Annotated in this window: 103 protein-coding genes (1 of these 103 running past the window's edge); 52 read left to right on the top strand and 51 right to left on the bottom strand. The window is 56.8% G+C overall.

What is annotated here, in order from left to right:
- Window positions 1-489, bottom strand: the 5' portion of a protein-coding gene (locus QMG93_RS00520; RefSeq protein ID WP_281932949.1) for a phosphotransferase enzyme family protein. The gene continues 498 nt to the left of window position 1, outside the view; the window shows 489 of its 987 coding nt (coding positions 1-489); it begins with the start codon at window positions 487-489; the stop codon falls past the left edge of the window.
- A gap of 185 nt (window positions 490-674) precedes the next feature.
- Here QMG93_RS00520 and QMG93_RS00515 point away from each other — a divergent pair, with 185 nt between their 5' ends.
- From QMG93_RS00515 to QMG93_RS00455, 12 genes are all read left to right on the top strand, one after another.
- On the top strand, window positions 675-1,946 hold the full coding sequence (locus tag QMG93_RS00515) for an MFS transporter (protein ID WP_281932948.1): 1,272 nt from the start codon (window positions 675-677) through the stop codon (window positions 1,944-1,946).
- Window positions 1,947-2,133: 187 nt separating this feature from the next.
- Window positions 2,134-2,721 carry a DUF1349 domain-containing protein gene (locus tag QMG93_RS00505; protein ID WP_281933265.1) on the top strand — a complete coding sequence of 196 codons (588 nt, stop codon included), beginning with the start codon at window positions 2,134-2,136 and terminating at the stop codon, window positions 2,719-2,721.
- A gap of 620 nt (window positions 2,722-3,341) precedes the next feature.
- The gene (locus QMG93_RS00500; RefSeq protein ID WP_281932947.1) at window positions 3,342-4,535 is read left to right on the top strand and encodes a helix-turn-helix domain-containing protein; all 1,194 of its coding nucleotides are present in this window, start codon (window positions 3,342-3,344) and stop codon (window positions 4,533-4,535) included.
- 107 nt (window positions 4,536-4,642) lie between these two features.
- Window positions 4,643-5,821 carry an ABC transporter substrate-binding protein gene (locus QMG93_RS00495; RefSeq protein ID WP_281932946.1) on the top strand — a complete coding sequence of 393 codons (1,179 nt, stop codon included), beginning with the start codon at window positions 4,643-4,645 and terminating at the stop codon, window positions 5,819-5,821.
- A gap of 93 nt (window positions 5,822-5,914) precedes the next feature.
- Entirely contained in the window at window positions 5,915-6,796 is an 882-nt protein-coding gene (locus QMG93_RS00490; RefSeq protein ID WP_216792064.1) for a branched-chain amino acid ABC transporter permease, read from the top strand.
- A gap of 8 nt (window positions 6,797-6,804) precedes the next feature.
- Window positions 6,805-7,728 (top strand): branched-chain amino acid ABC transporter permease, encoded by a 924-nt coding sequence (locus tag QMG93_RS00485; protein WP_281932945.1) that lies wholly within the window; start codon window positions 6,805-6,807, stop codon window positions 7,726-7,728.
- Window positions 7,721-8,500, top strand: a complete 780-nt coding sequence (locus tag QMG93_RS00480) for an ABC transporter ATP-binding protein (RefSeq protein ID WP_281932944.1) — start codon at window positions 7,721-7,723, stop codon at window positions 8,498-8,500. The genes QMG93_RS00485 and QMG93_RS00480 overlap by 8 nt, the downstream gene beginning before the upstream one ends.
- A complete protein-coding gene (locus QMG93_RS00475) occupies window positions 8,493-9,197 on the top strand; it encodes an ABC transporter ATP-binding protein (RefSeq protein ID WP_281932943.1) in 705 nt (234 codons plus the stop codon). Before QMG93_RS00480 ends, QMG93_RS00475 begins: the two co-directional genes overlap by 8 nt.
- Before the next feature lie 115 nt (window positions 9,198-9,312).
- Entirely contained in the window at window positions 9,313-10,281 is a 969-nt protein-coding gene (locus QMG93_RS00470) for an agmatinase family protein (protein WP_281932942.1), read from the top strand.
- A gap of 27 nt (window positions 10,282-10,308) precedes the next feature.
- A complete protein-coding gene (gene hutU, locus QMG93_RS00465; protein ID WP_281932941.1) occupies window positions 10,309-11,967 on the top strand; it encodes a urocanate hydratase in 1,659 nt (552 codons plus the stop codon).
- A 164-nt stretch (window positions 11,968-12,131) separates the two neighbouring features.
- A complete protein-coding gene (hutI, locus tag QMG93_RS00460) occupies window positions 12,132-13,415 on the top strand; it encodes an imidazolonepropionase (protein WP_281932940.1) in 1,284 nt (427 codons plus the stop codon).
- A gap of 277 nt (window positions 13,416-13,692) precedes the next feature.
- Complete coding sequence (locus QMG93_RS00455) at window positions 13,693-15,921, top strand: metallophosphoesterase (protein ID WP_281932939.1); 2,229 nt, start codon at window positions 13,693-13,695, stop codon at window positions 15,919-15,921.
- A gap of 88 nt (window positions 15,922-16,009) precedes the next feature.
- Here the strand turns inward: QMG93_RS00455 and QMG93_RS00450 are convergent, their stop codons facing one another.
- From QMG93_RS00450 to QMG93_RS00430, 5 genes are all read right to left on the bottom strand, one after another.
- Entirely contained in the window at window positions 16,010-16,372 is a 363-nt protein-coding gene (locus QMG93_RS00450) for a VOC family protein (protein ID WP_281932938.1), read from the bottom strand.
- A gap of 124 nt (window positions 16,373-16,496) precedes the next feature.
- Window positions 16,497-16,835: a hypothetical protein gene (locus QMG93_RS00445; RefSeq protein ID WP_281932937.1), complete on the bottom strand. Its 339-nt coding sequence runs from the start codon at window positions 16,833-16,835 to the stop codon at window positions 16,497-16,499.
- Between the two features lie 521 nt (window positions 16,836-17,356).
- Window positions 17,357-18,034, bottom strand: coding sequence for a DNA alkylation repair protein (locus QMG93_RS00440; protein WP_281932936.1), 678 nt, complete (start codon window positions 18,032-18,034; stop codon window positions 17,357-17,359).
- 25 nt (window positions 18,035-18,059) lie between these two features.
- Window positions 18,060-18,563: a YdeI/OmpD-associated family protein gene (locus tag QMG93_RS00435; RefSeq protein WP_281932935.1), complete on the bottom strand. Its 504-nt coding sequence runs from the start codon at window positions 18,561-18,563 to the stop codon at window positions 18,060-18,062.
- Window positions 18,563-19,762 (bottom strand): MFS transporter, encoded by a 1,200-nt coding sequence (locus QMG93_RS00430; protein ID WP_281932934.1) that lies wholly within the window; start codon window positions 19,760-19,762, stop codon window positions 18,563-18,565. The genes QMG93_RS00435 and QMG93_RS00430 overlap by 1 nt, the downstream gene beginning before the upstream one ends.
- 141 nt (window positions 19,763-19,903) lie before the next feature.
- On the opposite strand from QMG93_RS00430, the gene QMG93_RS00425 reads away from it, so the two are divergent.
- Complete coding sequence (locus QMG93_RS00425; protein WP_281932933.1) at window positions 19,904-21,796, top strand: ABC transporter substrate-binding protein; 1,893 nt, start codon at window positions 19,904-19,906, stop codon at window positions 21,794-21,796.
- 12 nt (window positions 21,797-21,808) lie between these two features.
- On the opposite strand, the gene QMG93_RS00420 is transcribed toward QMG93_RS00425, so the two are convergent.
- The gene (locus QMG93_RS00420; protein WP_281932932.1) at window positions 21,809-22,672 is read right to left on the bottom strand and encodes a polysaccharide deacetylase family protein; all 864 of its coding nucleotides are present in this window, start codon (window positions 22,670-22,672) and stop codon (window positions 21,809-21,811) included.
- A gap of 223 nt (window positions 22,673-22,895) precedes the next feature.
- Here QMG93_RS00420 and QMG93_RS00415 point away from each other — a divergent pair, with 223 nt between their 5' ends.
- On the top strand, window positions 22,896-24,791 hold the full coding sequence (locus QMG93_RS00415; RefSeq protein ID WP_281932931.1) for a 5'-nucleotidase C-terminal domain-containing protein: 1,896 nt from the start codon (window positions 22,896-22,898) through the stop codon (window positions 24,789-24,791).
- An 83-nt stretch (window positions 24,792-24,874) separates the two neighbouring features.
- Here QMG93_RS00415 and QMG93_RS00410 read toward each other — a convergent pair whose 3' ends face one another.
- Together QMG93_RS00410 and QMG93_RS00405 are read right to left on the bottom strand one after the other, a co-directional pair.
- Window positions 24,875-25,867, bottom strand: a complete 993-nt coding sequence (locus tag QMG93_RS00410; protein WP_281932930.1) for an acryloyl-CoA reductase — start codon at window positions 25,865-25,867, stop codon at window positions 24,875-24,877.
- Window positions 25,868-25,894: 27 nt separating this feature from the next.
- A complete protein-coding gene (locus tag QMG93_RS00405) occupies window positions 25,895-26,797 on the bottom strand; it encodes a LysR family transcriptional regulator (protein WP_281933264.1) in 903 nt (300 codons plus the stop codon).
- A 109-nt stretch (window positions 26,798-26,906) separates the two neighbouring features.
- Here QMG93_RS00405 and QMG93_RS00400 point away from each other — a divergent pair, with 109 nt between their 5' ends.
- The 9 genes from QMG93_RS00400 (at window position 26,907) to QMG93_RS00360 (ending at window position 37,743) form a co-directional block, all read left to right on the top strand.
- Window positions 26,907-27,278, top strand: coding sequence for a CidA/LrgA family holin-like protein (locus QMG93_RS00400; RefSeq protein WP_216792080.1), 372 nt, complete (start codon window positions 26,907-26,909; stop codon window positions 27,276-27,278).
- Window positions 27,275-27,955 carry an LrgB family protein gene (locus tag QMG93_RS00395; RefSeq protein ID WP_010495941.1) on the top strand — a complete coding sequence of 227 codons (681 nt, stop codon included), beginning with the start codon at window positions 27,275-27,277 and terminating at the stop codon, window positions 27,953-27,955. Before QMG93_RS00400 ends, QMG93_RS00395 begins: the two co-directional genes overlap by 4 nt.
- Before the next feature lie 335 nt (window positions 27,956-28,290).
- Window positions 28,291-29,286: a thiamine pyrophosphate-dependent dehydrogenase E1 component subunit alpha gene (locus QMG93_RS00390; protein WP_281932929.1), complete on the top strand. Its 996-nt coding sequence runs from the start codon at window positions 28,291-28,293 to the stop codon at window positions 29,284-29,286.
- Between the two features lie 22 nt (window positions 29,287-29,308).
- Complete coding sequence (locus QMG93_RS00385; protein WP_281932928.1) at window positions 29,309-30,343, top strand: alpha-ketoacid dehydrogenase subunit beta; 1,035 nt, start codon at window positions 29,309-29,311, stop codon at window positions 30,341-30,343.
- Between the two features lie 35 nt (window positions 30,344-30,378).
- Entirely contained in the window at window positions 30,379-31,662 is a 1,284-nt protein-coding gene (locus tag QMG93_RS00380) for a dihydrolipoamide acetyltransferase family protein (RefSeq protein ID WP_281932927.1), read from the top strand.
- An 18-nt stretch (window positions 31,663-31,680) separates the two neighbouring features.
- Window positions 31,681-33,060, top strand: coding sequence for a dihydrolipoyl dehydrogenase (lpdA, locus tag QMG93_RS00375; protein WP_281932926.1), 1,380 nt, complete (start codon window positions 31,681-31,683; stop codon window positions 33,058-33,060).
- 12 nt (window positions 33,061-33,072) lie between these two features.
- Window positions 33,073-34,125 (top strand): 2,3-butanediol dehydrogenase, encoded by a 1,053-nt coding sequence (locus tag QMG93_RS00370; RefSeq protein WP_281932925.1) that lies wholly within the window; start codon window positions 33,073-33,075, stop codon window positions 34,123-34,125.
- A gap of 150 nt (window positions 34,126-34,275) precedes the next feature.
- The gene (locus QMG93_RS00365; protein WP_281932924.1) at window positions 34,276-36,150 is read left to right on the top strand and encodes a sigma-54-dependent Fis family transcriptional regulator; all 1,875 of its coding nucleotides are present in this window, start codon (window positions 34,276-34,278) and stop codon (window positions 36,148-36,150) included.
- 156 nt (window positions 36,151-36,306) lie between these two features.
- Window positions 36,307-37,743: a DUF5050 domain-containing protein gene (locus tag QMG93_RS00360; protein ID WP_281932923.1), complete on the top strand. Its 1,437-nt coding sequence runs from the start codon at window positions 36,307-36,309 to the stop codon at window positions 37,741-37,743.
- Between the two features lie 82 nt (window positions 37,744-37,825).
- Here QMG93_RS00360 and QMG93_RS00355 read toward each other — a convergent pair whose 3' ends face one another.
- From QMG93_RS00355 to QMG93_RS00335, 5 genes are all read right to left on the bottom strand, one after another.
- Window positions 37,826-38,086 (bottom strand): YqkE family protein, encoded by a 261-nt coding sequence (locus QMG93_RS00355; RefSeq protein WP_216792089.1) that lies wholly within the window; start codon window positions 38,084-38,086, stop codon window positions 37,826-37,828.
- A 17-nt stretch (window positions 38,087-38,103) separates the two neighbouring features.
- On the bottom strand, window positions 38,104-38,640 hold the full coding sequence (locus QMG93_RS00350; RefSeq protein WP_281932922.1) for a histidine phosphatase family protein: 537 nt from the start codon (window positions 38,638-38,640) through the stop codon (window positions 38,104-38,106).
- Window positions 38,641-38,759: 119 nt separating this feature from the next.
- Window positions 38,760-39,188 carry a DUF1284 domain-containing protein gene (locus tag QMG93_RS00345; protein WP_281932921.1) on the bottom strand — a complete coding sequence of 143 codons (429 nt, stop codon included), beginning with the start codon at window positions 39,186-39,188 and terminating at the stop codon, window positions 38,760-38,762.
- A 141-nt stretch (window positions 39,189-39,329) separates the two neighbouring features.
- Window positions 39,330-40,250 carry an RNA polymerase sigma-70 factor gene (locus tag QMG93_RS00340; protein WP_281932920.1) on the bottom strand — a complete coding sequence of 307 codons (921 nt, stop codon included), beginning with the start codon at window positions 40,248-40,250 and terminating at the stop codon, window positions 39,330-39,332.
- Between the two features lie 15 nt (window positions 40,251-40,265).
- Complete coding sequence (locus QMG93_RS00335; protein ID WP_281932919.1) at window positions 40,266-41,579, bottom strand: phytoene desaturase family protein; 1,314 nt, start codon at window positions 41,577-41,579, stop codon at window positions 40,266-40,268.
- 196 nt (window positions 41,580-41,775) lie between these two features.
- On the opposite strand from QMG93_RS00335, the gene QMG93_RS00330 reads away from it, so the two are divergent.
- The 3 genes from QMG93_RS00330 (at window position 41,776) to QMG93_RS00320 (ending at window position 44,699) form a co-directional block, all read left to right on the top strand.
- Window positions 41,776-42,345, top strand: coding sequence for an RNA polymerase sigma factor (locus tag QMG93_RS00330; protein ID WP_010495960.1), 570 nt, complete (start codon window positions 41,776-41,778; stop codon window positions 42,343-42,345).
- Complete coding sequence (locus QMG93_RS00325; RefSeq protein ID WP_281932918.1) at window positions 42,326-44,059, top strand: DUF4179 domain-containing protein; 1,734 nt, start codon at window positions 42,326-42,328, stop codon at window positions 44,057-44,059. The genes QMG93_RS00330 and QMG93_RS00325 overlap by 20 nt, the downstream gene beginning before the upstream one ends.
- Window positions 44,060-44,546: 487 nt before the next feature.
- A complete protein-coding gene (locus QMG93_RS00320) occupies window positions 44,547-44,699 on the top strand; it encodes a hypothetical protein (protein ID WP_281932917.1) in 153 nt (50 codons plus the stop codon).
- 260 nt (window positions 44,700-44,959) lie between these two features.
- Here QMG93_RS00320 and QMG93_RS00315 read toward each other — a convergent pair whose 3' ends face one another.
- The gene (locus tag QMG93_RS00315) at window positions 44,960-45,745 is read right to left on the bottom strand and encodes a DUF4367 domain-containing protein (protein WP_281932916.1); all 786 of its coding nucleotides are present in this window, start codon (window positions 45,743-45,745) and stop codon (window positions 44,960-44,962) included.
- Window positions 45,732-46,310, bottom strand: a complete 579-nt coding sequence (locus tag QMG93_RS00310; RefSeq protein ID WP_281932915.1) for an RNA polymerase sigma factor — start codon at window positions 46,308-46,310, stop codon at window positions 45,732-45,734. The genes QMG93_RS00315 and QMG93_RS00310 overlap by 14 nt, the downstream gene beginning before the upstream one ends.
- Window positions 46,311-46,491: 181 nt before the next feature.
- Between QMG93_RS00310 and QMG93_RS00305 the strand changes: the two genes are divergently transcribed.
- Window positions 46,492-46,902 carry an AbrB/MazE/SpoVT family DNA-binding domain-containing protein gene (locus QMG93_RS00305; protein WP_281932914.1) on the top strand — a complete coding sequence of 137 codons (411 nt, stop codon included), beginning with the start codon at window positions 46,492-46,494 and terminating at the stop codon, window positions 46,900-46,902.
- Between the two features lie 38 nt (window positions 46,903-46,940).
- Here the strand turns inward: QMG93_RS00305 and QMG93_RS00300 are convergent, their stop codons facing one another.
- The 9 genes from QMG93_RS00300 to QMG93_RS00260 all read right to left on the bottom strand — a co-directional run bounded on the left by QMG93_RS00300 (window position 46,941) and on the right by QMG93_RS00260 (window position 58,756).
- On the bottom strand, window positions 46,941-48,794 hold the full coding sequence (locus QMG93_RS00300; protein ID WP_281932913.1) for a sensor histidine kinase: 1,854 nt from the start codon (window positions 48,792-48,794) through the stop codon (window positions 46,941-46,943).
- Complete coding sequence (locus QMG93_RS00295) at window positions 48,784-49,578, bottom strand: response regulator transcription factor (RefSeq protein ID WP_281932912.1); 795 nt, start codon at window positions 49,576-49,578, stop codon at window positions 48,784-48,786. Before QMG93_RS00295 ends, QMG93_RS00300 begins: the two co-directional genes overlap by 11 nt.
- An 82-nt stretch (window positions 49,579-49,660) precedes the next feature.
- A complete protein-coding gene (locus tag QMG93_RS00290) occupies window positions 49,661-51,328 on the bottom strand; it encodes an extracellular solute-binding protein (RefSeq protein ID WP_281932911.1) in 1,668 nt (555 codons plus the stop codon).
- Between the two features lie 68 nt (window positions 51,329-51,396).
- The gene (locus QMG93_RS00285; protein WP_413789246.1) at window positions 51,397-52,284 is read right to left on the bottom strand and encodes a carbohydrate ABC transporter permease; all 888 of its coding nucleotides are present in this window, start codon (window positions 52,282-52,284) and stop codon (window positions 51,397-51,399) included.
- 13 nt (window positions 52,285-52,297) lie between these two features.
- Entirely contained in the window at window positions 52,298-53,161 is an 864-nt protein-coding gene (locus QMG93_RS00280) for an ABC transporter permease (protein WP_253957039.1), read from the bottom strand.
- A 326-nt stretch (window positions 53,162-53,487) separates the two neighbouring features.
- A complete protein-coding gene (locus QMG93_RS00275) occupies window positions 53,488-54,318 on the bottom strand; it encodes a carbohydrate ABC transporter permease (protein WP_281932909.1) in 831 nt (276 codons plus the stop codon).
- A gap of 13 nt (window positions 54,319-54,331) precedes the next feature.
- The gene (locus QMG93_RS00270) at window positions 54,332-55,231 is read right to left on the bottom strand and encodes a carbohydrate ABC transporter permease (protein WP_010495977.1); all 900 of its coding nucleotides are present in this window, start codon (window positions 55,229-55,231) and stop codon (window positions 54,332-54,334) included.
- A 115-nt stretch (window positions 55,232-55,346) separates the two neighbouring features.
- Window positions 55,347-56,630 carry an ABC transporter substrate-binding protein gene (locus QMG93_RS00265; RefSeq protein ID WP_281932908.1) on the bottom strand — a complete coding sequence of 428 codons (1,284 nt, stop codon included), beginning with the start codon at window positions 56,628-56,630 and terminating at the stop codon, window positions 55,347-55,349.
- Complete coding sequence (locus QMG93_RS00260) at window positions 56,627-58,756, bottom strand: amylo-alpha-1,6-glucosidase (RefSeq protein ID WP_281932907.1); 2,130 nt, start codon at window positions 58,754-58,756, stop codon at window positions 56,627-56,629. The genes QMG93_RS00265 and QMG93_RS00260 overlap by 4 nt, the downstream gene beginning before the upstream one ends.
- Window positions 58,757-58,986: 230 nt before the next feature.
- Between QMG93_RS00260 and QMG93_RS00255 the strand changes: the two genes are divergently transcribed.
- Window positions 58,987-59,997, top strand: a complete 1,011-nt coding sequence (locus QMG93_RS00255) for a LacI family DNA-binding transcriptional regulator (RefSeq protein ID WP_281932906.1) — start codon at window positions 58,987-58,989, stop codon at window positions 59,995-59,997.
- A 560-nt stretch (window positions 59,998-60,557) separates the two neighbouring features.
- Here QMG93_RS00255 and QMG93_RS00250 read toward each other — a convergent pair.
- Window positions 60,558-62,213, bottom strand: coding sequence for a hypothetical protein (locus QMG93_RS00250; RefSeq protein WP_281932905.1), 1,656 nt, complete (start codon window positions 62,211-62,213; stop codon window positions 60,558-60,560).
- A 3-nt stretch (window positions 62,214-62,216) separates the two neighbouring features.
- The gene (locus tag QMG93_RS00245) at window positions 62,217-63,005 is read right to left on the bottom strand and encodes an ABC transporter ATP-binding protein (protein WP_281932904.1); all 789 of its coding nucleotides are present in this window, start codon (window positions 63,003-63,005) and stop codon (window positions 62,217-62,219) included.
- A gap of 247 nt (window positions 63,006-63,252) precedes the next feature.
- Here QMG93_RS00245 and QMG93_RS00240 point away from each other — a divergent pair, with 247 nt between their 5' ends.
- Both QMG93_RS00240 and QMG93_RS00235 read left to right on the top strand, forming a co-directional pair.
- The gene (locus QMG93_RS00240; RefSeq protein WP_413789245.1) at window positions 63,253-63,933 is read left to right on the top strand and encodes a class I SAM-dependent methyltransferase; all 681 of its coding nucleotides are present in this window, start codon (window positions 63,253-63,255) and stop codon (window positions 63,931-63,933) included.
- A 45-nt stretch (window positions 63,934-63,978) separates the two neighbouring features.
- Window positions 63,979-65,073 carry a glycosyltransferase family 61 protein gene (locus QMG93_RS00235; protein WP_281933262.1) on the top strand — a complete coding sequence of 365 codons (1,095 nt, stop codon included), beginning with the start codon at window positions 63,979-63,981 and terminating at the stop codon, window positions 65,071-65,073.
- Between the two features lie 11 nt (window positions 65,074-65,084).
- Here QMG93_RS00235 and QMG93_RS00230 read toward each other — a convergent pair whose 3' ends face one another.
- Together QMG93_RS00230 and QMG93_RS00225 are read right to left on the bottom strand one after the other, a co-directional pair.
- Complete coding sequence (locus QMG93_RS00230; RefSeq protein ID WP_281933261.1) at window positions 65,085-65,663, bottom strand: CatB-related O-acetyltransferase; 579 nt, start codon at window positions 65,661-65,663, stop codon at window positions 65,085-65,087.
- An 85-nt stretch (window positions 65,664-65,748) separates the two neighbouring features.
- Complete coding sequence (locus QMG93_RS00225) at window positions 65,749-66,228, bottom strand: hypothetical protein (RefSeq protein WP_281932903.1); 480 nt, start codon at window positions 66,226-66,228, stop codon at window positions 65,749-65,751.
- A gap of 177 nt (window positions 66,229-66,405) precedes the next feature.
- On the opposite strand from QMG93_RS00225, the gene QMG93_RS00220 reads away from it, so the two are divergent.
- Entirely contained in the window at window positions 66,406-68,844 is a 2,439-nt protein-coding gene (locus tag QMG93_RS00220) for an O-antigen ligase family protein (RefSeq protein ID WP_281932902.1), read from the top strand.
- Between the two features lie 570 nt (window positions 68,845-69,414).
- Window positions 69,415-70,653: an aminopeptidase gene (locus QMG93_RS00215; RefSeq protein ID WP_281932901.1), complete on the top strand. Its 1,239-nt coding sequence runs from the start codon at window positions 69,415-69,417 to the stop codon at window positions 70,651-70,653.
- A gap of 48 nt (window positions 70,654-70,701) precedes the next feature.
- Here QMG93_RS00215 and QMG93_RS00210 read toward each other — a convergent pair whose 3' ends face one another.
- Window positions 70,702-71,286, bottom strand: coding sequence for a thymidine kinase (locus tag QMG93_RS00210; protein ID WP_281932900.1), 585 nt, complete (start codon window positions 71,284-71,286; stop codon window positions 70,702-70,704).
- A gap of 133 nt (window positions 71,287-71,419) precedes the next feature.
- Between QMG93_RS00210 and QMG93_RS00205 the strand changes: the two genes are divergently transcribed.
- Together QMG93_RS00205 and QMG93_RS00200 are read left to right on the top strand one after the other, a co-directional pair.
- Entirely contained in the window at window positions 71,420-73,171 is a 1,752-nt protein-coding gene (locus QMG93_RS00205; RefSeq protein WP_281932899.1) for a hypothetical protein, read from the top strand.
- A gap of 135 nt (window positions 73,172-73,306) precedes the next feature.
- Entirely contained in the window at window positions 73,307-73,765 is a 459-nt protein-coding gene (locus QMG93_RS00200; protein ID WP_281932898.1) for a GNAT family N-acetyltransferase, read from the top strand.
- Window positions 73,766-73,851: 86 nt separating this feature from the next.
- Here the strand turns inward: QMG93_RS00200 and QMG93_RS00195 are convergent, their stop codons facing one another.
- Complete coding sequence (locus QMG93_RS00195) at window positions 73,852-75,684, bottom strand: PAS domain-containing sensor histidine kinase (RefSeq protein WP_281932897.1); 1,833 nt, start codon at window positions 75,682-75,684, stop codon at window positions 73,852-73,854.
- A 501-nt stretch (window positions 75,685-76,185) separates the two neighbouring features.
- Between QMG93_RS00195 and QMG93_RS00190 the strand changes: the two genes are divergently transcribed.
- Window positions 76,186-76,578, top strand: a complete 393-nt coding sequence (locus tag QMG93_RS00190; RefSeq protein ID WP_281932896.1) for a hypothetical protein — start codon at window positions 76,186-76,188, stop codon at window positions 76,576-76,578.
- Window positions 76,579-76,655: 77 nt separating this feature from the next.
- On the opposite strand, the gene QMG93_RS00185 is transcribed toward QMG93_RS00190, so the two are convergent.
- From QMG93_RS00185 to QMG93_RS00175, 3 genes are all read right to left on the bottom strand, one after another.
- Window positions 76,656-77,396 (bottom strand): hypothetical protein, encoded by a 741-nt coding sequence (locus QMG93_RS00185; RefSeq protein WP_281932895.1) that lies wholly within the window; start codon window positions 77,394-77,396, stop codon window positions 76,656-76,658.
- Window positions 77,397-77,579: 183 nt separating this feature from the next.
- A complete protein-coding gene (locus QMG93_RS00180; RefSeq protein ID WP_281932894.1) occupies window positions 77,580-78,128 on the bottom strand; it encodes a hypothetical protein in 549 nt (182 codons plus the stop codon).
- Between the two features lie 103 nt (window positions 78,129-78,231).
- On the bottom strand, window positions 78,232-80,028 hold the full coding sequence (locus QMG93_RS00175; protein ID WP_281932893.1) for an ABC transporter substrate-binding protein: 1,797 nt from the start codon (window positions 80,026-80,028) through the stop codon (window positions 78,232-78,234).
- A gap of 154 nt (window positions 80,029-80,182) precedes the next feature.
- Here QMG93_RS00175 and QMG93_RS00170 point away from each other — a divergent pair, with 154 nt between their 5' ends.
- The 5 genes from QMG93_RS00170 (at window position 80,183) to QMG93_RS00150 (ending at window position 87,492) form a co-directional block, all read left to right on the top strand.
- The gene (locus QMG93_RS00170; protein ID WP_281932891.1) at window positions 80,183-80,536 is read left to right on the top strand and encodes a hypothetical protein; all 354 of its coding nucleotides are present in this window, start codon (window positions 80,183-80,185) and stop codon (window positions 80,534-80,536) included.
- Window positions 80,537-80,560: 24 nt separating this feature from the next.
- Window positions 80,561-82,108, top strand: a complete 1,548-nt coding sequence (locus tag QMG93_RS00165) for a DUF4153 domain-containing protein (protein ID WP_281932890.1) — start codon at window positions 80,561-80,563, stop codon at window positions 82,106-82,108.
- Window positions 82,109-82,187: 79 nt separating this feature from the next.
- A complete protein-coding gene (locus QMG93_RS00160) occupies window positions 82,188-85,301 on the top strand; it encodes an ATP-binding protein (protein ID WP_281933260.1) in 3,114 nt (1,037 codons plus the stop codon).
- 156 nt (window positions 85,302-85,457) lie between these two features.
- A complete protein-coding gene (locus QMG93_RS00155; RefSeq protein WP_281932889.1) occupies window positions 85,458-86,135 on the top strand; it encodes a stalk domain-containing protein in 678 nt (225 codons plus the stop codon).
- Between the two features lie 157 nt (window positions 86,136-86,292).
- The gene (locus QMG93_RS00150) at window positions 86,293-87,492 is read left to right on the top strand and encodes a DUF418 domain-containing protein (RefSeq protein WP_281932888.1); all 1,200 of its coding nucleotides are present in this window, start codon (window positions 86,293-86,295) and stop codon (window positions 87,490-87,492) included.
- Window positions 87,493-87,511: 19 nt separating this feature from the next.
- Here QMG93_RS00150 and QMG93_RS00145 read toward each other — a convergent pair whose 3' ends face one another.
- From QMG93_RS00145 to QMG93_RS00115, 7 genes are all read right to left on the bottom strand, one after another.
- On the bottom strand, window positions 87,512-88,954 hold the full coding sequence (locus tag QMG93_RS00145; protein ID WP_281932887.1) for a sensor histidine kinase: 1,443 nt from the start codon (window positions 88,952-88,954) through the stop codon (window positions 87,512-87,514).
- Window positions 88,951-89,640 (bottom strand): response regulator transcription factor, encoded by a 690-nt coding sequence (locus QMG93_RS00140; RefSeq protein WP_281932886.1) that lies wholly within the window; start codon window positions 89,638-89,640, stop codon window positions 88,951-88,953. Before QMG93_RS00140 ends, QMG93_RS00145 begins: the two co-directional genes overlap by 4 nt.
- Window positions 89,641-89,674: 34 nt before the next feature.
- Window positions 89,675-91,585, bottom strand: coding sequence for a squalene--hopene cyclase (gene shc, locus QMG93_RS00135; protein WP_281932885.1), 1,911 nt, complete (start codon window positions 91,583-91,585; stop codon window positions 89,675-89,677).
- Window positions 91,586-91,692: 107 nt separating this feature from the next.
- Window positions 91,693-92,451: an HAD family hydrolase gene (locus QMG93_RS00130; RefSeq protein ID WP_281932884.1), complete on the bottom strand. Its 759-nt coding sequence runs from the start codon at window positions 92,449-92,451 to the stop codon at window positions 91,693-91,695.
- Window positions 92,420-92,680, bottom strand: a complete 261-nt coding sequence (locus QMG93_RS00125) for a hypothetical protein (protein WP_281932883.1) — start codon at window positions 92,678-92,680, stop codon at window positions 92,420-92,422. Before QMG93_RS00125 ends, QMG93_RS00130 begins: the two co-directional genes overlap by 32 nt.
- A 16-nt stretch (window positions 92,681-92,696) precedes the next feature.
- A complete protein-coding gene (locus QMG93_RS00120; protein WP_281933259.1) occupies window positions 92,697-93,098 on the bottom strand; it encodes a bactofilin family protein in 402 nt (133 codons plus the stop codon).
- A complete protein-coding gene (locus QMG93_RS00115) occupies window positions 93,098-94,108 on the bottom strand; it encodes a M23 family metallopeptidase (RefSeq protein ID WP_281932882.1) in 1,011 nt (336 codons plus the stop codon). The genes QMG93_RS00120 and QMG93_RS00115 overlap by 1 nt, the downstream gene beginning before the upstream one ends.
- Before the next feature lie 126 nt (window positions 94,109-94,234).
- Here QMG93_RS00115 and QMG93_RS00110 point away from each other — a divergent pair, with 126 nt between their 5' ends.
- Window positions 94,235-94,615, top strand: coding sequence for a hypothetical protein (locus QMG93_RS00110; RefSeq protein ID WP_281932881.1), 381 nt, complete (start codon window positions 94,235-94,237; stop codon window positions 94,613-94,615).
- On the opposite strand, the gene QMG93_RS00105 is transcribed toward QMG93_RS00110, so the two are convergent.
- From QMG93_RS00105 to QMG93_RS00090, 4 genes are read right to left on the bottom strand one after another with little or no spacing between them, the layout of a single operon-like run.
- Window positions 94,610-96,043: a GerAB/ArcD/ProY family transporter gene (locus QMG93_RS00105; RefSeq protein WP_281932880.1), complete on the bottom strand. Its 1,434-nt coding sequence runs from the start codon at window positions 96,041-96,043 to the stop codon at window positions 94,610-94,612. The two genes, QMG93_RS00110 and QMG93_RS00105, sit on opposite strands and share 6 nt — an antisense overlap.
- Window positions 96,044-96,073: 30 nt before the next feature.
- Window positions 96,074-96,307 (bottom strand): hypothetical protein, encoded by a 234-nt coding sequence (locus QMG93_RS00100; protein WP_036693716.1) that lies wholly within the window; start codon window positions 96,305-96,307, stop codon window positions 96,074-96,076.
- Window positions 96,304-97,485, bottom strand: a complete 1,182-nt coding sequence (locus QMG93_RS00095; RefSeq protein ID WP_281932879.1) for a Ger(x)C family spore germination protein — start codon at window positions 97,483-97,485, stop codon at window positions 96,304-96,306. The genes QMG93_RS00100 and QMG93_RS00095 overlap by 4 nt, the downstream gene beginning before the upstream one ends.
- Complete coding sequence (locus QMG93_RS00090; protein WP_413789244.1) at window positions 97,482-99,110, bottom strand: spore germination protein; 1,629 nt, start codon at window positions 99,108-99,110, stop codon at window positions 97,482-97,484. The genes QMG93_RS00095 and QMG93_RS00090 overlap by 4 nt, the downstream gene beginning before the upstream one ends.
- Window positions 99,111-99,301: 191 nt before the next feature.
- On the opposite strand from QMG93_RS00090, the gene cls reads away from it, so the two are divergent.
- Complete coding sequence (gene cls / locus QMG93_RS00085; RefSeq protein WP_281932878.1) at window positions 99,302-100,732, top strand: cardiolipin synthase; 1,431 nt, start codon at window positions 99,302-99,304, stop codon at window positions 100,730-100,732.
- 27 nt (window positions 100,733-100,759) lie between these two features.
- Here the strand turns inward: cls and ligD are convergent, their stop codons facing one another.
- The 4 genes from ligD to QMG93_RS00065 form a co-directional block, all read right to left on the bottom strand.
- Window positions 100,760-101,665 (bottom strand): non-homologous end-joining DNA ligase, encoded by a 906-nt coding sequence (gene ligD / locus QMG93_RS00080; RefSeq protein WP_281932877.1) that lies wholly within the window; start codon window positions 101,663-101,665, stop codon window positions 100,760-100,762.
- Between the two features lie 117 nt (window positions 101,666-101,782).
- Window positions 101,783-102,337, bottom strand: coding sequence for a ferric reductase (locus QMG93_RS00075; RefSeq protein WP_281932876.1), 555 nt, complete (start codon window positions 102,335-102,337; stop codon window positions 101,783-101,785).
- A gap of 25 nt (window positions 102,338-102,362) precedes the next feature.
- On the bottom strand, window positions 102,363-103,340 hold the full coding sequence (locus QMG93_RS00070; protein ID WP_281932875.1) for an FAD:protein FMN transferase: 978 nt from the start codon (window positions 103,338-103,340) through the stop codon (window positions 102,363-102,365).
- 18 nt (window positions 103,341-103,358) lie between these two features.
- Window positions 103,359-103,712, bottom strand: coding sequence for a hypothetical protein (locus QMG93_RS00065; RefSeq protein WP_281932874.1), 354 nt, complete (start codon window positions 103,710-103,712; stop codon window positions 103,359-103,361).
- A gap of 186 nt (window positions 103,713-103,898) precedes the next feature.
- Between QMG93_RS00065 and QMG93_RS00060 the strand changes: the two genes are divergently transcribed.
- Both QMG93_RS00060 and QMG93_RS00055 read left to right on the top strand, forming a co-directional pair.
- A complete protein-coding gene (locus QMG93_RS00060) occupies window positions 103,899-104,582 on the top strand; it encodes a response regulator transcription factor (RefSeq protein ID WP_010496046.1) in 684 nt (227 codons plus the stop codon).
- The gene (locus tag QMG93_RS00055) at window positions 104,579-106,033 is read left to right on the top strand and encodes a sensor histidine kinase (RefSeq protein ID WP_413789243.1); all 1,455 of its coding nucleotides are present in this window, start codon (window positions 104,579-104,581) and stop codon (window positions 106,031-106,033) included. The genes QMG93_RS00060 and QMG93_RS00055 overlap by 4 nt, the downstream gene beginning before the upstream one ends.
- 318 nt (window positions 106,034-106,351) lie before the next feature.
- Here the strand turns inward: QMG93_RS00055 and QMG93_RS00050 are convergent, their stop codons facing one another.
- Window positions 106,352-107,293 carry an RNA ligase family protein gene (locus QMG93_RS00050; protein ID WP_281932873.1) on the bottom strand — a complete coding sequence of 314 codons (942 nt, stop codon included), beginning with the start codon at window positions 107,291-107,293 and terminating at the stop codon, window positions 106,352-106,354.
- A gap of 386 nt (window positions 107,294-107,679) precedes the next feature.
- Between QMG93_RS00050 and QMG93_RS00045 the strand changes: the two genes are divergently transcribed.
- Window positions 107,680-109,215, top strand: a complete 1,536-nt coding sequence (locus QMG93_RS00045; RefSeq protein ID WP_281932871.1) for an ABC-F family ATP-binding cassette domain-containing protein — start codon at window positions 107,680-107,682, stop codon at window positions 109,213-109,215.
- A 32-nt stretch (window positions 109,216-109,247) separates the two neighbouring features.
- Here the strand turns inward: QMG93_RS00045 and QMG93_RS00040 are convergent, their stop codons facing one another.
- Entirely contained in the window at window positions 109,248-110,108 is an 861-nt protein-coding gene (locus QMG93_RS00040) for a Ku protein (protein WP_281932869.1), read from the bottom strand.
- A 193-nt stretch (window positions 110,109-110,301) separates the two neighbouring features.
- Between QMG93_RS00040 and QMG93_RS00035 the strand changes: the two genes are divergently transcribed.
- From QMG93_RS00035 to tsaD, 7 genes are all read left to right on the top strand, one after another.
- Window positions 110,302-110,511 carry a hypothetical protein gene (locus QMG93_RS00035; RefSeq protein WP_054977290.1) on the top strand — a complete coding sequence of 70 codons (210 nt, stop codon included), beginning with the start codon at window positions 110,302-110,304 and terminating at the stop codon, window positions 110,509-110,511.
- Window positions 110,508-110,690 (top strand): H-type small acid-soluble spore protein, encoded by a 183-nt coding sequence (locus QMG93_RS00030; protein WP_281932867.1) that lies wholly within the window; start codon window positions 110,508-110,510, stop codon window positions 110,688-110,690. Before QMG93_RS00035 ends, QMG93_RS00030 begins: the two co-directional genes overlap by 4 nt.
- A gap of 292 nt (window positions 110,691-110,982) precedes the next feature.
- Window positions 110,983-112,020, top strand: a complete 1,038-nt coding sequence (gene thiL, locus QMG93_RS00025) for a thiamine-phosphate kinase (RefSeq protein ID WP_309299640.1) — start codon at window positions 110,983-110,985, stop codon at window positions 112,018-112,020.
- Window positions 112,021-112,035: 15 nt separating this feature from the next.
- Complete coding sequence (tsaE, locus tag QMG93_RS00020) at window positions 112,036-112,512, top strand: tRNA (adenosine(37)-N6)-threonylcarbamoyltransferase complex ATPase subunit type 1 TsaE (RefSeq protein WP_281932865.1); 477 nt, start codon at window positions 112,036-112,038, stop codon at window positions 112,510-112,512.
- Window positions 112,509-113,372 (top strand): tRNA (adenosine(37)-N6)-threonylcarbamoyltransferase complex dimerization subunit type 1 TsaB, encoded by an 864-nt coding sequence (gene tsaB, locus QMG93_RS00015; protein WP_281932864.1) that lies wholly within the window; start codon window positions 112,509-112,511, stop codon window positions 113,370-113,372. Before tsaE ends, tsaB begins: the two co-directional genes overlap by 4 nt.
- A 16-nt stretch (window positions 113,373-113,388) precedes the next feature.
- Entirely contained in the window at window positions 113,389-113,892 is a 504-nt protein-coding gene (gene rimI / locus QMG93_RS00010) for a ribosomal protein S18-alanine N-acetyltransferase (RefSeq protein WP_281932863.1), read from the top strand.
- Between the two features lie 52 nt (window positions 113,893-113,944).
- Window positions 113,945-115,012 (top strand): tRNA (adenosine(37)-N6)-threonylcarbamoyltransferase complex transferase subunit TsaD, encoded by a 1,068-nt coding sequence (gene tsaD, locus QMG93_RS00005; RefSeq protein ID WP_281932862.1) that lies wholly within the window; start codon window positions 113,945-113,947, stop codon window positions 115,010-115,012.
- Window positions 115,013-115,343: the final 331 nt, after the last annotated feature.

Below are 115,343 nucleotides of genomic sequence, written 5' to 3'. Positions count from 1 at the left end.
AGCCGGGTCCAAGGTCAAAATATCTTTGTCCGGCCTGCGGGTCATGTCCGCAGGGACGGTGTATGACCGGGCGAGCTTGTGCATGCGCCCCGTAATTTCGCCCCAGCCTTCGAAGAGGCGGGGACCCCAAGCCGGATGCCCGGCCTGGACGAGACCGCCCGGCGCTTGCTCGAAACAGGCGAGTGTGAAGTAGCCGTCTTCCGCTTCCACCGTTTCCGTCCGTCCGCCGGAGTAAGACGGCACTGGCCTCGCTGCCCGTACGCCGCCCTCCGCGAGATAGCCCGCGAAGTGCAGCTCCGACTCGATCAGCTCCCGCGAGCGGTGCGAGCTGTGGGTCACGCGCAGAATCAGGTCCCGGCCATCGCGCCGGAAGCCGTATATGAGATTTTCAAAGCCTCCCACATGGCTCACCGTCTCCGGAGCCACCCCGTAGGCGCGGGCCGCTTGGTTTAACAAATCTTGAGTAAAGCGCTGATGCCAGCTTGTCAATCTAGTCTCTCCTTCCGAACCGGAGCTGTTGTATGGACTGTCCGCTCCGTATCTGTCAAGCATAACATCTTTATCCAAGCCTTGGAAAGGGAATCGTTGAAAAAAAGAGATTCAAATCATTGATAGAATCGGTTACTCTTAAAATATGGTATAAATGCTGCATGAATCCGGAGGACGGATGGCCGATGTCGGTTTTATTATATGAATGGAAGATGCAGTTTCTCGGGTACAGCCGGAATCTCCGGTTGTTTCTTTGCTTTAATTTCGTATGGAATTTGGGGCTGGGGATGTTCGGGCTCGTCTATAATCTATATGTTAAAGCACTCGGCTACGATCAGACGATGGTCGGGCACATTGTGGGAATGGCGGCTATGGCCGCAGCGATCGTGCTGGTGCCGGCCGGAATCATGAACGACAGGTTCGGTCCGAAGCGGCTTGTGACGACGGGAGGATTTTTGGTTGTAGCCGCTCTTACGGCCCGCTCGCTGATCGATGGCGAGCAGGGGCTGCTCGTCTCCGCATTTCTGGGCGGAATGACGCTGGCGGTCGTGTCCGCGACCGTCATTCCGTTCATGGCGAACCATTCCACCCCGTCGCAGCGGGTGCATCTGTTCAGTTTAAACTTGGCTCTCGTCATGTTTGCAAGCGTTATCGGCAACGTGTTCGGCGGGATTCTCACCGACACGCTTCAGTTCGCCTTCGGTCTGGACGGCGTCCTGAGCTTGCGTCTGACCTTGCTGACGGGCGTCGGCATAGCGGCGCTCGGGCTGATTCCCGTCCTGATGCTGAAGGGGGGCCGGGAGGAACCGCTGTCCGGCGGGAAGCTGTCGTGGCGGCATGCCGTGCAGCATCACAAAGCGTCGCTTCAAGTGATCGGCCTCTTCGTTATGCTCGGGCTGATGACCTCGACGGCCGGAGGCATGGTGGTGCCGTACTTGAACGTCTATTTCGAAGACCGCTTCGGCGCCTCGAAGTCGGTGATCGGCGTCATCGTCTCCTTGGGACAGGGCGCGACCGCGCTTGCGTACTTGATCGGTCCGGTCATCGCCCGGCGGCTCGGGGAAGCGAAGGCGGTTATCGTGCTTCAGCTGTGCTCGATCCCGTTTCTGCTGATTACGGCGTTTTCGACCAACCTGATGATTGCGAGCGGAGGGTATTTGTTCCGGCAGGCTCTGATGAATGCGGCCAATCCGTTCTACAACACGATCAAGATGAAATACGTCGACCGCTCGCTGCGCGGACTTGCCTCCAGCTCCGGAGAAGCGGTGTTCAATCTGGGCTGGTTTCTGGCCTCGCCGGTCAGCACCGGACTTGTCGCTCAATACGGCAGCTACTACGGATACGTTTACGCGTTCAGCATTACGGCGGTGGTGTATACGGTCGTTTCGGTGTTGTTCTACGTCTTTTTCGGCAAAAGCCGGTTCAAGCCCGTGGAAGCGGAAGAGACGGCTGCTTAAGCGTTAGAACTTTTCACTGTCCTAACTGCGGGTACTATACAGCGGCTCATCCACTGGATGTGGAACAGCGTAATATGGGGCTGGAATATGCCTATCTGATAAAAGTCGGAAACAATGTTGGATGGGGGGGAATGTTTCTGTTATGCTGGGGGAGCGTAAGCTGGGAAAAGTTCTGGAGGGACGTTTAATGAGATACGATGCGAACAAATTATTTTGGTTAAATGAACCCGTGAGTTATTCTATTCAGGAAAATGAGGTTGTAATTAAAACTGACCCTGGCACGGACTTCTGGCAGCGTACATACTACGGTTTTAGAAACGATAACGCTCCAGCTTTGTTATTCAAAATCAATGAACCATACTTTTCTTTCGTAGTCAGAACAGAGTTTGATAGCAAACATCGTTTTGATCAATGCGGTGTCATTATTTACCAGAACAGTGATAATTGGTTCAAGGCTTCAATTGAGTATGAAAATGAAGAGTATCAACGATTAGGAAGCGTTGTTACGAACCATGGATTTTCAGATTGGGCCACTACAGATATTGATTCTAATACTAAAAGTATGTTTTACAGAGTTAGCCGTCGTGAGAGTGATTTCTGCATCGAGAATTCATATGATGGCATTGAATATAAACAAATGCGCATTTTTCATTTGTTTGAAGGTAAAGGGGAAATCCAATTGGGGATTTATGCGTGTAGTCCTGAAAATGCTTCATTTAAATCTGTTTTTAGCGAGATGAAGATAACGGAATGCCAATGGAAAGCGCATGAATAATCCGCACATGTATTGGAAGCACATCAACTATCATTTTGTGTTTTGCCCGCGACAGGACAAGAAAGCTCATTTGATAAGATATGGTCTTAAACGAATGGTTTAGTCGATTTTTATGAAAAAGAACAACTTGACATAGCAGCGTGATCAAAGATATTGTAGACTCATAATATCTTTAATTCCTGAAAATGTTGTTACGCTCACATCTTACTTGCGCAACGTGTTATTTAAAAAATCACCGATCTACGCTAAGGATTCGGTGATTTTTTTTGTTTACGACCGGAGCGACCCCCTGAATGACTACTTTGCCGGACAGATATGCTTGCTCCAAATAATCAGCCACGAGTTTCCGATTCCGGTCAGAACTTTTCACTGTCCAAAAATTTGTAAAATATTTATTTTTTTCTCTAAAAGGATTAGTATCAATGAAAGATGAAGTATGTTGAAATTAGACCTTGAACGGCAAGGATTCGTTCGTCAACGAGCTGGCCGAAATCGTGAGACAAGTCGCGGTATGACATCAACAGTAAAAAATTGCTTTGCCGCCACCCCCTGTCCTGCTGTGGCAATCATGCTATATTGGATATGAGTTTTTTAACCTCATTAACCGTTAGGAGGCTCCCATGAGGCAACATCCGACTCAAGCGACGTTTACCCACTTGCTGATCTCCGGTACGCTGGTTCACGAAGCGACGTTTGCGGAGATGCAGGCGGAGTTCGATATGTATCTCCGGCCCAATCTGGCGATGGTCGTCTCGATGGACCGGTATCCCGATCTGGCGCTCGGCCAGCCCATCCAGTGGCGCATCGATATCGGCCACAAGCTGATCGACGCTCTGCATGCGGGCATCCAAGCGCCGTTCGTCTGGGTGTGGGTGGCCGAAGGCGTGCTGGCCTTGCTCGTCGAGCTGGGGACGAAGGACCGGCGCGATCCCGATCCCGCCAAGACCGCTTTCGCGATGGCAAAGCAGGTGCAGAAGCTGACCGACGCGAAGGGCTTTTCCGTCTCCGTCGGCATCGGCACCTTTTACGATAACCCGTACATGCTCCACTATTCGTATGAGGAAGCGAAGGAGTCGATGATCGACCGCTTTTTCCAGGGCAACCGGCTCATTTTCCAATACGAAAGGCAAAAGCAGGACGGCGAGCAGCCGCACAAACCGGTCTCGCAAGCGGAACGGACGGAGCTGATGGCCCGCGTCCGTCTGGGCGACGTACACGGAGCGGTTTCGTACTTGCATCTGCTGCTGGAGCGCATGGGGCAGACGTACCGCGGCAATGTCGATATGTTCAAATCCGAGGTCATCGACCTCGTCATGCAGCTGACGCGCCTGTCGCTCGATGTGGGCGGCCATGCGCAGAGCATTTTGTCGGAGAACGCCCGGTTTATTCAGGATCTGTACATGACGATCCGCTACGACAAGTTCGTGGCCAAAGTCAGCGAGCACTGGAGCAAGCTGACCGCACGGATCGGCGAGGCGCAGACAGCGGAGGTGTCGCCGGTAATCCGGACGGCCATCGCCTACATGAAACAGCATCATCAGCGCAAGATTTCCCTCGAAGAGATAGCACAATATTGTTACCTTAGCACCTACCATTTCAGTCACCTGTTCCGCAAGGAAACAGGAAGCACCTTCGTCGACTACTTAAACAAGCTCCGAATCGAAAAAGCGGTCTATTACCTCGAAAACACGGATAAACCGGTGCAGGAGATCGCTTCGCTCGCCGGTTTTCAGGATTCCAATTACTTCAGCCGGCTGTTCAAACGTTATCTTCGCTGCAGCCCGAACGAATATCGCGCAGCAAAATTGTGCTAAACTTTCGCAAAATTCACTAGTGCTTTCGTAAGCGTTTACAAGTACGATAGGAGTGCACCGGAACAGTTCACACTTCATTCACATACAGCAAAAGGGGGCACTTAAAGATGAAACGGTTTTCGATGTTTGCAGCGGGCGTCATGATGACTACATTCCTGCTCAGCGGCTGTGCAAGCGGCGGAGGGGCGACTTCTTCCCCGGCAAATGGAGGCGCTTCCAAAGAGGCGTCGGGCGACGCGATCAAGATCGGCTGGTTCGGTCCGCTGACCGGACCGACGGCGACGGACGGCACGCACAGCCGCGACGCGGCGCTATTGGCGGTCGAGCAGTACAATGCGGCGGGCGGCATCAACGGCAAGAAGGTCGAGCTTGTGGCGGAAGACGACCAGGGCAAGCCGGAGGAAGCGATCAAAGCGGTGCAGAAGCTCGTGAACAACGATAAAGTGACGGCGCTCGTCGGCGGCGCTTACAGCGGCCCGACCAAGACAGCTGCGGCGAAGGTGCAGGAGCTGAAGGTGCCGATGGTCGTCGCGTATGCGGTACATCCGGATGCGACCAAGGGCGGCGATTACGTGAACCGGGTCATCTATACGGGTCCGGTGCAGGGCCGGGCGATGGCCGAATATGCGGTGAACGATCTGAAAAAGAAAAACATCGCCGTTCTGTATGTCGACAACGACTACGGCAAATCGATCTACACGTCGTTTAAAGAAAATGCGGAGAAGCTTGGCGCCAAAATCGCCATCGACCGTCCGCACAAGATGGGCGACAAAGATTTCAGCTCCGTGCTGACGGCCGTTAAAGCCACGAATCCGGACGCCCTGTACGTCGTAGCCTATTACAACGAGGCGGCCGCGATCGTGAAGCAGGCGAAGGAAAGCGGCATTAACGCGCAGCTCCTTGGCGTGGACGGCTTCGATTCGCCGAAATATTTGGAGCTTGGAAAATCGAATACGGAAGGGTCCACCTTCACCACGTCGTTCTACACGACCGACAACCGCCCTGTAGTCCAGAAGTTCGTCAAAGCATGGCACGACAAGTACAAAGGCGAGCCGGACATGCTGTCTTCGCAAAGCTATGATGCCGCGATGGTAATCCTCGAAGCGATGAAGAAAGCGGGCACCGACAAGGAAAAGCTGAAGCAGGCCATCAACGAAACGAGCGAGCTGGAAGGCACCTCGGGCCAAATTCGCTTCCGCACCGACCATGAAGTCATGAAGCCGGTCATCTTTATGACCGTGAAGGACGGCAAATTCCAATTCGTGAAATCGCAAATGTACAACTAAGAACGATCAGTCGGTCAACGGCAAAGGGAGGAGGCCCTTGGGGTCTCCTTTCTTATCCCCGCGACCTCCACGGAAAGGAGTGAAGAACGGCTTATGCTGCTGCAACAGCTGCTTAACGGCATATCGCTCGGGTTCATCTACATCTTGATCGCCGTCGGACTAACGATGGTATACGGCGTCCTGAAGCTGCTGCACTTCGCGCACGGCGTCATCTACATGATCGGCGCGTTCGCGGCGATGATCGGCATCACGTACCTGCACCTGCCGTTCTTGGCGGCCATCGTGTTCGCCATGGTGATCTCGGCTATCGCCGGGATGGCGGTCGAACGGTTCGCCTACCGTCCGCTGCGCGGCGCTCACCCCATCACCACGCTGATCAGCGGGATCGGGGTCGGCATTTTTCTCGAAAATCTGTTCCAAATCGTCTTCACCTCGGATACGCAAGCGTTCCCCGAGACGGGCATCGAAGTATCGGTCGTGAACCTCACCCAATCGATTTCGCTTACGAATACGAAGCTGTACATCATCGCGGCCGGCATCGTCGGACTCGGCTTGCTGTACGCCTTCCTGAAGTTTACGAAGATGGGCCTCGCCATTCAGGCGACGGCACAGGATACGCGGGCCGCGTCGCTGATGGGCGTCAACGTAAACCGCGTCATCTCGGTCACGTTCGTTATCGGCTCGGCGCTGGCGGCCGCTGCGGGTGTACTGGTCGCATGGAACTTCAACTCGCTGTTCCCGGCGATGGGCGCGATTCCGGGGCTCAAGGCGTTCTGCGTCGTGGTGCTCGGCGGCCTCGGTTCGATTTCCGGCACGATTGTCGGCGGTCTGATTCTCGGCGTTGTCGAATCGCTGAGCGACGGCTTTATGACCGGCATGGTGATCGACAAGGACGCCATCGCGTTTATTATTCTGATCGTCATTCTTCTCTTCAAGCCTTCCGGGCTGTTCGGGAAGAACGTCGATAAAGTGTAGGTGATCGTATGGATGCGCTGTTTAACCCTTACTACGTCGATATCGTCGTCTTTCTGATCATCTATATTTTGCTCGGCCTTGGCTTGAACCTCATTACCGGTTACGCGGGTCAAGTGTCGCTGGGACATGGGGCGTTTTTCGGCATCGGGGCTTACGCCTCGGGGATTTTGTCGGTAAAAGCGGGCTTGAACCCGTGGCTGGCCATCCTGCTCGCCATTGTCATAACCTTCGTCATCAGCGCGGTGCTCGGGCTGCCGAGCTTGCGGGTACGGGAAGATTTTCTGGCCATTACGACGCTCGGGCTCGGGCTCATCATTCAATCGTACTTCAAAAACTCCGAGCTGACCGGCGGCGCCTACGGCCTCGATTCGATTCCCGGTCTGTCGTTCTTCGGCATCGAGATGAAAAATGTCGGCTACCTGCTGTTCGTTCTGATTATGCTGCTCGTCGGCATTTATGCGCTGCGCAAAATGACGCGGTCGCGGATCGGCCGCGCCTGGATGGTCATCCGGGAGGACGAGACAGTGGCCGCTTCGATGGGCATCAACACGACGTACTACAAGGTACTGGTGTTTGCGATCGGCGGTGCTTACGCTGGTGCGGCCGGCGCGCTGTTCGCCCATAAAGTATCGTTCCTCAGCGCCGATTCGTTCGGCTTTACCGTCTCGGCGACAGTGCTCAGCATGGTCGTAATCGGCGGCCTCGGCAGCATCCGCGGTACATTGTTCGGCGTCTCGCTGCTGTACCTGCTCCCGGAGTTGTTCCGGCTGTTCGACCTTCAAATGTTCGATATGAAATATCTCGATATGTACAAAATGATGTTTTACGGCTTGCTGATGGTTCTGGTCATGCGCTACCGTCCGAAGGGGATTTTCGGGCAGACGGGTATCAAGATGAAGTCGCGCGGCAAGGGAGGTGGCGGCCGTGCTTAAGGTGGAAGGCATCACGAAACGGTTCGGCGGCCTGACTGCCGTTAGCGGAGTCAGCCTGGAGGTGAAGCAGGGCGAGATTTTGGGCCTGATCGGCCCGAACGGCGCCGGGAAGACGACGTTCTTCAATATTTTAACCGGGCTGTACCAGCCGAACGAGGGAACCATCACGTTCGAAGGCAGGCCGATCCAGGGCCTGAAGCCGTTCCGCATCGCGCAGCAGGGGATGACGCGGACGTTCCAGAATATCCGGCTGCTGAAGGATGAGACGGTGCTGGAAAATGTCAAGGTCGGCATGTTCGGCCGCACGCGGTCCGGCCTCTGGTCGGCGATTCTCGGCCTGGGCTCTGCCAAGCGGGAGGAGCACGAGGTGACAGAAGCGAGCCTGCGGGTGCTGGAGCTTGTCGGGCTGCGGGGCTTCGAGCAGGAGCAGGCGGGTAGCCTGTCGTACGGCAACCAGCGGCGGGTGGAAATCGCCCGGGCGCTCGTCTCCGGCCCCAAGCTGCTGCTGCTCGACGAACCGACGGCCGGGATGAACGGGCAGGAGGTTCATGAGATGGAAGCGCTGATTCGCACGATTCGCGGCAGCGGAACGACGCTGATTCTGATCGAGCACAACGTCGGCATGGTGTGTAAGCTGTGCGACCGGGTGGCGGTGCTCGATCACGGCGAGAAGATCGCCGACGGCGACCCGCACGAGATCATGAACAGCCCGGCGGTGATCGAGGCGTACATCGGCAAGACGGAGAGCGAGGAGGGGATTCCCGTTGCTTGAGATCCGCAATTTAAACGTATCGTACGGCAGTATTCATGCCGTGAGGAACTTGTCTTTGGAGGTCAAGCAGGGCGAGGTGGTGACGCTGATCGGCTCGAACGGCGCGGGGAAAACGACGACCGTGAACGCCATATGCGGTGTCATCCCTTCGAAGGGCTCCATTCTGTATCAAGGCAAAGACATCATCGGCCAGCCGACGCATAAACTTGTGGAGGCAGGCATCGTGATGGTGGCCGAAGGCCGCCGCATTTTTCCAAAGCTGACCGTGGAGCAAAATCTCCACATGGGCACATATTCGCGCAAAGCGGGCAAGGGCGACCTGAAGCAGGAGATGGACGCCATTTATGCAATGTTTCCGCGGCTGGCGGAGCGCCGGACCCAGCTCGGCGGCACGATGAGCGGCGGCGAGCAGCAGATGCTCGCGATCGGGCGGGCGCTGATGGCGAAGCCGAAGCTGCTTATCCTCGACGAGCCGTCGATGGGACTGGCCCCGATCGTCGTCAAAGGAATCTTCGAGACGATCAAGACAATCAAGCGTCAGGGGCTGACGATTCTGCTGATCGAGCAGAACGCAGCGATGGCGCTGTCGGTGGCCGACCGCGGCTACGTACTGGAGCACGGGGAGATCAGCCATCACGACACCGCCGACAATCTGCGTTCGCAGGATGTCGTCAAGCAGGCTTATTTGGGCCATTAACCGTTAAGGCGGCTAATCCTACTATGCGGTTAATCATACAGGAGGTTAAGCGGCGGGTTCTTCGGCGGCAAGGACGCCGGCCGGAATCCGTGATAAGGCAAAAGGAGGCTTATGCGTGAAAACGATTGATCTGTTAAACCCGCCGGAGCTGGCGCGGCGGTCGAACTGGCGCGACCGGTTTGAGACGAAGGTGGCCCAGTGGCTCACGCCATGGGACGGGGAAGCGTCGGTCGATTTCGGCTTCATCGGGGTGCCGCTGTCCAAGACGTCGATCAGCGTGTCCGCCGCGTCGATGACGCCGAATGCGCTGCGCGAGCTGTTCGCGAACGTGACGACGTACAGCATCGACCACGACGTCGATCTGCAGGAGCTGAACGCCCGCGACCTCGGCGATATTCAAATGCACGTCACCGACCTGCTGCGCTGCCACGCGAACATCGAGCAGGGGCTGACGAACGTGTACGAGGCGCTGCCGGACTTGTTCCCGATTATCGCCGGGGGCGATCATTCGATCACGTGCCCGTCCGTCAAGGCGTTCCGGAACAACATCGGCGGGCCGGTCGGCATCGTCCAGATCGATTCGCATATGGACGTGCGCAACCTGCAGGACGGCGGACCGTCCAACGGTACGCCGATCCGCGGCCTGATCGAATCCGGCGCCGTGGAAGGCAAGCACATTGCGCAGATCGGCCTGCACAGCTTCGCGAACTCGAAGCCGTACCGCGACTATGCGCGGGAGCAGGGAATTACGCAGTTTACGGCGCGGCAGGTCGCGCTGGAGGGCGTGGAGAAGTTCGTCGCGCAGGCGCTTGAAGTGGCCGGCAGCGGCACCGACGCGATCTACGTCACGGTGGATATGGATGTGCTCGATCAGGCCTATGCGCCAGGCGTTCCGGCGATGGTGCCCGCGGGGATGACGAGCTGGCAGCTGCTGGAGGCGGTATTCATCCTCGGCCGCCATCCGAAGGTGAAGGGCTTCGATGTCGTCTGCGTCGATCCGATGCAGGACCCGCGCCGGGCGACCGTGCGCACGGCGTTGCACGTCATTCTTAACTTTATGGCCGGCACGATGAAGCGCGGCTAATCATGAAACCCAAGGGGAGAGATAACGATGGAAAATAAACGTACGATTCGCGCGCCGCGAGGCACGAAGCTGACGGCCAAAGGATGGCAGCAGGAAGCGGTGCTTCGCATGCTGATGAACAATCTGGACCCGGAGGTAGCCGAGCGGCCGGAAGACCTCGTCGTTTACGGCGGGATTGGCAAGGCGGCCCGCAACTGGGAAGCGTACGACAAAATCGTCGAGTGCCTGACGGAGCTCGAAACGGACGAAACGCTGCTCGTGCAGTCCGGCAAGCCAGTTGGCATTTTCAAAACCCACAGCCAAGCGCCGCGAGTACTCATCTCCAACTCCGTCATCGTGCCGGCGTTTGCGAACTGGGATACGTTCCATGAGCTGGATAAAAAAGGGCTGATGATGTACGGGCAAATGACGGCGGGCAGCTGGATCTACATCGGCACGCAGGGCATTCTGCAGGGCACGTACGAAACGTTCGCCGAAGCGGCTCGCCAGCATGCGAACGGCACGCTGCGCGGGACGCTGACGCTGACCGCGGGTCTCGGCGGCATGGGCGGGGCGCAGCCGCTGGCGGTCACGATGAACGAAGGCGTCGTCATCGGGGTTGACGTCGACGCGACGCGCATACAGCGCAGGATCGATACGCGCTACTGCGACGTGATGGTGCACGATCTGGACGAAGCGCTCAAGCTGGCGCGCGAGGCGCAGGAGCAGGGCCGTCCGCTCTCGATCGGTCTTGTCGGCAACGCGGCGGAAATTTTCCCGGAATTCGTGCGCCGCGGCATCGTGCCGGATTTCGTCACCGACCAGACGTCGGCACACGATCCGCTGAACGGTTACGTGCCTGCGGGCTACTCGCTGGAAGCGGCGGCGGCGCTTCGCACGAGCAACCCGGCGGAATATGTCCGCTTGTCGAAGCAATCGATGGCGACGCATGTGCAGGCGATGCTCGATCTGCAAAAGCTGGGCTCCGTCGTGTTCGACTACGGCAATAACATCCGTCAGGTCGCTCTCGACGAAGGCGTGAAGGACGCGTTCAACTTCCCGGGCTTCGTGCCGGCGTACATCCGCCCGCTGTTCTGCGAAGGCAAAGGGCCGTTCCGCTGGGCCGCGCTGTCCGGCGATCCGGAGGACATCTACAAGACCGACGAGCTTGTGCTCAAGCTGTTCCCGGAAAACGAGCACCTGCGCCGCTGGATCGAAATGGCGCGCGAGAAAGTGGCCTTCCAAGGCTTGCCGTCGCGGATCTGCTGGCTCGGCTATGGCGAGCGCGTGAAGATGGGGCTCGCGATCAACGAGATGGTGCGCAGCGGCGAGCTGTCCGCGCCGATCGTTATCGGCCGCGACCACCTCGACTGCGGCTCCGTCGCCTCGCCGAACCGCGAGACGGAAGCGATGAAGGACGGCAGCGACGTGGTCGGCGACTGGGCGATCCTGAACGCACTCGTGAATACGGCGTCCGGCGCAAGCTGGGTCTCGGTGCATCACGGCGGCGGCGTCGGAATGGGCTATTCGCTCCACGCCGGCATGGTCGTCGTCGCGGATGGCTCGCAAGAAGCGGAAGAACGGTTGTCCCGCGTGCTGAACACGGACCCGGGCATGGGGGTTATCCGTCATGCGGACGCAGGCTACGAGCTGGCGGTTCAGACGGCCAAGGAGCGCGGCGTTCGCGTACCGATGCTGGGGATTTAAGAAGGCGTGGCTGGCGATTCGAGCCAACCGGCTGAATAAAGCGTAGTAAAGCTGCGGTTCGCCGTATCCGCCGGGAAACCGGCGGACCGTGTGAACCGTATGCTGCTATATTCCGTCCGGCCCGAACGATATCGGGTCGGACGACTTTGTTGAGGTGATAGAAGATGGAACAGCAACGGATCGATTTGCTCGTGCACAATATCGGCGAGCTGATTACGATGGCGGGAGAAGCGGGGGCGCGCACAGGCAGCCGGATGGCGGACGTGCCCGTTGTAAAAGGAGGCGCCGTAGCCATACGCGACGGCGTTATTGTCGCTGCAGGCCCCGAAGCCGACGTACGCGCGCAGATTGCAGGCCTTCCTGTCGCGCAAGAGCTTGATGCCGGCGGCCGCTTGGTGACGCCGGGGCTAGTCGACCCGCATACGCATCTGGTGCACGGCGGCTCGCGCGAGCACGAGCTGTCGATGAAGCTGCAGGGTGCGACGTATCTGGAAATTTTGGCGCAGGGCGGCGGCATTCTGAGCACGGTCCGCGCCACGCGGGGGGCGTCGGAGGACGGGCTGTACGCCAAGGCGAAGCGCAGCCTCGATACGCTGCTGTTGCAGGGCGTGACGACGTGTGAGGCGAAAAGCGGCTACGGCCTTACGCTGGAGGATGAGCTGAAGCAGCTTCGGGTGACGAAGCGGCTGAACGAAGCGCACCCGGTCGAGCTTGTCTCGACGTTCATGGGCGCGCACATGGTGCCCGAGGAATACAAGGGCCGCTCGGCCGATTACGTGAAGCTCGTGATCCGCGAAATGTTGCCGGAGGTGAAGCGTCTCGGACTCGCCGAATTCTGCGACGTGTTCTGCGAGCACGGCGTGTTCTCGCCCGAAGAGTCCGAGGAGATTCTGGCGGCGGCCAAGGCGCTCGGCTTCGGCGTGAAAATCCACGCCGACGAGATCGAGCCGCTCGGCGGCGCGGAGCTTGCGGGCAAGCTCGGCTGCATCTCGGCCGAGCACTTGCTGGCCGCGACCGACGCCGGATTCGAGGCGATGCGCGATGCCGACGTGATCGCCGTCTGCCTGCCGGCGACCTCGTTCAACCTGCGGCTGAAGCAGCATGCCCGCGCGCGCCGCATGATCGAGCTCGGCCTTGCCGTCGCGCTGTCGACCGACTATAACCCCGGCAGCTCGCCGACGGAGTCGATCCAGCTCGTCATGACGCTCGGCTGCCTGAACCTCGGGCTGACGCCGGAAGAAGTTCTGACGGCTGTGACCGTCAACGCGGCGCACGCCATCGGGCGCGGCGACCGGGTCGGCAGCCTGGAGCCGGGCAAGCAGGGCGATCTGGTCATTTTCGATGCAGCCAATCTGGCCTATGTGCCGTATCACTTCGGCATCAACCACGTGGATACGGTCGTCAAAGGCGGGAAGGTCGTCGTCCGGGATGGACGGCTGGCGTACTAGCCGGGCCGGACGAAGACGTTTCACAAAAGCATATAGCATAACCAAATGAGGGACATTCCGCACGCATGGCTCTGGCGTAAGGAAATGTCCCTTTTTTCTGTGGGAGTGGCGGGTGGATTAATTTCATATGGGATTATTCCATGTTGAAATTTTTTACAATGAAAGCTACAATGGTTTTGTTTTCCATATAGTGGGATTTTATGGGGTAAGGAGGGAGCGCACGAATTAATTTGATCGACGGTTAAATACTTCATTTATGAAGATTGGAGTGAAGTTGATGAACAAAGGGTTGAAGCGAAAACGATGGCCGATGATATTGTCTCTGCTTCTTGTGCTGCAGCTACTGCTAACAGGGGGAGCAGCCCTTGCGGATGAATCCGAAGACTCCGCCGCGTCGTCTGCCGGTCCCGTCACACTGCTGGCCGGAAACGCCACATGGCGCTATTTTGACCGAGGGAAAGATTTGGGAGGCGATTGGAAGAACGTTGCCTATGACGACTCCGACTGGAGCTCCGGGCAAGCGCCTTTCGGTTATCCGGCGGATACCGGAACTTCGGAGTTCGGCTCCGTAAAGACCGCCGTCAGCTATGGTCCGGACTCCAAAAAGAAATACCCGACCACGTATTTTCGCACAACGGTTCACGCGGCTAAAGTAAGCGATGTTCAGCAGATCCAAAGCACCTTCGGGGTGGACGACGGCGTCGTGCTCTATGTCAACGGCGAAGAGGCGTACCGCTTCAATATGCCGGAAGGGGACATTCGCTACGCTACGCTGGCCTCCGAATCGAAAAGCGATCCCCGGACCGTCACGGCCGACCTGACCGCCGTTCTGAAAGGCAAGCTCCGCGACGGCGCAAACGTACTCGCGGCCGAGGTGCATCAGGGAAGCGCGGGCAGCTCCGACCTGTATTGGGATATGAAGCTCGTTGCGAATCCCGACGATTCGGGCAACGGCGGAAATCCACAGAGCGGCAAGCCGACGGCGATCGCGCTGACGTATTACGACGATCCGAAAACCAGCATGGCGTTCGCCTGGTACACGTCGGACAAGATCACCGGCACCCAGCTGCAGGTCGTGGAAGCCGCGAAGCTCAACGGAAATTCGTTTCCGTCTGAGGGAGTCCAGACGTATCAAGGCACTTCGCAAGCGATCAGCGTTTATTTGACGCTGGCGGATAAATCCAATCATAAAACCACGAAATATTCAAGCCATAAAGTCATCGCCGACGGCTTGAAGCCCGGCACTGCCTATGCTTACCGTTTGGGCGACGGGACGGCGGGCAACTGGAGCGAGATCGGCACGTTTACGACGGAGCCTGCAAGCGATAACGGCTTTACTTTCCTGTATATGACCGATTCCCAAGCTAAGACGCAAGCCGACTACACGATCTGGAAAAATACGGTTCAGCAAGGGGTTCAAAAATTCCCGGACGCCAAATTCATCGTCAATACGGGCGATCTGGTGGACAACGGTGATGTGGAGGAGCAGTGGATGTGGCTGTTGAACGAGCCGAAAGACATTTTATCCCGCCTTCCGCTGATGCCGATTCTGGGCAACCATGAAACCCAAAATTACAATAACTACGCCTACCACTTCCATCTGCCCAACAAGTCGCAAACGGATGCCACCCCGGAAGGCTCGGTGTACGCTTTTGACTATGGTCCGGCTCATTTCATGGTGTTCAACACGCAGTATTCGGGCGACTCCGACCCCGTCTTCAAGAAGCAAGTGGAATGGCTTCGAAACGAAGTCGCCAAAACGGATAAAAAGTGGAAAATCGTCTTGTTCCACAAGTCGATTTATTCGGTAGCCAGCCATTCCAGCAGCACGGACGTCAAGTTTTTCCGCAAACATCTGGCGCCCCTGTTCGATGAGCTGGGTATCGATGCCGTCCTGTCGGGACATGATCACACATACACCCGAAGCTATCCAATGTACGCCGGTCAGCCTCAAGAGGTGACGAAGGACGACGAAGGCCATGTCCTGAACCCGAAGGGGACGGTCTATTTCGTAGGCAACACGGCAGGCCCGAAATTTTATAAGCCCAAAAACGAGGACTTCCCGTACGCGGCCGTATCCGGTCAGCCCAAAAAGCAAATGTTCACCGGGGTCACCGTCCAGGACGATACGCTGTCTTTCCAAGCTTATACGACCACGAAGGGCGGAAGCACGGAACTGTACGACGCCTACAGCATTAAGAAGACCGCCGCGAAGCCGAACAAGGTGCAAAATGCCAAAGCGACGCTGACGGCGGACGGGCAAGTCAAGCTGACTTGGACCGCTCCGGGCACGGGACCGGCGGTAGAAGGCTATCGCATTTACGAGCAGAATGACGCAGTGGCGCCGAACTGGACGGCCACAGTCCGTCATGCCGACGGAACGACCACCTACAGCTATACCGTAGCGAAAAAGGACCCGTCTCAAACGTACCGGTTCGTGATCAAAGCGGTGAGCGGGAGGCTGAATTCAGACCCGGTCGTAGCCGAGTATACGGCGGGGAAATGAGAACGGCGGCGGTCCGAGTACGGCCCGCCGGACCGGCCATAAATATGAGACCGCTCAAACGTTTCGGCGTTTGGGCGGTCTCTTTTCTCTAGCCTTTGATCAAGAACGAATTGCCGTCCTCGTCGAGGAAGGTGGCGAAGGTGCCCCATTGCATTTTTTGCAGCTCGCCCTCGAAGGTGACGCCGTTCGCTTTCATCGTCTCGTACGTCTTCTCGACATCGTCGCAGACGAATACGATGGACGGCTTCAGCTCGGCCCAGTTTTTCATCATGCTTTTCGGATAGAGCACCAGCGCGGATTCCGCTCCCTTCGGCGCAACCTCCAGCCAGCTCGCTCCCGGCATCATTTGGTGTTCGGCTACGACCTCGAAGCCGACCTTCTCCGTCCAGAACGCTTTCGCTTTTTGCTGGTCCTCCACATAAACGGCAGCCGTTGCCATTTTCTTAATCATGATTATCCTCCTTCGTGTGGTTCAAGAGCTCCGACACTTCTTGAAGTATTTGGAAAAAATACATAGTTGTAGTATATGGAACGGGTCATACATTCATGCAAATCGACAGGCGGTATCTCCTCGTCTAGATCCAGTCGACGACCGGGTCCCATTGCAGCGGCGGCTTGCGGCGGCGCGCCTGCCCGATCCAGTCGGCGATGCGGCGCAGTAAGGCGGAGCGAGAGGACGATCCGATAGTGGTGGAGGAAAGCGGGAGCGGGGAGGACGATCCGACAGCGGCGGAGTAAGGCGGGAGCGGGGAGGACGATCCGACAGCGGCGGAGTAAGGCGGGAGCGGGGAGGCGTACGATCCGACAGGGCGGAGTAAGGCGGGAGCGGGGAGGACGATCCGACAGGGCGGAGTAAGGCGGGAGCGGGGAGGAGAGGGCAGTCTGAGGAGGGGAGCTTGAGGATTTTGGTGCACCTCCCTCAGCACGAGTTGCGGCGCTGCAAACGTCGGGGGGCAGCCCTCATGATGTTTACGAGACCGGCCTTCATGAAGCTGTTCCGCTTGCTAAGTGTAGCCAAAACGCGATGCGGATCATGATTTTTCCCATTTAGGCATCCCAGTTCCTTTATATGGCCAGAGTTGAAGGGGATGCGGCAAGTAGCGGAACACAGATGTGTTACTCTTGTCGAATTTTATTAGTTCCGCCCAAAAATGAACGGATAACGAACATGTGTTCCTCTATTTTGTCAAACTGCTTCACGATAGCGAAAATAAAGGAACAAGCGTTCCTCTATTTCCCAATAAGCTCCGCTCCTGCACTTCACACAGGCTCTTCGGCGGTTCGGGGGTTTTCTTCCCGGGGATACATCTCGTTGCCCACCCATAGGGGGATCACCCGCCGCGCAGTGACGCAACGTGTATCGGGAAAGGTGCGCGTTGAGATAAAAAGGAGCGCTTCCCGTACGCGGAAATGCGCTCCTTACTTCGTGCGGCGGTCAGCGCTTCCGGCTCTTCGCCTTGGCGATGTAAACCGCCGCGTCCGGCGTCTTGCAGCCCGTATCGCCATGGTCGACCTCGACCTTGCCGATGCGGGCTGCGGCTGCCAAGGCCACGGCTTCCAAAGCTTCGCTGCGCATCCCGATCGCGATCAGGGCGGCGTTCATCGCATCCCGGGCACGATTCGGGCTGGAATGGATGCGGGCTTCGATGCGCTCCAACTGCCGGAGAAAATAGTCCTCGTCGAGCTCGAGCGTTTTGCTCTTCATGGCGGCGTGCGCCATCAGCTGCCAGCCGGCCCGTCCGACCCATTCCCGGTCTGAAGCCGTCCAGCGTTCTAGCAGCTCGGGAAGCAAGGGGGATTTGCTTGCCAGATGGGTCACAAACACATCCGTCAAGCAGTAATAATCGATATCGTCCAGCCATTGCTCCAACTGCTCAAGCGTTCGGGTTTTCGGATCGGCGATCATGACGGCCAGTGTCCGGGCATCCGTATTTCCCGTGTTCCAGAGCTGTTCGGCCAAGGCGTCGTTCGTTTTAATCTCTTTTCTCAGCTTGTCCAGATTGCCGAAGCTGACTCCGAATAACGGCTCTTTGGCGCCGTGTTTTCCGTACACTTTACGGTTCTGCTCCGTGCCCAGCACTTCAAGCCGTGCCATCATTTCCGCCAGTTCCATGCCGCATCCTCCTCCAAAGCGCCCGCTATCCCTTCGGCCTTTTTCCTTCCAACACCATCGCTACGGCTTTCGCGATCCGGCTCGCCCGCGTTTCCGGCCGCTTGGCCGATTCGATCCAGTCCACGAATTCTTTCCGGTGCGAATAAGCCAGCTTGTCGAATCGGGCTGCGGCTTCTTCCGTTTGGCGCAGAGCGTCGGCCAGATCGCCGGGCACCTCGATGGTTCGCGCTTCCGTATCAAGTTCCATCGCGACCTGCACCGGATCGCCCGGCGCGACCCCGGCCTGATCGCGAATCGCTTTGCCTACGACCATGTAGTGGGTACCGTTTCCGTGCGGCATTACCGAGCTGCGGTACGGCACGCCGTTGACCGTTCCTTTCACTTTGACTTGTCCTTTGCTGCCGAAAATGGCCTCCACGGAAAAGGGCAGCGTGAAGTACGTCCACGTCCCTGTCCCTTCGGGCCGGTGAAGCACCGCTTCGAACTGCTGCATCTCGATTCGCTCCTTCGTACGTTCTTTGCCGCACATTATAGCATACGCCGTCGGCGATGAAAAATGAGCCAGGCTGCGGCGGTGAGCGCCATCAGCGCGGCGCAGGCGAAGCCGACGCCGGCGGGGCCGAACGCGCCCAGCAGGACGAAGGAGGCCAGCGGGCCGAGCGCGGCCCCGATATCGACGACGATCGTATACGTCGTCATGTACGCGACAGCGCGGCTGCCCGCGGCGGCGTCGGCGGCGAGCGTGTCCGAGAGCGTGGTGATGGCGGTATTCGCCAGCATCACCGCGAGCAGGACCGCAAGCCAGAGGCCGAAGGGCAGCGGTACCGCCAGCAGCGCGAAGGCGGCAGCCGCCAGACCGAGCGCGGCGAGGTACAGCGGCAGGCGGCCGCGAGGGCCGTCTGACTGTCTCCCGAACCAGGGAGACAGGAAGGGCGACCAGCCCCAGCGCAGCGCTTGCAGGACGCCGGCGACGGAGGCTGCGCCGAGCGTGAAGCCTGCAAGCGTGAGCGTGCCGCCGTCCGGCAGGCGGGCGGCGATCAGCGGGCTGAGGGTGGACATCAGCAGGCCGAAGAAGACGAGCGCGGCCGTGAAGCCCGACAGTAGCGGCAGCAGCACTGCGGTAGTCAGCCGCGGCACGGAAGGGTCGGGCTGCGGCGAGGCAGACGGCGTGACGGTGGGCGGCACGAAGCGCCAGGCGAACGGCAGGCCGGCCAGCGTGGCCGCGCCGAGCAGCAGCGCCACCGCGCGCACGCCGAGCAGGTCGGCGAGCAGGCCGCCTGCCAGCATCCCGACGAGGCTGCCGACGCCCATGATGCCGTTGTAGCGGCCGAGCAGCTGGCCGCGGTCCCCGCCGCCGCTGGCCTCCAGCACCGTCAGGTAGCCACCGATGCGCAGCATCGACCAGGCTGCTCCCCATAAGGCCCGCGCCGCGAGCAGCGGCACGAAGCCGCTGAAGAAGCCGAACGCCAGCGTCGTCGCGCAGGCCAGAGCGACCGCGGCAAGCACGCCGGTTCGTTTCGGCAACCGGCTGTACAGCCAGCCGATCAGCGGGCCGAGCGGCAGCCGGACGAAGCGGTTGACCGACAGCAGGACGCCAACCTGCCAGAGCGCATCCAAGCCGTAATGCTGCCAGTACACCGGAAGCACGATATAGAGCATCGAATCGCCAAGCAGACAGACCGCCGTTACCCAAGCGATTGCGCGGACGGATGGACCGTGTGCTTTCATTTCAAACAGCCCCTTTGTATGCGTTGACGTAGCTCTAATTGTAAATGGAAAAAGGGGAATAAAAAGTGTAAACTGGGTTCAGAAAATTTCCCCTTTTGGTTCAGGGTTATATGATCGAAAGGAAGAAGGAGTCAGAGTGCGATGCGGCTGGAAGAGCATTACCTGAAGCTGTACCGGGGGCTGCAGCCCCGGGGCCTGGATGGCGGAATAGAAGCGACACTGGCGGAGCTGGCCGGACTGCTTCACTGCACGGAGCGCAATGTGAAGCTGCTTCTGCGGGGAATGCGGGTGCGCGATTGGATCGGGTGGGAGCCGGGCCGCGGACGCGGCAACCGTTCGCGTCTGGAGCTGCGGGCGGAGCCCGACAGGCTGCTGCTGGAGCAGGTGAAGGAACGGCTCGCCCATGGGCGGCTCCGCGAGGCTGTGGCTTTGGCGGAGCAGGGCACGGATACGCCGGACGGCCGCAGACAGCTCGCGGAGCTGCTGCAGGAGGCGTTCGGCTACCGTAGAGAAGCGTCGCCGGACGAGAAACAGGGACACATGGAGGTGCTCCGCTTCCCGTCCTACCGGCAGCTTGGTTCGCTAGACCCGGTTTATGCGACACGGCGGACGGAGCTGCATATGATCAGGCAACTGTTCGATACGTTGGTGAGGTACGACCGGGAGACAGACCGTTTTTTGCCCGGGCTGGCCCATCACTGGGAGCGGGTGGCGGACAAGGAGGGCCGGGAGCGCTGGATATTCGCGCTGCAAAAGCATGTGCGCTTCCACAACGGCGTTCCGTTCACGGCCCGGGATGCCGCCTACACCTTGGAGCGGACGCGGGGCAGGGGGCAGCCCCATGCCATCTCACCCTATGCGCCGCTATACGAAGGACTCGAAGCCGTCGCGGCGTTAGACGATTTCCGTCTGGAAATCCGGCTGCGAGAGCCGCTCGGACCTTTGCTCGGGCTGCTGGCATCCCCGGCGGCCTCCATCGTTCCGGCGGGGCTGACGGCGGACTTTGCTTTCCGCCCGGTCGGCACCGGACCGTTCCGCTTGGCGGAGCGGGAAAGCCGGTTTCTTGCGCTTGAGGCGTTTGCGGATTACTACAAGCGGAGAGCACATTTGGACCGCGTGGAGATGTGGTGCTTGCCATCCACTTATGACGACAATGAAGCTGCGGGCGCCGAGGACGAAGCCGAGCTGGGCGGATTGAACTTCCGGCATTACCGCCCTTACCGCGAAAGCGAGGAGAGCCGGTTGCAGGAACACTGGCTGGAGGAAACGAACATCGACCGGGGCTGCAAGTTTATTGCGTTGAACTGGCGTAGCGGCAGCTCCTCGCCTTGGTCGGACGCCGGACTGCGGGAACTGCTGGCCTCCGTGCTCCGAAACGGCTCGGTCCAATTAGACCTGGACGGCAACCGGGGGCCGCTGGCGAATCGTTTTATCCGGGACATGGAGGGGGATGACAACGCCACACCTTCTGCACCGGACTGCAAGGCTGGCCATAGCCCTGCGATAGCCTGCCATGCTGGCGGGACTCCGGCGGACAGGCTCGAGGAGCGGACGCTGCGGCTCGTCACGTACGCGGGGGCAGGCCACGAGCGGGATGCGGCGTGGCTACAGCGGGCGCTCGCTCCGTACGGCGTTCGTCTGGAGCTTGCGTTTGTGCCGTACGAGGCTTTGTTCGAAGAGGAGACGCTCGCCGCGGCGGACTTGTACTTACTGGAGCAGCCGGTGCAAGAGGATGCGGAGTGGACGCTGCTCGCCCTGCTGGCTAACGCAAACAGCCCCGTGAGGCGGTGCTGGCCTCCGGAGCTGAATGAAATAGCGCGCCGTCTGTGCGCTGCACTTCCTGGGGAGCCTTCCCGCGCCCACCGGTTAGCGCTGCTCGGCCGACTGGAAGAAACGCTCCTGCGGGAGCGCGCCGTCATCCTGTGGTACCGCTGGCAGCAGTCGGCCTCGTACCCGCCGGGACTGCGGGACGTCTCGATCAGCTCGCTCGGCTGGGTCGACTACCGCAAGCTGTGGTTCGACGGCCGCCGCTAAACCAACCTGTCTTTAGCGGCTCAGCCAGGACAGGTGTGTCTTCACGGCGCGGCGCATGATCGTGCGGTGCAGCTTTTCCGGCGTAATGCTCGGATTCCCGGCATTGATGCGCGGAATTTGCATCACGTCGTTCTTTTGCGTCACCATGCCGCTTTTTACCGTAAACGCGTAGCGAATCCCGGCCTGCCGGACCAGCTCCGATGCCTGCTGATCGTACATGCCGTAAGGGTAGGCGTACATATCCACTTCCTGCAGATGAAGGGCGTGGAGCCGGCTGGCGCAAGCCCGGGTATCTTTCAGAATCCGGTCGCCATATTCGGCCACCGTTTCAATTCGGCCCTCCGTATGCAGCAAGCTGGTGAGCAGCGGATTGCCGTCCACTTTTTGGTGCAGGTCGTGCGAATGGCATTGAAAATCGATAAAGTCCGTTTCCGAGGCCATCTGCCGGATCTGCTCCTCGGATAAAGCCGTCAGGGCAGGCGCCTTCGGATCGGCCAAGTCCTTGGTCACGACGAAATTGACCGCCGGTATGCCAAGCTCCTTGAGCACGGGGTATCCGTACGTATAGAAGCTTTCGTAGCCGTCGTCGAACGTAACCAGCACCGATTGCCGGGGCACGTCCTTGCCGTTCATGAATTCGCGGAATTCCGAAAGCGTGAGAAAATGGTATCCTTTTTCCTTCAAAAAGCTGATTTGCTTGCGGAACAGCTCCGGCGTGATCGTGACGTTGCTTTGATCCGTATCGTCCAAATGATGATAGGCCAGCACCGCGACCTGATCCGCATACGGATAGCTGCCCCATTGATAGACCGAACCGGCGATTACCCCGACTGCGATGCAGCCTGCGAGCAAGCCTTTTGCCAACCATCCAAACATGTGCTGCAATCCCCTTTTTGCCAAAAATTAAGCATTTTCATTGTATGATACCAGTTGAAAAAACTCAATCTCTCGTTTTAAAGCTGGCGCAGGAATTGCCTTTCTGCCATCGAGCCGATTGAATTTACGAAAAATTTACACAGGGCAGAATTTCCATTTATATATCTGTGCTAAACTAAAAGGGACATGCCAAACTGGTTCAATTTGGGAGGAGAAGCTGCGAATGAAGGGTTGGAAAAAATGGATGTCCCCGGCGCTGGCTGCGCTTATGCTCGTATCGGCGGCAGCCCCGGCAGCGGCGGCGGAAACGTCGACGGGGAACACCGGCGGCAAGAAGGGCACGACGAAGATTACGCTGTTCCACACGAACGATACGCATTCCCGGGTCGACGAGAGCAAGGAAGGGATCGGCTTCGCCAAAATGGCCGCGATGATCAAGGAGTATGCGAAAACGAACCCGAACTCGCTCATACTGGATGCCGGCGATACGTTCCACGGGCAAACGGTTGCGAATCTGGTGCGCGGCGAAAGCATCGTCAACATCATGAATGCCGTGGGGTACAGTGCGATGGCCGCGGGCAACCACGATTTCAACTACGGGTACGAGCGGCTTAAGGAGCTGGCGGGCAAAGCCAAATTCCCCGTACTGAGCGCCAATACAAAAAAAGCGGACGGCACCCGCATTTTGGAGCCTTACGTGATCAAGGAAGTGGACGGCATCAAGCTGGGTATTTTCGGCCTGACTACGCCTGAAACCGCTTATAAAACGCATCCGAACAACGTCGCGGGCCTCACGTTCACGGACCCTGCCGTCGAGGCGAAGGCGATTGTGGGCGAGCTGAAAGGCAAAAAAGTCGACGCCATTATTGCGGTGACGCATCTCGGAGTCGACAAGTCCAGCATCGACACGAGCATCAAGGTGGCCGAGCAGGTGCCGGACATCGACGTCATCATCGACGGACATAGCCATACGAAGCTGGATACGGGCATGAAGGTCGGCAACGTGCTGATCGCCCAGACCGGCGAGTACCTTAAGCAATTCGGACGCGTCGACCTGACGTTCGAGAACGGGAAGCTGAAGGACAAGGTGTCCGGTCTGATCACGAAAAAAGCCGCCGACGACGACAAAACTCCGGGCGACGCGGCCGTTCTGGACATTATTAATTCTGTGAAAAAAGAGCAGGAGAAGGTGCTCGAGCAAAAAGTGGGCTCGACTTCCGTCAAGCTGGTCGGGGACCGCGAAGTCGTGCGCAAGGGCGAGTCGAACCTCGGCAACCTGATTGCCGACGCGATGATCGACGAGACAGGCGCCGACGTCGCCATCACGAACGGCGGCGGCATCCGCGATTCGATCGCCGCAGGCCCGATCACGAAAGGGCAGGTCATTACCGTACTGCCGTTCGGCAACTACATTCAAACGAAAAAAGTGAAGGGCTCCGACATCGTCGCCGCTCTTGAGCATGGCGTATCCGCTTATCCGGAACCGCTGGGCGGCTTCCCGCAGGTCGGCGGCGTTACCTTTGAGCTCGATCCTGCGCAGCCGAAAGGCAAACGGGTATCCGCGGTCAAGGTCAAAGGCCAGCCGATCGACCCGAACAAAACGTATCTGCTTGCGACGAACGACTTTATGGCCGCAGGCGGGGACGATTACAAGATGTTCAAGGATTACCCGCTCGCGGGCGACTATTCTTCGCTGGAGGAATCGCTGATCAAGTACTTCCAGAAAAAGGGCGAAGTGAACCCGCAGGTCGAAAGCCGCATCGCGGTCAAAAAGGCATCCGACACGGTAACGCCACCGGCACCACCGGCGCCAACCGTACCGGCTCCTCCGGCTCCTCCGGCTCCGCCGGCCGAGCAGACGTCCAAGCCAGTGCCAGCACCGGCTCCGGCCGTTCCTGCACCGACAACGCCTGCACCAGCACCGGAAGCTGCAAAGCCCGCCCCGGCGGCTCCAGCGGCGACAGACGGCGGAGTATATACCGTGAAGTCCGGCGATACGCTGTCGAAAATCGGCAGGAAGCATAACACTACGTGGCAGAAGCTGCAGGAGCTGAATCAGCTCAGCAATCCGGATCTCATTTTCCCGGGTCAGAAGATCAAGCTTCCTGCTGCCGGATAAGCGGCTTGCAGTTGACGCCGCAGCCGTACAAAGAGCCCGACCGGGTTGACCGGTCGGGCTTTTTCACGTCTCTTGCCGAGCGCTTACTTCAGCTTCACAACGACCTTCCCGCGGACGCCGCTTTGCAGAATGTGCTGCAGCGCGTCCGGCAGCTCGTCGAGCGACGTTTCCGCATGGACCATCGCTTCGAGCCGCGGCGGCTTCAGATCCGAGGCCATCCGTTCCCAGAGCCGCTGCCGGAGCGGAAGCGGGCAGTAGGCGGAATCGATGCCGAGCAGGTTCACGCCGCGGAGAATGAACGGGAACACGGCCGCCGTAAATTCGGCGCCGCCGGTCAATCCGCTAAGCGCCACGGAGCCGCCGCGGCGGATAGCGCTAAGAATATGCGGCAGCGCGGCTCCGCCCACCGGATCGACGGCACCCGCCCACCGTTCCTTGGTCAAGGGCTTGACCGCGTCCGGGTACAGCTCTTCCCGGTTGAGGATCGAACCGGCACCAAGCTCGCGCAGGTAGTCATGCTCCTGCGCTTTTCCCGTGCTAGCCGTGACCTCGTACCCCGATGCCGCAAGCATGGAGACGGCGTGGCTTCCGACGCCGCCGGTCGCTCCGGCAACGAGCACGGGGCCGTTCTCAGGGCGCAAGCCGTTCTCTTCCATGCGGTGGATGGACAGCGCCGCAGTCAGTCCCGACGTGCCGAGGATCATCGCCTCACGGTGGGTTAACCCTTTCGGCAGGGAGATCACCCAATCGGCAGGAACCCTCGCATATTCGCTGAATCCGCCGGAATGTCCGACGCCAAGCTCATAGCTCGTCGCCAGCACCTCGTCGCCTTCGCGAAACCGCGGGTCGGTTGAAGCGGCTACCGTCCCGGCGAGATCGATCCCTGGCACGGTGGGATAGCTGCGGACCACCCGGCCCTCCGGGCTTGCCGCCAAGCCGTCCTTATAATTGACGCCGGAGTAGGCGACCCGAATGAGCACCTCGCCTTCCGACAAATCGTCCAAGCTGAGCGATTGTACGCCTACCGAAAACTGATTCTCCGTTTTGTCCACGACGAGTGCACGAAATCGTTCCATATTTACGTACCCCTTTCGAAAATGGATTTAAAGAGACGGCCTGCCTTGGTTCGTCAAATGCGCCTTCGAGAAGCGGACCCACTCCCGCGCGGCAAACGACAGGTAGCGATCCTTCCGCCAAATCATGCCCAGATGCCATGGAATGGCCGGGTCGGTCAAAGTGACCGTGGCGACGCGGTTCGGGTCGAGCATGCCGCAGATGCTTTCGGGCAGCAGGGCGACGCCCATTCCCGCGGCGACCATTTCATAGATAAAATCCCACTGCGAGCTTTCGTACCAGATCCGGGGCCGGAAGCCGACGTCGTCGCAAGCCTCGATAATCCGCTCGTGCAGCGCAAAGTCTTCCCGGAACAAAATGAAAGCTTCGTCCTGCAGCTCGGCCAGCCGGACTTCCTTTCTGCCCGCCAACGGATGGGAAGGAGGGAGCACGGCCCGCAGCCGTTCGTTTACGAACGAGTACGACTCGAAGACGTCCTCGTCCACCGGCAAAAGCACGACGCCGACGTCCAGCGTGCCGTCCTCCACCTTTTCCGCGAGCTTAACCGAGCCGTCCTCCTCCAGTTGGATCGTGAGCCCCGGATACGTGTCGCGAAACCGGCTTAGAATGCCGGGGAAAAATCTCGCGCCCGCCATCGGCGGCAGTCCGATCCGGATATGCCCTTTTTTGAAATTCGTCAAATCGCCGAGCTGCAGCTCCAGATGCTTGAACGAACGGACGACATCTTGCGCCTGACCGGCAATAAGCTGGCCGGCGTCGGTTAGCTCCAGCGTTTTGCCCGAGCGGACGAAGAGCGGGACGCCCAGCTCCTCCTCCAGATTTTTGACCGCTTTGCTGATCGTGGGCTGGGTAATGTGCAGCGCCTCGGCCGCTTTGGTGAAGCTGCTGTGCCGGATGATCTCCAGCACATACTCCAACTGCCGGATATCGATGCCCGCGCACCTCCTTTGCATAGATGATTGGAATGAAAGAAATTCGATATATTCATTTTACCTATGAAAAGAAGGGGTGTAAACTTTGGATGGAAAGGAGCTGTGCAACATGACGGCTTTTGTGAAAACTTTGGGGCAGGTGCTCTTTTTTGTGCTCGTTTCTTGGCTGTTGAACGGGCTGGCGGCTCTGCTTCATTTGCCGGTTCCGGGGAGCATTCTCGGGATCATTCTTGTATTTGTGCTGTTACAATTGAAAATCATCCGGATCGAATGGATCGATCTCGGGGCCAAATGGCTGTTGGCGGAAATGCTGCTGTTCTTCATCCCTGCGGCGGCCGGGATGATTCAATATCAGTCGCTGCTGCGGGATAACGGCTTGCCGATCATGCTCGTGCTGGTGAGCAGCCTGATCGTCGTCATGCTCTCGGCAGGACTTGTGGCGCAGGCGATCGTGAAGCGGAAGGAGCGGACCCCGTCATGACCTGGCTCTCGCTCGTCTTGCTGCTGTTCACCATGGCCGTCTATTACGGTATAAAAAGCTTGTATCGCAGGAAGCCTAAAATCTATCTATCTCCGCTGCTGCTGACGCCGGCGGTTGTCATCGTCCTGCTGCTGCAAGCGGACATTCCTTACGAAACCTACAACGCCGGGGCGCACTGGCTGACAGACATGATCGGACCGGCGACCATTGCCTTGGCCGTGCCGCTCTACAAAAATGTCGCCCTGCTGCGCAAATATGCGGTAGAAATCATGGCCAGCGTACTGGTCGGCTCCGCGGCGGGTGTTGCGACCTCGGTATGGATCGCCAAGGGGCTGCACCTCGACGTGAAGATCATCGACGGCCTGGTGCTCCGCTCCACGACAACGCCCATTGCCATCGCCATCACGGATATGATCGGGGGCATCCCGGCCATGACGGCGCTGTTCGTGCTGGTCACGGGCTTGCTTGGCACGGTCGTCGGACCGATGCTTATCCGGCTGTTCCGCATCCGCAGCGGGGTGGCGCAGGGCGTGCTGCTCGGGACGAGCGCGCATACGGCCGGAACGACGACGGCGTTCGAGTTCGGTGCCGTCTCCGGCACGGTGTCGAGCATTGCCATGCTCGTGACTGCGCTTCTGGCGCTGGTTGTTGTCCCTTGGCTAGTCCTGCTCCTGTAAAGCCGCCGAAGATTATTCGCGCTGCTGTGAACATTCGAGGAAGAGCCGCCCGCTCTTCCCCGAGCCCCATAACTTTTTCGATCCGGATTCATCTTCGTCGCATCCCCTCCTTCAGGAAACCGAAACTCCTAATTTCAGGATATTCCCCATGATAATCCCAATGATGAATAGGTGAACAAAAGTGGACAAAACGAGACAGTAGTCTCTTTGTGTCCACTTTTTCTGCTTCCTGCGGGCCGCATTTCTGCGAGAATCAAGCGGTTTTTCCGTTGGCACGAAACTTGCAATACTATCCGGCGTGGGGACATTTTTTACATCCAAAGGAGGAACACGGTATGGTTAACGCCGCGCAGGACAAGGGAACGGCCTTGAGCCGGGAAAAAGCAGGATGGATGTTTCAAAAGATGCTGGAAATCCGCAAGTTCGAAGATAAGGTGCACGATTTGTTTGCCCAAGGCCGACTTCCCGGTTTCGTCCACCTGTACGCCGGAGAAGAGGCGGTAGCGGTCGGCGTATGCGCCCATCTGGACGATAAAGACAGCATCACCAGCACCCACCGCGGACACGGGCACTGTATCGCCAAAGGCTGCGAGCTGGACGGCATGATGGCGGAGCTGTTCGGGAAAATTACCGGGCTGTGCAAAGGGAAGGGCGGCTCGATGCATATCGCCGACCTGAACAAAGGCATGCTGGGCGCCAACGGCATCGTCGGCGGCGGTTACCCGCTGGCCTGCGGCTCCGCCTTGACCGCCAAGTACAAGAAAACGAATGCGGTCAGCGTATGCTTTTTTGGAGACGGCGCGAACAACCAGGGAACGTTCCACGAAGGCATCAATTTGGCCGCGATCTGGAAGCTGCCGGTCATTTTCATTGCTGAAAATAACGGGTACGGTGAAGCGACGACGTTCGAATATGCCTCAAGCTGCAAAACTATCGCCGATCGTGCAATCGCTTACAATATTCCGGGCGTCCGGGTGGACGGTAAAGACGTGCTTGCTGTTTACGAGGCGGCGGAGCAGGCCGTGCAGCGGGCGCGCCGTGGCGAGGGCCCGACGCTGATCGAATGCGTCACCTACCGCAATTACGGACATTTCGAGGGCGATGCCCAAAAATATAAAAAAGATTATGAACGAAAAGAGCATTTGCAGGAAAAAGACGCGATTACCGCGTTCGAATCGTATCTGCTGACCGAGCGCCTGTATACCGAAGCCGAGCTGGCGGACATGAAGGCTTCGGTAGAGCAAGCGGTGGAGAAGGCCGTCGAATTTTCGGAAAACAGCCCGTATCCGGACGCATCCGAGCTGCTGACGGACGTGTACGTATCTTACTAATTTCATTCGAGGAGGAACCGGCATGACAAGAAAAATCAGTATGTCCGCGGCGATCAACGAGGCGATGAAGCTGGCGATGCGCAAGGATGAAAATGTCATTCTGATGGGCGAGGACGTGGCCGGCGGGGCGGCCGTAGACCACTTGCAGGACGATGAAGCATGGGGCGGCGTGCTGGGCGTGACGAAAGGCATCGTGCAAGAGTTCGGCCGCGACCGGGTACTGGATACGCCGATCACCGAAGCGGGATATATCGGCGCGGCGATGACAGCCGCTGCGACGGGTTTGCGCCCGATTGCGGAGCTGATGTTTAACGATTTTATCGGGAGCTGTCTGGATCAGGTGCTGAACCAAGGGGCCAAATTCCGCTATATGTTCGGAGGCAAGGCGCAGGTGCCGGTGACGATCCGCACGACGCACGGGGCCGGCTTCCGCGCGGCGGCGCAGCATTCGCAGAGCCTATATGCGCTGTTCACCAGCATTCCCGGCATTAAAGTCGTCGTCCCTTCGACCCCTTACGATGCCAAAGGACTGCTGCTGGCCTCCATCGAGGATAACGATCCCGTCATTTTCTTCGAAGATAAGACGCTGTATAACGCGACCGGCGAGGTGCCCGAAGGGTACTATACGATTCCGCTCGGAAAAGCCGACATTAAGCGGACCGGTTCGGACCTGACCATCGTGGCAATCGGCAAGCAGGTGCAGACGGCGCTGACGGCCGCCCGGCAGCTATCGCAAAAAGGCATCGAAGCGGAAGTCGTCGATCCGCGCAGCCTGTCCCCGCTGGACGAGGATACGATACTCGCTTCCGTGACGAAGACGAACCGCCTGATCGTTATCGACGAGGCGAATCCGCGGTGCAGCATCGCGACGGATATCGCCGCCCTCGTAGCAGATAAAGCGTTCGACAGCCTGGACGCGCCGATCAAGCGGATCACGGCGCCGCATACGCCCGTGCCGTTCTCGCCGCCGCTGGAAGACATTTATTTGCCGACGCCGCAAAAGGTGCTTGAAGTCGTTGCCGAGCTGCTCGGCGACAAATCGCTGCTCGCCGTATAGACGGACCCAGACTAACCCGGATAGGAGAGATCGCCATGGCTGTAGAAGTGGTCATGCCCAAGCTGGGCATGGCGATGAAGGAAGGATCGGTATCCCTCTGGCATAAGAAAGAGGGCGACCCCGTGACTAAAGGGGACATCATCGCCAATATCGGCTCGGAAAAAATTGAAACGGATCTGGAAGCGCCTGCAGACGGCGTCCTGCTGAAGATCGTCGTTCCCGAAGGGGAAGGCGTGCCGCCGGGCACGGTCATCGGCTATATCGGTCAGCCCGGCGAGCAAGTCGGCGGCGTGGCCGCAGGGGCGGCGGAGGGCGCAGCTACTGACGGCTCTCCGTCAGGCGGCGCAGTGCCGGACGCGGCTCCGTCAGGCGGGACAGTACCTTCCGAAGCTCCCGTACACGGCAGGGACATCAAAATCTCACCGGTCGCCCGCAAAATGGCGGAGGCGGCCGGGCTCGATATCGCGAAACTAACGGGAACGGGTCCGCAGGGACGAATTACGAAGGAGGACGTGGAGCATGCCATCGCCAACGCGACTTCCGCATCGTCTGCTTCTGCTTCTGCCGGGGAAGCAACTGCTTCGTCCACCGGGACAAATGCGACTGCCGCCCCGTCCGGCTTTGTGGAGCACACGGAGCAAATTCCGGTCACCGGCATCCGCAAGGTCATCGCGGCGCGGATGCACGACAGCTTGCAGCAGAGCGCCCAGCTGACGCTGACGCTGCGGGCCGACGTCACCGATCTGCTCGCGCTGCAGAGGCAGATGAGCGAAACCGCGCAGCGGCAGCACGAGGTCAAGCTGACGGTGACCGATTTTATTGCCCGCGCCGTCGTCCTTTCGCTCAAGCGGCATAAGCAGATGAACAGCGCGTATATCGACGACCGCATCCACGTGTTCGACCACGTGCATTTGGGGATCGCCGTCGCTTTGGACAAGGGATTGGTCGTTCCGGTCATCTGTCATGCCGATCAGTACTCCGTACTGGATTTGTCGCGCCAAATCAAGGCGCTGGCGCTGCAAGCGAGAAACGGCCAGCTCGGAAGCGACGCTCTTCAAGGCTCGACGTTTACGATCACGAACCTCGGCGCTTACGGCATCGATTATTTTACGCCGATTCTGAACACGCCCGAAGCGGGCATTCTTGGCGTCGGCGGCGTGGCGGAGATGCTGGTCTACAAGGGAGACGACTTGCAGCGCCGGAGTCTGCTGCCGCTCAGCCTGACCTTCGACCACCGGGTATTGGACGGCGCGCCGGCCGCCGAGTTCCTGCGTGCAGTGAAGGACGCGCTGGAAGACCCGTACCGGCTTGTTTTGTAGGGAAGGAGAGGCCATACCATGGAGACGATAGCCATTATCGGAGGAGGTCCTGCGGGGTATGTGGCGGCGATTGCCGCCGCCGGGCAGGGCAAGCAGGTGACCTTGATCGAGCAGAAGGAGCTGGGAGGAACGTGCCTGAATGAGGGCTGCATGCCGACCAAATCGCTGCTCGAAAGCGCGGATACGCTGGACAAAGTCAAGCACGCCGGCCGGTTCGGCGTAGTGCTGCCCACGGACCGGGTCGAGGTCGATTGGAACGCGGTGCAGAGCTATAAGAACGGGATTGTGAGCAAGCTGGTGCAGGGCATCGGCTATTTGATGAAAAAAAATAAAATAAAAGTGCTGCGGGGACAGGCAAGCTTTGTCACGGACCGTAAGCTGCAAGTCTCGCAGGGAGACAAACATGAGGCCGTGGAAGCGGACCGCTTCATTATCGCCGCAGGTTCGGAGCCCGTCGCTCTGCCCTTTGCCCCCTTCGACGGGGAATGGATCATTCACAGCGGCCAGGCAATGTCGCTGTCTGCGGTTCCGGCTTCCCTGCTGATTATCGGAGGCGGCGTCATCGGCTGCGAGTTTGCAAGCATCTACAGCCGTCTCGGAAGCCGAGTGACTGTGGTCGAGATGGCCGACCAGCTGCTACCGGGCGAAGACGCGGACACGGCGGCCGTCCTGCAGCGGGAGCTGGAGAAAGCGGGCGTGAAGGTGTATACGTCCACTGCCGTGAAGCGGCTGCAGCCGGAGGAGAAGCTGGCGATTTTCGAAACCGAGAGCCGGGTGTTCGAAGGCACCGCCGACCGCGTGCTTGTCGCGATCGGGAGAAAGCCGCGGACGGATGGACTCGGCCTGGAAAACGCCGGGGTCCGGTATACGAAGCAGGGGATCGAAGTCAACGCGCATATGCAGACCAGCGTTCCCCATATTTATGCCTGCGGCGACGTCATCGGCGGCATTCAGCTCGCGCATGTCGCTTTTCACGAGGGCACCGTCGCTGCGCTGCATGCTTCCGGAGCCGAGGCAAAGGTCAATTACCGGGCGGTTCCGCGCTGCATCTATACCTCCCCGGAAATTGCCGGGGTAGGCTTGACCGAGAAGCAGGCCAGAGAACGGTACGGCGATATCCGCGTGGGAGAATTTCCGTTCGCCGCCAACGGCAAAGCGATGATTTTGGACGAACCGGTCGGCAGGGTGAAGGTGCTGACGGAGCCGCAGTACCACGAAATTGTCGGCATTTCCATCGTCGGTCCGAAAGCGACGGAGCTGATCGGCCAAGGCGCCATCCTGCTGCATAGCGAGATGACCGCCGATATGATGGAGCACTTTATCGCCGCCCATCCGACGTTGTCCGAAGCGGTTCACGAAGCGATTCTGGGCGCCATCGGCCACGCGGTGCATGTTTAAGGAGGTCCACCGATGAAAGCAGCATTTTGGCATAGCATTCGCGATGTGCGTATAGAGGAAACGCCGGAGCCTCCGGTTCGGCCGGGCATGGTCAACATTCGGGTCGAGTGGTGTGGCATATGCGGAACGGATTTGCACGAGTATTTGGCTGGGCCGATCTTCATTCCCGATCAGCCCCACCCGCTGACGAACGAACGGGCCCCGGTCATTCTGGGGCATGAGTTTGCCGGCGAAGTCGTCGCGGTCGGCCCGGGCGTAACGAAGGTGGAGGTCGGGGACCGGGTAACGGTCGAGCCGATTCTCGCGTGCGGGACGTGCCTTCCGTGCCGGCAAGGCTTATACAACGTGTGCGATGAGCTCGGCTTCCACGGACTGAGCGGGGGCGGAGGCGGGTTCAGCGAGATCACCTCGGTGAAAGAGAGCATGGTTCATCAGCTCCCGGATGGGATGACCTACGAGCAAGGCGCGATGGTGGAGCCAGCGGCCGTCGCCGTTCATGCCGTCCGGCAAAGCAGGCTTAAGGCCGGCGACACCTGCGTCGTCTACGGAGCGGGCCCTATCGGCCTGCTCGTTATCCAAGCCGCCCGCGCGGCAGGCGCCAGCCGGATTATTGCCGTGGAAATTTCCGAAGCCAGACAACGAACGGCGCTCGCACTGGGCGCTCATCACGTCATCCACCCGTTGAAGGACAACGCGATCGAAGCGGTGCACCGGCTCGTTCCCGGCGGCGTGGACGTCAGCTTCGAAGTCACCGGCATTGAAGTCTGCCTGAACGATGCGATCCGCAGCACGAAAACCGACGGTCAGACGGTCATTGTAAGCATCTGGGAAAAACCGGCGTCGATCGCCCCGAATACCCTCGTGCTTAAGGAGCGGGAGCTGAAAGGCGTGCTCGCGTACCGCAATATTTTCCCAGCCGTCATCTCGCTTATCTCGGAAGGCCGGCTGCGGGTCGACGAATTGATTACGAAGAAGATCCGGCTGGATCGTTTGGTCCCGGACGGCTTCGAGGAATTGGTCGGCAGTAAGGAACAAATTAAAATTATTGTCTCTCCCAAGCCCTGACGCTTATCCGTGCGGCGGCTCCTGAGACCGAAGCTTGATTGTAAGCGTTATCTTAATCGTTTATAATCAAAGTGACACGTTTCACGCTCGTACAGCCCTAAGCGGACTTTGAATTATATCGAACAATATACATTCAGGGGAGAGGGTCTTATGCTTGAAACCGCATTGAGTTTAAACATATGGGAGCGTTTCGTCAACGAAGGCGTTCTGGATGCGTCCCGGCTAAATAAACGAATCGTGGAATCCTGGTACCGTTCCCGGGATGCGCGCGTCAATCCTCATCTGGATAAAGGCCGCCTTGTTTTAACCAATGACCGGTTTCATTCCCAGAAGAAAAAGAACGCTCTGCTTCGGGATATGGCGCAGCCGCATCTGGAGCGCATGAACGGCTTCATCGACGACCTGGGCATGATCGCGCTTCTCATTGACCCGGAAGGCTACGTGTTGTCGATGACCGGGAACCTTCATGTTCGCCAAGAAGCGGGAAAAATCAACTTTGTCGAAGGCGTCCGCTGGACGGAGGGCGAGGTCGGTACGAATGCCATCGGCACCGCCCTGTTGGCCGGAGAGCCCCTGATGGTGACGGGGTCGGAGCATTATTCGATCGCTTCCCATCGCTGGAGCTGCTCGGCGGCCCCGATCCGTGGCGACGACGGCCAGATCATCGGCGTGCTCGACGTTTCCTGTCCGGTAGACCGCGCCCATCCTTATATGCTCGGCATGGTCACTTCGGTTGCGTATGCGATCGAACGCGATCTCAGCATACGGCTGCACAAAGACGAGATGGAGCTCGTCCGGCAAACCGCCGACCGGCTGGAAACCGATCAGCCTGTGGTTGTTTGCAGTAGCAAACATGGGCTCGTCTGCGCCAGCAAGGCGGTCCGCCGGCGGATTCCTGCTTGGGCCGGCTTAAAGGCTGACGAACTGGCCGGATTCGGGTTGGAAGCCCGGATGACCGTCCCAGTCCTGTCGGATTCGCACGGGGGACTGATTGGCACCTGCGTCTATTTGCAGGAAACGCTATCAGGCGCCTTCAAGCCGGTCTTTTTTCCGCAGCCGGGTGTGGTCGCGGAAAATTCGAAATCCTTTGTCTTTCAAGGGGAGATTGGCACGAGCACGGCCTTCCGGCAAACGCTCGATGACATGAAGCGGGTCGCGCCTACGGACGCCAGCGTCTGTATTCTGGGGGAGACCGGGACGGGCAAGGAGCTGATCGCCCAAGCGATCCACGAGAACAGCCCTCGCCGGACGAGGCCGTTCTTGGCCGTCAATTGTGGCGCGATCCCCAAGGAGCTGATGGAAAGCGAGCTGTTCGGCTATGCGGAAGGGGCGTTTACCGGGGCCCGGCGGAACGGGTACAAAGGGAAGTTCGAGCAGGCGAACGGCGGAACGATTTTTCTCGATGAAATCGGGGAAATTCCGCTTTCCATGCAGGCGGCGCTGCTGCGGGTGCTGCAGGAACGGAAAGTGACGCCTGTCGGGGGAACGCAGGAGGTCCCGCTCGATTTTCGGATGATTACGGCGACCCACCGCGATCTGCGGCAACTGGTGCAGGAAGGAAAGTTTCGGGAGGACCTGTACTACCGGCTTCACGTGTATCCGGTCAAGGCGCCGCCGCTCCGCGAAAGAAGAGAAGATATTCCGCACCTCGTCCGCTTTTATTGCAGCCGGAAGGCTTGGGCGGTATCGCTTCCGCAGCGCTTTTTCGAGCAGTTGATGCAGTACGATTGGCCGGGTAATATCCGGGAGCTGATGAACGTCCTGGAACGGCTGCATATTATGACGCAGGGAGCGGATGCCGATCCGTGCGAAGCGTTAAGCCGGTTCGACGGCTTCCATCCGCAGCCGGCTCTGTCGGACTCGATCCCAGACCCGCCAATGGCGCTGTCGCTGCGCGAGCAGATCCAGATGGAGCAAATGACCGAAGCGCTGCAGCGGACCAAGGGCAACGTCACCGCAGCGGCCCGAATGCTGGGCGTTCCCCGGAGCACCTTTTACAAACGGCTGCAAAAATTCAATAAATAGCAGCGCCTGCGAATGAGAGGCGGTCTCCCACGAAGGCATAAAGCTTGGTGCGAGGCCGCTTTTTCGTTTTGTGGTTGTACTTTTTCGCGGCGAAACAAATACGGTGATCTCTGCGTCTAAGCACATAACAAACCTTTGACATCAAAAGGAGTCACCATGATTAGAAAAATAGGTTTTTCGCTGCTGGCTGCCGGACTGCTGTTTATGGCAGGCCAGCCGTCTTCTTATGCTGCCGCTGGAGCGCCATCCGCTCCGACCGTGAAGGCCCCGGGCTTTCCTGTAACGGTGAATGGATCGGTCGTCGATAACAAACACAGCTTGTATCCGCTGCTGCTGTACCGCGATATTACGTATTTTCCGATGACGTGGAACTATACCCGGGCGCTCGGCATGACCACCGCTTGGGACCCGGTGAACGGACTTGCGATCGGGAAGCAGGAATCCTGCGAGCCTGTCGTCCGTCAGGACCTGACCTCTCAGGAGAACAGCGATAAAGGGATGCAGGCAACGCTGGTTCCCTTTCCGGTCAATGTGAACGGCAAGTCGATCACCAATGCGGAGGAGCAATACCCGCTCCTGCTTTTCCGAAACATCGTTTATTTTCCGATGACCTGGAATTATACCCATGATGTGTTCGGCTGGACGACGAGCTGGGACGCGACGAACGGCTTCGGCGTGCAAGCCTGCGAAAAAGCACCGGACGCTGATGCCCGGCAAACCGCTGCGCTGAACCTTGCGAACGGCGGACAATTGGCCGTGCAGGGCGATTGGATCTATATGAACCCGGCGAACAAATACTATGGACCGAACAGTCTTGTCAAGATGAAGCTGGACGGCAGCGGGAAGCAGACGTTGTCGGAGGACAATGCGCTATCCATCAACGTCGTGGATGACTGGATTTATTATACGGCCCGCGATAAGGCGGCCGATAAAAACCTGGGTATTTTCAAAATGAAAACCGACGGCTCGCAGCGGACGCAGGTCAGTTCGGCAGGGGCTCACTCCGTTTGGGTTCGGGACGGCTGGATTTATTACATTGCCGGCAACGGCTTGACGATCAACAGCATTCACAAGATGAAGACCGACGGGACGGAGGATACGGTTATCATCTCGGGCGAGGTCGGGGGCCGTTTTTACCTTGACGGGGACCTGATTTATTTCATGATGCCGGACAAGGAGCATGCGCCGAACAGCTTATTCCAGATCAAAACCGACGGCACCGGCAAGAAGAAGCTGCAGGACGAAGTGAATGCCGTAGCGGTGATCGACGGCTGGGTTTATTATTCGACCGTCAGCTCGGCGAAGAAGGGCATTTACAAGATGAGCGCGGACGGTACGGTGAACATTCCTCTGTACTCGTCGGATCAACCTCTGAACGGCTTCCAATACCGCGACGGTTGGATTTACTTTATCCGCGGTTCCTTCGGAATCATGGGCTCGGCATCGATCGAGAAAATCCGCATCGACGGCACCGGACATACCGCTCCGGGCAACGTACGCGCTACCTCGCTGTATTTTGCAGGCGCCGATCTGTACTATCCGTCCGCTTTCGATGGGGATAACGAGCTTCGCAAACTGGAGCCCGGCAAGTAACCCATACACTCCTATGACACAAAACAAAACCTCCAAGATCACGTTTGAACGTGATATGGAGGTTTTATTTTTCTTTCCGCGCTTACTTATACTTCTTCCAGTCCATGCCGCTGTTGTTCAGCAAATATTCGAAGTTGTTGTCCAGCCGCTTCTGCTCGGCCTTTCGGGCTGCTTCCGCCTGCTTTCGGGCTTCTTCGCGCTGAATCTCGGCTTCGGCCTTCATTTGATCGGCCTGCGCTTTCAGTTTGCTCACGACGTCCGGATTCAACAAATCCTTCAGCGTGGCCGGTTTGTCTTGGGAAGCGGCGCTTGGAGGAGCCGCCGGCTTGTTTTTCTTCGCCATGGCACTCACCTTTCGCGTTAATTTTCGAACAAATACAACTTGCCGTTCTCCGGCGTGCCGAATTTCGGTCCCCGGAAGCCGCGCGCAAGCAGCGCTTTTCTCATCGTCATCATCAAGGCGGCATGGCTGACGATAAGCACGTTCCCGTCGCCCTGCCGGAAAATCTCGTCCAGGACGGCGTCGGCCCGTTTTCGGATTTCGGCCATGCTTTCGGGCATCGACCGGGGAGCCGTAAACCACGAGGTTTTGATCAGCACCGCCCACATTATAAGCGGCAGTCGTACCTTCGTCCGGAACGACGGAGGCGGAACCTCGCGCAGCATTTGCCATTGGGTAATCTCGCCTTCATAAATGTGCTCGGCCGTGCGGACCGCTCTGGACATATCGCTGGCATAACAGCGGTTCCATTCGATGCCGGCCAGGTCGGTCCGACCGAGCTCGATGTCGGATTCATCATACTCGGCGAACCATTGATCGAGTTCTCCGGCCGAGATCAAAAATTGCGACGGATAATCCTTTTTTACTTTATAATGCCGAACCAAACCGACTTTCATTTCCGTTCCAACCATCCTTGCTTGTAGAAGTACGTCTCTCTATCATACCTCGAGATGGACTGGTTGTTAAAGGGCCAGTTTCCCTATATCGATTTTTTCGGCTGCTGCGGTCGTATCGGTTATCGGCTGGCGACCGGGGGTAGCGGCTTTCCGCTGCGGATCCGGCGGACCCCGTCCTTACAGACGCCGTAACGCTCCCAAGGACAGGTCGAGCACAGCAGGCCGATGTCGTTCGGACGCATGGTCGCGGAGACGGCGGCACAGATGTCCGCCCACGTCATCGCGGCGCCGGTATGCAGCCCAAGCTTGCCCAGCACGCGGGCGTCCCGGTCATACACGCTATGGCCGTCGCAATGTGGGGGCTGGTCCTTCGGAAACGCGCTGCAAATGTCATCGGGGCCTTCGACAAGCTCGATTCGGGTGTCTGGCTGCTTCCGTAGCGTTTCGTATACGGCCGTCATATTGTCGCAAAACGATTCGGAGTACCCCATTCCACGGTACCCGAGCAGGCAAAGCAAATGATGGCCGCGGAGCCGGATGTTGTTCATAGGGCATCTCTCCATTCCTGCATAGCCATGCAGAATATTGTTAACTAATTATATCATATTCAGGTTAACGAATCATCCATGCCATCAGACGGCAAAAAACCGGCAGAAGAGTCGATCCTCCTGCCGGTACGCCATGACGGGCTATAGAACATGCTTTAATTTATCGGGATTCACGACGATATAAATGCCATGGACCCGGTCTTCCCGGATTTGGAACGAAATGACATTCACCGGCTGCTTGCCGGAATAACAAACAATACCCGGCTGGCCGTTAACGTTCGCCAAGCGATAGGAGAACGCCTCTGGCAGCTTGGCCATGAGCCCTTCGAAGAAACGCGAAATGCGTTCGGCGCTTTGTACGGGACGAACGGCCGCGGTAACTTTGCCGCCTCCGTCGGAGTACAGCACCGCATCCGCGGACAAAATATCCATCAATTGCCCGACATTGCCTGTGGTCAGCGCTTGGACGAACCGTTCGATCAGGTCGCCTGCTTGTTCCTGCGAAGGATACGAGCCGTGGCGGGGCGGCGCCGCATTGGATGGCTGTCCGTCTCTGGGATCGGGCAAGCCGCTGACCGCCCGCTTCGCGCGGTGGAAGATTTGCCGGCAGTTCGTGCTGCTTTTGCCGACGATATCGGCGATTTCGTCATATTCGTACTGCAGCACCTCGCGCAGCAGAAACACCGCTCGCTCCTTCCACGAGAGCTGCTGCAGCAAGAGCAGATAAGCGGTGGAGAGCGATTCCTTTTGCATGTAGAAATGAGACGGCTCTCCATCCTGTCCCCTGTCCGCGATTAGCGGCTCCGGCAGCCAAGGGCCGACATAAACCTCGCGCTGCTTGCTGGCCGAGCGAAGCCGGTCGATGCAGCGGTGCGTGACCAGCTTGCACAGGTAGGACTTCATATTTTGCACGTGATCCAGCTTCGTTTCGTTCACATACAGGAATGCCTCCTGCACGATGTCCTCCGCATCCATCACGCTTCCCAGCATGCGGTAGGCAAGGGAAAATAGCAGGGGCTTGCAGGAAACGTACAGCTCCCCGGCCGATTCGGCTGGCTTCATGTCTAAGCGCTCCCTTCAAATGTCGTGCAGCGGTTGTTCTTCGCGCGGCCGGTTCAGTTCAGCAAGCACCCGCTGTGCGGCCCTTCTGGCGCTCGCCGCCGCGGCATCCGCCAGCATCTCCCCGTGACTTGCCCAGTCCCCGGCTACGTAAAGCCCTTGAATGTCCGGTACGTCCGGACCCGGGAAACGGTTCGTGCGCCCCAGGTGCATATAGTCGTGGACGACCGGCATATTGGGCAAATACTGCCGCACCGCGACCTCCTGCTCCCAGCCCGGATGGAGAAGGCTCATCGTTTGCTCCAGCAGGCGTTCGTCCGCCCGAGGATCGCTCTCGCCGGGGCCGTTATATTTGACCAAATGTACGACTATTGTATCATGCCTGCTTAGCGTAGCGCCTGCCGAATGATTGCTGAAGAACACAGGCTGATCCAGCCCGATAGCGATATCTCTGCCGGGGACGGGAAGCCGCTTCAGCCCGAGGTCCAGACAAGCGGCCATCGAAGGCCGGGCTTCCATCTTCCATCGGTACGGCGAGGTTTGCTCCGCGTTCGTCACCAACCGGCAGGTGTCCGCCGGCGGCAGCGTGCTGATCACATGCGCAAGCTCGAACGCTTCGCCGTCCGCACAGACAACCCGGTTTACGGCTCCGTCCGTTTGTTCGATGGCGCGTACCGCTTTGCCGCACATCGCGCGAACGCCGGCGGCCGCACCCATCTTTTCCAAGCGGTCAACGATCGTCTGCCAGCCCCCGTTCAAGTACAGCACGCCGTCTTTCAGCGAGCGCCGCACCTGCCGGAGCACCGGTCCGGCCCATTGCCGGTCGGGGTCTAGGGTGTAGGTGGCCGTCCGGCATAGGGCGTAAAAAATATGCCGCACCATCGGATCGCGGACTTCCTTCTCGGCCCAATCCCGGAGGCTGACAGCCTCCGGCGTGTCCGGTTCGGTCCGGCCCAGCTTCAGCAGAAGCCGTACCAGTTCGCCTTTGCCGGACCATGAGAGCAGGCGGGAGGCGAGCAGCTTGACCGGGCTCGCGGGCATGGGAAAGACCCGATTGCTCCAAATGGCGGATATCTTGGAAGAGGGAGGGCCTCCCTCAAGCGGTACGTCCCATTCCCGTAGCAAGGCATACAGCTCCCCGCTGCGATACAGCGCGTGGCTTCCAAGATTTAACAGTGTGTCGTTCCTGTCGACCGTTCTCGCCCTTCCGCCCATCCGGTCCGATTTTTCCAGAAGGACAACCGATTTGCCCGCCCGCGCCAGCTCGATAGCGGAAATCCATCCCGCTAGCCCCCCGCCGATCACGGCAGCGTCGAACTCTTTTCGATCCATGGCAATTTCCTCCTTTAATTCGTTGTTACTAGTTATGGCGAACAAGGAGAGCGGTTTGTGACAGGAACCGGATGCCGGCGAAAAAAATATTTTTCCAGTTGGAGAAAGATTTCCAGTTCGGCAGCGTCATACATAATGTAACTGCCGCAAAAGGCAGATGCTGCGCAGCGAACCTTTTGGGACAGGGAGGGCCAGGATGGACAATGACATCGAAATCGTTGAGCGGATTCTGAATGGAGACAAACAGGCGTTCGCTCAAATTATCGATAAATACAAGGGAAGGGTATTTGCCCTGCTTCGGCGCATGCTGGGTCATTCGCCGGATACGCAGGACATTGCCCAAGAGGTGTTCATTAAAGCGTATAATCATTTGAACGAGTATACGCCGGGGCACAGCTTTTCCGCGTGGCTGTACCGGATCGCGGCCAACCGCTGTATTGACGAGCTGCGCAAGCGCAAGCGCAGACCCGACATCACCGGCTTCGACGCCGAGTTCATGCAGGGAGAAACTCCGGAAACCGCCTATCTGGAAAAAGAACGGAGACAGGCGTTGGAGCAGCGGATTATGGAGCTCGATCAGAGCCAGCGCGCGGTGTTTGTGATGAGATATATGCAACATTTAAGCTATCAGGAAATCGCGGAACGGCTTTCGGTTCCCATAAGCACGGTGCAGATGCGTCTGTACCGCGCCAGGCAGAAGCTGCGGGAGAGCATGTCCAATTCCGGAGTAGAGGGGGAGTTCATCTATGAAGTGCGTCAGAGCTGATCGGCTGGCCGCGGAACTGAACCAAGACCTTTCTCCGTTTGAAGCTAGGCAGTGGGAACGCCATTTGGAGAGCTGCGCCGATTGCCGGAACGAAATGGAACGGCTGTTGGTTTCGCTGGACGACTTTGATCCGGCGCTCGAAGAAGTGCAGCCTGACGATGGATTTACCCAGGCCATATTGGACCGCTTGGACCCTTACGTGCCGGGCGAGCTGCCACAAGCGGCCGAAGCGCCGGACTCCGCACCCAAACGTATCGATTGGAAAAAGAGGAGTGTGGATATTTTGAAAAAAGTAACCATTGTTGTGGCCGGATTGGCCGTGGCTATATCGCTAGGCACCTTCGTATCGCCGACGTTCGCGGATTATGTGAAAAGCATTTTCAGCAGCAGCAAAGACGTGGATCAAGGGATCAAGGAGGCTGTCAAGCAAGGCTTCTCGAAGCAATTGGATCTCAACGTCACGGATCAGGGCGTCACGCTTAGGATCAAAGAGGTATTGGCGGATACGCTGCGTATTGCGGTCATGTGCGAAGCGATAGACCAGAACGGCAACAAAATCGATTTCGATTTGTTAAAGCCGGGAGAACGGAAAAACAGATTGCAAGAATTCGTCCTTAAGGACAAAAACGGAAAGCCTCTCTTCAAGCCCGAGGAAGGGGGATGGACGATGCGGAAAGAAGGCGAGTATATGATGATTCGCCAGGAATTGACCGAGCTGACCGCCACCGGAAGAGAGCTGCCGGACGAACTGACCGCCGAGGTGCATTGGGCGAAGCTAGACGGCAAAGAAGGAAGCTGGAAGCTGACGGTTCCGATCGATATGGCCGAAGCGAAGCGGGCGACGAAAACGGTAGCGGTCAACCAGCAGTATACGTCACCGCAAGGGTTGAAGATCGACTTCAAGAAGGTCGATTTTGCGCCTAGCGCTATGCTGCTGTCCCTGGAGACCCAGCTCACTCCCGAAGTCCGCGAGCGGCAGAAGCAGATTATGAAGCAGAACGGTCTGTCCGAGGAAATGAATCCGGGCCCGGGCGGATTCCTGGCATTCCAGCTCAGCCGTGCCATTCAGGAATACAAAATTGCTTACGAGCTTGTCGACGAACAAGGGAAAGTCGTTGCGGCGCAAGACGACGGCTTGAAGCTTGACAAAGACTTGAGCATCGAGAAAAACACGATTGTAAACGGGATTACGGGCATGGGGACGGACGAGGTCATGCAATTGTGGCATACGTTTGTGCCGATGAGCGGCGACCGGAAGCTCACGTTCAGGCTGCACTCCGTTTACACGAATGAACTGGCCAATTTTAGCGCGAAGCTGAAGCCAGCCCAATTACAGCAAAAGCCGGTTCAGGCGGAGGACCAAGGAACCCGGCTCACCTTCAGCAACTTTGTCATGAAGACGGACCCTGCGGAAGCAAAAGTCGGGAATCAGAACGTTAGCGGTACAGGGGGCGTAATCGAGGTTCAAGCGGAGCTGGCCAAGGACGTCGTCGGGCTGAGTCTATGGCAGGTGAAGGACGAGACCGGCAAGGAGTACGAGGCACGGCTGGAAAGAACGTCAACCCGCAACGCAGACGGCACGGTCAGCCAGCAGGGCGTGCTGGTGATCCCGCAGCTGGAAAAGGAGCCGAAGGAATTGACGGTGACGTATAAGGCCGTGCAAAAGCAGCACCGCGATGTGAAGTGGGAAGTGCCGATCACAGCAAAACCTTAACTTGGTAAATTACCAAGACAAAGCGATGCAAAAGCTCGCCTCCGGTTCGGCCGGGAGCGAGCTTTTTGACGTTGTCATGCGTTCGGGCTGCCTAGGATAGGTGATGAAAATAAAACGTTAGATTTTTAACAGATAAGGCGTTAAGGATAATGAATCGAATATGAAGGGGGAATCCGTGTTGAGACCATTCGCTGCAAAAACTATAATCATGGCCGTGCTTGCGATTGCTCTGGCAATTCCCGGGCAAGCTATGGCAGCTCGAACACCGCCACCGCCGGAAGTTGTCACTTCCTTTACCCCGTTTGATCCCAATTATAATTACCTCGAAAACGGTTCTGCCTACATTAGTTACAACGGGAATGGGAAGGCAAGTCTATGGGGGGAAAGCATTGCCACCCGTAGAGTGGATACGGTAGGGATACAGTTGGTTTTACAACGTTGGACGGGAAGTGAATGGATTGACGTATACACAGGGGAGAGAGCGGAGATGAGCAAGGCATCGCGGATGAATACGACCATCGACAATTTGTCCGTTTCGAGCGGGTATTATTATCGGGCGAAATCGTTCCATTGGATTACTTACGGTAGTACGAAGGAAGATGGTATTCGTTATTCCTCAACCCTGCTCATTCCGGAGTAAAAAGCAGCGAACAGGGGTATGTTCCCCCTTCAGAGTGTTGTGAAACCCTGGAAGTAGAAAAACTCAGCCCAATAGAGGTGGGGTATATCCCGTAAGAGTTTACGTCCGCCTTTGAAACCCGTGAAAATACCGCAAATTCTAATCAAGTTCACGGGTTTCAAGAGCGGCTGGAGGGATATACCCCACCGGCGTATGCAGAGAGTTTTCTACGCGAAGCGGGTTTCTCAACAAGCTCAGGGGAGGCTCCCCTTGTTCGCTACTCACTGTAGTGATGTTCCAATCTTCAAAATGTCCTCTTTGGCGATGGGGCCGGAAATATAGATTTTAATGCGGTCTTTCGTCAGCCATTCCAAGCTCGTTATGCTGCCATTACGATCCACGAATAAGACCGCCGGATGTTCTCCCACAAAAACGTCGATAAATTCGCCTGAATCGCTATGAATATCGGTTTTGATAGCCCCCGTTTTTCCTTCGATTTTTCGTTGGCTGATCTTTAACAGCTCTCCATGTTCATCGAGGTATTCCAAGTAGGCATCATGGTACGTTCCGTCCGATTCCTTTGTTACGAATACGGCATCTAACCTGAATTGTTCAGGTACATAGGATGGAGTCAGGAGAGGGAAGGCCAACTTACTTTTTGCTTCTTCCAAACTTGTCTTCTCGGGAGCGAAGCTGCTGCCAGGGCGATTCGAAGCGGGCAGCTTTTCCTCCGGAGGCGCAGTGGTTTTAGCGCGTGTAGATTCCTGAGCCGGCGGCGCCTCATAAAAAATCTCAATGATATTGCCCTGAACCTTTTTAAGCAGCGAGGCAATATTTGCGTAGGTTGTAGGAAAATTGTCATTCATCAAAAAGTTGATGACCAAGGAGCAGGCCATAATCGCAGCCGTTAGCTTGATGCGTCGGACGAATAGATTACGGCGACCGATCTTTTTTAGCCTGTGCTGTACTTGCTGCCAGGAAACCGCGCCATTGGGGATTTCGACACGGGCATGGTTACGTTTCAACAATTCCTTCAGCTCGTGATCGTCATGGTCAAAATGATTCATCTTGATCAACCCATTTTCTTGAGAAATAATAAAACAATTTCTTGCGCGCCCTTGTTAGGATTTGAGCGAGAGCTTGTTCCGATATCTGTAATTCTTGGGCGATCTCACGGTATGACTTTTCTTCGATATAGAACAAAAGCAGCACATGCCTGTATTTGAAATTCAATTGATTAAGGGCTTCATGAAGCATTTCGTCACGAATTTTTTCTTCCACCTGGGCAGCCACTGTGCGTACTTCGGTTGGAAAAAAGTATTCACTGTCTTTAACGAGCTGCAGGTCGGATACATGCCGGTATTTTTTATTTTTTTTAAAACAATCGTATGCGGTATTCCGGGCCACTTTTTTGAGCCAAGCTTTCATATTTACGGTATTTTCCAGCCTTGGCGCTTTCTCTACCACTTTTAAGAATGATTCTTGTACAACATCTTCGGCTAAGGCATGATCCCTGAACAAAAAATATATGTCGTGATAGATCAGTTCCCGAAAAGAATGATAGATCAATTCTTGAGATGAGTTGTCCAGGTGATGGAAATGATTACGTAAGAATGTGAGCCATTGCTCCATGTATATTCCTCCAACACCATTCTCTTATATACACTTGTTTGAACGAGTATTTTATGTAATAAGTTTCTTGTTTTTGCAATTTTTTTCGTCAAATTTGCTCGGGATAGATCGTTATATGTAATGGAAAGCGTGCGAGGATTCGCACGACGAAGCTTATTCTAGGGTACGGGAGTTCGGGAAAATGAAAAAAACGGGCATTGTCCGGCACTTGGATCATCTAGGACGCATTAATCTGCCGATTGAACTGCAACGAACGTTGAATATAGAATTTGGTGATGCCATTGAATTTTTTGTTGACGACGAAAAAAATCAGGTGCTGATCCGGAAGTACCGAACGGAGGAATGTGTCTTTTGCTCCTCCACCGAGCATCCTGTCTTTTTTCGTGGACGTTTTATCTGTAGTGCCTGTTTAAAGGAGTTGGACGCGAATAACGAACAGGTAACCGGAGCGAAACGAAAACGGAATAAGGATACGATGCTCCGCCTGGCCGAAGTAAAGGAGCAGTATCCATCTGCTTCGCAAACGGAATGGGGTAACCTGATTGGCATATCGCAGGGCAGGGTCAGCCAATTGCTCAAGCAATTGAAATAAGCTTCCCCATACGGGAAGCTCGTTTCAATCGCCGAACCTCACGCCTCCTCCGAACGTCGTCCGGCATCCAGCTCCGCCCGGCTGGATACGTACGGCGCCGTCCGCGGCACGCACGGCAGCCGGATCGTCACCGACGTCCCCACACCTAGCTTGCTGTAGATGCTTACGCCGTACGGCTTGCCGTAATGCAGCTCGATCCGTTGGTGTACGTTGCGGATGCCGTACCCGGCTTCTTCGCCGTCGTCGAACTGCGAGATGCGCCGCAGCGTGTCCGGCGTCATCCCGACGCCGTCATCGATGATCCGGAACTCGATATCGTCGCCGATCCGGCGGCCGGCAACCCGGATATGCACCCAGTCGCCCGTCCAGGCATGCTTCAGCACATTTTCCAAAAATGGCTGCAGCACCAGCTTGACCATTTCGTAGCGCAGCAGCTCCGGCTCGATCTCGAACAAAACGTCCAGACGGTCGGTATACTTCACCTTTTGAATATCAAGATACGCTTTGGCTTGCTCCAGCTCGTTCGCCACCGGAATAATGGTGCGCCCTTCGTTGAGCGAAAGCCGGTAAAACAGCGCCAGATTGCTGACCATCCGGTGCAACTGCTCGACTTGCCCGAACTTGGCCAGCAAGCTGATCGAGGATAGCGTATTGTACAGAAAATGCGGGTTGATCTGGGCCTGCAGCGATTCCAGCTCGGCTTCTTTCTTCTTGATGCCGGCTACGTACACTTGTTGAATCAGCCCGTCGATATGCTCCGCCATCGCGTTGATGGATTGCGAGATCGTCGAGAACTCGTCCTTTCCCTTGAAGCGTATCCGCTTATGGAAGCTGCCGTGACGGAACGAATCAAGCACCCTCACAATGCGCGACACCCGCTTGGAGAAATAGCGGGACAGGAAGCCGCCTACGCCCAGAAAGAGCAGGAAGCTGGCTGATCCGATGACCGCGGTCAGCACCTTCACTTTCTTCGCATCCTTCTCGACCCATTCCTTCGGGATGCTGGCTACAAGCTTCCAGTCTAAATCTTGGAACGGCTCGGTTATCGTCAAGTAGTTGCTTTCCCCGACCTGGGCAATCCGTCCCGCCGTCCAGGCACCCCGCTCGAACAAAATCTGCCCTTTCCCGTCCTCGATCCGAACCGACGTGCCTTCTCCGAAGTCCGGAGAGACGGTCTCGAACATCTCCGTCAGCTTGACCGTTAGCCGCATGAAGCCGAAGTCCAATTGGCGGCCGAAGGAAGCCGTATCCACGAGCCGCCGCAGGAGCGAAATATTGCCGAACTCGGCGTCCCGGTCGATCTGCTGCCACTGCATGGTTACTCCGTAACGTTCCGGGGGAAAGTCTTTATACCACGAGTTGTCAGCGATCCGTTTCAGGTACAGCATGTTGTAACTCTTGCCGGCATAAGTCAGCGGGTCCGAATCGTTATAAAATGAGTAGATTTCAGGCAGCGTTTCGTTGCGCAAATAAACGACAAGCCAGATGCGGTGGTTCGTCGCCTTGATGACGCTATCGAACTTGGGCTCCAAATATTGCGTGACCGACTCGTAGCCGAAGTAGCCTTCGTTCAATCTTCTCAGCCGGGAAGCCACGGTCTCGTCGTAGTAGATCATATCCGACAGACGAACCGTATCCTTCATCCGGTATTCGATATTGTCCTTCATTTGGCGGAGCGCCGCCTGAACGTTCTCGCTCGTCTGCTTGCGGACCGAATCCACGAAGATCCAATTGGCCAAATAACCGAACAAGATCACGTGAACCAAGGTAAGCAGCATATAGGACAGCATCAGCTTGTACCCGAAGGGCATATACCGCGGTTCCGGTTCGGAAGCGGCTGCGTTGTTTCGCCGCGATCGATGGAGGGCCGACCGGATTCGACTATTGGCCATTGCGGAATTCCAGCGGAGTCATCCGGTACGTTTCTTTGAATTGCTTGCTGAAATAAGGGATATAGCGGTAGCCGACCCGATAAGCCACCTCATAAATGCGCAGCTTCGGATCGCGCAGCAGCTCCCCGGCTTTTTCCATACGCAGCGCGACCAGGTATTCATGGAACGTCTGGCCCGTCGCTTCCTTGAAAATTTGCCCGAGGTAATTCGGCGAAAACGAGAATTGATCCGCCACTTCCTTCAGCGTCAGGGGCTGATCCAGTCCGCTGCGCATCATGCCGATAATTTCTTGAATCAGCTTCCCGTTTTTGCCCATCCCGTCCGTGGCCACAGCTGGAGATGGGGCGGACTTTGCGCCACCCGACAGCATCTGCCGGACCTCATGCTCCGCTTGCTCGCGCTTGCGGGCGTCGTCCAGATCCCGCCGGATACGCTCAAGCGATTGAATGAGCTCGGCCTCGTTCATCGGTTTCAGCACGTAGCTGTAAGCTTGCAAGGTCAGGGCTTCCTTCACATATTGAAAATCTCTGTAACCGCTGACAAAAACAATCCGCACGTCGTGGAACCGTTCCTTCACGCGTTTCGCCAGCTCGAGTCCGGACATGTTGGGCATATTGACGTCGGTGACCAGCACATCGATCTTCTGGGTCTCGATCAGCTCGCAAGCGGAGAACCCGTTCGTCACGGCACCCACAATCTCCATCCCGAGCGACTCCCAGGGAATAAACGTCTTCATTCCTTCCAGATCCAGCGTCTCATCGTCTGCGATCAGCACTTTGTACATGTCGGTCCTCCTCTGCCTTGGATCTTCGAACGAAATGGAAAAGCAGGTGCGCCGAGAGCGCACCCTGCCTTGTCCGCATGAACTACTTCTTCTTCATTTTCTCTTCGTTTTCCTTCCAGCGTTTTGTCAAATACTCGTTAAGCTTCTCGATGCCGAGCGTTTGCGCGTCTTTCTCGCCTTTATCGATGATCTCGATCACTTCTTGCTCGCTTTTGGCTAGAATCGCTTGGGCGCGGACCTTCTTGTACAGTTCGGTCCAGCGCTCGCGAATGATCCCTTCCGGGCTATCCTGCGGCGGCTCGATTCCGCGCATCGCCGTCAAGTCCATATGCGTCTTCCAGGTAATGGCGTCCTGGTATTTTGTTTCCCAGGAACGCTTCTCTTCCGGCAAGGAGAGCTCGGCCTTCACTTTGATTTTGTCGTTGTACGTCGAGTTGCCGACGAATTGCAGGTCGTTCGTCGCGTTCATATTCTTCGTGCGCTCCGCAGGCTCGCTGAAAAATTTGTCCGTCAAGTTCGGCAAGCCTTCGCTGTCCAGACCTTTCCAATACATGCCTTCCGGCCCCCATACGATTTGACGCATGCCGTCCGGGCTGGTCATCCAGTCCAGCACCGCAAAAATTTTCTCGGGGTCCTTGGCCGTCGCTGTGATCGCGGCGGCGTTCCAGCCCAGACGGTCGTAGTGGGCCACCATGATTTTGTTCTTGTCCAGTCCCGGCTTGTGGATCGGCCAGATCATGAAGTAGCCGGCATTCGGATCGGACTTGGAAAGCTCGGCGTCTGCTTTGGAAGCATAATCGGTGGCGGTAATATCCGCATACACGGCGACACGGCCCGTGTTGAGCCTCTCACGTACTTGATCGACCGTTTGCGTCAGCGCATCCTGCGTCATCAGCTTCTCGCGGTGCAGTTTGTTGACGAAGATCATCGCTTCCTTGTACACCGGATCGGCGAAGAGCGACGTAAACTTGCCGTCCTTCGGCACGGCGCGCAGCGTTCCCGCGTAGCTCGCCGGGTTGTTCTCGGCGAAGGCGGAGAACAGCAGATCGACGCCTTTGCCTTCTTTGGCCTGGCCCGGATCGAACGGGATGATGTTCGGATATTTCTCCTTAACGAGCTTCAGATAGTTGTACAGGTCGTCGGTCGTTTCAAGCTTCGGCTTGCCGAGCTCTTCGTAAATTTTCTTGTTGACGACATAGCCGGCATTGCCTGTCGGCTTGTTCGTGTACCAGTTCGGGAACATGTACAGCTTGCCGTCTTTAGAGCGCAGCATGTTCAGAATTTCGTCGCCCGCCCACTTTTTCAGGTTCGGGTATTTGTCCAGATACGGGTCAAGCGGCACGAGGACGCCGTTCTCACGCAGCCGCTCGAACTTGTCGCGGTCGCCCCAGATGACATCAGGCAAGTCCTTGCTCACGATCATCGTGCTCAGCTTGGCTTCCGCGTTGCCCCCGGCGTTAATGGCGGTAATGTTGATTTTGTACTGCTCTTGTACTTGCTTGGAGAATACGTCTTTGCCCCAAGGAGGCATCGTGTACCAGCCATAGTTGCCGAAGAGCGTGAAGCTGATCGGCTCGCTGCCGATTTTCCACGGTTCCGATGACGAGGCGGCCGGTGTCTGTGTCCCATTTGGTGCCGCCGCTTTGTTGTCGGCAGGAGCGCTGCCCCCGCCGGAGCATCCGGAGATCACCGTCCCCAGCGCCATGACGGCTGCCAGCGGACCCATCCCTTTTTTGACCCAATTGTTCATTGTCTGTATAGCCCCTTTCCCATTGTCATTTCAAGCTATGCTTAAAGCGATGCGCTTTGAAGCCCGGACTATTCTTTCAGGGAACCGACCAGCACGCCCTTGACGAAATACCGCTGCAAGAACGGATAGACGAGAATGATCGGAACCGTCGTGACCATCATGGTAGCCATCGTCAGCGACTTGGTCGTGTAGGATTGCCGCTTGGCGAGGAAGCTTTGGGCCGCCGAGTCCTGGGTCAGCTCGGAAGCGATATTGGAATCGAGCGTCTGCTTCAGCAGCGCCTGTACCGGCAGTAAGTCCTGATTGTTGATATAGATGGAAGCGACGAACCAGTCGTTCCAGTGGGCGATGGCCGTGAACAGCGAGAGCGTGGCGACGACCGGGCCGGACAACGGCAGCACGACGCGCAGGAACGTGCCCCAGTAGCCGCAGCCGTCAATCCGCGCCGCATCTTCGAGGCCGGCCGGAATTTGGCGGAAAAACGTCCGGAAGATGATCATGCTCCAGACGCTGATGATCGACGGAATGACGAATACCCAGAACGAATCGAACAGGCCGAGACCGCGAATCAGCAGGTAGGTTGGAATCAAACCGCCGCCGAAATAAAGCGTGATAATGCAGAAGGTCATGTAATAGCCCCGGCCGATCAGTTCCTTACGGGACATGCCGTAAGCGAAGATAGACGTCGCCGCAATCGTCAGGAAGGTGCCGACGAGCGTACGGGCGATGGAAATGCCGAAGCCTTTCAATATTTTAACGTCCTTTAGCACAACTTGGTAATTTTCCAACGTGAAAACTCTGGGCCAGAACGTGATGCCGCCGAGACTGGTGTCCGAACCGAGGTTGAACGAGATGACCGCGGAGTTCCAGAACGGATAAAACGTTACGAAGGCCAGAAAGAGCAGCGCAATATGTATAACGATGCTAAAGACGCGGTCTTCCAATGCCAGCTTCATCAATATATCCTCCTTACCACAAGCTATTGCCGGTTCGTCTCGCGAGATAGTTCGCAAGAGTCAGCAGGCCGACGCTTACGATGGCCTTAAACAAGCCGACGGCTGTCGCGAACGAATAGCGGTTTAACGTAATCCCCATTCGGTACACGTACGTGTCCAGAACCTCCGATACGTCGCGCAGCGCCGGGTTGACGCCCAGCAGCAGCAAGTCCTCGAAGCCTGCGTTCAGCAAGTTGCCGATAGCCAGAATGGAAAAGATCATTACGACCGGCAAAATGCATGGAAACGTTATCAAATAAGTCATGCGAAAACGGCTCGCGCCGTCGATGGCGGCGGATTCGTACAGATGAGGGTCGATGGAAGCGATTGCAGCCAAGTATACGATAGAGGCAAAGCCAATCTCTTTCCATACGTTCGTCGTGACGAGAATGGTCCAGAAATATTCCGTAACCGACAAGTAGGGAATCGGTTCGTCGATGACCCCGATCTTCTGGAGAAAAATGTTTACGCTTCCATTATCGGTCGAAAGCAGAGAGATCACGAAGTTGGCGACGATGACCCAAGACAGGAAATACGGCAAGTAGCTGACCGTTTGCACGACGCGCTTGAAGAACATATTTTTCACTTCGTTCAGCAGAATCGCGAGAATGATCGGTGCCGGAAAGCCGATGGCCAGCTTCAGGAAGCTGATGACGATGGTGTTTCGCATCACGACCCCAAGCTCGGGCGCTTGGAAGAAATCGACGAAATGCTTGAAGCCTGCCCACGGGCTGGCTGCGAATCCTTTAAACACCGAGTAATCCTGAAATGCGATGATCACGCCGTACATCGGGAAATAGCTGAAAATCAAAATCAAGACGAGCGCGGGCAGCACCATAAGCTGCAAATCCCATTGCTTGAGCCAGGCCGCGACCTTCGTCTTCCCCGGCTTCGCTGCCGGACGATCCTCAGGGACCGCTGCCGCGGTTTGTTTCAAAAGGACCACCCTTTCTTGTGTATTGTCGATCTGTCTTTATCTTAAAAGGGATACGATGCGCGCGGCTACTTGCCTAATCAATGAAATGTTATATAAATCAATGATCAGGAAGTATTTTCTTGCGCTATGAGAAGATTGGAGGGGACAAAAAAACAGCGATCTCCCCGGGAAAATGATTCGTCCCGGCTGGAGACCGCTCAATTGTCGGCATATGTTTTTGTGGGAGCTTACTTGCCACCTGTAAACGTAATGCCTTTGATGAAGAAGCGGTTGAAAAAGGCATAGATGAGCAGCGCCGGCAGCGTGAACACCATCGACGCGGCCATGATGTAGTTCCAGTAGCTGATGTACTGGCCTTTGAAGGTGTTAAGGCCGAGCGTTAGCGTAAACATCGACTTGTCGGAGACGAACATGAGCGGCTTCAGGAACTCGTTCCAGGCGCCCATGAACACGAAGATCATCTGCGCGGCGAGCGCCGGAACGGCCAGCGGCAGCGCGATGCGGAAGAAGATGCCGAAGCGGGTCAGCCCGTCGAGCTGCGACGCTTCCTCCAGCTCCTTCGGGAAGTTGATGAAGAACTGGCGCATCATGAACGTGAACGTCGCGTTCGCCATCATCGGCACCGTCAGCGCGGCGTACGAATTCAGCCATCCGAGCTCTTTCATGATCAAGTACGCGGGCACGATCGTGAGCTGGCCCGGAATCATCTGCACGCCCAGAATGATGAGGAACATCACTTTGTTGCCGATGAAATCGATGCGCGCAAGCGCATAGCCGGCCATCGAGTTAAACAAAATGTTGCAGACCGTCGCCACGACCGCGATCAGGGCGCTGTTGGTCATCCAGCGGAGGAACAGCGGCTCGCGGACGAAGATATCATAGTAGTTTTGCAGCGTAAAGTTCTTAGGAATAAAGTTGATGCCTCCGGCGACAATCTCTTCCAGCGTCTTGAACGAGGAGGAGAGTGCCCACAGGAACGGTACCATCGTTACCGCAGCGTACAGGAACAGCAGCGCGTAAATGACGTACTTGACCCACGGTTTCGGCTGTTTAACCATCGTCTCGGCCTCCTCAGTTCAGCTTCTCTTCGGCGAACAGTTTCCGCTGCAGCAGCGTCGCGATCATGATGACCAGAGCCAGCGCGACGGCGAGGGCGGAGGCGTAGCCGAAGTCCAAATTTTTGAATGCATACTGGTAAATCAGCAGCGCCACGGTCAGCGTGGAGTTGTTCGGCCCCCCGGACCCCGCCGAGAAAATGTACGACTGGTCGAACAACTGGAACGTTCCGATAATGCCCATGACAACGGTGAAGAAGGTCGCCGGCTTCAGCATCGGCAGCGTGATGGCGGTGAATCGTTTCCACGCGCCCGCTCCGTCCAGCATCGCCGATTCGTAGAGCGCATCCGGAATGTCCTGCAGTGCCGCGAGAAAGACGACCATGAAAAACGGTGCGGTCGACCAGATGTTCATCAGCATGATCCCCTTAAGCGCCACTGCGGGATCACCGAGCCAGTTGTAGCCGGGCAGTCCGATCGCTTGCAGCGCCTGGTTGAGCAGCCCGTTGGAGTTATAGATCCACATGAAAATGAGCGTCAGTACGGCGGACGAGGTCACGGTCGGCATAAAGAAGACGATGCGGAAAAAATTCTGGAATTTCAGCTTCGCATTCAAAATGGACGCAAGTCCGAGCGCTAGCGCCGTTTGCAGCGGCACGACGAAGACGGCGAAGGAGGCAGTGTTTTTCAGTGCGATCCATGCCCGTTCGTCCTGCGCCATCCGCTCGAAGTTGCTGAAGCCGACAAACTTGTAGCTGACGTCGCCCAGCAGATTCACTTTATGAAACGACAGGAACAGCGAATAAAAGACGGGTAAAAACAAAAACGTGCCGATAACCAGCAGGGTAGGGAGCAAAAACAAATAGCCGGTTATCGTGCTTCTCAGCTTCCGCTTCCAAACCGAACGGCTTGCCATAGGGAAACCTCCCTTTCAAAAGAGGCAGGGGAACTGTGTCAGACTGAACAGGATGACGTCCCCCCGCTTTTTAAGTGGATGAAGGGAGGGGCAGCCCCCTCCCGGTTCAGCTTCGTTATTTGCCGGCAGCAATTTCTTTATTGGCGGTTTCCTGCGCTTTTTTCATCGCGTCTTCCAGCGAGGATTTGCCCAGGAACGCGTCGAGGAACTGGTTGTTGAAATTGTTCATAACCGTCGGCAGTGTCGGTCCTGCTTGCCATGGCGTTGCATAAGCCGAGCCCGCAACCAGGGCGCCGCGCAGCGGGTCCTTGTCGTAGCCGAGCTCCTTCGCGACCGATTTACGCGTCGGCAGAGCGAACCCTTTGCTGGTCCACGTTTTCATGCCTTCCTTGCCGGTCAGGTACGAAATCAGCTCCCAGGAAGCTTCTTTTTTCTTGGACGCCTTGTTCATGACGTAGGCGACCGTGAAGGCCATCGTGCCTTTCTTGCCGTTCACTGTCGGCAGCTCGGCGGTGGCGTATTGAAGATCTTTATAGTTGTTGTTCAGGAACGGAATCGCCCAGTTGCCTTCGAAGACGATGGACGCTTTGCCTTGGCCGAACATCTCGCCGCCCCAGCCTGCGCCGACTTCCTTCGGCTCGCCGGACGATTTGTCCTTGTTATGCAGGTCAACGACGAGCTGCAGCCCTTTGAGCGCTTCCGGAGAAGCAAAAGCAGCGTTGCCTTTGTCGTCGGACACTTTGCCGCCGAACGCCTGCGCCATGTACATTTGCCGTGCCAGCTCGGGAGCGACGCCGAAGCCGAAGCGGACGGTTTTGCCGCCTTCGGTTTTGGTCAGCTTTTTCGCGGCATCCTGCAGCTCTTCCCACGTGGCCGGCGGCTTGGTAATGCCCGCCTCTTCGAAGTGCTTCTTGTTATAGAACATGGCCAGCGTGGAGGAGTCCTTCGGGAAGCCGAACGTTTTGCCGCCGACCTTGAACGCGTTCAGCAGCGGCTCCTCGAAGTCGGCCACGTCGAATTCAGGCTTCACGTAGCTGTCGAGCGGTTCGATGACACCCTTCTCGATCAGAGCCGGGGCTTCGAACGCATCCAGATAAAATACGTCGGGGCCTTCGCCGCCGATAAGCCGCGTCTTGATGACGTCCATATACTGGTCGGCGATCACTTCGTATTTGACTTTGACGTTCGGATGCTTGCTTTCGAACTCTTGAATCGTCTGCTTGAGCAAATCCTGCTCCTCTGGCGACGATCCCCAGCCGGCTAGCGTTACGGTTACAGGCTCGCCGCTTTTCGGCGCATCCCCGGCCGGAGCCGGCTTGGCTTCTTCTTTGGCGCAGCCCGCCAGCACCATGCTGGAAGCCAGACCTACGGAGAGAATGACGGATAGCGACTTTTTCATTTCACAACATCCCCCTTAAATGTATGAATAAGAACTTGATACCCCGTATGATTCTCCAAAATGTCCACTTGATACGGCGCGTCGACGTTTCCGGTTCTGCTGACCCGTAAATGCAGCGTGCCTTGGCCGATGCGCAGGTTCGTTACTTCCAGCTCGTTCATGCCGGGGAGCAGCAGCGGTCGCAGCTCGACCGTTGCGGTCAGCGCATTCGGACGGATGCCCAGCATCGTCTGCAGGAACGTCAGCGGCGTGCCAGCGGCCCATGCCTGCGGCGAGCAGGCGACCGGATAAGGCACGGGATGTCCGAGCTCATCCGTGTAGCCGCAGAACAGCTCCGGCAGTCTGGCATATTCGAAGCCTTCCGCCGCTTTCATCAGCCCCTGCATCACCTTCACTGCTTCGGTTTCGAAGCCGCCGAGGCTAAGTCCGAGCAGGCAGAGGGAGTTGTCGTGCGGCCAGACGCTGCCGTTATGGTAGCTCATCGGGTTGTACCCGGAGGAGCCGGTGCTCATCGTGCGGATGCCGTAGCCGCCGAACATATCGTCCGCGACGAGCCGCGACGCGACGGCGCGGGCCCGCGCCGGCGACGCGATGCCGGACATCAGAATGTGGCCGGTGTTCGAGGTCACCGACTGCACCTGCCGTTTGTCCCGGTCCAGCGCAATGGCGTAATACTGCTCGTCTTCCATCCAGAACGACTGCTCGAAGCGCTCGCGAAGCGCGGCTGCTTCTTGTTCCAGACGGTCGGCGTCGCCGCTGCGGCCGAGCGTGCGGAAGATCGGAGCCAGGCGCGTTTTCGCCTGATATACGTATCCCTGCACTTCGACAAGCGCGATTGGCGCCTGGCCGTAATCCCCGCTGCGGTGAACAACGGAGTCGGCCGAATCCTTCCAGCCTTGGTTGGCGATGCCCTTAGAAGACTCCTGGAAGTATTCCACGAAGCCGTCGCTATCCCGATCGCCGTAGCGCTCGATCCAGGCGAGCGCCGCTTCGAGGTTCGGCATCAGCTGCTCGATCAGCGCCAGGTCGTTCGTCCAGTGGTAATATTCTGCGGCCAGCATCAGGAAGAGCGGCGTCGCGTCAATCGTTCCGTAATACGGGGCGAACGGCACCATCCCGGCGCCAGCCAGCTCGCCGTAGCGGATTTCGTGCATGATTTTGCCCGGCGTCTCGTCCTGCCAAGGATCTTCCTTCTGACCTTGGTAGGCTGCCATCGTGAGCAAGGTGCCTTTGGCCGCCTGCGGGTTCAGCGAAAGCATCTGCAGCGCGGCGATCAGGCTGTCGCGGCCGAACGGGACCGAGTACCACGGAAGCCCGGCCACCGGGAACGAACCGTAGCCGACGTCGGTCAGCAGCACGCGCAGGTCCTGCACCCCACGGTGGAACAGCTTGTCGAACGCGGCATTGTCGCTACGGACGGCTGTCGATCCGGCGTTCCAGTCGCCATAGCTCGCTTCGAGCTTCGCCATCGCCACCTGCGGGTCGTAAAACCGGGGGCCTTCTCCGTTCACGAACGGTGCGACGAAGAACGTGATTTCCCGACTCTCGCGGTGATCGAGACGAACCCGGAAGCCGACGGCGTTCGTCGTCTCGTCAACGAAGCTTTCCTGCGGCTGCCAAGCGATGCGGGTTTCCCGGGCGACATGGTCCGCGCCGGCGTAGCCGATGGTCAGCCCGCCGTTCTGTCTCTGCGTTCCCGTCTTATGGCCCGTCTCGCCGTGCTGGAAGCCGCGCACCGTGAACATATCCGCAAAATCGGCGTCGGCCAGCACCGAGAAGTCGAACTCGATCGGCTTCGGATAATAGCTGGTCAGGCGGAAGGTTTCGTATAGCCCGCCTTCGTAAATAAACCGCGTGCGCTCGATCTCGACGGATTCCCGCCACAGAATCAGCTCGCCGTTCTGCTCCATATGCGGATTCGTCAGCCGGATCACGGATATGTAGTTCGCATCCGCAGCGGAGGACAGCAGCACCGGCTTTTGGCCGTTGATGGCAATTTCCAGCCGGCTCAGAAAGCGGGTATCCTTGGTGTACAGCCCGAAGCCGGACGGATGACCTTGCGGAATATCGCCGTCCTTGTCGGAGTAGAGGAAAAGATCGTTTTCTTTGATGATTCGATAATCCAATGCGGTCACCTCACAGTATGAGAGTCATCCGAAACGTTTCGGAAAACCGATAAAAAAATATTTCTTCTTTGCAAAAGAAAGGAAAATTCTCTTTCCAAAACGTTTTGGATACGATATACTTGATTATATTGCAAGCTGAAAGCATTTACAACTGCTTTTTTTAGCAAATATTTTTTTACGGCTGCCAACAAGATAAAAATAGAGATTCAAAACGTTTCGGAGGAGAGAATATGGTTACGATTAAAGATATCGCCAAGGCGGCCGGCGTGTCCGTCACAACCGTTTCGCGGGCGCTGAACGGGTATGACGACGTCAATGCACTTACGCGCCAAAAGATCAAGGATATTGCGCAAGGGCTCGGATACAGCCCGAATATGGCTGCCCGCTCGCTGATCTCGAAGAAAACGAAAACGCTCGGTCTGCTGCTGTCCAACGTGACGCGGGCCAGCTCGAAGGACAATATCGCCTTTGAAATATTGTGCGGGATGAACGACCGGGCGGGAGAGCTCGATTACGATCTCGTGCTGTTCAGTACGACGCCGCAAAAGCAAAAAATCAAATCGTACAAAACGCTGTGTCAGGAACGCGGCGTGGACGGCGTCATTATTATGGGCATCCGCTTGGACGACGAGTACTTGAAGGAAGTCGTTTCGTCCCAAATTCCTTGCGTGCTTATCGACATTCCGCTGGAGGGGCCGAACGTTGGGTACGTGACTTCCGATAATGTCGGCGGCGCGAACCGTGCCATCAGCTATTTGCTGGAAGCGGGCCACCGCAAAATCGGCGTCATCAACGGCCATTCCCAGGCGGACGTCAGCGTGCAGCGGCTGTCAGGGTACAAGCAGGCGCTTGAGCGCTTCGGCATCCCGTTCGACGAGTCGCTCGTCATGGACGGCTCCTTCTCCGAGGCGGGAGCCAAAGAAGCGGTGTACAGGCTGCTTGCGCAGCAGCCCGACATCACGGCGCTGTTCTGTATCAGCGATCTGATGGCGCTCGGGGCTTTGCAGGCCGTCCGGGGCCTGGGGCTTCAAGTGCCGGGACAAATTTCCGTCGTCGGCTTCGACAATATCGACGTGACGGCGTACTGCTCGCCGGCGCTCACGACCGTAAACCAGAACAAATACGAGATGGGATACCAGGCCGCCCAGATGCTGATCGATCTGCTCGAAGGCCGCAAGGTGAGCCACCGGCTCATGCTGGACACCGAGCTGATCGTGCGGGAGAGCGTGAGTCCGCGGTAAGGTCGGACGATTCTTCGCAGAATCAGGCTGGGGGAGGCTCCACAGTTCGACCTTTTGGACGGAGTCATGCGAGGGAGAGCGATGTTTTCGCAGAATCGCGCGAACGAATCTCGACGATCCAATCTTTGCCCAATCTTGGAGGGGGAGCTCATCCAATTCCGGCCAGGCCCCGCAGCAAGTACGCAATCGGCGGAGGTCCGCATCATTGGGCGGCCTCTATTCGAGCATAGAGGAACTACGATGCGTAAAGCAGCGCTTTTGGCCCCGTCATCGAAGCGTAGCGGAACAAAAAGTGACTTAAACGTGTCGAAAAATGTTCATGTTACCTCGGGGGACGTGATTAGCGCACCGCAGATCCTCTACGGTCCGAGCAAACGGCTGATTGGCTGCGATAGCGCATCGCAGTTCCTCTAATTTTTCGGCGCTCCCGGTAATCGCACCGTTTCCACGCAAATGGCGGGTGCTGTCGTTTACGCAGCAAAAGAACCTCCGAATCCAACGATACTGGAAACGGAGGTTCTTTTCATGCCAGAAGCCGGCTGTTGATCATCCCTTATTCCTTATCCCTTGTCCCGTACGTTATCCCACGAAATGGAAAACCCTTTCCGCCAGACCACGGCATTCAACACGACCAGCAGCGCCATATACGCGTAGACCCCGCCGGTGACGAACGTGCTGGCCAGATGCACGCCGGCGAATAGAGCGAGGAGCAGCAGAAGCGGTAAGAAAATGAGGCCGTCATTCTGCTTTACCGCCTCGAAGGACTCCGAGAACGGCAACGCCTTGCGGAAAGCTTGGAAGCAAATGACTGTGTACAGCAGCACGCTCAGAGCGACGACGATTAAATCCGGAACGATGCGCGCCCCGAACAGCGCGATAAAAATAGCGCTCTCGATCAGGTACACGGGCATAAACAGCCTGACGAGGAACGCTTTGATCGTCCCCCGGAAAATAGGCGCCGGACTTGAGAGCGGCATCGTTTTGTACAGCCAGGCTCCCTTGTGCTTGCCGGAATAACGCAGCATCATGACGACGGTAGGAATCAGCAGCGCGCAGAAATAAATGTTCAGATACCACTTGCTCGCTGCGATCTCGCTGAAGGGTTGGGTCCGCAGCACGTTGAAAAAGAAAATAAACGGAAACACGATCGAGAAGCCCAGCGAAGGGTAGACCTTGAGCTTGAATTCCCTTTCGTTGCCCATCATCAGCGAGCCGAACCGGAAAAACGTACGCTCCTCCCGTCCGGAGCAAACGAACCTGGAAACGACATCCAGCCACCGGCTGTGTTCTCTGCCTTTTTTTGCGCCGTCGTTCGCCAGCTTCTGCAAGCTGCGCTCGAAGAAGGGCATCAGGTTCGTGTAGATCAGAATCGAAACGATCGGCGTGACGAACGCCAACAGCGTAAAGACGATGAAATGCGGGGCCGCCTGACCGCGCAGCAGCCATTCGAACGGCGCGCCAAACCACAGGGGAGGGAGGAAGACCTGCCACCATTTCGGCTCGAACGCGATGTGAAGCTGCATGAGGTCGAACGACCGTCCGACGAATTGATAGCCGACGGTAATCGCGATAGATAGCGCGATTTGCACGTTATTGATCATGTCCTTCAGCTTTTCCCCGTCGAAAAACTTCAGAATCAGCATATACAAAAAGGCCGTCACAGCGACAATCAGCACGTCCGTCAGTACGATTTCGACCACAAACAAAAGAAAAAACAACACGCCATGCTTGACGATTGCCGCAATCATCGGCGCAGCGCAGAGCGCTACGGTCAAAAAGAACAAATAGAACAAAATATGCAGCGTCTTCGCCATGCCGATCGTCCGCCGGTTGACCGGCTTCGAGGCGATAATGTTCCGGTCCCGGATATCGAGCAGAACGGTAGAAAAATCCGAGATCAAGGAAGTCATGACCAGGAACATCAGCAGGCCGAACACAAAGCTCATCTGGAACATATAGTTGTCGCCCATCACGACGAAAGGAACCATGGTCAGCCCCAGCAAGGCGTACAAGCCGAGGGACTTCACAAAGTTGTTCTGATCGTTCGTCTCCTGCCGGTTCTTTTTGGCGGACTGATTGAAAATGGTAGGCATCCGCCGTCCGTCCATCGTCAGCTTGATCTGCAAAATTTTGCGCATCAACGGGTAATCGACGCCCAGCCTCTCGAACAGGGCCCTGAACCGGTCCAGCACCTTAAGCGATACGAATTCTCTCATCGCCTACACCTCTTGCACGACGGAGACGAACCGTTCCGCGATCTCTTTATGCTCATGGAAGCCCGTCAGCCGGTTGAAGATCTCTTCGAGCGATCCTTCCCGGCTCTGCGCCTTCAGTTCGTCGAAGCTTCCGTCCGCCACGATTTCGCCGCCGTCCAGCAGCACGATGCGGTTGCTGATCTTTTCGACCACATCCATGATGTGCGAGGAATAGAAGATGGTCTTGCCCTTTGCGGCCAGCTGCGCCAAAATTTCTTTCACCACCATGACGCTGTTGGCATCCAAGCCGCTCAAGGGCTCGTCCAAGAACAAAATGTCCGGGTTGTGCAGCAGGCTGGAGATGAGCAGCACCTTTTGGCGCATGCCTTTGGAATACGAAACGATCCGCGCGTTATACGCGTCTTCCAGCCCGAACAGGTCGATCAGCCGTTTGGCTTTCCATTCCGCCTGCTCGTCCCCCAGTCCGTACAAATTGCCGATAAAGGTCAAATATTCTTTCGCCGTCAGGGCGTCGTACACTTCGGCCGTTTCGGGCACATACCCGATCCGCTGCTTATAGTCCACGCTGCCGTCCGAGATATCCTTGCCGAAAATACGGATTTCTCCGGTGTACCCCTCCACGAGGCCGAGCATCGTTTTGATCGTGGTGCTTTTGCCCGCGCCGTTCGGCCCGATATATCCGATGATTTGTCCCGGATATACGTCAAGATCGATTCCTCTGAGCACATAGCGGTCACCGTACATCATTCGCAAGCCGCGAATGGACAGGATCGCTTCTCTTGCGGTCTCCATTAGCACACCCCTCATCTCTGAAACTCAGTCCTCCATAAAAAAAGCATGGCCGCTTCCAGGCTTCGGCCGGTTCGGTCATGCAATCCCATTGTATGATACGGTCCGTTTCAAGTCAATGAAAGGGAAATCAATTCAAAATGTGCCTTTCCCCTTATTTACCTGCCCATCCCGGCCGGATGAGTTGGACATAGAATAAGACATACCCGCAGGTTGTATCGGGATTTTCCTCAAGGCGGTGGTTTATTCGATGGATTGGGAATATCATCCTGTACGGTTTGCCGCGGATCACGCACCCGAGCTGCCGTTAACCTATATGACGAACGGCGCATGGTCCGGCCACCGCCGTTTCGCTTACGATCTTGTGCGCTTTGCCAAGCCGCGTCTTATTGCGGAATTGGGCACGCTTTACGGCACTTCCTTTTTCAGCTTTTGCCAGGCGGTCAAGGACGGGAATTTGCCCGCCCGCTGCTTCGCCGTCGATACGTGGCAGGGCGATATGCATACCGGGTACTATGGCGGCGATCATATCTACGAGGCCGTCCAATCCGTGACGCTCCGGGAGTTTCCGGGCATCGGTTATCTGGTTCGCAGCCATTTCGACCAGGCCCTGGCCGGTTTTCCCGACGGTTCGGTCGATCTGCTGCACATTGACGGCTACCATACGTATGATGCGGTGCTGCACGATTATACGACATGGTACCCGAAGCTGGCGGAGAACGGCATCGTTTTGTTTCACGATATCGTGGTCAGGCTGGGCGATTTCGGCGTGTACCGTTTGTGGGAGAAGCTCAGCGGCGGGCATCCGCATCTCCAGTTCCCTCACTCCAACGGCCTAGGCGTCCTGTTCCCGAAAGGGTGCCCTCCGGCTTTCCAGGCGCTGCTGGCGCATAAGGATGAGCTTATCGCGCAGTATATCGACCGGGCTTGACGAGCCGCCATCCGCAAAATAACGAAGAATGGGAGGCGAGAATTGATGTACGCAATCCCCGATCAAGTCTACAACAAAACCATCGATTGGGTGATGGACTGCATGGCCTTTGACCGAAGCCTCATGCCGGAATTTTACAAGACGATCTATCCCGGGGAGACGCTTCATCTTGAGGCTCCCGGCGGATTCGATCCTCCGCGCTGGGGAAGCGAGTGTCATTTCGATCCGGCCTTCGTCGCCGTCGTCCCGAACGGACGCGTCATGACCGGGAACGGCTACGTGATCACCCCGAACAACAAGCGGCTGCTCGATGTGGAGCTGTATTGCCCGGAGCATGAAGGAAGGCTGCTGCCGCCTCCGGTATATTTAGCGGAAACGGTGGCCACGTTGATCTGGGGATGGAATATGCCCGAGAAAGGCATCTTTACCCAAGCCGTGTACGGTCACTGGTTCTACGATATCCTGCCGCGCATTCATTTGCTTGAGCAAAGCGGCATCCCGATCGACAAATATTTGATCGGCATGCTCCATCATTCGTTTCAGTACGAGTCTCTCCACATGCTCGGCTTTCCGATGCATAAGCTGATTCAAGTCGACCGAAGCGATTTTCATCTGTCGGCCGGCAATCTGGTCGTGCCTGCAGTTCCCTTGATGGTAGGAAAAAGTCCGAGATGGGCATACCAGTTTCTCCGTCAACGGCTGGGAGAAGGGCGAGCCGTCGGGCAAGCCGGCGGCTATGAACGGATCTACGTCAGCCGGCAGGATGCTGCGGCGAGGTTCGTCATCAACGAGGATGAAGTGATGAGCGTGCTGAGCGAGAAAGGGTTTACGAAGATCGTTCCGACGCCGCTGACCATGCAGGATAAGATCGCGATCTACTCTTCCGCCAGCGTGGTTGTCGCTCCGTTCGGCAGCAGCAATATCAACATCACCTTCTGTCCACCCGGAGCAAAGCTTATCGAGCTGTCGCCGCGTACGGTCGTGGACAACTATTTTTGGAAAATATGCCGTCATGCCGGCGTCGATTATTACGAGGTCGTGTGCGACATCGAATACCCGCCCAAGCCTGCGGTAGGCGCCGACAATATCGTCGTCGATATCGACAAGCTGCTGAATGTGCTCAAGCTGGCCGGGATCTGACCTTCAAGCGGCTAGTCGGCCGTATCGCAATAGCGGAAAAAAGCATCCATGTCGCTCGACAGCAGCAAGGGGACGGCCCGTTCGATTTTATCCAGTGGCCAGCTCCACCATTCGATGCGGAGCAAGCGCTGAATCGTCGCTTCGGGAAACCGGTACTTGATGACTTTAGCCGGGTTTCCCGCCACGATAGCGTACGGAGGAACGTCCTTGCTGACGACGGCGCCCGCTCCGACCACTGCGCCGTGCCCGACCGTAACCCCCGACAAAATCGTCGCCCCCGAGGCGAGCCAGACGTCGTGCCCGATGGTCACGTTTCCTTTGGTTTTCGGATGCCCCGTAATGAAGGAGTACTTGGGCATCAAGGAGTTAAACGGATACGTCGTTACCCAATCGGGCCGGTGCTCTCCGCCGAGAAAAATCGTCACTTTGTCCGCAATGGAGCAAAATTTGCCGATGATTAGGATGCTGCTCTCGCCCCAAGACCGGATATCCGGATGACCGTAGGTGAATTCCCCGATGTAAATTTTGTTCTCCACCGTTCTCGAAGGCAGTTGGGTTCGCAGCGACTCGATCGGAGATTGGCTATCCATCTGCTCAGGCACCTCATGCACCTCCTTCCGGGTCATGATATGCTAGGATATTCAGGCTCCGCTGCCCTTGGCACATGGGAGAGGCTCATTTGGGCGAGTCGTCCCCTGATTTGCCACCGCTGCCGTTTCCGTTAAACAGCGCCTCCGTCAACGTCCGGAGCTTATCCATCAGCTTGCCGTAGCCGAATCCGACGAGAAACGCGATGCCGATCTTCGCTTCCATCGTGGCGCCGGTCTGGAGCAGCATAATGCCGCTTTTGAACAGAACGATCGTCATCATGGCTGCCCCGGCGCACTTGATCGGACGAAGCAGGTACCACCAGTACCAGCGCGGGGTCATGCTGTCGTAATATTCGAAGAACAAGCGCATGGCGTACATCGTGCCTCCGATGGCTCCGGCAAGCGCATAGTAAGCGTACTCCGTGACGGGAGGAAGAAGCTTGATCCCAAGCCAATGCGTGATACGGCCGCTGCGGATGGCACCTGTCATCCAGAAGCTTCCAATGAACCAAGCGAGCAGATAAACGAGCACTCCGAGCTTGAACCCATGTTCCCGGGTCATCATGGCTCCCGCCCCTTTCGCTTGCAGACTTGTTCTAGTTCAACCTATGCGCTGTCCGGGAAAATGATGAAATGCAGGGATGATATAGAAACATTATCCAGATCTGGTGCGTATAAAGAATGGGGGAGAATGGGCCCTTGCCGCCTTTTCCCATCATACAGACGGAGTTGAATTATCGTAATGAATACGCCTTATGTTTCAAGAAAGCAGTGGCTGGAAAGCCGGGAGCAGGGAAAAGGGTCGCTGCTTTTCTATTCGGTGCTCGGATTCGTCCTGTTGTTTCTGTTCATCGCCCCGTTTCACCAGGGATTGTTTCTGATGTTCTCCTACGAAGCCAAGCCGGGGAACAACATCTTTTACAACTTCCCGCTGTACAGCTCCTATATTTTTATTTACATCGCTTTGTTCCTCACTTCGCTGTTTTTGATGACTTCCTTTAAAGCGACCGGAAAGCGGGACATGCTGCTGCTGGCGGTATGGCTCATTCCGCTCGCTTATCTCATCCCCGTGCTGACCCGTCCGGCGTCCATGTACTTGGCGCTTCAAGGATTGTACGCGGAGCTCATGTATGCGGCGTTTTTTGTCATCAGCTGGGTGCTTGCCCGGAACAGAAAAGGGGCGGCCCTCGTTCAGCACGGCATTTTGTATTCGGGCTATGCGCTCGTCATTTACGGGCTGCTGGTCTGGTACGGCAATATTCAAGCCCATGGCGTCATCATAGCCGATAGCAACGGCATGCGCTTGACGTCTTCCTTCACTTACGCCAACTCATATGCCGCCTATCTGATTGCCATCATTCTGGGCGCGCTGTATATGATCGCCTCTTCCTCCAAATGGGTCGCAGCGGCAGGAAACGCCTTAATTTTAGCGCCGGCTCTGCTGTCGCTCATCTTAACCTTATCCCGCGGCGGTCTTGTGCTGCTGCCGGTCGTGCTGCTCGCTTTGCTGCCTTTCATCCGCTTGTCCGGGCAAATCGTCATGATCCTCAATCTGGGCATCGCGGCGGCTGCCGCCTTCATTCTGTCCGGGCCGAGTACGCGGATCGGAGCGGAATTGTTCAAGACCTCGAACGCAGCGCTGTCCGCACAGGCATGGCTGCAATTGGCTGCCGGATCGGTGGTGGTGGCGCTGCTGTCGGCGGTCATTCACAAATATGTACCTCCGGTCGTCTCGAAGCTGGAGGAAAAATTCAAGCTCCGTTATGCCCGGCTCTGGTTCCCGCTGGTGATCCTGCTGGTCGGCGGCATCGGCATCGCGGTCGTGCTGAACAGCCAGTGGGTGCTGAACCTGCTGCCCGAAAACCTGCAGCAGCGGATTGCAAGCATCAACTTCCAGCAGCACAGCGTGCAGGAGCGGGGGTATTTTTACAAGGATGCGATGCAAATCGTAAACGAAGCGCCGTTGTTCGGGAAGGGCGGCGGGGCATGGGCCGCGTTGTATCAATCCCACCAAAGCTACGGCTACGCTTCGAACCAGGCGCATAACTTTTTGTTCCAGACCTTGACGGATATCGGCTGGGTCGGCGCGCTGCTGCTGTTTGCTTTTATCGGCTGCATCGTGTACTTTTACGTACGGCATGTGATCAAGCATCACGAGACGGAAGACGGAAGGCGGCATTTCGTTTATTTCATCGTGCTAGTCGCTATCCTTGCCCACAGCTTCATGGACTTCGACTTAAGCTACGGCTATTTGTCCGCTCTAGTCTTTATCGGCTTGGGAGGACTGCTGGCGGGCGCTGCCCTGCCGGGGACCAAGGATCAAGAGCTGCCGGTCGCATCGGGAAAAGCGAAATGGATTTACCCGGGGTTCGTCCTGCTGCTCAGCTTGTGCATGCTCGTCGTATCGATTCGACTGCTGAAAGCGAACACCGAAGCGGGCAAGGCGTACAACGAGCTTTCGCAGGAATCCGTCCAACTGGAGAAGTTTATCGGCTTCATCGATAACGCTATGGAGCTTCATTCGACGAACGCGGATTATGCGCTGCTGAAGATTCGGATCCTGAACGACGTATACAACCAGACGAAGGACAAGCAGTATTTGCAGGAGGCTCAGCAGCTCGCCGCCCGGTATATGGACAACGAGCCTTATGCGCACGGCATTCATGAGAACCGGTACCAATGGGCGGTTCAGGATAATGCCCAACAGGCGCTGGCGGTCGCGAGCGAGTCGATCCCGAAATACCCGTGGGATATGATGTGGTACGAACGGGCGATGGTGCTTTCATACGAGATGGGTTACGCTGCAGAAGAGGGGAAGAAGCCGGCGGAGCGAGACGCGTATTATCAAAAAGCCGTCGGCATTTATCAGCACGTGCAGGAAAAACGGGAGTCGCTAAAATCGATTCCGTCTTCGATCAGCGTACCTCCTTTCGAGATCACGAAGCCGATGTTTCTAGTCTTGGGGAGAATTTCCTACGACCAAGGCAAATACGCCGAAGCGGCGGACATCCTCCGCCCGGCCTTATCGGACAACATGGATTCCTCGGTGCATCGGTATATCGCGCGCTGGTATGTGGCCGCGCTGCAGAAACAGGGCAAGACGGATCAGGCATGGGTGGACAAGCTGGTTGCCAAAGATCCGAACGAAGCCGAGGAACTCAAAAAGCTGGCGGGAGCTTAAGGAGGTTGAGTCCGTCCGGTTAATTGACCGCTTGTTGGCGGGGTGGGCCTAGCGCACGTTTTCATGTATGGCTGCCGGGCGGATCGGACACACTACGGGCGAATCCCAAATCCCGGAAGGAGGCGTCCCAATGTCCCGAGACAATGCCAACAACAACGGCAAAAAGTCGCAGCCCGGCAATAACCAAGACTCGGAAGTGGCGGAGTCCAAGACGAAAAAATAACGGGAATTCGCAGCCAGCCTCTCATGGCTGGTCAGAGTGTTGAGAAAGTGGTCAATTGAGATAATAGAGGTTACGAGGGGGTGGGGTACCCACTTCCGACCGCTGTTGTCTTCGGGAAATTTTAATTGGAAGCTGCATAGCAGCGGATATTTCCCGAAGACAAAGGCGGCCGCTACCGCTTCTCCAGTGGATACCCCACCTCCGTTTGTATCTCTATTTTTTGTAAAAGACCACTTTCTCAATCAACAGTCTGAGCCAGCCGTTCGCGGCTGGTTTTTTTGGTAAAATGCGGCGTAAAGCGTTATACTGGGAACGTAGGACAACCTTTCATTTGTGGAGGAATTTTAATGAGCACATTTGCCCAAAAAATGGAAAAATATGCAACGCTGGCTGTTCGGGTAGGCGCCAATGTACAACAGGGACAAACGGTGGTCGTTATGGCACCGGTCGCCGCCGCAGAACTGGCCCGGCTTGTCGCAGTCAAGGCTTATGAGGCCGGCGCGAAGAACGTCATGGTCGAGTGGAACGACGAGGAACTGATGCGGATCAAATACAAGATGGCTCCGATGGAAGCGTTTCACGAATATCCGATGTGGAAGGCGCAGGGCTTGCAGGAGCTGGCGGAGAACGATGCGGCCTTCATTCAATTTTACGGGCCGAATCCCGACCTGCTCAAGGACGTCGATCCGGAGCGGGTCTCCACGGCGAACAAAACGGCCTCTACCGCTTTGAAAGGGTACCGCAGCCAGCTGATGGCGCACCGCGCGTCCTGGACGCTGATGGCCTACGCAACGCCGGAATGGGCATTGAAAATATTTCCCGATCTTTCGCCGGAGGCCGCTCTCGATGCTCTGTGGGAGCGTATTTTCGAAGCGACCCGCGTGAACGCGGACGACCCGGTCGAGGCTTGGAAGGAGCATAATGCTCGCCTGGCCCGGACCGTGAGCTACTTGAACGAGAAACGGTACAAGCAGCTCGTCTACGAAGCATCGGGCACGAGCCTGACCGTGGACCTGCCGGAGAAGCACCTCTGGCTCGGCGGCGCGAAAGAGAACGCCAAGGGCATTTTCTTCAACCCGAACCTGCCGACGGAGGAAGTGTTCACGATGCCCCGGAAGGACGGCGTCAACGGTGTCGTCCGCAGCACGAAGCCGCTTAATCACGGAGGCCAGCTTATCGACGGGTTCAGCCTGACGTTCAAGGACGGCAAAGTCGTCGATTTCTCGGCAGACAAAGGCTACGAGATGCTGAAGCGGCTGCTCGATACGGACGAGGGAGCGCGTAAGCTGGGCGAAGTCGCCTTGGTTCCGCACGAATCGCCGATCTCCAATACGAATCTGATCTTTTACAACACGCTGTTTGACGAGAACGCATCGAGCCATCTCGCCCTCGGACAAGCGTATCCGGTCAATCTGGACGGCGGTACGGAAATGAAGGAAGAGGAACTGTCCCGGCACGGGGCGAACAGCAGTCTTGTGCACGTCGATTTTATGATCGGCTCGGCCGACATGAACATCGACGGGATTACGCAGGACGGCGTACGGGAGCCGGTATTCTGCGCCGGCAACTGGGCGCTGCCTGTCTAAAACGCAAAACGGAGCAAGGCGCTGAGGGGCTTCGCTCCGTTTTTGTATTCATGAATGGGGTTGCGTTTGATTGTTCTTTTGCATGGAGTAGCATTTACGGCATACCGGCAAATAGCTTTCGTTGCCGCCGATTTGAATCTGCGCGCCCTCAAATACCGGCTTGCCGTCGGCAAGACGCATATTCATCGTCGCTTTGCGGTCGCAGTACCAGCAGACCGTCTTGATTTCCTCGATTTTGTCAGCCAGCGCAAACAGATGATAGCTGCCCTCGAACAACTGGCCGAGAAAATCCGCCCGCAGTCCGTACGCAATGACGGGAATGCCGAGCGTATCCGCAATTTCCGTAAGCTGCAGCACCTGCTGCTTGTTCAGAAACTGCGCTTCGTCGATCAGAATACAGTTCGGCCGCTCGGCCGCCGCCAATCCGACCATGTCCAGGTTGTCGTCAATGACGATGCCGTCCTTCTGCATCCCGATGCGGGAAGCAACGACGCCTACCCCGTCCCGGTCATCGACTGCAGGGGTGAAGAGCAGCACTTTCTTGCCTTGCTCCTCGTAATTGTGTGCGACGCGCAGTACTTCGATCGACTTGCCGCTGTTCATCGTTCCGTAACGAAAATATAGCTTGGCCACGCCTCTAGTCCGCCTCTCCCTGAGAAATCACGAAGTTTATCATAGCACAAGTTGAGGGGGAGGTACAGGTTATCCCTTTTCGATGGGTAAATATGGTACAATGTGGGCAACAAAGCTTGGGGAAGCGGTGATCATGATGAAAAGCACAGGAAGCCCTGTTCGGAAACCAATGCCGGGTCTTGAAACGCCGGAGCCTCTTTATACGCAGCGCCGGGGAAGCTCGAATGCGGCACGGCAGCTTGCTTCCGCTCCTGCCTTCGTCGCGCAAATGCAACAGCGCTTCGGAAATCAGGCGACGATCCGTTATTTGACCGGTTCCCGGCATACCTATGCCCATCCGCCGGTCCAATGCAAAATCAACATGTCCCCCATGATCATCCGATTGGACGAAGACTTCACAGAGCGAATTGTCGAGTACAACGAATTAGCGGAGGCCGCCCCTCTTTCTATGAAAATCAACATGCTCTCCGAAATTGAACGGGCCTGCTTCCACTGGTTCGTCCATCGGCAATCGGACGATCTCCAGGAAGACCCGGAAGCCCCCCAGATGAGAACGCTCATGGACCTGCTTCACATAGAACGGCAAGCTTTGGTTAAGCAATCGGTGACGGAGGGCAATCCTACAGCCGAAGACAGCGATCTCCCCATAGCCGGATTTGAACAGCTGGACGAGGAAGCCCAACGGAAGGCGCGCGAGATATGGGGCAAATTGATTCATGACAGCGGAAGTATCCGAATCGTGGAGAAGGAGGGGCACGGAGACTTTAAGCTGAAGATGCTGACGGAATTCTCGCGAATATTGGAAAGCCATTTCGGCCGGGAGCTGATGGGACGGATCAACGAATCGGATAAAAAAATTGAAATCTCCCCTTTTTCCGTCGCCAGAGATGACGGAGTGACTGCCGCCGCCTCGCCGGTAGGCGATAATATGGAACATGCCAAGCTGAAGAAGCTGTCCGGACAGCCGCGAGACAAGGACAAGTACAAGGAGATCAAACTTGACGGCTTGGCCAAGTGGGAGCGGATTTCCGCTCTGAACGACATGCGGAGGGAAGGGCCGGATCAGTTGGGGGTGGTGCTGATTTTGCAAGGACGGCCGGAGCAGTATTACGCTTTTGGGGAAGGCACCGACGTGAAGGTGACGATGCCGTCCGACGTAAAGGAATCGTCTTTTTACTATGGGAATCGGCTAGTCGATACTGCGGGAAAGGAGCTGATTGCTCCCGCATTCTCGACGTTAACCCACGAGCTCGGTCATGCTTTTCATATGCAGCAGGGGACGAAAACGGACAATGCCGGCGAATTAATGGAATGGATCGACGACCAGGATAATTTGGATGCGTGGTCGAATATGGAGGAATACATTAATATCCAGGGCACGGAAAATCCGTTTCGAAGCGAATACGGACTGGGCGAGCGGCATGGGCATCTCAACATTCCATATCTGATCTCGCAAAGGCTGCAGAAGCAGGTTGGGGAATGGTACGGTTGGCTGGACGGGAAAACCGATCTCGACCGCCAGTCCAAAGAGGCGATTGAAACCGAAATCTCCGAATTGTCGAAGCTCATCTTTGCAGATTGGACAGATGAGCAAAAACTGATGGAGGCCAAGCAAAGAATGAAGCATCTCCCCCGGCTTTTGGAACAAATGTACGCTGAGGCGTTAGAACGGCAGCGGCTGGACCGAATCGCATCGGACGAAGAGTCGATGGGAATACGCCGATCCGCTCCAATAGCCATCCCCGGGTCCGACGAAAGGGAGCAGGACTCCTTCCGCCCGGGCGGGCCGGTTGAAAGTAACATGGACCGTTATGCCGAACAATTTGAAAGGCAAAGACAGCAGTATCATATGCGATCCAAATATTACAATAAACTGGGAATTTAAATGGACTTCCGCACGTCTCCTTTCCTCAAAAATAAAACCGAAAAAACAGCTTATACCTGATTCTTCCCTACGCTTCCGGCGGCGCATCCCGTATGATGGGTCTATAGACTAACGCTAGCGCGAGGAGGAACCGCTTTGAGGAACGCACCGACGGTAAGATTTGAAGCTATCGATCAGGATAATTGGGAAGATTGCGTGAAGCTGGAAGTGCAGGAGGAGCAGCGGAAAATGGTGGCTCCCAACTGGTATTCGATCATTCAAGCCGCCTACGATGAATCATACACGCCGCTTTCCATTTATTACGAAGACACGATGGTCGGCTTTTTCATGTACGGCAAGGACCCGGATGACGGGCTGTACTGGATCGTACGGCTGATGATCGACAAAAGGTATCAAGGCCGGGGCTACGGCGAGGCTGCGATCCGGCTGGGCCTGGAGCTGATCAAGCGTCAGGAGGATTGCAGCCCCGAGATCGTCATCAGCTATAAGCCGGACAATGAGGCGGCCGGGAAGCTGTACGAGCGTGTCGGCTTTGTGCCGACAGGAAGGATCGTCGAAGGGGAGACGGAAGCAAGATACAAGGTTTTGAGATAGCAAAGCGAACATTCGCGCGCAAAACAAAGGCCCCCTTATCTGTTCGCCGGATAAAGGGGCCTATGCTTATGAGGTACTCACGTGCTTTAAACCGGTAACGTTACCGTCACGGTCGTGCCCACGCCGGCTTCGCTTGCGATGGCCATACGGCCTTTGTGCTCGGTGACGATTTTTTGGCTCACCATCAGACCGAGACCCGAGCCGTTTTCTTTTGTCGTATAGAAGGGCTCGCTGATCCGCTGGAGCAGCTCGGCGGGAATGCCGTCGCCCTCGTCGCGGAAGGTGATCGAAAGCATGCCCGGTTCGGCCAAGGCCGCCATAATCTCCACGGTTCCGCCCAGCGGCATCGCTTCGACGGCGTTTTTGACGATATTGATGAACAACTGCTTCAACTGATTTTCTTCACAACGAACCGCAGGCAGGTCCGGTTTGATCCGCGTCTTGAAACTGACGCTGTTCAGATTCGCTTGCGCTTCCAGAAGGGAGAGGACGTCGGCGAGAATGGGGCCGATCCGCTTATAATGAAAGATGGCCGCTCTTGGCTTGGCTAACAGCAGCATTTCGCTGATGATGTGCTCGATGCGCGTCAGCTCCGACGACATGATGTCCAAGTAATGCTCCTTGTAATGCCCGGCACTCTTCATAAACTGCGTAAACCCTTTCAGCGAGGTCAGCGGGTTGCGGATTTCATGGGCAATGCCAGCGGCGAGCTGCCCGGCGACCGACAGCTTCTCCGAGTTGCGCAGCAGCTCCTCGGTAGCCTTGCTATCGCTGATATCCCGCCCGATAATACAGATCCCGGTAATGTCCTGATCCTTACCGACAACGGGTGAGATCGTGAGGCTCATATCGAGCGGCGTGCCGTCCTTGCGCTTGCGCTTCGTTTCGAAGCTGGAGATTTGCTTGCCCTGCAGCGCTTTGCGGAACAGCAGCTCCGACTCGATCCACAGCTCCTCCGGTATGTTCGGCGGACGCTCGCCGATCAGCTCCGCTTCGCTATAGCCGAACAAGTCGACGAACGCTTTGTTCACCTTGGTCAGCCGGAGGTCCGCATCAAGAATCGCAATGGTGTCCGCCGCATGCTCAATCATGGAATCAAGCTGCTGCTTGGTCGCGCGGAGCGTTTCTTCCTGCTCTTTATGCCGGGTGATATCCCGGATAAAGACGGACAAGCCGGGCTTGCCCGGATAGCAGCTGACTTCCAGCCACTTTTTGACCAATGGATAATAATCCTGATAAAAGACGGGAACCGCTTCCTCAATCGCCCTCCAGCAAGCTTTGTAAAAGCCTGTGCCAAGCCATTCCGGCACCGTGCCCCGAATGCCGTGACCGAGCATATCCTCCCGGCTGAGCTGCAGAAGCCGCTCGGCGTTCCGGTTCACATAGACGAGCTCTCCGCTTCGGTTCAGCATAATGTAAGCGTCGGCAAACGTTTCGAGCAGGGAGGTCATGCGGATGAGCGATTCCTGAAGCGCGTTTTCGGCATCTTTTTGTGCGGTGATATCCTGGGTTTGCATGTATATGTAAGCCGGTCCGCCGTTGCTGTCCTTAAGTTCGACTGCATAAACGCTCATCCATAAGGTTTGTCCGTCCGCGCTTAGCCAGCGCATCTCGGTTTCGTAGCGGGAGAGCTGGCCCGATACGAGCTGGCTCATATGGTGCATGCACAGGAGAAGCTCCCCGGGATGTACTAAGGTCTGAAGATTCATCCGCTCCAGTTCTTCCGTCCTGTAACCGAGCTTCTTGCCGAGCGATTCGCCGGCCATCAGCAGGTTGCAGTCCTGGTCGAGCAGGAGGGAGCCGGTGTGGGGGCTGGCGAAGCTTTTCAGCGCCAGATCGACAAACATTCGTGAAAAAGTCCCATCCGCTTTGGCTTTCAATTGCTCCGGGACGAATGGCGATGCGAGCAAATCGTTCATGAATGAGACTCCCTCCACTTTTTTAGGCTGAAAGTTAACATTCGTCAAAAATCAACACAATTCCTTTTTTTTGCAGGTCCCGTTTTTTTACAAGTGGCAAAAATGGGACGAAAGTCTCCAAATTTTTAAATTGCTATAATAAGAATGGGATGATAAGATTAAACATAATATTTACCAGCAATTTCATGGAATTGCCACACCTGGGGTGTAGAGAGAAGGAGCTTTGCCCCGTTTTTGTATACGAAGGTTGCGCGAGGCGGTGAGAGAGGCGGACCGGTAGTGGGTGAGGTCCAAGAATCTGCCATGAGACAACGAAATAAAGGGCGAACGGCGTCGATGGACGCAGTCGCCCTTTTCGCAGCTTTACGGAAGGTATCGTTTGATGTCTGGACATGTCGCTTTTAGTCGTTTGCATAGATGGAAAATTTAGGTGTAACTTTCGTTTGGCACGCCATGTCCAAAGGTATTCGCGTTAAGGTAAATCCAAGGAGGCGGAAGTGAATGGCAGGAAAGGACCTGAGAAGCTTGTTGTCGCCGCAGGAGCTTGAAGCATTGACGCATCGTCCTGAAGGAAGCAGCTCGGGAAGCGACGGTCGTGCGGAGCCGGAGATCGCTATGGAGCCGGAGCTTGAACTGGAGCGGCTTCGTCTCGAGACGGCCCGGCTGGACCTGACGGTTGCCCGGCTTATGGAACGGGTGGAGCAGTTGGAGCTCCGGCTGGAAAGCCGCTCCGCGTACGAAGCGGCCGGGGGCGTCCCCGAGGCCTTCGCGGCAGGTGACTGGCATGCCCGGGAAACCGCTGCCGCGAAATCCGTTACGGTCCCGCCCGTCCCGGAGGAGCCGACGCTTTCCCGGGTAAGAACGTACGGCCGCAAAAAGCGGGACCGCTCCTAGGGAAGGCGGACTGCCTTTGGCGGCCGACACTCGGGGCTGGGACTCACGGAATTTCTCGGTATCGAAGAGGAGCACCCTCACGACTGCGGCATCCGCGGCGTCAAGAACCGGCCGATTTCTTCCGGCAGCACCTCCGTGTCCGACGGATGAAAATAGTAGTTGTTGTCATCGCGGAACAAGCTCTGCATAGGCGCGACCGACTCGCCGGTTTGAAACACGACGCGGTACTCTTTCGGATCTCCGCCGGACACGTGCGGCTGGTAGTTTTCTTTCTTTTGCCCGTGTCCGAGCAGCTCCATGAACAGCCCGGTATCGGCTCTTTCGAGTGAACGGAATCGCTGCCAGGCGTCCGCTTGTTTGGAGTGGACATACACGTCGATTCGGGTTACCCGCTCGGCCGGAAGGTCCTTGTAGCTCCAGGTATGGGCAAGCTTGCCATCCGCGCTTCTTGCGCTGTACAGCTTGTAGCCGCCCACTTCGTTGCCCGCCTTGGCGGCAATCAGCGAGTGGTCCGGGTATCCCTTCACGGCATAAAGGCGCGTGCCTTCCTGTAAAAATGCCGCATCTCCGTCCTTTGTCACATAGCTCGGGTTGGTGACGGCTCCCTCGACCCTGAACTTCACGGTGCCGACGACCTCATCCGTCACGGCATCCGGGGAGGCGGCCACCGCTTCATACACCCCGTTATATTCCTTTCCGTTCAGCTTGACGAAATCCACCCAATCGATAACGGCATTTCCTGTCTTCCATGGGTCCGTTTTGGCATTGCAGGCAGGCAGTACGAGCAGCAGCAGGCAGAGCAGCAAACGCCAAACCATCGTCGTCACTTCCTTTCGTCCGGTTAACCGGGCAGGGTGTGTGTAACGTTATGGACGCAAGTCATCGTTCGAAAGTTGCGCAGCGGCAAGAACGAATGCGTCCCCTTACGAACCCCTTACCCGGCTGCGACAACAATAAAACCGGCCGGCACCTCGGAAGGAAGGCGCCGGCCGGCGAGTCGTTTAGTGGCGGTGGGAGGTGGAACGCTTTTTCCCCTTCCGGCAGCGCTGCTTGCCCGGGGCCCCGGTCCGGGCGGTACAAACGTGCTGCGCACGGTAAGGAACCGATTGGGCCGTGTTCACCTGAGGAAGGAAGCGGATCGAACCGGCGATGCGGGGAGCGTCTTGATTGACCATTCGCTTAAGCAAGCGGATCGCCGCCCCATACCTTTTGTAATCGTAGTCGTTCGTCTTCGGGTCGTAGAAGGCTTCCGGGAGCTCCTCCGGCGTCATATAGGCGAACACGCGGCCGCTATGCTCCGCAAGGAAGACGAGCGGCGATCCGCCGTAGCCTTCGCGGTCCCATTCCTGGCGCGTCAAGCGGAACACCAGAACGGCCAGCGCGTCGCCATACACTTTGCCTTTGTACCTGAACCGGAAATGCAGCTCGTACTCCGTATCGCCGTTCTGTCTCCGCCGGTCGATGACCGCATACGTCCTCCACCACGCCGGGAAACGAAGGGTAAATCCGTATCTCGCGTTGCGATACACGAAATGGCTCGGCTTGTTCACGTCGCTCGGGTCTCCTTTCGAACCAAAGGTTGTGATACTACTGTATTCGCACAACCCCGGGATTATAATCCCGCGTCGTCAAAGCCCCGATTGTACTCGCCGGTCACGGTTTAAACCAGATGTTTTTGAACTGCACCCAATCCAGCGTATCCAGCGAAATCCCTTTGACGGATTCGTGGTAGATCGTTTTCAGCCGTTTGAAATATAAAAAATGAAGCACCTGCTTGGCGGTCAAATGTGCTTCAATCGCCTGCAGCAGAGCCGAACGGCGGCCGGATGAAGGCTCGCGCAGCGCCTCCTCGATCCGTGCGGAGACCTGGGCTTTGACCGCGGGCTCCAAATGGCGCTGCATGCTTTTGTACAAATCGATGAGCCGCAGCTCCGCATCGTTGTCGAGCATGATGGAGAACAGCAGCAGATCGGCGTGCAGCCGCTGCTCACTCTTGAACTCCTCCACGGACAGCAGCTTGAGCTCCACGGCAAAGCCGGCTTCTTGCAGTAGCGCCTGCACATGCAGCGCATCCGGCTCATAGTGCGTGATCGTGCACAGCGTCAGCCGCTGGCCGTCATAGGCGGAGCGCTTGAGCAGCGCGCGGATGCGGGCGGTCTCGTGGGCAAGCGGTTCCGCTTCATGCGCCGTGCTTCCGTGCCCGTGGCCGATGAAGCTGTCGGCCGTATAGATGGCGTCGCCGCCGATCCGCGCAAGCAGCTTGCGGCGGTTCAAGGCGGCGCATACCGCGCCCCGCAGCGCAGGGTCGCTGAGCGGCCCTTGCTTCAGCAGGTTGAAGGTCAGGAACCGGCACGTCGCCCCCGGCTGCTGCACCTGCTGCCATGTTTCCGAAGCTTCGTCGGGCAGACGATAGTTGTGGATAATCTGAAAGCTTTCCAGCGTCCGCTCGCTGCCCTGCACCTGCATGTCGGGAATATGCCACAGCTCCACGCGGTCGAGGTGCGCCCGCCCTTGGAAATAAGCGGGGAAAGCGTCGAGCACGCACATGGACGCATCCAGATGCGTCAGCTTGAACGGGCCGGTGCCGACGGGAGCGAGCGCGAACCGGTCTCCCAGCTCCTCGCACAGCTCGGCCGGGACGATGGAGGCGCGGTTCGTTCCGACATATTGAAGCAGCAGCTCGCAAGGCTCGGACAGCCGGATGCTGACCGTGATCGGGTCCACCGCTTCCACGGTGTCTATTTGCCGGTGTACCCAGCTGTACAGCGCGCCGGCCGCCAGCCGCTCGAGCCTCTCGAACGTGTACTTGACGTCGGCGGCGGTTAACTCTCTTCCGTGGTGAAACTGGATGCCTTTACGCAGATGGAACGTCCAGACCGTCCGCGTTTCATTTACCTCCCAAGCGTGAGCGATATGCGGCTCGATCGTTTGGGTCAGCCGGTTGTAGCGCACAAGTGGATCGAACAGCTGGTGCACGAGGTGCGCTTCCGTTCGGAAATTGGTCGTGGCGGGATCAAGCGACAGAAGCGACTGGGTGAGCGGAAAGCGCAGCGTATCGAAGCGCTTGCTGCCCTGCATTTCGCTGCTGTAGCCGAAATAGCCGGTCAGCCAGCGGTGAAAGCTGTCCCTGAGCGAGCCCTCAGGCGAAGAGACGTTCAGCTGCTCCAGCGCGCCCCGCAAATCTTTGCGCTCGACAAGATCTTGCGCGATCGAGAGTATGAGATCCTCGGCAGGTTTGTAGAACGTCAAGGCGGACTTTTGGCCGCGCCCGCGCTTCGGCAGCCAATCGAGCCAGGCTTCGCTTTGCATTTTTTTGAGCAGCAGCACGACATTGCGGTGCGTGCAGCCGAGAACGGCCGCCAACTCGTCGAGATGGACGAGGTGCGGCTGCTGCTCGGCGATATGCGGGTACTGTTCGCGAAGGCGGATATAGTGGTTCGCCAGCTTCATAAGACAACCTCCGGGGTTTCTGATAAAATATGAAATTTACATTTCAAAATTTACTCTTTTTATTCGTGTTTTTCAAGTTACAATTAACGTGGATGGGCAATTCGACAAAATTATAGCGAAATGGAAAATAGTTCAATTACGAGGAGGAATTCGGATGTACTGTCCTTCATGGTCCGATCAAGAGCAAATTCGAGGGGTAAAGCAGCTTCCGCTTACGGTCGCCTGGGGCGATCAACTGCTGTCGGAGGCCGAAGCGGCCGTGAACGCGGCGCATACCGACGAGGAATTGCGGAGAGCGGTTTTCGCGCTGGCCCGGCTCGCCTACGGTCGCATTCACGGAAAGGACCTGCTCGACCTATTGCAAGTCGATGACGAAGACATTTTACGAGACCTCGCGGGGGATATCGATCCTATATACCAAGCAAGTCCTTACGAATTGCGGCAATGGGCTAACCGGTGGAGCCGGCAAATCCGGCAAAGCAAGCATGAGGCTGCCATTCTGCAATAAGCTTAGAGGAGGCTCAGGAAGCTCATGAAGACGGAATCCGTTCCGGTCCGGAACGAAGGAAAGCTGCTGCTTGCCGCACTTGGCTGCGCAGTCGTCCATCACTATTTGTTTTATGGAAAAACGTGGGGCGTCTCGTTTCCGCTCTTCGTGATATTATTTTACGTTTATTATTACTGGGCTGTCCGGGAGAAACGGGAGCTTCGGCTGGAGCCGTCCATGGCGTTGGCCGTTCCCGTGCTCCTGCTGTCCTTTACTTACGTGGCGCATTCGAACCTGCTTCTGCTCGTTTTTAACGCTTTGGCGGTGCCGCTGCTGATTGTGGCGCACACGACATGGCATATGACGGAGGAGCGGCCGAAGACGCCGTTCATCCTCCGCTTGCTCGATCAGGTGTTCGTTCAAACACTCAGGTACGTGCCGCAACCGATCGTCATCGCCTTTCGGGCCTTATCGTTCAAAATGAAAGCAGGCCGCTCCCAAGAGCTGATGAAGGTGCTGATCGGTCTGATCGTTTCAATCCCGCTGCTTCTCGCGGTCGTTGCCTTGCTGGCTTCTGCCGATTCCGTGTTCGACCGCACGCTGGCCCGGCTTCCCGAGCTGGCAGGCGACCTCAAGCTCGGTTTGACGCTGTTTCGCGCCTTATGGATCGCCTGCATCGCGACGGGACTGTTCGCTTACGTACGAGGCTTGCTTCAACCGAAGCGTTGGCCGCCCCGGGCCGTGGAGGAAGATTTCGCCGCCGGCATGGAGCCTCCGGCAACTGCTCCGGCAGCGGCTCCGGCGACCGTTCCAGGGGCAGGCGTCGCGCCATCGGCGGTGCCGCGCCTTGATGCGACCGTTGCAGCCACCGTCCTGGTTGTGTTGAACGTCGTGTACCTGCTGTTTGCGTTCGTGCAGTTTTCGTACTTCTTCGGAGGCGGAGCCGCCGAGCTGCCAGAAGGCATTACTTATGCGTCCTATGCGCGAAAAGGCTTTGCCGAGCTGGTTGTCGTTACACTCATCAATTTGACCGTTCTGATGATCATGCTGTACGGCGTGAAGCGTCCGGGTCCCGCCGCCTGGCGGTTTCTCCGCGCGCTGCTCGGGGTGCTCGTCGGCTGCACAGGCATTATGCTGAGCTCCGCCTACTTGCGCCTCTCGATGTACGAGGAGGCCTACGGTTATACCGTAGCCCGGCTGCTCGTGCACGCGTTCATGATCTTTCTGCTTGCGCTGTTCATACTGGCTCTCGTCAAGCTGTGGCGGGAGCGGCTGCCGCTGCTTCGCTGCTATGCGGCCGTCACCGTGACGGCGTACGTCATCGTCAATTACTTCGGCATCGACGCGGCGGTGGCGCGGGGCAATATTCAGCGCTACGAGGCGACAGGCCGGCTCGACGCCGCCTATTTGGGCAGCCTGGGCTACGAGGTCGTTCCGCTGCTGCTGGATCTGAAACGGGAGCATCCGGACGCCGAAGGGGTAGACGAAGCGCTTCAGAGCTTCCGAAGCCGCATCAAGAGCGGGAAGCCAGCCTCATGGACGGAATTCAACTGGTCCGAATGGAGAGCTGCGAAAGTGTTGGAGGAACAATAAGTGCTCAGGCTCCCGAGGCATCGAATTATTTTTCGACCAGGCAAAAGGAAAGTAAGTACGCTTGTCGAAATTTACACCTATGACGCAGATAACCAACAAAAACGCCCTCAAAGTGAGTGCCGTTATTTTATTGTTCCTGTCCGTTCTCTTTGGTCTTCGCTGGCTTTGGTTTCTGGCCTATGGCTCTCCGGAACATCCCCGCGCGGTTCAAGGCGTGCTGGATCTGCGGGGCTGGAATCTGGAGCATTCCCGCGCCCTGATGCTGGACGGCGAGTGGGAATTTTACCCCTGTGCCTTCCTTTCCCATGAAGACCTGAGGAATCCGTCCGCGGGCCGTCCGAATGTCGTCCAAGTTCCCGGAGATTGGAGCAAAGACATGCCGAAAGGCTCGGATTCGTCGTTCGGCTACGGGACGTACCGGCTTCGCATCCTGGTCGATCAGCCGTTAAGCCAGCCTTACGGCTTCTGGATTCAGGAGATCATGGCTTCGTCCGTTATCGAAATTAACGGCCGGATTGAAGCCGAAATTGGCCGGCCTGCAGAGAACGCGGAGGCGTACGAACCGAGAAAAGTGTCCTATACCGCAACGTATGAGCAGGGCGATGTGAAAGAAATCGAACTGCTCGTACGTACAGCCAATTATGAAAGCCCGGTGAACGGAGGTATTCTAAAGCCGATTCGTTTCGGCTCACAGGCAGCCATTGACTACGAACGCTGGTATTCCATCGGGTTTCAGCTTGTGACCTTCATCGTGCTGCTGCTGCACGGCTTGTACGCCATCATCTTGTATTTGTTCAACCCGCGGCATAAGGTGCTTCTTATCTTTTTCCTGCTGCTTGCGGTCGCGGGTATTTCTGTCGTTTCCGATAACGATAACCTGCTGATGATCTGGCTGCCGCTTAATTTCGCTTGGGGTTTGAAAATCAGGCTGCTATCCTACTTGTGGCTGCCCTTCTTTATGGTGCTTCTGGCCAGAAACTTTGACGGCCATGCCTCCGGTACCCGATGGTTTCGCGCTTATGGCGCCTTGCTAGGGTTCTACTCGGTGTTCGTGCTTGTCGCCTCCCCGCCTCTCATTTACGAATCGATGTACGTAAAAGTGTTTTCTTTGCTTTATTTGGCTCCCGTAGTCTGGTTTTTGTATTTGCTCGGCCGCAAGGTGGCCAGAAACGATCAAGACGCCTTATTCCTGCTGTTTGCCGCGATAAGCATCGGATCCAGCATCGCTTGGGGATATACCGCAGCGGTGAGTGTCTACTATCCTGTCGACATTATCGCCGCCATTATTTGCTTCTCGGCCTACTGGTTCAAGCGGTTTTTCCGCAATGCCGAGGAGAACGCCAAGCTGAACGAGCAATTGCGAGCGTCCGACAAGCTGAAGGACCAGTTCCTTGCGAATACGTCGCATGAGCTGAGAACGCCGCTGCACGGCATTTTGAATATCGCCCGGACCGTTGCGGCGAAAGAGAAGCATGCCATGGACCGCGCCAGCTTCGAAAACATGGAGCTGTTGATCACGATCAGCCGCCGGATGTCGCAGCTGCTCGACGACCTGCTCGATGTGGCCCAGCTCCAGGATAAGCGCATCGTGCTGCAGAAGGAGCCGCTGCACATTCAAGCCGTCGCCTCCGGCGTCGCCGGAATGCTGCGGTTTATCACCGATTCCAAGCCTGTTCAGCTCAAAATTGAGATTGCGGATACGGTGCCGCCGGTATGGGCGGATGAAAAGAGGCTTGTGCAAATTTTGTTCAATCTGGTACATAATGCCCTGAAATACACCGACGAAGGAACGGTGGTCATTTCCGCCGAAAAGAGCGGAGAGCAGGTAGTCGTTCGGGTCTCCGACAGCGGCATCGGCATGGATGAGGAGACGCAGGCGCGCATCTTTTTGCCGTATGAGCAAGGGCCTCATGGAAAAAGCGGCAGCGGGGGAATCGGCCTTGGCCTAAGCATCTGCAAGCAGCTGGTGGAATTGCACGGCGGCGAGCTGACGGTCCGCTCTGAACCGGGGCAAGGCTCTGTATTCGGATTTTCGTTTCCGATAGCCGTGTCATCGGGCTTTCCGCCGGAGCGCGCTCCGCTACGACAGACTGTTGTTGAGGAGCAAGCGGCGAGCGGCTTGAGCCTGTCAGGGGACCTGAGCGGCGTGTGGCCCGACTTCCCGTCTGCAGCGCCTTCCTTTAGCGGGGACAAAATGAACATTCTCGCGGTCGATGACGATCCGGTCAACCTGAAGGTGCTCGTCGGCATCCTCTCTATGGAGCCATACCATGTCAGGACCGCTTCGTCGGGCCGGGAAGCGCTGGAATTGCTCGACACCGAGTCCTGGGACTTGCTGATTGCCGACGTCATGATGCCGCATATGTCCGGCTACGAGCTGACACGGCGGGTGAGGGCTCATTATTCCATTTCGGAGCTGCCGGTGCTGCTGCTGACCGCCCGAAGCCAGCCTGCTGACATTTACACCGGATTTTTGTCCGGGGCCAACGATTACGTGACCAAGCCGGTCGATGCGCTTGAGCTGAAGTACCGCATCTGGTCATTAACGACGCTGAAGCAATCCGTCAACGAACGGCTGCGCATGGAAGCCGCTTATTTGCAGGCGCAGATCCATCCTCATTTTCTGTTCAATACACTGAACTCGATTATCGTGCTGAGCGACATTGATACAGACAAAATGCGCGATTTAATCGACGCCTTTGCGTCGTATTTACGGATCAGCTTCGATTTTTTGAATTCGGGCAGACTGGTGGAGCTTTCCCATGAGCTGGAGCTTGTTAAAGCCTTCCTTTACATCGAGCAGGAACGGTTTGGCGACCGGTTATCCGTCGTGTGGGAGGTGGAGCCCGATATGGATTTGATGCTTCCGCCGCTGACGATCCAGCCCCTTGTCGAAAATGCGCTCAAGCACGGCCTCCTTCGTCAAGGGAAGGGCGGTATGGTCATGATCCGGATTGTCCGCCGCGAGGGCTCTGTACTTATTGAAATCAAGGATAACGGCATCGGAATGGAGCAAGCATGGGCCGATCAGCTGCTGAATCTGACGACGAAAAGCCAAGGCGGAATCGGGCTGTCCAATACGAACCGGCGGCTGAAGCAGCGGTATGGGAGAGGCTTATCTATCCATAGCAAGCCCGGCGAAGGCATGACGGTATCGTTCGCGATCCCGGAAAAAAAGCGGCAAAAGACCTAAAATAGACAAATAGTCTCTTTATCCCGGGCCTATTTTCTGAGAAAATAGAGGTTGGAAAATAGTAGGTCAAGTCGGTATTTTCATAGATCGTGACATCATGGCCCCGCTTCGGAAGACCGGCCTTGCCTCTGACAACCCGGAGGGAGAACAATCCAAATGAACAAGAAGATCACCGCATCGATTATCGGCCTTTCCCTGCTGCTCTCGGCGAGCGCAGGCGTGTACGCCGGAGCGAACCTTCAAGAAATTAAAGCCTACCTGAACGGCGACCTGAAAGTGAAGGTCAACGGCCAGCCGGTACAGCTGAACGACGAGCAGGGCAATGCCATCCTGCCGATTACCTACGAAGGCAACACGTACCTGCCGGTACGAGCCGTAGCCGGCGCTTTGAAAGTAGCCGTCGACTACGACAAGGAAACAAGCACCGTCCTGCTTGGCGAAAAAACCGAGGGCGTGGCGATCAAAACGCAGAAGTTCTCCGATGCGGACTACTCGAAGGATAAAAAGCATACGACCTATGCGAACAAAGATTATCAGGAAGTCCTGTACGATGTGCGGGATGCGCTCCGTTCGGGCTCGTTTATGCTGTTCCCGGATAAAAAGTATCAAAAACTGGTTTTGCAGATCGGCGCGGTCGGCGCGGATATTCCGAAGATCAAGATCGAGGACAGCCAAACCAAAGCGCTGCTGAAAGAAGAATCGGTTGCCGTAAAAGACGGTATGAAAACGATCGAAGTCGACATCAGCGGGGTAAAAGAGCTGTTCATTTACTTCGAAAAGCTGAATTCGGATGCCGGCTATGTCGTTCCGTTAACGACGTCGTACTATAAATAAGGCTTATTTTTTTCCCGAACCCCGGGTCGCGATTGCGATTCGGGGTTTTTTCATGCTTACCGCCGTCCGGCTTTATAAATTTCTTAGAATTGGTCGCTATGATAAGAGCAAGCCGGTCATCCGGCAGAACGATCGGATTGACGAAAGGAGCCTTATCATGAAACCAACTTCAGCCAACGAACGAATCGTTCTTCTCGATATCGTCCGGGGGATCGCCATTCTCGGCATCCTGTTGGTCAATATGACCTTTTACAGCAGCTCGCTGCAGGCGATTCAAATGCAGATCGAGCAGTGGCCCGGGGTTTGGGACCAAGCGGTGAAGATGCTGGAAAGAATTTTTGTCGACGGAAAATTTATGGCCATGTTTTCCTTCCTGTTCGGGTACGGGATGATGCTGTTTAAGGAACGGGCGGAGCAGAAAGGGAACCGGTTCGGCCGGCTGTATGCCAGAAGGCTGCTCGCGCTTCTTGTCTTTGGGTTGATCCACGGAATCCTGATCTGGTTCGGGGACATTCTGGTGCATTACGCGCTGCTCGGATTTATTTTGCTCTTGTTCCACAAACGTCGGCCCAGGACGCTGCTGATCTGGGCCATCGGCCTCCTGCTGCTGATTCCGGCCGTCTTGGTTGCGACGGGAGCACCGGCTACGCCCAAGCTCTCGCCGGAAATGACCGCACGCGTACAAAAGATGATCGCACACGATCAACTGGTCTACGGCAGCGGCACGTTTGCCGAAATTAGCAAGCAGCGGCTCGGAGACTGGATCATGAGCTTTTTTAACCAGATTACGTTTTATCCGCAGATTCTCGGTCTGTTCCTGCTCGGTGCTTATTTTGCCAAACGCCGCGTGTTTCACGACATTCCGGGTCATGCCGGTTTGCTGCGCCAGCTGTGCTGGTGGGCGGGGGGCTTCGGGCTGATCACGAATATCGCGGCGGTCCTGCTGCCGGATCAAGCCGCCTTCGCTGGGGCGAAAACCTTGTTTATCTTGCTTGGGGTGCTGCTGGGCTCGCCGCTGCTCGGTTTGGGTTACATCGCTTTGGTCGCTTTATGGTTCACGCGGTCTCCGCAGCATAGCCCGTTGTTGCTCTTCGCTCCAGTCGGCCGGATGGCGTTTACCAATTATATCCTGCAGTCGGTCGTTTGTACGCTGCTCTTTTACGGATATGGCCTGGGTTGGTACGGAAAGGTCGGGCCCGCAGTAGGCTTGCTGCTGGCATTGGCCGTGTTTGGGGCGCAGATGGTGTGGAGCCGCTTATGGTTCAGGCGGTTCTCGATCGGACCGCTCGAATGGCTCTGGAGAGGGTTCACGTATTGGAACAATCCTTCGGCTTTGGCGACGAAATCCGCAAGATAACGAAAAGAGATGGCTCCGTTTAGGCGGAGGCCATCTCTTTTAGCGTGACGCAAATTCGTGCGCCGCCTTCCGGGCGGTTGAACGCGGCGACATGACCGCCATGCTTCTCCGCCAGTTTCTTCACAATATACAGTCCGAGTCCCGCGTGGCCTTTTTCTTCGGAGCGGGACGGATCCCCCTGGTAAAATTGCTCGAACAGATGCGCGAGGTCGTTCACGCTGAAGCCCCGTCCCGTATCCTGCACCTCGAAGTGCAGCCGTCCGTCCCGATAGCCGACCTGCCAATGGATTTCGCCGCCCTCCGGGGTGAAGCGGAGACTGTTGGCCATCAGGTTGTCCATGATTTGCTCCAGCCGGAGGAAATCGATGCGCAGCGGTTGAGCGGGCGGCAAGCCGTCGGTGTCCAGGAGCAGGGCAACTTGCTTGCTCTCGCACAGCAGCTTGTAGTCATCGCGTTTACGCTCGAAGAACGGAAGAGGCTCGAAGGCGACGGGAGATAGCGTGAAATCCGGACGTTCGATATCCGATATCGTCGTCAGCTCGTCCAGCAGTCGGGCCGCCCGTTCCGTATTTCCCTGGATCGTCCGCAAATAGCGGGGGAGCCGGTCCGGGCGCTGTTCCGCCCCTTCCAGCAGATTGTCCACGTGCCCCTGAATGATCGTCAGCGGTGTGCGCAGGTCGTGCGTGATCGCGGCCACCATGTCGCGGCGCTGCTGCTCCATCTTCCATTGAGCCGTGAGCGAATCGTGCAGCGCGCGCCGCATTTCCTCGAAAGCGGAGGCCAATTCGGCCAATTCCTTGGAGCCGCCGACATCCGCTAACGTAAAATCCAAATCGCCCTGCTGAATCCGGCGGGCTCCGTCGGTCAATCGGCTGACCGGAGGCTTCAGCCGGGTTCCGAGCCTTCGGGCGAACAGAAATGTGAACAGCATAATAAAGACGAACGGAGCGGCCAAATTCGTAACGATGAGCAAAAACGTAGCCATCGGCTGGTCCGCGTTGCTCGTAACCAGACTTAAATCGTAGCGCAGAACGAATGCACCGGTGAGCCCGCCTTGGGCATCCGTTACGGGATAGTACAGCACGATCTTCCCGTTGACGCGCTCGTTCGTGTTCAGCTTCGACACCAGCTCTTCCTTGGAAGAAATGTAGCTTTTATCCATCGTGCCGTACAGGAATTTGCCTTGGGCATCGAGGACCTGATATTGAATGCCGGCCACAGGGATACGCTCCTCCAGAGCGGTCCGGGCGGCGGGCGTCAAGAGCGCTTCCTTTTGTCCGAGGGCGTAGCCGGTAATTTCGGGAATTCGCTTTTCGTAATAGTTGGCCGGGCGAACGGTCTTCTCGTTCGTAAAAATATAATAAGTGCTAGCGCCCCAGACGGCGATGGAGCAGGCGAAGCTCAGGAGCAGCACGAGCAGAAAGGCGACGCCGAATTGACTGCGGAACGTCAGCTTGCTCATGATGCGCCGGCTCCCATTTTATAGCCGACTCCCCAGACCGTGGCGATATACTCCGTATGCGGGTTCGCCTCCGCCAGCTTGGACCGAATCTTCTTGATGTGCTCGGTCACCGTGGCCGAATCGCCTTCCGCTTCAAGGCCCCAGACCTTCTCGTAGATGCGTTCCCTCGACAGCACCTGATTCGGGTGCATCATCAGCAGCTGCACGATCTCGAACTCCCGGGCGGTTAAAGGAATCGAACGGTTTCGGTAATGAAGCTGATAGGCGTCCAAATCCAGCATCAGCTCGCCGAAGTGCAGGATCGACCGGCTCGCCCGCGTCTCGCTGCGGCGCTCCCGGCGCAAATGAGCCTGCACGCGCGCTTTCAATTCCTTGATGCTGAACGGCTTCACCAAATAATCGTCTCCGCCGACCATCAGCCCTTGAATGCGGTCCGTTTCGCTTCCCCGCGCGCTCAGAAACAAAATCGGGCACGTCACAAGTGGGCGTATGGAGCGGCATACTTCCCAGCCGTCGAGTCCGGGCATCATCACGTCGAGTATGATCAGATCGGGCTGCTCCTTCAATAGCGCGAACACTTCCTCGCCGCCCGAAGCGGTCAGCACGGCGTAGCCTTCGTCTGTCAAAGCGTCCTCCATGAACGTCAGAATGTCTCGTTCGTCGTCCGCGATTAAGATTTTTTCCATGATTGTTGTCTCCTGTTCGTTGGCTTTCGTACGGTCAGGACCCGTATTTGTTCCTGTAATGCGCCAGCGCCAGCAGCGGCCAGATCAGGTTGTAGCTGTGATAGCGTACGTAAAAATCGCCGGGCAGCGCTGCTCCGGTAGGATACTTGGCCGGCCAAGAGGCGTCCCCGGCCTCCAGCATGTCCGCCAGCGCACGTGCCGCCCGGTTGATGGCGTCGGTTGGCGCCGGATGTACGGCAATCAGCGCATCGAGCGCCCAGGCGGTCTGCGAAGGCGTGCTGGCGCCCAACGGGATGTAGAGCTTGGCCCGGTCACTGCGGCACGATTCGCCGAAGCCGCCGTCCGGGTTTTGGATGCCGGCGAGCCATCGCACCGCATGCTGCAGCTCCGGTTGATCCGGCGGAACCCCGGCGGCCGCGAGCCCGGTTACGGCGGCCCATGTGCCGTAAATGTAGCAGATGCCCCAACGGCCGTACCAGGAGCCGTTCCGCTCCTGATGGTCAAGCAGCCACCGGACGGCGCGCCGGATGAACGGCTGTTCCTGGCGGAGTCCCGCCCAAGTGCCCAAATATTCCAGTGCGCGCCCGGTCAGGTCCGCGGCCGAAGCGTCAATAGCCGCTTCCGCGCCGTCGACGGGAAGGGCGGCGAGCAGAGGGGAATTTTTGTTCCGCTCGAAGGCCGGCCAGCCGCCGTCGTCGTTCTGCATCGACAGCACCCAATAGAGGCCGCGGCTTCTTGCTTCGCCATATCCGGCCTCGGGCCGTCCGGGACTTCGGCGCAGGGCCCGCAGCGCGGCGGTCGTATCGTCCACGTCCGGCACGATTGTATTGACGTCGGAGAACCCCCAGCCGCCGGGAACGGGGTTCGCGACATCGGCGCTCCAATCGCCGAGCTTCGTGTGCTGGCGCGAGAGGAGGTAGGCGTCCGCCCGGCGGATCGCCGGATGCGAGGCCGGCAGCCCCGCTTCCTGCAGCGCATGGCTAAGGAGGGCCGTATCCCAGACGGTGGAGGGCGAGTTTTGAATGTGAAGCTGCCCTTCGGGTTCGCAGGCGAGCGAGATCAGCGCTTGTACCGCACGTGTGATGACGGGATGCCGCTCGTCGTACCCAAGCGCCAGCAGCGCATACACCATCAGGAACGTACAGGACGCATAGCTGTACAGCGTCCCGTTAGGTTCGATCCGCTCAAGCATATAGCGCTCGGCATGCCGGAGCGCCAGCCGGCGGAGCTCCTGCGGCAGATAGGGCAGCTTATGCAGAGCGCGTTGAATGTCGTTCCACCATCCGGAGAGGCGCCGGTCTTCCCCGAGATCCATTCCCTCGGCATGCGCCGACCAGCGCCCGCGGGCCGGCAGCAGCTCGGACAAGTCGGGCGTCCCGGCCGTTTTGACCGTGAACTGCCGGACACCCAATATCGCAATGGGCGCCAAATGCATGCGTGCGTAACTGGAAAAGCGGTAAAAGCTCAGTGGGAACGACCGGGGAAGCAGCAGCAATTCAGGCGGAAAGGGGAAGGGCCGCGGCCAAGGATACTGACCGATGATAGCCAGCATCGCCTTGGTCAACAAGCCGCTGACGTTCCGCAGGCCGCCCTTGGATAAAATAAACCGTCTCGCCCGCGTCATCGCCTCGTCGGAAGCGGGCAGTCCGGCATACCGCAGCGCTGCGTAAGCCTCAACCGTCGCCGACAAATGCCCGTCCCCGTCGTCGTAAAACCATTTCCACGCGCCGTTCGCTTCCTGCTTCGCTAAAATCCGGTTTGTTAAACGCCATATAAGGTTCTCGTCCTTTACGTTTAACGAGCTTAATAACAGAATCAGATACGCGTCCGTCACGATCCCGTTTTCAAAGCAAAAACGCCACGTCCCGTCCTGCGATTGCCGCGTCAGCAGCATCTGCATCAAACGATCGGTGGCGGTTTCGACGTTCCGGTGGAGGCTGCTCATTCACATCACCCTTTCCCCAACATTGTATGGGGGCACCCGGCAAATCATGCGCGGGCTCGTGAGAGCGGGCGAGCGCGTGGGCCTCCGGCCCGGTATTTCGGCGGCGGTCAGGAGCCTGCGGTGATTTTCACGGCCGTATAGTCGCGAATCGTTTCGGGGATGTACCGCAAGGAAGACAGCGTGAAATAAGCGCCCGCAGGCTCAACGTCCACTTCGACCTGATTGTAGGCCCACTCCAGCTCCGCAGGCATGAAAATGGCGTGAATACCCGCCTTGAGCGCCGGGATAATATCGGTGCGAAGCGAATTGCCGATCATCCAGGTGTTGTTCCGGTCGAATCCGTTCGCGCGGATGAGTCCGTCGAGGTATTCGGCGTTTTTATGGCGCGTGACATAGATCCGGTTGCCGAAGAACCGTTCCAGCTCCGCTTCTTTTACCTTGCGCATTTGCACCGTCGGGTCCCCTCCGGTGTACAAATGAAGCGTATGACCGTCCTCTTGCAGCATGCGGAGTGTTTCTTCCATATATGGATACGGCTCGATGCTATGACCGTAGACGGAAGCGCCGAGCTCGATCAGCCGTTTGACTTCCGCTTCATTTTTGGACCGGCCGGTCAAATCGGTGTAATATTCGTACGTATCGACGAACGATTGGGGGAAGTGGTCCGGCGCAAAGCCGCTGACAAGCACCCGCTCCAAATCGATTTCTGATTGTTTTTTCTTGATTTCCCCGATGGACAGATGGTAGCCGTGAAACCACGCTTCCATTTGGTCCGCGAATTGGTCGATCACCATATCGAAAAATTTGTTGCAATACAGAAGCGTATCGTCCATATCAAACAGTATTGTTTGCTGCGTAGTTGTCATAGCGCTTTCTCCTACTCTCTCTAAGCTTTTTGTTGTTTTTTTGAATGCCTTGTTTTTGCAAAGGCCTGAAGGCCGTAGAGAAAAAAGGATCGCCGCGAGTTTTTTTCACGAATCCCATCTGCTTAAAATGGAATCCAAGGATTCGTGAAAAACGTGTCTGAGTGAAAGCGAGCCTTTTTTCTCGCAGGCCGGAAGCGGCCTGAACGAAGGCCATCAACCTCAACAACAAAAAGCTTTTCTCTTCATTATAGCACGGCTATGACAAGGGACGCATCCTCCTGCGGCGTTTGGCCCATCTCGCTCTGGCCTTGGAACACGGCCCCGGGCTCGATAATAAGCGTAGCGGCGCGGACGGTGCCGACCAAACGGCCCGTCGGGGTGATGCGGACGATACCCTCCGCCTCGACGCGTCCGTCCAGCTTTCCGGCGATGACCACGTCGCGGGCGCGCAGATCGGTGGAGCGAACGATCCCTTTCGCTCCGATCGCCACCTCGCCTGCGGCTTGAAGCACACCTTGAAACTCGCCTTCGATGCGCACGTCGGCTTCCGAGCGGAACGCTCCTTCGAGGACGCTTCCCTCGCCGATCAGCGAGACGGAGCGCCCGGAACGCGAAGACCGGCTTCGCCAACCGTTCATTCGAAACATCACTTGTTCCTCTCCTTTTTTCGGTTATCGCTTGGCATATAGGGGGCAGGATCGGTGCTTTTGCCGCTAAGCAGCACCTCGTAGTGAAGGTGGGGGCCGGTGCTTCGGCCGGTTGTACCCAGTTGACCGATCGCCTGTCCTTTATCCACCTTATTGCCCCGGCCCACCTGTGTGCTGTTCAGATGCATGTACCACGTCCGCAGCCCTTTATCGTGCTCGATAACGACGTTGTGCCCATGCAGCTTGTCATAAGCGACCGAGTGCACGACGCCGCTTGCAACCGCATAGACCGGATCGCCCAGCTTACCCGCAATGTCAATGCCGCGATGGAAGCTGAGCTTTTTCGTAAACGGGTCTTTGCGGTAGCCGTAAGTGGAGGTAACGACTTTGGATAGCGTTGGCCATATATCGGGCGTGCGCTGCCGCCGCTCCTGCTTCTCCTGAAGCTGGCGCTTCGTTTGGCCGAGCCGGGAGGCAAGCTCCTTCATCTCGGCGTGCAGCGCCGTGTAACGGGCTCCCGTCGCCGCGGCGAGCTCGTGCGTCTGCCTCTCAGTGACGGGGAACGCTTCACCCCCCATCCCCCCTGCGCCGGCAGAAACGGCGGTGGATACCGGCGGTCCGCCGGCTTTCCGGCGCTCGACGCTGCCGGGAGCCAGCTTGTGCAAATCCTGCTCAAGCCGCTTCATCCGCTCCATTTGGCTCCGAACTTCTGAGGCTTGCTTCGAAAGCGCATAAATATCGTTTTGCAGCCGTTCGATGGCTGCGTTTTTCCGGTGTATATCTTGCTCCAGCTGCGCCGTCCGCCCTTTCATCTCCACCGATTTCAGCGAAACGGAAACGGTGGAATGCAGGCTGCGAATCGAGAGAATGCAGGTCGTCCCGAACAGTAGCAGCATAAGAGAGGCTGCGCACCATAGGGCGGCGCGGGACAGCTTGAGGCGAACCACGCTTCCGTTCGCTTCGGGAATGATGACGAACGTCAGCTTGCTTTGAAACCACGTGAACTTCATGACGGCTCCTTTCGGTAGATCAGCCTCGGTCCGAGGCGTTTATTCGGCAAGGCCGGTCAAGAAATGTCTGCCTTTCACATACACATACTTAATAGCAAAAGTTTGGTGTGTGATGGAGGGATTCGCTTGTCATTTTTACATACAACCCGCATGGACCTGCTGGAACGTCTGACGATTCATCTGAAGCGGGATATCGCTCTGCTGGCCGAAGGCTTCGACAGCGGAGCGGGCGTGCTGAATCAGGTCGGCAAACGGTTTATCCGGGTAGATGAGCGCTACTTCGTGCCCGCCTCTATGCAGGAAATCGTCCTTTTTGATGTCCGGAAGAAGGGGGCGGGCCCCCTCGTAAACGTCCAGACAGCGTATGCCGACACATTCGAGGCGGTTCTGCTCCGCACCGGGACCGATTTTGTCGAGCTGCTCGTAAACCGGGCTGGAGAAGAGGAGGAACTGATCATTCTCATCCCCTTGAGCCGGATCGTCTGGATCGAGCTTGCCCAGTCATGACGTCTGCGCCGAATTGGGGGAGCTCCTCGCTGCGAGGTCCTTGGCTTTCCGCATCTCCATGTGCGTGACGAACAGCAATAACGCCAGAACGATTGCATAGCCGAAGCCGGCCAGCTTGCCGACGATCGCATAGTTCCGGCTGAAGCTAAGGCCCGCGCCGACGAAAACAAATCCGAGGACGAGCAGCACGTTGCCGGCCCGCAGCCAGGTTCGTCCCGATATTGCGCCCAGACGCGCGCCAAACTGTTTCCCCGGGTGGCGATTTCCTCCTTTAGATGTTCCGTCCCGGTCATGTCCCTGACTTTTCCCCGAAGAAGATCTCTCCCCATGGTGCTCGGGGCTTCGTTTCGGGAATCTTCGCATGAGCAGGAGTATCGCCGCCAGCAGCGCCGGCTGATAGCTGAGCACTAACACGGGCGAACTGTAATTGCCGAAGCTGAATACCTCCGGCGTGCTCTTGAATGCGAGAATCGTGGTTAGCAGCAAAAACAGGCTGACCGGGGAATTGATAAGCGTGTAGTCCCTTTGCCTGATCAGGCTGGTGATCCCGATCAGGAAGGCGAGATAGATGAAGATTATCTTGTCGACGATAATCGGGAACCAGATGCTCAGAAAAAACAAATCCAACCGGTCCAAAAAGTCCGTAATTTGAATGTGCTGCACCAAGCTGTAATCCGGGTAAATCAGGTTGCCGGGAATGTTCGGCCCGAGGACGGCTACTTCCATAAGGAGGAGAAGCGACAGCAGCGCCGTAGCCATCAGCGAACCGTGCCGGAGGGCGGAGTGAATCTGTCTGGAATTCCAGATCATATGCAAAAACGCCCCCACAATGATGATATCCCCATACCAGCCGATACTGAGAAGGCCTGCGTATCCGAGCTGCTTAGGCGGAGTCGTCAGGATCGGCTGCAGTAAACGGAAGCTCATTTCGTTGGACAACAGGAACGGCAGCATTAACGTGAGCGCGAAGAAAACGGGAAAAAACAAGTCGTTGACCCGGGAAATCACTTCGGCACTGGTTCGGCCGTAAAACATAAGCATGACGACGAGGAGCAGAACGAGCATTTCCTCGGGGGTATTCGGGAGAAGAAGCGTGCCGATAAATTTGCCCAACATCCGCAGATCGCGTACCAGAATGAACCATAGATGGATCAGCAGCACCATGTTCGCGAGCATGCCGAACCAGCGGCCAAACAAAATAAAGTTGATCTCGAAAAGATGCTTTCCCGGAAGCCGCATACTGAGCTGTGTAAACACATATGCGATGAAAAGGATATAAACGGTGGGCAGCAAATAGACGAACCAGGTATCCATATGCGCGACCCGGATCAGATCATGCTGAATGCTAAGCAGCCCGCCGCTGATCAGCAGCGATCCGACCTGCCAGGAGAGCTGTCTTTGGTTAATAACTTGCGTGTTGACAGGCATGTGTTCACCCGCTTTCCTCCATCGCTTCGTTTATTGAGGATGGATAATTGAGAAGACCCACGGCGATACCCGCTCGATGAAAAAACGTGTCGGCATCGGGGGCTGATAGCCCGACGCCACGCAGAGAAAGAGACCCAGTGTCACAAGCGTAATAAATGTGTACAGCCGTGCCGTTGCCTTCGGCTGCCTCGCCCAATGCTTCAAGTTCAAAAATAAATGAAACGCCATCAGCACCATAAACCATACGAGAAACTGGGAGTTCATCGGGTACGCTCCGCTTTCGTTACGTTTTCGTAGATCAGGCCTGTTTCCGTAAGCACGCTTTTTACCTGTATGCGGAAATCGGCATCCTTCATCCCGGCCGGCCATCGCGAAGCGAACTTCTTCTCCCAGAGCCTCGGATGCTCCCGCCACAAGTACGATCCGAATTGCGCGGAATCGGTACGGTTGGCGATCATTTTGCGGATCGCTTTACGCATCGCTTGTTCGATGTAACGGTTCATCGCTTCCTCCACCTTTTGGACCTTGCCAGTTTGGCTGAGGTCGTACATGCCCAAGACTTCGGTTGCTTTGGCCTTGGCTTCCGTGCGGATGTCAAACCGGAGCTTCCCGCTTGCCGTATGGGCCCGAATCTGGCTTTTCGAATCGAAAATACTCAGCGTAATCGTATACCGGTCTTCGATTTTTACAGTAGCGGTTGCTTGTACAGGCATGCTTCTTAGCCAGGCGAGCCCGCTTGCCTCCGCATTCTCAAATACGCCGGTCATTTTGTCTTCGCGAAATTGTGCATAGCCGAGGAATTCGATTTCCTTCGATTTCTTCGTGTTCTTGGAGTTTTTTTTCGATTCCTTTACACCCATGTAGACCGTTACGGCATCGCTGCCGGGGCTGCTGAGCGAGAGGGCGACTTCCTTCATGTTGATAGGGATGACGTTCCGGGCCTTCACAAGCTCCCGGATCGCTTCCGACGGGAAACGCTCGAACTGCGGCGTTGCTTGCAGCAGCTTGTAAGCTTTTCCTTTGGTGACGACCATATAAAGCGTCATCCGGGTTTCCGGAGAGCGGGGCGTCGTATCGAAGAGGTTCCGGATTCCCTGTTTGGCAAAGTCCTCGCCGATCAACAAGGTTCTGCGGTGCGCGAAAAACATGCGGCGGGACATCCGCCGCTGCAGCCGGGCCTGCGCCTCCCGAAACGTGGTGCCGACTTCGGAATCAATGTAGTAGCTTTTCGTTCCGGCCGTTCCGCCTCCGCCCCCGGAGGCTCCACCCATACTGCCAGGGAGCGGCAGCAGCACGCTGTACCGGATCTTGCCGTCTTGCTCCACATCCACCGCGGTCGTCAAAATAAAGGCAGTGTCGTTGATTTCCACCCGGTCCCAGCACCCGGTTAGGCAGAGCAGGGAGAGCAGAACAAGGGATAGGCGGGTCCGGCACGATTTCATTCCACAGGCTCCTTTCCTTCCTCTATCGCATGGTCGATGGTTTTGCCCCGCTGGCCGGATTGCTCCGTTATTTCCTTCGGCAGCGTATCGTCTAACCTCTTGCTATCCTGCAGGGGCATAAAGGAAGGACGTTTTCCCATCGCCCACCAAGGCGAGCGGAAGAGAATATCCTTCAGGTCGCCGGAAGATAGCGGTCCGATCGGCGATAAGTAAGGAATGCCGAAGGAGCGGAGATTGGCCAGATGCCCCATGATCAGCATGATCATAACCAAGATGCCGTACATCCCGAACAGTGAAGCGGCGATCAGGATCGGAAAACGCAGCATTCGTATCGCGATCGCTCCGTTAAACCGCGGGATCGTGAACGAGGCAATCCCGGTAAGCGATACGACGATCACCATCGGCGCCGATACGATGCCTGCCTGCACCGCCGACTGTCCGACAACGAGTGCGCCCAGAATACTGACCGCCGATCCGATCGCTTTAGGCAGCCGGATGCCCGCTTCCCTCAGCGCCTCGAAGGTCACTTCCATGATCAGCGCTTCGACGACGGCCGGGAACGGGATCGCTTCCCGGGCGGCGGCGACCGACAGCAGCAGAGACGTAGGGAGCAGGTCCTGATGGTAGGTTGTAATAGCGACGTATAAGGCCGGCGTCAGCAAGGACAGGATCATAAACGTATACCGCAGCCAACGGATCAGTGTAGCAATCTGGTACCGCTCGTAGTAATCCTCGCTGGCCTGCATAATTTCGGCGAAGACGAACGGTACGATCAGCGTAAACGGCGTCCCGTCTATCAGAATGCCGACGCGCCCTTGGAGCAGGGCGGCCGCGACGACATCAGGCCGTTCGGTATATTGAAGCTGCGGAAAGGGCGAATACGTCGAATCTTGTATGAGCTCTTCGATATAGCCCGATTCCAGTACGGCGTCGATTTTTATTTTTTCGAGACGTTTGACCACTTCATGGACGACGCTCGGGTCGGCCAGATCGTCCAGATAGGTAACGACAACATTGGTGTTGCTTTCCCGGCCGAGGATCATCGGCTTCATTTTTAAATGCGGCGTTTTCAGCTTGCGGCGGATCATGGACGTGTTGGTCCGGATATTTTCCACGAAGCCCTCGCGGGGGCCGCGTACGACCGACTCGGTATCGGGCTCGTTGATGGATCTTTTTTCCGCTCCCCTCATGCCGAGCAGCAGTGCCTTGTTATTATGCTCGACGATCAGCCCCGTGTCGCCGCCGAGTACGGAAAGCAGCATATCCGCATAATTGTCCGCCTTCTGAATCTGAGAGACGGGCAGCGTCATATCGGAGATGTTGTCGATCAAATCCTCTCCGCCTTCCAGAATCATCAGCGACTTCATCGTTTCGTTCACCAGCTCCGTCTTGGCCATGCCGTCGACAAAAAACAAAATCGCCGGCAAGCTTTGCTCGATGCGGAACTCGCGAATGACGAAATCGGAGCAGTCCTTGAACAGCTCCTCCAAATAGCTTTTGTTGTCTTCGATGCTCATAAAGACAGGGACGGAGCGCAGCTCGTCGATAAAACGGTATTCCGCTTTCCGCAGCGGGTGATCCGGGGCGTCCTGTCCTTTTTTCTTGCGGTTTTTTGGGTGGATCATGACACTCCTTCCTGCTCGCGGCATCTTATCCAAGCATTGCCGAGCGTGTCTTGTATATTTTCCACCATTTGCGAAATTTTATGACAAATCGTCGGATTCCTGTGCCATAATGAGGAATAGGCGGGCGGGTAGAGGTAAAAGCTAGGACAGATTGGAAAGCGCCTGCTGTTGTAAAAAGGAGGAATGACGACGTGCTGTGGCTCGTCATCGCACTGACCTTATTCATCATTCAGATTCTCACGATTCTGGTCGGGGAGTTTCGCCGCCCGGCCAAGGCGATGGCGTGGCTTTTCATCTTGTTTCTCATTCCGGTCATCGGGTTTGTCATGTATTATTTTTTGGCTAAAGAATACACGCAGCGGAAAAAAGTGAAGCGCAACGGGCTGAGGCTCGTGAACGATATACGGCATCTCGGCAAAAAGCAGCATTCGGCGGATTTTCAGCCCGAGGAGGACCGGCTGAAAGGCTGGCGGCACGAGCCCAGGCTGTTCTCGCTGCTCAATAACATTCCCGGTGCCCTCATTACGATACATAACGAGGTGCGAGTGTTGACCGACGCCACCGCGGCTTATCCGGCGATACTGGCTGCCATGGAACAGGCGAAGGGGCATATTCATTTTGAGTTCTACACCATTCGCAACGACGGCATCGGCCGACAGTTTCATGAACTGCTGATCCGTAAAGCGCAGGAAGGCGTGAAGGTGCGCTGCATCTTCGACGGCATCGGCAGCTACCAGCTCGATAGCAAATTCGTTCAAGAGCTGAAGCAGGCCGGGTGCGAGGTATACTTCTTTTTGCCGGCGGTGATTGCTTTTTTCGACAAGCGGATGAATTACCGGAATCACCGCAAGATCGTCGTCATTGACGGCGTCCGCGGCTTTCTCGGGGGAATCAACATCGGAGACGAATACCTGGGGGCGAATCCCAAGTTGGGGTACTGGCGGGATACGCATTTGGAGCTGGAAGGCGACGCGGTGTATTCGCTGCAGTATACGTTTCTGACCGACTGGATGTTTGTGAGTGGAAAGCGGCTGGCGGATTCGGAATTTTACCCCGAGCACGATTGCGCGGGCCGCAAGCCCGTACAGATTATTTCAAGCGGGCCGGATGCGCATTGGGATGCCGTTCTGGAGATGTTTTTCGCATCGATCACGGCGGCCAAGCGGAGAATTTACATTACCACCCCTTACTTCATCCCCGATCCGAGCATTATCATGGGGCTGAAGACGGCGGCGATCAGCGGGGTGGACGTCCGGATCATTTTCCCGCAAAAGGCGGATTCGCGCATCGTGAACTATGCTTCCCGGTCGTATCTGGAAGAGCTGATGCAGGTCGGCGTCCGCTTCTATGCCTACCAAAAAGGCTTTATCCATGCCAAGGTCATTCTGATCGACGATCTGCTCGCTTCGGTCGGTACCGCGAATATGGACATGCGCAGCTTTTACAACAACTTCGAGCTGAACGCCGTATTGTTCGACAAAGAAACGATTCACCGGTTGGAAACCGATTTTATTCTCGATTTGAAGGAAAGCCGCGAGGTCAAGCTGGAGGCGTTCGAGAAGCGCTCCCGCTGGCAGAAGGGCAAGGAAGTCATTGCGCGGCTCCTGTCGCCGCTTTTCTAACAAGCGGTGCGGCTCCGATTTCCCGGGCTAACGAATAAAGGACAGCACGTGATCCAACGGCTGCGGGGGGACTTGAGCGATCAGGTCTCCTTTTTGCTGTAGGCGCTGCATAATGTTCAGCACGTGAAAATCCCGGGGATCGGGGCGGAGCGCCACTTCGTCCCAAGCCAGTGGAGTCGACACCGTAGCGTCCTTGCGGGCGCGCGGCGTATAGGGAGCGGACAGGGTTTTGCCGTACCAGTGCTGAAGATAATCGATATAAATCAAGGTGCCGCGGTCTTTTTTGAGCCGCTCGACGGTGAACAGCTTCGGGTATTTTTGCACTGCGAACGTGGCGACGAATTGTCCGATCCGCCGGAGCTGCTCGAACGTATAGCCGCGCTCCCGGGCAATCGGGACGTAGATTTGCACGCCGGTGGCGCCGGACGTTTTCGGTACGGACCGGATATTCATGCCGTCGAGAATGCCGCCGATAATCTGGGCCGCCTCCATAATGCGCGGCTCGGGATCGACGCTCGGGTCAATATCGATTACCCATTCGACGGGCAGCGTCTCGCCGATCCGGTGAAACGAGGGATGGAACTCCAGGCAGGCCAAATTCCCCAGCCACAGCAGCGTCGGCAGGGAATCCAGATGAACGTAGCGGATCGATTCCAGCATCGCCGTTTTGACGAAATCGGGTGTCGGCTCAGGGACGTTTTTCTGGTAAAACGACTTGTCGTTCCAGCCATGAGGAAACCGGATGGTCGTTAGATAACGGTCGCGGCAATACGTCAGCAGGTAAGGGGAAAGCTCGGCGAGCTTTTGCAGATACATCGCTTTCGTAATCTTCTTCTCCGGCCACAGCGGCTTATCCGGGTTCGTTATCGTCAGCTCCCGGCCTTCGACGATCAGCGTCCCTTTCGTTTTCGGATATTTGGCGGGTGCGGGCATCGGCAATCCCTCCTAGTTCATGGGGCGCAAGCGTTCAGCGCGCCGATGGTTTGTTAATTAGTATATCCCGCCCCTTTCTTTTTAACATCTGAATACGGCTTAAACGAGCCGTTTTTCTTACTTCACGGCCGCCCCCGGAGAGGACAGGAACATCAAACGCCCGATCGTGAGAAGCCCAATCAAAATGAACGAACCGATGTAGGTCCATCGGATTCCGGCCATTACCGTATCCGAGCCGAGGAAAAACCCGTGTACCGCGACCAAAATAAAGATCGGATAAGACAGCAAATGGATCAAATGCCAAAGCTTTTTACCGATGGCATTGCGAAGATCCGTCGACAATAAAACGACGATCAGCCCGTAACCGGCCAGCGTGCCGATTCCGTTGAGGACCGCATCATGCTGCGCGGCAAAAGGGAGCAGCACTTCCTTCCAGGAAAACGGCATGTACGTGCTGATTACCGGAAAAGCGGCGTGCAAAAGCATAAGCACGATACCGGCGTTGTTGAAAAGCCGATGCAGCTTGAACAGCTTCGTTTTGCTTTTTGCCGGCCATACCGGGTAACTATACATGATGCCAAGAGCGATCCCCAGTGAAAGGCTAACGAAAGAAACGATGCCTGTCACCCGAATGATCTGCCAAACGGGCCAATCGACGATCCATGGAATCATGTCGGCGCCCTCCTTTAAATGTTTTTCAATGTCTAAGCGTTGCTGTCGGAAGCTGCCAGCGGACAGTCGGCGAGGTGTCGGCTCCAATGAAATGAATGCGTCCGTCGCGCAAAAAGACAAGCGCCTCGCAGCCTGTGGCCTCGGCTCGAAACAGGGACAAGCCATGCTCGAGACCGGCGATGCATATCGTCTTGGCCCAAATCTCGCATTCGACCGCATCGCTGCCGGCTACGGTGCATTGTACGACTTCGCTCCGGCTCGGGGACATCGTACGAGGATCGATCAAATGATGCATGACGCTTCCATGGGTCAGCCACTGCCTGCCCAGCGTGCTTGAGGTCGCCGCCGCGCCTACCCCTAAGTGCAGACCCCCCGCGTCTTCGCCCGGATTCCACGGATTCTGGATTCCGATCAGCCAGCTTTGTCCCTTATCGCGATGGGATGCTCCCCAGACGGCCAGATCGCCTCCGGCGTTTACCATGCCGCACGGTACAGCCCAAACCTCCCGCATCCAGCGCGCCAAACGGCTGACGGCCCAGCCCTTGACGATGCCGCCCAAGTCGATCTCCGCATGCGGCGGGAGGCGAACGGATTTCATCGCGGCATCGAGCTCCCAACTCGCGTCTATACGGATAGAGTCAGGACCGGGTGCATTCCGGTGTCCCTGACGCTGACGGACTTGGTCGAAGGTAGCATCGTATCCTGCCGCTTTCAAGGCTTTCAGTATAAGCGGATTGAACATGCCGTCCGTCCGTTTGCGGTACGATTCCGCCAACAGAAGCACCTCCAGCATCGTCTCCGAAACCATGCAGATTCGACCGGCCGAACGGTTGAGATAGGAGAGCTCGCTTTGCGGCCGGAAACGGCTGAACCGTTCTTCGGCGAATTCGAACCAATCGCGGACCTGATCTTCCAGATCGAGGGGTTCCGGGCACCCGAGGTACGCTACATCTATATCCGTATCCATCGCCCGAAAGGCGGCATGATGCAGTTTATCTTTCATGAAAATCAGCTCTTTTCCTTATGAACGTCCCGTTCTTGTTCTCATGGTCGTATCGCCCGGGGTCGCCGCATCCGGCGTGCTGGAGGAGCTGCCGCCAAAGTGCCCGGCATCCAAACGATTCCAATGCAGGTTCCGGTGTTTTCCGGAACCCGCATTAGAATCGGAATCACTCGCCCGGCTCCGGCTTCTCCATTCCTGCATCACGGGGTCCTGCTGCTGCGTTCCCTGAGCGGCTAGCGCTTTGTCCTGCGGTTGATGCTGCTGCGCGGCCAGCGCGAAATTAGGACTATCCTTCACCTCGCGGAATAAAAAGGCGATCCCCACTGCGCCGATGATGCCTAGCTGCCACTTGGTCCATTTCGTTGTTTTCATCGAGTGTTCACTCCCCGGGGAGATGGTTTGGCGGAATGCGTTTATTGTAGAACGCGCAGATGAAAGGAACATAAAGATAAACTGAAAGTTCGCTGAATCATCCCGAACGCGTCCGTCAACCGGCTGGGATTGGTGTACAATGAAAGAGAGGTGACATCATGCAGCCAATCAAAGAGAGGTGACATCATGCAGCCAATCAAAGGCGTAAAAATATTAATCGTCGACGACGAACCGAATATTGTCCAGTTTTTGGAGCTGGGCCTGCAAAACGAAGGCTTTGAAGTTTTTACCGCGCCGGACGGATTTACGGCCGTCACGTTAGCCAAGCAAGCCCGGCCGCATATCGTCATTCTGGACGTCATGATGCCCGGCATGGACGGGTTTGAGGTATGCCGGATGCTGAAGAAAACCGAGCACGTCGCCATTATCATGCTGACGGCCAAGGAAGAAGTGGAAGACCGGGTCAAGGGACTGACGCTCGGGGCCGACGACTATATGGTCAAGCCATTCAGCTTCGAGGAGCTGCTGGCCCGGATTTATGCGCGGCTTCGCAACCAGTTTCCCCATCTGTTCGCGGAGGTGGCGTACGGGCCGTTTCGCATCGACGACCGCCGCAAAGAAATCCGCTACGAAGACCGGGTGCTGGAGCTTTCGCCGACGGAATATGAGCTGCTGTCTTTTCTGGTCGTCAATCACGGCTTGGTCCTGAGCAAAACGGTCATTTTGGACAAGGTCTGGGGATACGATTTCGGCGGGGAGGACAATATCGTCGAAGTGTACATCCGCTCGCTCCGCGATAAATTGAATGACAAGGAGCACCGGATCATTCGGACTCTCCGGGGATCGGGCTACCGGGTAGACCTCGGATGATGCGGGGGTGGTATCGGATCCGGCGTATCTTCGCGCCCCGTTCGCTTCGCCTTCAGCTCCTGTCCCGTTCGTTGTTTATTTTGGCGGGACTGCTGCTGTTGATCGGCGTACTGCAATATGTGTTTATGGAGCAATTTTTGATTAAAAATAAAGTCGCTAGCATCCAAAGCCAGTTTTTTTCCATTCCGCTGGATATATGGGCGAACCCGAATTTCGACAACGGCCGGACAAGGGGTCCTTTTCTACCCGAAGCTTCGCTGGCGTTCGTCGGGCCGGGCGACAGCTTCCGGGTCGTCACGAACAATCCTCGCGCCGGATCGGTGCCGCGGCTTTCCGCCGAGGAGTACCGGGAGGCTTTGGGGCGGGAGCAAAGGCAGCCGCGCTATCAGATTGTCAGGGACGACAAAGGGATGGACCAACTGGTCGTTCTACAGCGGATCGCTCCGCGCGGGCGTCTTGCGCAGATCAGCACGAGCATGGAGCCGATTCGGGATGTGCTGCTCAGCCAGCTTTGGACCTTCCTGGCTTTGGCTGCGACCGCTCTGGGGATCGGGGTTGCCGCATTTCTTCCCGTGCTGCGAAGAACCCTCGTCCCGCTTTCCAACATGATCGAAACCGTGGAGCAGATCGATGCGGGGAAGCTGGACGAGCGGCTGCCGGCGCATCAAGGCCAGTTGGAGATCGACCGGCTCTCCCGGTCGTTTAACCGGATGCTGGAGCGGCTGGAAGCTTCGTTCGAAACGGAGAAGGAAGCGAAAGAGCAGATGCGGCGCTTTATTGCGGATGCTTCGCACGAGCTGCGTACGCCGCTTACGTCGATTCACGGGTTTCTTGAGGTGCTGCTGCGGGGAGCGGCCCAGAAGCCGGATCAGTTGGACAAAGCGCTCAGGAGCATGTACGGGGAGTCGGAGCGGTTAAACAAGCTGGTTCGGGACCTGCTGCTCTTGGCCCGCTTGGATCGTCATCCGACCGTGGACTTGAAGGAAGAAGCGCTGAGCGATATTGTCGATGAAATGGAACCGCAGCTCCGGCTGCTGGCAGGCAGGAGAAACGTGCAGTTCTCCGTTCAGCCTGACGTGTCCGCCCGCATCGACAAAGACAAAATCAAGCAAGTGTTGCTTAATTTATTCCACAACGCCGTTCAGCATACCGATCCAGCTGAGGGCATCGTCAGGGTTTCGCTGGAGCAAACGCAGGAGGAGGCTCTGCTGACGGTTCACGATAACGGAAGCGGTATCCCAGAGGAGCATGTGCCGCGCTTGTTCGAACGGTTTTATCGGATCGACTCGTCGCGGGCCCGCATTTACGGAGGGGCCGGGCTGGGACTGTCGATTACAAAATCAATCGTCGAGCTTCACGACGGCACGATTGAAGTGAATAGCCGGGTCGGCGAAGGTTCCAGCTTTACCATTCGCCTTCCGGTGAGCGGAGGCCCGCATGCGGACGAGTAATCGTACGCTTAAGCTTATTGAGAAAGTGATTAATTGAGGTCATAGAGGGTGTACGAGAGGGTGGGGTATCTACTTCCGGTCACTGCCCCACCCCGCAAAGTGAAGTTCAATCAGGGAAGCTAAGTCCGAGTACTTTGCGGGGACCCCGCGTCCGCAGGAAATTTTGATTGAAGCCGCTTAACAGCGGACATTTCCCGCAGACAAAGGCGAACGCTATCGCTCCTACAGTAGATACCCCACCTTCGTATGTATCTCTCTATGTCAGTCAAAAACTCTTTCTCGACACTTTGCGCAATTGGAAATCGTCCGCTTGCTTTTTTATGTGTTAGGGAATTTGCACTCGCCGGGGTCCGTCTCGACAAACGCCTGTATACTGGGGTGCCTCATCGTATGCCCGGGGGTCCACTCCATAAACTGCACCTTCACCACGATTTGCGGAACGATCCAGACCGCGTCTTTGCTCCGTTCGGGCTCGTTCAAGAACGGCTTCGCTTTCGTCTTTATGGACGCAACGCGCGCCGTCAGCTCCCGCCACTCCTGCTGCGTCACCTTTCCAGTACCTGCGTGCCCGATGTAGTAGAGGCTGCCCTGCCTGTCGTACAAGCCGAGCAGGAGCGAATTGACGATATTGTCCCGGTACGTAACACCTCCTACGACGGCCAGCAGATCATAAAATATTTTGCGCTTCTGCCACCGTTTATCCTTGCCGCTGATCATATACGTGCTGTTCAGATTTTTACAGACGACGCCCTCCATCTGATGCTTGATCATCACCTGCAGCAGCTCGTCGGGATCGGCGAAGTTTTGCACCGTTTGCACATCGGGCTGTGGGATGACAATCTCCTGCAGAATGCGCTGTCGCTCCGAAAGGGGCTTATCCGTGACCCATTGTCCGCCGTTAAATAAAACGTCGAAGATCATGTACGTGACCGGGGTCTGCGTGACGGCGAGCTCGATATTTTGCTGCTTTCTTAGGCTGTCCCGCTTCATGATCTCGTGAAACGACGGCTTGTGATGATCGAAGGCGATGAATTCGCCGTCCAATATGAATGAAGAGGCGGAGCAGTAGCGGGAAGGAGACAAAAACTCGGGATATTGCAAGGACCGATTGTTCAATCTTCGATTGACGAGTTGGACCTTGGAGCCGTCGCAGTAGGATAGCATGCGCACGCCGTCCCATTTGATCTGCGCGATCCATTCGCCGCCTTTGGGAAACGAGTCGGTGCTTATCGGTTCGAAGGGAACGACCGGGTTCAACATGAGAGAGCCTCCCTAGAATTCGTTTGTTAACAGTTATTCCCTTTTGTCGCTTGACATAACGGCCCGCGGCTCGATATAGTTAAAGGTGCAAAACAATTAACTTTGGTATAACGAGGTGGAAAGGAAATGTTTTTCTTATCGACTGTTCTGAAACGGAATTTGGCTTAAACGGGAGAAGTCTGCCCATTTTTCACCCTAAGCCAACCGAAGAACAGTAGATAAAGAACTCGATTCCTTTCGTTCAAATGATACAATTTGCAACGGGTCAGGGCGTGTTCGCCTTGCCCGTTTTTTGTTTTCCATATAACCTAAGCTAATTGAATAGAGCTTTGTCCGGCTGTTTCTCCGGTTGGCTTCGAACCTGAAGCGAAAAGGAGAGAGCTTTCATGAGTATGTTGAACGTCGAACAGCTTACCCATACGTATGGGGATAAAAAAATATTTCAAAATATCCAGTTCCGGCTGCTGCGGGGGGAGCATGCGGGACTCGTCGGCAGCAACGGGGCCGGCAAGTCGACTTTGCTGCGCGTCTTGGCGGGACAACTGCTTCCTGATACGGGCAAGATCGAATGGCTTCCGCAAGCGCGGGTCGGTTATTTGGAGCAGCATGCCGATCTGCAGGCGGGAATGACGATTATGGACTATCTGCGGGGCGCTTTCGCTCATCTGTATGAGCTGGAACGTGCCTTGCATAAGGTAGCAGAGCAAATGGCCGCGGCGGACGCCGACCTCGAACCGCTGCTAACCCGGTACGGCGAGCTGCAGAGTCGGCTGGAGCATGCCGATTTTTACGGCATCGATGCCAAGATCGAAGAGGTGGCGGCCGGACTAGGCATTCTTGAGCTCGGCAAAGACCGGGAGGTCGACAAGCTGAGCGGGGGGCAGCGCACGAAGCTGCTCCTGGGCAAGCTGCTGCTAGAGGAGCCGCACGTATTATTGCTCGACGAGCCGACCAACTACTTGGACGACGTGCATATCGAATGGCTGACCGGCTATTTGAAGCGTTACGAGCAGGCGTATCTCGTTGTCTCGCACGACGAGGCCTTCCTGAATGAAATTACAACGACGATCTTTCATTTGGAGCATCAGACGATCAAGCGTTACGCCGGGAACTATGCCGCATTCGTCAAAAGTTATGAACTGAACCGATTGCAATGGCAGGACGCGTACGAGCGCCAGCAGAAGGAAATCGACCGGCTGGAGAGTTTCATTCAAAAGAACCGGAATCGAAAAGCCAAGCAGGCGAAAAGCCGGGAAAAAGCACTGGAGCGAATGGAGCGGATCGAGAAACCGACGTCGGGGCCGCGGCCCCGTTACAGCTTTCATGTTCATGTGGAACCCGTGACCCGGATCATGGAAGCGAAGCAGCTGCAATTCGGCTATACGGAGCCTCTGTCCGTTCCGGTAAGCTTGCAAATGAAGCGCGGGGAAAAAGTGGCGGTCGTCGGGTACAACGGCGTCGGGAAATCGACCATGCTCAAAACGATGCTGGGCCTGCTGCCGCCGTTAAGCGGAACGGTACAGCTCGGCGAACGGGTCACACCGGCTTATTTCGCCCAGGAACAATTGCCTTCGGACGAAACCGCGCTGGAGCGGCTGTGGTCGCTGCGGCCGGATAAGACGCAGAAGGAAATCCGGCAGACGCTCGGCATGGCCGGCTTGACCGAAAAGCACATCCGGCAGCGCCTCAGCTCGCTTAGCGGCGGGGAGCAGGCGAAGGTCCGCTTGTGCGAGCTCATGCTGACGGACAGCAATCTTCTCGTGCTGGACGAACCGACAAACCATCTGGACGTCCGGGCGAAGGAAGCGTTCAAGGAAGCGCTGAAGGAGTACAAAGGGACCATTTTGATCGTTTCCCACGAGCCGGAATTTTATGAAGATTGGATTACTCAGGTTTGGCGTTTGCAGGACTGGAGCAAGTAAGCGCAGTCCCGGCACAAAGAAACGATCGGCGCTTAGCCGATCGTTTCTTTCGTTTTCGCTTTGCCTTTTCTTGGTTTCGCGGCTTTGGCTTTCTCGGTCGTCCCTGGCGTCGGCTCGGTCACCACCGGTTTGACCGCTTCGAGGCTCGCCTGCAGCGCAGCCATCAGATCGATGACGTTCGCTTTATGCGGCTCCGGCGCGACGCGGACCTGCTGGCCGGAAACCTTCGACTCGATCGCTTGCAGCACGGCCGAACGGTAATCGTCTTTGTATTTTTCCGGCTCGAATTTCGTCGCTAGTTGGCCGATCAGCAGCTTCGCCATTTCGAGCTCCTTCTCGTTGACGTTGCTCTGCTCCGGGAGGTTCGGCACATGATCCACCGAGCGGATTTCGTCCGGGTAAAAAATCGTCTCCATCGCAATGCACCGGTCGATAATGCGGATAGCGGCCAAGCTGCTTTTGGAGCGGATGGACACCTTGGCAATGCCGATTTTGCCCGTTTGCCGCATCGCTTCGAGCAGCAGACTATAGGCGCCGGCGCCGGTTTCGTTCGGAGCGAGGTAGTACGTTTTCTGAAAATAAACCGGGTCGATGTCCGACAAGTCGACGAAATCGAGAATCTTGATTTCTTTGGTGATCTCGCCGGTCAGCTTCTCCAGCTCGTCCTTCTCGAACAGCACGAACGAGCCCGGCTCGTATTCGTAGCCTCGGACGATTTCCCCCCACTCCACTTCGCGCTCGCAGTGCTGGCATTTGCGGACGAAATTCAGCGGCGTGTTGCAATCCTTATGAATCATGCGCATCGAGATGTCTTTGTCTTCCGTCGCCGAGAACATCTTGACGGGCACGTGCACCAAGCCGAAGCTGATGGCGCCTTTCCAAACTGTATGCATCGCTGTACCTCCCGGGGGCCTGAGCTGGCCGTCTACTTTCTATACAGTATACGCAAAATGGAAGCGTCCCATTACACCGCGCACGAATGTCGGCGCAAGAAATTGGGACATGCTACAGAAGAAGGCTGCATGGATCGCCAAAAAGCATCGTCATGCCGGCCCGAACATTTTGGTCAGAGGAGGAAAAGGAATCATGAGCGAAGCAAACACGTCCGGCGGCAAGTTTACGGATGATGCGGCCCATGAAGGGCGGGACTCCAATTTTATGGACATCGACCGGATGATCAACGAAGGTCTTGGCGGCGGGCAGGTGACGATCCATAACGGACTGATCGAGGAATCGACGACCGATACGATGGATCATCCCGAATCGGTCATCAGTGGGGAGGACAACGGGCAATGAAAGTGTACCGCGCTCAAGAAATTATGAAAGCTGAAGAAAAAGTCAGCGTGGAGTTGAACGGCGTATCCGTATGGATCGACAGCGTAGACCCCGAGCAGGAAACGGCTAAAGTGCATGTGGAAGACCGTCCTGCCGACGCCCGCGTCGTTCCGGTCGACGAGCTGCAGGAAGTCCAATAGCTCCCGCGAGGACCGTATTTGAGCAAAAGCTTTCCGAAAGCATGCAGGCCGAGAGGGCCCATGGCTGGGGGAAGCTTTTTTTGCTGCGGTAAAGCGGCTCGGGTTGCCTGCAATCGGGCGAGCCGATAGTCAGTGATAGGGGATCGGTGGTATGATATACCTGAAAGATCCGGGAGCAACGAGCGTTTCGAACGATACTTGGCGCTCTGAAATAATAGCAAAACGGCATGTTTGTCTAGATACAAAGGAACGGCTATAATAATTCTCAATACGAAAGCGGAGGCGGATAGATGTGAGCTCGGTCGACGAATTTACTCTGATCGACCTGCTGAACGGCGGGAAGCAAACGATCGCTTTTCAACGGGCCGGCGGCGTGGAGACAGGGATCGGCGACGATGCGGCCGTCGTTCGCGCCTCTTCGGATAGCCGGTGGATTCTCACTTGCGATACGATGACGGAAGACATTCATTTCAAGCGGGCGACGATGCGCGATACGGACATCGGGTATAAAGCGATGGCTTCCGCCGTCAGCGATATCGCCGCGATGGGAGGGACTCCGCGGTATGCCCTCGTGGCACTCAGCATGCCGAAGTCGACGCCGGTGGAGCGGGTGCGCGCGATGTACGACGGGTTGTACGAATGCGCGAACCGTTACCGGGTCGTTGTTGCAGGCGGAGATACGACGTCGTGTATCGGTGGCATCACGCTGACCGTAACGGTGATCGGAGAAACGGAACCGGACAAAGCGCTGCTCCGCTCGGCAGCCAGACTGGGAGATGTCGTATTTATTACCGGTTTTACCGGTGATTCGGCGGCCGGACTGGAATGGCTTCTAGGGAAAAACAAGCCGTCGGAGGAATGGGACGCCGATCCGGAGCTAAAGCAGTATCCCGGGCTTGTCCGGGCACACTGCCGTCCCGAGCCGCAGATCGAGGCCGGAGAGCTGCTGCGGCGGTCCGGCTTCTGCCATGCGCTCAACGACGTCAGCGACGGGATCGCCAGCGAAGCGTGGGAAATTGCCGCGGCGTCAAACATCGGAATCGATCTGATCGAAGACCGGATTCCCGTGTCGGGCGAGCTGCTGGACTATGCTTCAAAGCAAGGAAAGGACCCGCTCGATTACATGCTGTACGGTGGCGAAGATTACCAATTAATCGGAACAGCGCCCGCCGAGCACGCCGTCGAGCTGCAGATGCAGTTTAAGGAAGCGGGGCTGCCGCTCTATCTGATCGGATATGTCCACGGGGAGCATTCCGGCGTACGGCTTGTGCGAAGCGACGGCAGCACGGTACCGCTCGCCAAGCGCGGCTATAATCATTTTACCGGATGAAGGGACGATCCTGACATGGCCACTTATGCATTTCAAGCCCGTCAAGTCGCCGATACTTCCGTATTGGCGGAACGCTTGGCCTCGTTGTTTATCCCGGGAACCGTCATTACGCTCGACGGCGACTTAGGGGCTGGCAAGACGACATTCTCGCAAGCGGTAGCCAAGGCGATAGGCGTCACGGACATCGTGAACAGTCCTACGTTTACGATCATCAAAGAATATGAAGGTTCCAAGTTCCCTTTCTATCATATGGACGTATACCGGTTGTCTTTGGAAGAGGCGGATGACTTGGGGCTTGACGAATACTTTTACGGAAACGGCATTACGCTTGTCGAATGGGCTTCGCTGATCGAAGAGATTTTGCCTCCGCAGCGGTTGGAGATTCGGATTGAGACCGACGGAGAAAACGAGCGAAGCTTCACGCTCAAGCCGTCAGGCGACCCTTATGAAGCATGGTGCGTGAAGCTACAACAGAACGGATGGTTAAAATGATTCAGAATACGGCATCAGATTCGACTTTATATGGCGACGGCAAGCTAATGCTGTCCGTCGATACGTCAACCGTGTCGATGACGACCGCGTTGACCCGGGGACGCGAAATCCTGGGGGAAATTACTTCCAAAGCGGAGCGGAACCATTCGCTCTATCTCGTACCGACCTTGCAGCGGCTCATGGCGGAGTGCGGCGTCCGGCCGGACGAGCTGTCGGCGTTTGCCGTCGGCGTCGGACCTGGTTCCTATACCGGCGTACGCATCGGCGTGACCGTGGCCAAAACCTTTGCCTGGACGCGGAAGCTGGCCTTGCTCGGCGTCTCTACGCTCGAAGCGTTGGCGCTCGGCGGAGCCGGCTCCGCCTCGGAATTCGGCGCGCTTCAAGACGGGGAAACTGTGCGGGGCGGAGCGCTTCAGGCGATGGATTCGCTGCTTGACGCGGCGCGCGCGACGGGGGAAACGACATGGGTCGTCCCGCTGATCGACGCCCGGAGGGGACAGGCATTTACGGCGCTGTACGCCGTATCGCCCGAGGGCTGGAAGCGCCGGGTGCCGGACGGTATTCGTCTGACCGCATCCTGGACGGACGAGCTCCTTTCCTTGGGTGCGGAGGCGGAAACCGGACCCGGCCGCGTTGTTTTTACGGGCGAGCTGGAGCTGCATCAGGAAGCGATTCGTTCGTTTGCCTCCCGGTGGGGCGGAACGGTAACGGAAGCTCCGCATGAGCTGCGCGCCCGTCATGTCGCCGAGCTTGGCCTGATGCGGTGGAAGCGGGGGGAGACCGAGGATGTTCACGGGTTGGTTCCGAACTATACGCAATTGGCGGAAGCGGAAGCCAAACTTCTCGCCAAGAAATCTTAGGGGAGGCCTGTCCGATATGGAACCTAAACGCGAAGCGCAACCTGTCTTTGACGGAGCCATGCTTTTTCGCCCTATGCACACGGACGACATCCCCGTGATCTGCGAGATCGAGCAGGAATCGTTTGCGACACCTTGGACGGCCGGAGCTTTTTATAACGAGCTGACGAGCAATAATTTTGCCAAATATCTCGTGTTGGAATACGAAGGCGAAATTGCGGGCTACGGCGGCATGTGGCTGATTATGGAGGAGGCGCATGTCACCAATATCGCGATTCGCGAAAAATACCGCGGGCGCAAGCTCGGAGAGCGGCTGCTGGTGGAAATGCAGCAGACGGCCGTTTTTTACGGAGCGCTGCGCATGACGCTGGAGGTGCGCCCGTCCAATTTGATTGCCCAGCGCTTATATGAGAAACTGGGATTTCGTTCCGCCGGTATTCGACGGGGCTATTATACCGACAATAAAGAAGATGCAATTATTATGTGGGCGGATCTGCCCAAATCGGAACGGCTCTCCAAATAAAAGAAAACGGCTGCCTGCGGCGGTTCGAGAACAGACGAGAGGTTTATTGACGATGAACGAACAATCGAACGAAGCGGTGTCCGTTCGCCCTAACCGGGACGGCGGACCCGTTTATATATTGGCTGTGGAAACAAGCTGCGACGAGACATCCGTAGCGATTGTCCGCGACGGCAAAGACATCTTGACGAACGTTGTGTCCAGCCAGATCGAGACGCACCAGCGATTCGGCGGCGTCGTGCCCGAGGTCGCCTCGCGCAAGCATGTGGAATCCATCACTTGGATTATTGAAGAGGCGCTGGACAAGGCGAACGTGAAGCCGACCGAGCTGGCCGCCGTCGCCGTGACGCAAGGGCCCGGCCTGGTCGGCTCCTTGCTGGTCGGGATGGTGGCGGCGAAGGCGCTGGCCTGTTCGCTGGAGCTGCCTCTGATCGGTGTGCATCATATCGCCGGACATATTTATGCCAATCAGCTCGTGAATGAGCTGGAATACCCGTTTGTGGCGCTGGTCGTGTCCGGAGGCCACACCGAGCTTGTTTTTGTGGAAGCCGAGGGGCGCTTCCGCATCATCGGGCAGACCCGGGACGACGCGGTGGGCGAAGCTTACGACAAAGTCGCGCGGGCGCTCAAGCTGCCGTATCCCGGCGGCCCGCATATTGACCGGCTGGCGCACGAAGCCCGGGAAGCGGTCACGCTTCCCCGCGCCTGGCTGGAGCCGGATTCGTACGACTTCAGCTTCAGCGGGCTGAAGTCGGCTGTGCTGGCGGCCCTGAATCAGGCCGCCATGAAAGGACAGCCGCTGGCCCCGGAGGCCGTGGCGAAAGGCTTCCAGGACTCGGTCATCGACGTCCTGGTCGAGAAGGCTCTCCGCGCCGTGCGCGCTTATGGCGCGAAGCAGCTCATCCTTGCCGGCGGGGTCGCCGCCAACAAGGGCCTGCGCGCGGCGCTCGAGGCTCGCTGCGCAGAAGTGGGCGTGCCGCTGCTGGCGCCGCCGCTCAGCCTGTGCACGGACAACGCGGCGATGATCGCCGCCGCGGCTTTTTTGAAATACCGCCGCGGGCAATTCGCGCCGTTCGACATGAAAGCCGAACCGCTGCTGAAGCTCGAAGCGTGGTCGGTCTGACTACTTCTTTGCAAAGCCGCTGCCGCCGTTGCCCCGGATGGCCGCGGCCTTGTTATGGCTTAGAGTCATATTCATCCTGCGGAAAAAAATTCAATATAAAAAAGGGTTGCTTTCTGTTTGCAGATTTGATATATTACTCCTTGTCGCTTCTGCGGCAGGCTTTAAAAACTTGAGACTTTCGAATCTTGAAAAAAATAAAGCTTGCAATGATAGAGCAGATGTGATACATTAAAGAGGTCGCTTCTGAGAGGTTGAACTAACCGATCGGAATGCTAGGAAATGAATTGCCCTTTGAAAACTGAACATCGAGTGAGTGTCATAAAGAGAATGA

The organism is Paenibacillus tyrphae (assembly GCF_027925525.1).
Taxonomy (GTDB): domain Bacteria; phylum Bacillota; class Bacilli; order Paenibacillales; family NBRC-103111; genus Paenibacillus_G; species Paenibacillus_G tyrfis_B.
This window is presented reverse-complemented; position numbering and strand designations above follow the sequence as displayed.

Excerpts from the sequence above, each read along its gene's own strand:
- QMG93_RS00515 (WP_281932948.1), top strand. The coding sequence starts at position 675 with ATGTCGGTTTTATTATATGAATGGAAGATGCAGTTTCTCGGGTACAGC.
- QMG93_RS00505 (WP_281933265.1), top strand. The coding sequence starts at position 2,134 with ATGAGATACGATGCGAACAAATTATTTTGGTTAAATGAACCCGTGAGT.
- QMG93_RS00500 (WP_281932947.1), top strand. The coding sequence starts at position 3,342 with ATGAGGCAACATCCGACTCAAGCGACGTTTACCCACTTGCTGATCTCC.
- QMG93_RS00495 (WP_281932946.1), top strand. The coding sequence starts at position 4,643 with ATGAAACGGTTTTCGATGTTTGCAGCGGGCGTCATGATGACTACATTC.
- QMG93_RS00490 (WP_216792064.1), top strand. The coding sequence starts at position 5,915 with ATGCTGCTGCAACAGCTGCTTAACGGCATATCGCTCGGGTTCATCTAC.
- QMG93_RS00485 (WP_281932945.1), top strand. The coding sequence starts at position 6,805 with ATGGATGCGCTGTTTAACCCTTACTACGTCGATATCGTCGTCTTTCTG.
- hutU (WP_281932941.1), top strand. The coding sequence starts at position 10,309 with ATGGAAAATAAACGTACGATTCGCGCGCCGCGAGGCACGAAGCTGACG.
- hutI (WP_281932940.1), top strand. The coding sequence starts at position 12,132 with ATGGAACAGCAACGGATCGATTTGCTCGTGCACAATATCGGCGAGCTG.
- QMG93_RS00455 (WP_281932939.1), top strand. The coding sequence starts at position 13,693 with ATGAACAAAGGGTTGAAGCGAAAACGATGGCCGATGATATTGTCTCTG.
- QMG93_RS00450 (WP_281932938.1), bottom strand. The coding sequence starts at position 16,372 with ATGATTAAGAAAATGGCAACGGCTGCCGTTTATGTGGAGGACCAGCAA.
- QMG93_RS00440 (WP_281932936.1), bottom strand. The coding sequence starts at position 18,034 with ATGGAACTGGCGGAAATGATGGCACGGCTTGAAGTGCTGGGCACGGAG.
- QMG93_RS00435 (WP_281932935.1), bottom strand. The coding sequence starts at position 18,563 with ATGTGCGGCAAAGAACGTACGAAGGAGCGAATCGAGATGCAGCAGTTC.
- QMG93_RS00430 (WP_281932934.1), bottom strand. The coding sequence starts at position 19,762 with ATGAAAGCACACGGTCCATCCGTCCGCGCAATCGCTTGGGTAACGGCG.
- QMG93_RS00425 (WP_281932933.1), top strand. The coding sequence starts at position 19,904 with ATGCGGCTGGAAGAGCATTACCTGAAGCTGTACCGGGGGCTGCAGCCC.
- QMG93_RS00420 (WP_281932932.1), bottom strand. The coding sequence starts at position 22,672 with ATGTTTGGATGGTTGGCAAAAGGCTTGCTCGCAGGCTGCATCGCAGTC.
- QMG93_RS00415 (WP_281932931.1), top strand. The coding sequence starts at position 22,896 with ATGAAGGGTTGGAAAAAATGGATGTCCCCGGCGCTGGCTGCGCTTATG.
- QMG93_RS00410 (WP_281932930.1), bottom strand. The coding sequence starts at position 25,867 with ATGGAACGATTTCGTGCACTCGTCGTGGACAAAACGGAGAATCAGTTT.
- QMG93_RS00400 (WP_216792080.1), top strand. The coding sequence starts at position 26,907 with ATGACGGCTTTTGTGAAAACTTTGGGGCAGGTGCTCTTTTTTGTGCTC.
- QMG93_RS00395 (WP_010495941.1), top strand. The coding sequence starts at position 27,275 with ATGACCTGGCTCTCGCTCGTCTTGCTGCTGTTCACCATGGCCGTCTAT.
- QMG93_RS00390 (WP_281932929.1), top strand. The coding sequence starts at position 28,291 with ATGGTTAACGCCGCGCAGGACAAGGGAACGGCCTTGAGCCGGGAAAAA.
- QMG93_RS00385 (WP_281932928.1), top strand. The coding sequence starts at position 29,309 with ATGACAAGAAAAATCAGTATGTCCGCGGCGATCAACGAGGCGATGAAG.
- QMG93_RS00380 (WP_281932927.1), top strand. The coding sequence starts at position 30,379 with ATGGCTGTAGAAGTGGTCATGCCCAAGCTGGGCATGGCGATGAAGGAA.
- lpdA (WP_281932926.1), top strand. The coding sequence starts at position 31,681 with ATGGAGACGATAGCCATTATCGGAGGAGGTCCTGCGGGGTATGTGGCG.
- QMG93_RS00370 (WP_281932925.1), top strand. The coding sequence starts at position 33,073 with ATGAAAGCAGCATTTTGGCATAGCATTCGCGATGTGCGTATAGAGGAA.
- QMG93_RS00365 (WP_281932924.1), top strand. The coding sequence starts at position 34,276 with ATGCTTGAAACCGCATTGAGTTTAAACATATGGGAGCGTTTCGTCAAC.
- QMG93_RS00360 (WP_281932923.1), top strand. The coding sequence starts at position 36,307 with ATGATTAGAAAAATAGGTTTTTCGCTGCTGGCTGCCGGACTGCTGTTT.
- QMG93_RS00355 (WP_216792089.1), bottom strand. The coding sequence starts at position 38,086 with ATGGCGAAGAAAAACAAGCCGGCGGCTCCTCCAAGCGCCGCTTCCCAA.
- QMG93_RS00350 (WP_281932922.1), bottom strand. The coding sequence starts at position 38,640 with ATGAAAGTCGGTTTGGTTCGGCATTATAAAGTAAAAAAGGATTATCCG.
- QMG93_RS00345 (WP_281932921.1), bottom strand. The coding sequence starts at position 39,188 with ATGAACAACATCCGGCTCCGCGGCCATCATTTGCTTTGCCTGCTCGGG.
- QMG93_RS00340 (WP_281932920.1), bottom strand. The coding sequence starts at position 40,250 with ATGAAGCCAGCCGAATCGGCCGGGGAGCTGTACGTTTCCTGCAAGCCC.
- QMG93_RS00335 (WP_281932919.1), bottom strand. The coding sequence starts at position 41,579 with ATGGATCGAAAAGAGTTCGACGCTGCCGTGATCGGCGGGGGGCTAGCG.
- QMG93_RS00330 (WP_010495960.1), top strand. The coding sequence starts at position 41,776 with ATGGACAATGACATCGAAATCGTTGAGCGGATTCTGAATGGAGACAAA.
- QMG93_RS00325 (WP_281932918.1), top strand. The coding sequence starts at position 42,326 with ATGAAGTGCGTCAGAGCTGATCGGCTGGCCGCGGAACTGAACCAAGAC.
- QMG93_RS00320 (WP_281932917.1), top strand. The coding sequence starts at position 44,547 with ATGAGCAAGGCATCGCGGATGAATACGACCATCGACAATTTGTCCGTT.
- QMG93_RS00315 (WP_281932916.1), bottom strand. The coding sequence starts at position 45,745 with ATGAATCATTTTGACCATGACGATCACGAGCTGAAGGAATTGTTGAAA.
- QMG93_RS00310 (WP_281932915.1), bottom strand. The coding sequence starts at position 46,310 with ATGGAGCAATGGCTCACATTCTTACGTAATCATTTCCATCACCTGGAC.
- QMG93_RS00305 (WP_281932914.1), top strand. The coding sequence starts at position 46,492 with ATGAAAAAAACGGGCATTGTCCGGCACTTGGATCATCTAGGACGCATT.
- QMG93_RS00300 (WP_281932913.1), bottom strand. The coding sequence starts at position 48,794 with ATGGCCAATAGTCGAATCCGGTCGGCCCTCCATCGATCGCGGCGAAAC.
- QMG93_RS00295 (WP_281932912.1), bottom strand. The coding sequence starts at position 49,578 with ATGTACAAAGTGCTGATCGCAGACGATGAGACGCTGGATCTGGAAGGA.
- QMG93_RS00290 (WP_281932911.1), bottom strand. The coding sequence starts at position 51,328 with ATGAACAATTGGGTCAAAAAAGGGATGGGTCCGCTGGCAGCCGTCATG.
- QMG93_RS00285 (WP_413789246.1), bottom strand. The coding sequence starts at position 52,284 with ATGAAGCTGGCATTGGAAGACCGCGTCTTTAGCATCGTTATACATATT.
- QMG93_RS00280 (WP_253957039.1), bottom strand. The coding sequence starts at position 53,161 with ATGGTGCTGCCCGCGCTCGTCTTGATTTTGATTTTCAGCTATTTCCCG.
- QMG93_RS00275 (WP_281932909.1), bottom strand. The coding sequence starts at position 54,318 with ATGGTTAAACAGCCGAAACCGTGGGTCAAGTACGTCATTTACGCGCTG.
- QMG93_RS00270 (WP_010495977.1), bottom strand. The coding sequence starts at position 55,231 with ATGGCAAGCCGTTCGGTTTGGAAGCGGAAGCTGAGAAGCACGATAACC.
- QMG93_RS00265 (WP_281932908.1), bottom strand. The coding sequence starts at position 56,630 with ATGAAAAAGTCGCTATCCGTCATTCTCTCCGTAGGTCTGGCTTCCAGC.
- QMG93_RS00255 (WP_281932906.1), top strand. The coding sequence starts at position 58,987 with ATGGTTACGATTAAAGATATCGCCAAGGCGGCCGGCGTGTCCGTCACA.
- QMG93_RS00250 (WP_281932905.1), bottom strand. The coding sequence starts at position 62,213 with ATGAGAGAATTCGTATCGCTTAAGGTGCTGGACCGGTTCAGGGCCCTG.
- QMG93_RS00245 (WP_281932904.1), bottom strand. The coding sequence starts at position 63,005 with ATGGAGACCGCAAGAGAAGCGATCCTGTCCATTCGCGGCTTGCGAATG.
- QMG93_RS00240 (WP_413789245.1), top strand. The coding sequence starts at position 63,253 with ATGGATTGGGAATATCATCCTGTACGGTTTGCCGCGGATCACGCACCC.
- QMG93_RS00235 (WP_281933262.1), top strand. The coding sequence starts at position 63,979 with ATGTACGCAATCCCCGATCAAGTCTACAACAAAACCATCGATTGGGTG.
- QMG93_RS00230 (WP_281933261.1), bottom strand. The coding sequence starts at position 65,663 with ATGGATAGCCAATCTCCGATCGAGTCGCTGCGAACCCAACTGCCTTCG.
- QMG93_RS00225 (WP_281932903.1), bottom strand. The coding sequence starts at position 66,228 with ATGATGACCCGGGAACATGGGTTCAAGCTCGGAGTGCTCGTTTATCTG.
- QMG93_RS00220 (WP_281932902.1), top strand. The coding sequence starts at position 66,406 with ATGAATACGCCTTATGTTTCAAGAAAGCAGTGGCTGGAAAGCCGGGAG.
- QMG93_RS00215 (WP_281932901.1), top strand. The coding sequence starts at position 69,415 with ATGAGCACATTTGCCCAAAAAATGGAAAAATATGCAACGCTGGCTGTT.
- QMG93_RS00205 (WP_281932899.1), top strand. The coding sequence starts at position 71,420 with ATGATGAAAAGCACAGGAAGCCCTGTTCGGAAACCAATGCCGGGTCTT.
- QMG93_RS00195 (WP_281932897.1), bottom strand. The coding sequence starts at position 75,684 with ATGAACGATTTGCTCGCATCGCCATTCGTCCCGGAGCAATTGAAAGCC.
- QMG93_RS00190 (WP_281932896.1), top strand. The coding sequence starts at position 76,186 with ATGGCAGGAAAGGACCTGAGAAGCTTGTTGTCGCCGCAGGAGCTTGAA.
- QMG93_RS00185 (WP_281932895.1), bottom strand. The coding sequence starts at position 77,396 with ATGGTTTGGCGTTTGCTGCTCTGCCTGCTGCTGCTCGTACTGCCTGCC.
- QMG93_RS00175 (WP_281932893.1), bottom strand. The coding sequence starts at position 80,028 with ATGAAGCTGGCGAACCACTATATCCGCCTTCGCGAACAGTACCCGCAT.
- QMG93_RS00170 (WP_281932891.1), top strand. The coding sequence starts at position 80,183 with ATGTACTGTCCTTCATGGTCCGATCAAGAGCAAATTCGAGGGGTAAAG.
- QMG93_RS00165 (WP_281932890.1), top strand. The coding sequence starts at position 80,561 with ATGAAGACGGAATCCGTTCCGGTCCGGAACGAAGGAAAGCTGCTGCTT.
- QMG93_RS00160 (WP_281933260.1), top strand. The coding sequence starts at position 82,188 with ATGACGCAGATAACCAACAAAAACGCCCTCAAAGTGAGTGCCGTTATT.
- QMG93_RS00155 (WP_281932889.1), top strand. The coding sequence starts at position 85,458 with ATGAACAAGAAGATCACCGCATCGATTATCGGCCTTTCCCTGCTGCTC.
- QMG93_RS00150 (WP_281932888.1), top strand. The coding sequence starts at position 86,293 with ATGAAACCAACTTCAGCCAACGAACGAATCGTTCTTCTCGATATCGTC.
- QMG93_RS00145 (WP_281932887.1), bottom strand. The coding sequence starts at position 88,954 with ATGAGCAAGCTGACGTTCCGCAGTCAATTCGGCGTCGCCTTTCTGCTC.
- QMG93_RS00140 (WP_281932886.1), bottom strand. The coding sequence starts at position 89,640 with ATGGAAAAAATCTTAATCGCGGACGACGAACGAGACATTCTGACGTTC.
- shc (WP_281932885.1), bottom strand. The coding sequence starts at position 91,585 with ATGAGCAGCCTCCACCGGAACGTCGAAACCGCCACCGATCGTTTGATG.
- QMG93_RS00130 (WP_281932884.1), bottom strand. The coding sequence starts at position 92,451 with ATGACAACTACGCAGCAAACAATACTGTTTGATATGGACGATACGCTT.
- QMG93_RS00120 (WP_281933259.1), bottom strand. The coding sequence starts at position 93,098 with ATGTTTCGAATGAACGGTTGGCGAAGCCGGTCTTCGCGTTCCGGGCGC.
- QMG93_RS00115 (WP_281932882.1), bottom strand. The coding sequence starts at position 94,108 with ATGAAGTTCACGTGGTTTCAAAGCAAGCTGACGTTCGTCATCATTCCC.
- QMG93_RS00105 (WP_281932880.1), bottom strand. The coding sequence starts at position 96,043 with ATGCCTGTCAACACGCAAGTTATTAACCAAAGACAGCTCTCCTGGCAG.
- QMG93_RS00100 (WP_036693716.1), bottom strand. The coding sequence starts at position 96,307 with ATGAACTCCCAGTTTCTCGTATGGTTTATGGTGCTGATGGCGTTTCAT.
- QMG93_RS00095 (WP_281932879.1), bottom strand. The coding sequence starts at position 97,485 with ATGAAATCGTGCCGGACCCGCCTATCCCTTGTTCTGCTCTCCCTGCTC.
- QMG93_RS00090 (WP_413789244.1), bottom strand. The coding sequence starts at position 99,110 with ATGATCCACCCAAAAAACCGCAAGAAAAAAGGACAGGACGCCCCGGAT.
- ligD (WP_281932877.1), bottom strand. The coding sequence starts at position 101,665 with ATGCCCGCACCCGCCAAATATCCGAAAACGAAAGGGACGCTGATCGTC.
- QMG93_RS00075 (WP_281932876.1), bottom strand. The coding sequence starts at position 102,337 with ATGATTCCATGGATCGTCGATTGGCCCGTTTGGCAGATCATTCGGGTG.
- QMG93_RS00070 (WP_281932875.1), bottom strand. The coding sequence starts at position 103,340 with ATGAAAGATAAACTGCATCATGCCGCCTTTCGGGCGATGGATACGGAT.
- QMG93_RS00065 (WP_281932874.1), bottom strand. The coding sequence starts at position 103,712 with ATGAAAACAACGAAATGGACCAAGTGGCAGCTAGGCATCATCGGCGCA.
- QMG93_RS00060 (WP_010496046.1), top strand. The coding sequence starts at position 103,899 with ATGCAGCCAATCAAAGGCGTAAAAATATTAATCGTCGACGACGAACCG.
- QMG93_RS00055 (WP_413789243.1), top strand. The coding sequence starts at position 104,579 with ATGATGCGGGGGTGGTATCGGATCCGGCGTATCTTCGCGCCCCGTTCG.
- QMG93_RS00050 (WP_281932873.1), bottom strand. The coding sequence starts at position 107,293 with ATGTTGAACCCGGTCGTTCCCTTCGAACCGATAAGCACCGACTCGTTT.
- QMG93_RS00045 (WP_281932871.1), top strand. The coding sequence starts at position 107,680 with ATGAGTATGTTGAACGTCGAACAGCTTACCCATACGTATGGGGATAAA.
- QMG93_RS00040 (WP_281932869.1), bottom strand. The coding sequence starts at position 110,108 with ATGCATACAGTTTGGAAAGGCGCCATCAGCTTCGGCTTGGTGCACGTG.
- QMG93_RS00035 (WP_054977290.1), top strand. The coding sequence starts at position 110,302 with ATGAGCGAAGCAAACACGTCCGGCGGCAAGTTTACGGATGATGCGGCC.
- QMG93_RS00030 (WP_281932867.1), top strand. The coding sequence starts at position 110,508 with ATGAAAGTGTACCGCGCTCAAGAAATTATGAAAGCTGAAGAAAAAGTC.
- tsaE (WP_281932865.1), top strand. The coding sequence starts at position 112,036 with ATGGCCACTTATGCATTTCAAGCCCGTCAAGTCGCCGATACTTCCGTA.
- tsaB (WP_281932864.1), top strand. The coding sequence starts at position 112,509 with ATGATTCAGAATACGGCATCAGATTCGACTTTATATGGCGACGGCAAG.
- rimI (WP_281932863.1), top strand. The coding sequence starts at position 113,389 with ATGGAACCTAAACGCGAAGCGCAACCTGTCTTTGACGGAGCCATGCTT.
- tsaD (WP_281932862.1), top strand. The coding sequence starts at position 113,945 with ATGAACGAACAATCGAACGAAGCGGTGTCCGTTCGCCCTAACCGGGAC.